Source organism: Streptomyces sp. NPDC031100, assembly GCF_055570785.1.
Window position 1 is genome coordinate 700,842 of record NZ_JBVIGN010000003.1, and the last position, 113,452, is coordinate 814,293.

The following is a 113,452-nucleotide window of genomic DNA, read 5'->3' on the forward strand; positions in this document are numbered from 1 at the left end:
GGGCCCGGAATCGGGGCACGCGTCGTGACACGGAGACCTCCACACTGAGGCAACGCGGACACCGGTCGGTAAGTAGCGGCCGGTAGCCATGCTGTGACACGTGTCAGATCATGGTCAATCGCTCAGTCGGTGGTTTCTTGACGGAGATTCAGTAGTGAAGCTCAGCGCAGGGCGGGCTCGTCCAGCGTCAACGTGCCCGCGTCCGCGTCGAGTTCGGCAGCGACTCCGAAGGGGATGGTCAGTGCACCCGCGCAGTGTCCGAACCCGAAATCCTCGACGACGGGCACCCCGAGCGGGCCGAGCCGGTCGGCGAGCATCGGCCGCAACCGGTCGTAGGGGCCGCAGTCCTCCCAGGAGCCGAGCAGCACCCCGCGCACCCCCTCGAACCAGCCCGAGCGCAGGAGTTGGGTGAGGTAACGATCCAGCCGGTACGTCGTCTCGCCCACGTCCTCCAGGCACAGCAGTCCGCCGTGCGCCGAGGGGCGGGCGTGCGGGGTGCCCCGTTCGGCCGCGAGCAGGTACAGGCAGCCGCCCAGGGTGACCCCGCGGGCCCGCCCGGGGACGAGGGCCGCGCCGCCGCCGGAGGCGATGGTGCGCACGGTCTCCGGGGCGAAGAGGGTGGCCCGCAGATGTTCCTGGGCCCGCTCGTTCTTGATGAAGTCGATGCCGGCCGCCATCGGCCCGTACAGGGTGGAAAGGCCCAGGCGGGTGGCGAAGGCCTCGTGCAGGACGGTGAGGTCGCTGAAGCCGACGAACACCTTCGGCCCGGCCGCCCGCATCGCCTCCCAGTCGAGCAGGTCGATCATCCGCTGCACGCCGTATCCGCCGCGGGCGCACAGCACCGCGTCCACCGCCGGGTCGCACCAGGCGCGCTGGAAATCGGCGGCCCGGTCGGCATCGGTGCCCGCCAGGTAGTCGAACTCCCCGTGCCGGTCCAGCACATGGGGTGCGGCCACCGGGTCGAGGTCCCAGCCGCGCAGCACGTCCAGTCCCGCCTGGAGCCGTTCCTCCGGCACCGGCCCGCTGGTGGCCACGACGGCCACGCGCGCGCCGGGGGCCAGCCGGGTGGGTCGTACCAGTTCTCTCATGTGCGCAACTCCAACTCCGGGACATCGGGCGCGTCCAGCGCGAACACCTGGGCGTACAGGGACAGCTCGGCCTCCAGGGCGCGGACCATGGTGTCGGCGCGCCGGAACCCGTGACCCTCCCCCTCGAAGGTCAGGTAGGCGTGCGGCACGCCGCGGCCCGCGATCCGGGCGAGGAAGCGTTCGCACTGGGCGGGCGGGCAGATCACGTCGTCCAGGCCTTGGAGCAGCAGGAAGGGCACGGTGAGCCGGTCGGCGTGCGCGGTGGGCGAGCGCTCGGCGTACCGGGCGGGTACCTCGGCGCGCGGGCCGATCAGCGACTCCAGGTACCGCGACTCGAAGTCGTGGGTCTCCCCAGGGCCCCAGGTGGCGAGGTCGAGGACGGGGTAGACGATCGTGCCGCAGGCGTAGACGTCGGTCGTGGTCAGGGAGGCGGCGGCGGTCCAGCCGCCCGCGCTGCCGCCCCGGATGGCGAGCCGTCCGGGGTCGGCGGTGCCCTCCTCGGCGAGGGTGCGGGCGACGGCCGCGCAGTCCTCGACGTCCACCACGCCCCACTGCCCGCGCAGCCGCTCGCGGTAGGCGCGGCCGTATCCGGTGGAGCCGCCGTAGTTGACCTCGGCGACCCCGATGCCGCGCGAGGTGAAGTAGGCGATCTCCAGGTCCAGCACGAGCGGCACCCGGCTGGTGGGGCCGCCGTGCGCCCGGATGACGTACGGCGGCAGCTCGCCGTCGAGGGCGGTGCGGCCGGGATGGCGGGGCGGGTGGACGTGGGCGTGCACCTCGCGGCCGTCGGGGCCGGTGAAGGTGCGGACCTGCGGCTCGGGGTAGTACGCCGGGTCGACCGGATCCCGGTGCCGGGCGCCGATCGCGCGGGTGCGTCCGCTCCGGGTGTCCAGCTCGACCACTTCGGGTGCGGTGCGCGGGCCGGCGCCGACGGCGACCACCCGGGTGCCGTGGGCGGCGAGGCCGGGCGCCACCTCGGTCCACGGTCCGGCGGTGTCGGCGATCTCACCGGATTCCGGATCCAGTATCCCGAGTGTGGTCGGCCCGCGACCGTGGACGACCGCGATCAGCCCGTTGTCCAGCGGCGCGAACCAGTGCAGGCCGAGCTTCCACAGCGGCCCGGCGAACTCCTCCTCGCGCGGGCACAGCGGGGTGCCGTCCCGATAGAGGTTCCACCAGCCGCTGCGGTCGCTGGCATACAGAAGACGGCCGTCCGTTGACCATTCCGCCTGAGCGACGGCCTCCTCGGGACCGCCGGCGACCGTCTCGACCGCGTGCAGGGTGCAGTCGTCACGCACCTCGCCGACCAGCAGCTCCGTGCCGTCCCACGGCATCCGCGGATGGTCCCAGGCGAGCCAGGCGGCCCGGCGTCCGTCGGGCGAGAGCCGGGCGCCGGTGACGAACCGGTGCCGGCCGTCGGTGAGCTCGCGCACCGCCGCCCGGTCGTCTGCGGCGGAGCCGTCCAGCGGTACGGCGGCCAGGACGCGCCGCACGTCGTCCGGACCGTCCCCGGTGAACTCCTCCAGCACGCACCACACTTCACCGCGGGCGAGGTCCACCTGGGGTTCCGCCCAGCGCAGCCCGCCGGCCACAGGCCCCACGGGGGTGAGCGGGCGCGGCTCGCCGCCGGGCTCGTACCGGTAGAGCCGCTGGTCGGCGAAGTGCGTGAACACCACGAGGGGTCCGTCGTCCCGCAGCACGCCGGTCCAGGGCCGGCCGCCGTACTCGATGACCCGGCTGCGCACGTTCCACGGCGCGGGCAGCACCGATTCCTCCGTGCCCTCGGCAGAGCGCCGTACCAGTGCCCGGCGGCCGCCCTCGGCGGGCCGGGGCTCGGTCCACCAGACCTCGTCCCCGACGAACCCCACCCACTCCGGCTGCCCGTCGTGCGCGGCGGCCAGCTTCGCGTCGATGGGCGAGGGCCAGGAGCCGTACGCCTGCTTGAGCACCTCGTCCCCCATGCGCCTAGGCCGTCCGCAGGAAGCGGTCGAGGACCCGGACGCCGAAGTGCAGGGCCTCGACGGGGACGCGCTCGTCGACGCCGTGGAACAGCGCCTGGTAGTCGAGGTCCTCGGGCAGTTTCAGCGGGGCGAAGCCGTAGCCGGTGATGCCGAGCCGCGAGAACTGCTTGGCGTCGGTGCCGCCGGACATGCAGTACGGCACCACATGGCCCTCCGGGGCGAACTCCTCGACGGCCGCCTGCATCCTCGCGTACGTCGGTGCGTCCACGGGCGCCTGCAGGGCGACCTCCCGGTGGACGAACTCCCAGTCCACGTCCGGCCCGGTGAGCCGGTCGAGGGTGGAGCGGAACTCCTCCTCGCAGCCGTACAGATACCGCCCGTCGACGAACGCGACCGCCTCCCCGGGGATCACGTTCAGCTTGTATCCGGCCTCCAGCATGGTCGGGTTGGCGCTGTTGCGTACGGTCGCCTCGACCAGCTTGGCGGCCGGGCCGAGCTTCTCCAGCAGCCCGTCCACGTTCCTGAAGTCCGCTTCGAAGCCGTACAGGGCGGCGAGTTGGGTGAGCGCGGCCCGGACGGTCGGGGTGAGCCTCAGCGGCCACTCGTGCTCGCCGATGCGGGTGACGGCGGCGGCGAGCCGGGTCACCGCGTTCTCCTTGTTCACCTTGGAGCCGTGCCCGGCCCGGCCGCGCGCGGTGAGCTTCAGCCAGCCGGTGCCGCGCTCCCCCGCCGCGATCGGGTAGATGTGCCGCCCGGTGCCGTCGTGGAAGGTGAAGGCGCCGGACTCGCCGATGCCTTCCCTGCAGCCCTCGAACAGCTCCGGATGCCGGTCGGCGAGGAACCCCGAGCCGTCCTCGGCGCTGGCCTCCTCGTCGGCGGTGAACGCGATGACGAGATCGCGGCGGGGCCGGATGCCCTGCCGGGCCCAGGAGCGGACGACCGCGAGGATCATCGCGTCCATGTTCTTCATGTCGACGGCACCGCGCCCCCAGACGACGCCGTCGCGGATCTCGCCGGAGAAGGGGTGCACGCTCCAGTCGGCGGCCTCGGCCGGCACCACGTCCAGGTGGCCGTGGACGAGCAGGGCGTCGGCGGACGGGTCGGTGCCTTCGAGCCGTGCGACGACGTTGGTGCGCCCCGGTGTCCGCTCCAGCAGCAGCGGCTCCAGGCCCGCGGCGGCCAGCCGCTCGGCCGCGTACTCGGCGGCGGGCCGTTCCCGGCAGTCGCCGCCGCCCCGGTTGGTGGTGTCGATCCGGATCAGACCGGAGGTGAACTCGACCACCTCGTCCAATGCCTGCTGGTCAGCCATACTGCTCCTCCACCGCGGCCGAGACGATCGTGGTGACCGCCTTGAAGGTCCGGATTCCCTCGTACATGGTGTCGCTGGTGTACGCCACCTTCCGCTCGCCGATGCGGGCGACACCCGGGACGACGGTCGCCGCCATCGCCAGGTGCTCGGCGTCGAACTCGACGGCGACGGTGAACGGCCCGCCCTGGACGGGCTCGTGGCGGGTCGCCAGCTGTGCGGCCTCCTTGGCCGCGGCCCGGATGTCGGCCGCGGTCCGGGCCGGGGTACGGCAGACCGCCGCATACCGGGACACATGATCCTTGACCGCGACCTTCAACGCCTCGGGCGCGTAGCCCAGTGCGTCCTCGCAGGCCAGGTCGTCGCCGGTGACGAGGACGACGGGGACGCCGTACTCGGCGACGACATGCGTGTTCAGCAGACCCTCGCTCGCGCGGATGTCGTTCAGCCACACCCCGGTGATCTGGTTCGCCAGGTAGGTGTGGGCGAGGACGCCCTCCATGCCGGCGCCCGTGTGGTAGCCGATGAAGGCGATGCCGTCGACATCGCCGTGCTGCACGCCCTCCACCATGGACAGCGTCTTGTGCCGCCCGGTGAGCATCTCGACCCGGTCGTCGAGCTGTTCCAGGAGCAGGTTACGCATGCTCCAGTGGGCCTCGTTGACGAGCACCTGGTCGGCGCCGCCGTCGAGGAAGCCGAGGGCGGCGGCGTTCACGTCGGAGGTGAACATCGACCGGCACCGCTCCCACTGCGGTGTTCCGGGCAGAACGTCGGCCGGCCAGGTGACGCCGGTGGCACCCTCCATGTCCGCGCTGATGAGGATCTTCATGCTGGGCACGTTACGCGCCCGGGCAGGGTGAGGCCACGACGGAGCGGTGCCGCGTCGTCAGGACCGGGCGCCGGTCAGCACGAACCAGCGCGCCGGCAGGTCGATGCGGGTTCCGTCGGCGAGGTACTCGGTCTGCGGCAGGGTCGTCTCACCGCCGGCGAGGACCTCCAGGCCGGCCTCGCCGAGCAGGCGCGGGATCTCCTCGTCGTCGGCGTGGGCGGGCTTGAGGCCGTGATGGAAGACGCGGCGCAGCTTGGGCGGCGGGCCGTCGGGGTCGGCGGCTGCGCGCTGGAGGACGTCCCGCGAGCCGGAGGTGAGTTCGACGACGAAGGCGCGCCCCTCGGTGCCGATGATCTCGGCGACGGCGGCGGCGACCGCGGCGCGTGCGTCCGGTTCGCTCTGGTGGATGACGGCCCGCATGTAGACGTGGCTGTCGCCGAGCCGGTCGTGCAGGGCCCGTACGGCGTCGGTGTCGGTCAGGTCGAGCTGCTGGAACTCGACGTCGCCGCCGCTGCCGGCGCGGCGGGCGTGCTCGATGGCGGCCTGCGAGAGGTCGACGCCGACGGCGCGGGCGAACCGGGTGGCGAGGTAGCGGGTCTGGGTGCCGTTGCCGCAGCCGAGGTCGACGATGGTGCGTGCGGTGTCCGCGTGCGGCAGGAACAGTTCGCTGTGCGGTTCGGCGGTGAGGGAGGGATCGGAGTCCCAGATCGCCTCGCCCGTCGCGTCGGAGGTTTCGCTCCAGTAACTCTCCCACGCATGACGGTAGTTGTCCGAGACGTTCATTGTGTTCTCCCCACGGTCGGTTCCGTGATCGGGATATCGCGACGGCCGTCGGTCGGGCAAGGGGCGGGGGGTCACCTTCACCGGAAGTACGGACCCCGGCAACCCCGACGGACGCACACGCCCCCGGTTCAGTGCCGTCCGCTGACGGTCTGTTCGAACCAGACGGTCTTGCGGTGCCCGGTCGCGGTGGCGCCCCACTCGCGGGCCAGCCGGCTGACGACACGCAGGCCCCGGCCGGACTCCTCGTAGGGTCCGGTGCCGAGCATGGCGGGCAGGCCCGGTTCGTCGTCCGTGACTTCGAACAGCAGGGCGTCGGTGCGGACCACCCGCAGTCCCACCCGGCCGCCTCCGCCGTACTGGACGGCGTTGGTGACGACCTCGCTGACCAGCAGCTGCGCGGTCTCCACCGCCTGCGGCAGACCCCACTCGGCCAGCCGGTCACGGACCAGGCGCCGGGCCCGGGCCACCTCACGCGGGTCGGCGTCCAGGTGCCACTCGGCGACGTGGTCGTCGGGGATGCCGTTGAGCCGGGCCATGAGCAGGGCGACGTCGTCCTTGCGGCCGCCGCGGGTGTTGAGGGCACGGATGATCGTGTCGCAGGCGACGTCCATCGAGGCCGCGGGGTGGGCGGCGGACTCGCAGAGCGCGGCGAGGCCCTCGCCGATGTCGGAGCCGCGCACCTCGACCAGTCCGTCGGTGCACAGCACCAGCCGGTCGCCGGGTGAGACGCGGACGACGACGGACTCGAACGCGACACCGCCGACCCCTATGGGGGCGCCGGTGGGCAGGTCGAGCAGTTCGCTGCGGCCGTCCTCGGCGCGCACCAGGACGGGCGGGATGTGTCCGGCGTTGGCGAGGTGGAGTTCGCCGCGGATCGGGTCGTAGACCGTGTACAGACAGGTGGCGAGGTAGTTCTCGCCGAGCCGCCGGGCCAGGTCGTCGAGGTTGCGCAGGAGCCTGGCCGGCGGGGTCTCCAGGGTGGCCATGGTCTGCACGGCCGTGCGCAACTGGCCCATCATCGCGGCCGAGTTGAGGCCGTGGCCCATGACGTCGCCGACCACGAGGGCGGTGCGCGAGCCGGGCAGCTTGATGGTGTCGAACCAGTCGCCGCCGATCCGGCCGAGCCGGGTGCCGGGCAGATAGCGGGTCGCCACGTCACAGCCGGCCATCCGCGGGGTCACCTGCGGCAGCATGCTGTCCTGGAGGGTGTCGGCGACGTTCTCCTGGTAGGTGTACATGCGGGCGTTGTCGAGCACGAGGCCTGCGCGGGCGGCCAGTTCGGCACCGGTGGTGCGGTCCATGTCGTCGAAGGCCGGGCGGTCGGGGCGGCGCATCAGCACCATGAAGCCGAGGACGACGTTGCGCGCCTTGAGCGGGACGATGAGCAGGGAGCGGCCGCCGATCAGCGGCCTGAGGTCGCGCTTCTCGAACTCCCCCGAGATGCGGTCGGACAGCTCCTCGGTGACCCTCGGGATGAGGACCGGTTCGCCGGTGACCATGCACTTGTAGAACGGGGTGTGTTCGGGGAAGGCGAAGGTCTCGCCGACCGGCACGGTGTCGTCCCAGCGGCCGGGTTCGTCGTTGTGCTCGACCCAGACGCGGTGCATCACGGTGGTCGCGTCGGGCGGGCCGTCCGGGAAGCCCTCGCCCGCCAGGACCGCGGAGCGCAGATGGGTGCCGGCGAAGTCCGCGAAACGGGGCACGGCGGCGCTGGTGACCTCGCGGATGGTCTCGCCGAGGTCGAGGGAGGTGCCGATGGCGGAGCTGACCTCGTTGAGGAACTCCAGCCGCTCGCGGACGGCGGCGTACTCCAGGTCCTGCTCGGCGCCGACGGGGATCACCGGCCACGTGCGCTGCTGGGGTACGACGGCTTCGGTGCGGCCGGGGCGGCGCGGCACGCCCCAGTAGGGGGTGACGGGCACCCGGTCGTACTGGCTGAACTCCAGGACGGGGTAGCCGAGTTCGAGGACCTGGGAGATGATGCGGCTGCTGAGTCCGGGGCCCATGTTGGGCAGGATCTCGGGGAGCCGGCGCTCCAGCTCCGCGGAGGCGGGCAGTTCGGTGTGGCGGGCGAAGCCGGGCGCGATGCGTTCGGCGGTCTCGTCGTCGTAGCCGCGCTCCTCGCGCAGCCGGGTGGCGTCGGCGGCGAGCACCAGCAGCCGGGCGGGTCCGGGGCCGACCAGCGGGTAGGCCCACCACAGCACGTCGATCCGCGTGTCGTCGGCCGCCGGGGTGCCGGACGGCTCGTCCGGGGGCGGGAAGAGCCGGGCGCGCCCCGCGGTCGGGTAGTCGGTGCGGCCGCCGAGCGAGGCCTCCAGGTCGGGGCCGAGCCCGTCGTACGTCGTGAAGGAGCCGTAGGCGTCGGCCAGCGCCTCGCCGTGCCCGTCCTCGGAGAGTGCGCCGGAGACCGGCAGGAGGTCCGCGGCGGGGCGCCCGACCGCCTCCTGCCTGGACACGCCGAACAGACGGCCCGCGCCGCTGCTCCAGTGGGACACCAGACCCCCGCGGTCGACGACCACCACGGCCAGTGGAATCCGGCCCGCCGCGGTGTCGCCGGCGGCGCGGCCGGGAGGTGTGTCCCGCTCGCTGCCACGGTCCATGGCCCAGGCCCTCTCTCCCCCACGGCTGTTCGCAAACGATCTGTGAAGCCTGCCACTACCGTACGGCGGCGGCCGGTCGCGATGTGTGGCAATCCTGGAATTGGTTTCACTTGATCACACCGGCGTGCAGCTCAGCGCCCCGCGGGCGCCCCGTGTCGGTCCTCGGGTCAGTCCTCGTGGCTCAGTTGCAGGTCGCGCTCGGTGCGGCCGCCGCCCGCGACCTGCAGCACGGTGGCGACCGGCGGGTAACCTGCGGCGATCACGGTGTACTCGCCGGAGGAGAGGTCCACGAACCGGAACGTTCCGTCGGCTCCGGTGGTGAGCGTGTCGACGACGTTGCCGGCGGCGTCGAGGAGGGTGACGCGCGCGTCCTCGACGGGGCGGCCGCCGCCCGCGCGGACGGTGCCCTTCAGGACGGCGCCGCCCGCGAGTTCGATGTCCTGCCGGGTCTCCCGGGCTGCCTGGACGGTGACCGGGAGCGCGGCGGGGCGGAAGGCGGGGGCGCTGGCGGCGAGGGTGTACTCGCCGGCGACCAGTTCGGTGATGACGTAACCGCCCTCGCGGCCGCTGCGGGTGGCGGCGACGACCTCGCCATGGACATTGGTGAGGGTGACGGTGGCGTCCCGGACGGGGCTGCCGTCGGCGGTGAGGACGCTGCCGGCGAGGCGCCCGGCGCCGCCGAGGACGACGTCGAGTTCGACGGGCCGCTCTCCGACGGTGACGGAGACGGCCTGCGGCTGGTGGCCGCCCGCGGCTGCGATCAGCACGTACGAGCCGGAACCGGGGGTGGCGAGCGCGTACCGGCCGTCCTCGCCACTCGCGCCCCGTCCGATCTGCTGTCCGGTCGCGTCGATGAGGGTGAGCGCCGCGCGGGGCACCACGGTCCCGTCGGGGTGCTGGACCGTGCCGCACACCGGGATTCCGGCGGTGTGGGGCGAACGAGCCCGCGGGATGGGGGCGTTCACGGTGGCGGGCTCCGTCTCGGTGGCGTTGTGGGACACCAGCGGTTTCTCCTTGAGGAAGAAGGCGATGAGCAGGCCGGCGACGAGCACCGGGACGAGGTAGAGGAAGATCCGGGGCATCGCGTCGGCGTAGGCGCGGATGTAGGCGTCGCGCAGGGCCGGCGGCAGCGCGTGGACGAGCTGCGGGGTGAGGGATTCCGGGTCGGGCAGCCGGGCGCCCGTGCGCGCGGGGAGCTGCGTGCGCAGGGCGTCGGTGAGCCGGTCGGCGAAGAGCGTGCCGAAGACGGCGGCGCCGACGCTGCCGCCGATCTGCCGGAAGTAGTTGTTGGCGCTGGTGGCGGTGCCGAGGTCGGCGGGGCGCACCGAGTTCTGCACGGCGAGGACCAGGACGGGCATCACCAGGCCGATACCGGCGCCGAGGACCGCCATCCAGATGCTGTAGTGCAGCCGGGGTGTGTCGGTCTCGAGGCGGGACAGCAGCCACATGCCGACGGCGGAGAGGGCACCGCCGAGGAGGGGGAAGATCTTGTAGCGGCCGGTGTGCGTGATGAGCTGTCCGCCGATGATCGAGGCACCGACGATGCCGGCCATCATGGGCAGCATCAGCAGCCCGGACTCGGTGGCGCTGGCCCCGTCGACCATCTGCAGGAAGGTCGGCAGATAGCTGGCCGCGCCGAACAGGGCGACGCCGATCACGAGGCCGACCAGGCCGCTGACGTTGAAGACGGAGTCCCGGAACAGCCGCAGGGGGATGAGGGGTTCGGCCGCGACGCGCTCGGCGACGAGGAAGAGGGCGGTGGCGACGAGGGCGCCCGCGCCGAGGCCGAGGATCTCCCGGGATTCCCAGGCGTACTCGGTGCCGCCCCAGCTGGTCAGCAGCACCAGGCAGGTGGAGGCCGCGGCGAGCAGGAGCGCGCCGAGCACGTCGAAACGGGCTCGCGCCTGCGGCTTGGGCAGTTTGAGGACGACGGCGACGACGGCGAGGGTGAGCAGGCCGAAGGGGACGTTGACGTAGAAGCACCAGCGCCAGGAGAGGTGGTCGGTGAAGTAGCCGCCGAGCAGGGGGCCCGCGACGGAGGCGAGGCCGAACGCGGCGCCGATCAGGCCCATGTAGCGGCCGCGCCGCCGGGGCGGCACGATGTCGGCGATGATCGCCTGCACGCCGATCATGAGCCCGCCCGCGCCGGCTCCCTGGACGGCGCGGAAGGCGATCAGCTGGTCCATGCTCTGGGCCCGCCCGGCGAGTGCGGAGCCGACGACGAAGGCCAGGATCGCGAACTGGAAGACGCCCTTGCGGCCGAAGAGGTCGCCGAGCTTGCCGTACAGGGGCAGGCCGATGGTGGAGGTGAGCAGATAGGCGGTGATCGCCCAGGACATCCTGTCCAGGCCGTGCAGTTCGCCGACGATCTTCGGCAGCGCGGTGGCGACGATCATCTGGTCGAGCGCGGCGAGCAGCAGCGCCAGCATGAGGCCGAAGAAGACCAACCGCACGCGGCGCGCGCCGAGTTCGGGGGCCGGGGCGGGTGGCGGCGGTTCGGCGGCGGTCTCCTGCGGAGCCGGCGCCACGGCCGTCTCGTGCTGCACCAGAGTCGTCCCGCCCACGGACCGCTCCCCTCGTCGCGCCTGTCACACATTTCCCGCGTAAGGCGACAACTGCGAACAAGTACGGCGAGTTACGGCATCATTCCGGACAGGACGGAGTTCCACTCGAACCGGTGAGAGGGTGCAACACCCCCTCACCGGCCGGGGATTGGGGTTACTTCTCCACCTGGGCGGCGAGGTTGGCGAGGATCGCGTCGTAGATCCGGCCGAGGCCCTTGGGGGCGAACGTCCTCTCGAAGAAGCCGCCGATGCCGCCGGCGCCCGTCCAGGTGGTGGTGACGACGACCCGGGAGTTCCCCTCGCCGGCCGGGGTGACCCGCCAGGTGGTGACCATGGAGGAGTTGCGGTCCTTCTCGACCAGCTCGCCGTCGGTGGGCTCGCTGACCTCCAGGAGGCAGTCGCGCACGCGCTTGCTGGTGGCCTGGAGCCTCCAGTGGACGAGGGTGCCCTCGCCGTCGCCGCCCTCGCGCACCTCGTACTCGCTGAACTGTTCCGGCAGCAGCTGCTGTCGCGTGCCGCTGTAGTCGGCGAGGGCGTCGAACACCGTCTCCGCGTCCGCCGCGACGACCCGCTCAGTAGTGGCCTCGACCTGCGCCATTGCATTCCTCCAGGACCTGGTTTCTCGGGGCTGGGGCAAGCCAACCACCCCGGGACCCGGCCGCCCAAATCGGGGTCGCACGATCATGGGAACGTATGTTCTATTCTGTGGCGAGCGCTACCGAGGAGGCGTCATGCGCTGGGAGAACCTCACCGTGGAATCCAGGGAGCCCGAGGAGTCCGGCGGCCACGGCCGGGCCGCCGATGCCGCGCTGTTCGGCGCGGACGCCGTCACCACCCGCACCTTCGACACGCCCGAGTTCCGCGGGATCACGTTCCACGAGGTGCGGGCCCGCTCGATCCTGAACCGGGTGCCGGGAGCCTCGCGCATGCCGTTCGAATGGACGGTGAACCCCTACCGCGGCTGCACGCACGCGTGCGTGTACTGCTTCGCCCGCAAGACGCACAGCTATCTGGACCTCGACACGGGGATCGACTTCGACACCCAGATCGTGGTGAAGGTGAACGCGCCCGAGCTGCTGCGCCGCCAGCTGGCCTCGCGCCGCTGGCAGGGCGACCACGTGGCGATGGGCACCAACGTCGACTGCTACCAGCGCGCCGAGGGCCGCTACCGGCTGATGCCGGGCATCATCTCGGCCCTGACCGAGTACGCGAACCCGTTCTCGATCCTGACCAAGGGCACCCTGATCCTGCGCGACCTGGACCTGCCGACCCGGGCCGCCCGGGTGACGGACGTCGGCATCTCGGTCTCCGTGGGCTTCACCGACGGCGAGCTGTGGCGCACGGTGGAGCCGGGCACACCGGCGCCCGAGCGCCGTCTGGACGTCGTCCGCACGCTCGGTGAGCACGGGATCGGCTGTGGGGTGCTGATGGCGCCGGTCATCCCGTTCCTGAGCGACCATCCGGCCCAATTGCGGGACACCGTACGGGCGATCGCGGCCGCCGGGGCCACGTCGGTCACGCCCCTGGTGCTGCATCTGCGCCCGGGCGCCCGGGAGTGGTTCATGGCCTGGCTGGGCCGGCACCACCCGTACCTGGTGCGCCGTTACGAGCGGCTGTACGCGGAGGGCGCCTACGCGCCGAAGTGGTACCAGCGCCGGATCACCCGTCAGGTGCACGAGCTGGCCCAGGAGTACGGCATCGGGCCCACGCGCGCGGGGCTGGCCCGGCGGAGCCGGCCGGCGGAGCCCGCGGAGGCCGCCGACCTCCCGGCGATGTCCGAACCGACCCAACTCACTCTCATTTGAGAGCGTTAGAGGGCATCCCTCGACCCAATTGGGTTAATTACTGACATAATACGTTCTTCGGGGCTCTCCTCCCGGGACGATGCGGCGAGAACCGTGGCCCTCGCGGTTCGCATCGCCCTCCGTCCCGGGAGGACCCATGAGGACACGCGCAGCGGTGCTGTGCGCAGCCGCCGCCGTGGTGGCGAGCTCGGTCACGGCCGTGCCCGCGCCCGCGGCCACCACCGCCGAGGCGGCGCAGCCCGCCTGGAAGAAGTGCGGTACCGCCGACTATCCGACCCTCGAGTGCGCAACCCTGAACGTGCCGCTGGACTACACGCACCCCTCCGGCAAGCAGATCACGCTGGCCCTGACCCGCGTCCCGCACACCGCGGCGACCTCCCAGGGTCCGCTGCTGGTCAACCCCGGCGGCCCCGGCGGCAGCGGCCTGCTGCTCGCCGGGTACGTCGCCTCCGTGCTGCCGAAGAGCGTGGCGGCGCAGTACGACGTCATCGGCTTCGATCCGCGCGGGGTGGGCCGGAGCACCCCCGCCCTCGACTGCTCGCCGAGCCACTTCAAGGCGGTGCGCCCCGACACGGTGCCCGCCACGAGCGCGCTGGAGCAGCAGAACATGCAGCGCGCCCAGTCCTTCGCCACCGAGTGCGGCCGCAAGTACGCGAGCCTGCTGCCGTACATCAACACCGTCGCCGCGGCCCGGGACATGGACTCCGTCCGGCAGGCCCTGGGCGCGAAGTCGATCAGCTACTTCGGCTATTCGTACGGCACCTATCTCGGCGCGGTCTACGCGAAGCTCTTCCCCGACCGCGTCCGCCGCCTGGTGCTGGACTCGATCGTGGATCCGACGGGCGTCTGGTACGAGGACAACTTCGGCCAGGACTACGCCTTCGACGACCGCCACCGCGCACTGATGGCGTGGATCGCCAAGTACGACGCGACGTACCGGCTCGGCAAGGACCCCGCGAAGGTCGAGGCCCAGTGGTACGCGATGCGGGCGGCGCTGGCGAAGAAGCCGGCGGACGGCAGGGTCGGCGCCGCCGAGCTGGAGGACACCTTCGTCCGCGGCGCCTACTACAACGGCTACTGGCCCTCCCTCGCCGAGGCGTTCGCGGCCTACGTCCACGACAAGAACACCGATCCGCTGGTGGAGGCGTACCAGGACGCCGCCGCCTCGGACACGGAGGGCGACAACGGCTACAGCGTCTACACGGCGGTGCAGTGCCGTGACGCCACCTGGCCGCGCACCTGGGACCAGTGGCGGACGGACACCTGGGCGGTGTACGAGAAGGCGCCCTTCATGGCCTGGAACAACACCTGGTACAACGCACCGTGCGCGTTCTGGCCGGGCGGCCCCGACAAGCCGGTGGACGTCGCCAACGGCAAGCTGCCGCCGACGCTGCTGTTCCAGGCGACCGACGACGCGGCGACCCCGTATCCCGGCGGGGTGACGGCCCACCGTCTGCTGTCCGGCTCGAGCCTGGTGGTCGAGCAGGGCGGCGGAAACCACGGCATCACCCTGACCGGCAACTCCTGCCTGGACGCGTACCTGGCGGCCTATCTGGCGAACGGCACGGTGCCGCGCGGCACCGGCACGGCCGACGCGGTGTGCCAGAAGTCCCCAGACCCGAAGCCCCGCACGGCGAAGGGGGCCTCGATCTCGTCCCGCGGCTCGACCCTGCACAGCCTGCTGGGCTTCCGTCGCTGACCGGCCCTGACGGCCCGTCGGGGGCGTTGTCGGACCCGTGGTCCACCATGGAGCCCATGAGTGAACCGACCCGGATCCCCGCCCCCGACGGGGTCGCCCCCGCGGCCCAGTACAGCCACGTGGTCACCGCGACAGGCCGTTTCGTCGCCGTCTCCGGCCAGCTCGCCCTGGACGAGGACGGCAAGCTCGTCGGCGAGGGCGATCCGGCCGCGCAGGCCCGGCAGGTGTTCGAGAACCTGAGCCGCTGCCTGGCCGCCGCCGGGGCCGGCTTCCAGGACGTCGTCAAGCTGACCTACTTCGTCACGGACGTGGCGTACCTGCCGGCGATCCGCGCGGCCCGCGCCGCGTACATACCCGACGACCGGCTTCCGGCGGCCTCGGCCGTCCAGGTGGCCGCCCTGGTCGCTCCGGAGTTCCTGATGGAGGTCGAGGCGATCGCGGTGGTGGGCGAATAATCACGGGCGCTCGTGGAAGCGGCTCCCTAGGGTGCGGCCATGGACGACCGGCTCATACACATCCGCCCGATGACCCTCGCCGACTGCGACCGCGTCTCGGAGATCCGCATCCGGGGCTGGCAGCACGCCTACCGCGGGCTCATGCCGCAGCCGTATCTCGACGCGCTCAGCGTGGCGCAGGACGCCGAGAAGCGGCGGGCCTGGTTCGTCCAGGGGAACGGCTCGGTGGTGAACCTGGTCGCCGAACGGGACGGCGCCATCGTCGGCTGGGCGGCGCACGGGCCGTACCGCGACGGTGAAGTACGCACCGGGGACGCCGAGTTGTACGCCCTCTACCTCGATCCCGCGCACATCGGCAGCGGGGTCGGGCGGGCGCTGCTGACCGAGTCCCTCGAGCAGTGCGCCCGGCACCCGCGCATGTTCCTGTGGGTCCTGAAGGAGAACGCACGCGCCCGCCGCTTCTACGAGCGGGCCGGCTTCCGTGCGGACGGCGCCGAGGAGCCCTTCGACGTGGACGGCGTGGCCGTGCCCGAGGTGCGGTACGCCAGGGGTCGCTGAGCGGGCGTCACGTCTGCTTCTGCTGCGGGATGCGGGCCAGGGCGTGCACGGCGGCCTCGGCGAGCGCCGGATGGGCGAGGGCCTCGTTCAGGACGCGGCGGGCGCGGCCGTCGCCGAGGGTGCCGAGGCCCTCCACGCAGGCGAGGGCCACCCGCCGGTACGGGTCGTGCGGGCGCAGCCGCCGCTCCAGGGTGGTGATCAGCGCGGGCACCGACTCGGGGGCGCGCAGCTCGGCCAGGAGCCGTACCGGGTGCAGGGCGTAGGCGACGCGCAGTTCGTTGGTGGCGAGGGCGGCGGCCGCGCGGGCCGTGCGCGGGTCGCCGAGCCGGGCGAGGGCGTGGGCGGCGGAGGCGCAGCGCGGCGGGTCGCGGTGGTTGAGCAGCAGGACCAGGGACTCGAAGGCGCGCCGGTCGCCGGCGACACCCAGCCGGAACGCGGCCAGCTCCCTGGCCCACAGCGGCTGTCCGGGCGCGGTGAGCACCTCCGCCAGTTCGTCGTGGTCCTCGGTCGCCAGCAGCCGGTCGTACGCCGCCGAGCCGCGCGACTCCTGCCGTACGCGTTCCGTGAGCGATCGCAACTCTTCGTCCACGACGACCAGCGTAGGCGGGTCACACCCGTGGAGGGAGCTACATCACAAACTCGGACCGGCACAGGTATGGCGCGCTCGTTACCCGCCGGTTAAGCTCATACGAGCGAGTTACCCACTCGCGGATCCGCTGACGACGGTTTGGTGACGCAGCCGTCGTGAGCGCTGGTCGGTTCGGTACATCGGTACCGCAGTACGACCCGGCTCCGGGACAGGGCCGGTCGGATTCAGCCGCTCCCGGGCGTGTGCACGCCCGCGGCGACAGCACCGGGCGTGTGCGCTTGCAGCCCGGCAACACCCGCACTCCTTTCCGCCCCGGCGTGCGCCCCTGGCGCACCCGGCGCGTTCCCAGTCGTCACCCTCATTCCTGGAGTCCCGCGATGGCCACTCCCCTGTCCGACACCCCTCTGTCCCCGTTCAAGACGATCGCCGTCGTCGGCCTCGGCACCATGGGCACCGGCATCACCGAAGTCCTCGCGAAGGCCGGCCGCGAGGTGATCGGCATCGACATCAGCGAGGCCCAGGCCGCGCGGTCGCTCGCCGCCCTGGAGGCCGCCACCGCCCGTGCCGTCGAGCGCGGCCGGCTGACCGAGCAGGAGCGCGCCGGCGCCCTCGCCCGGGTCCGCACCTCCACCGACCTCGCCGCGGCGGCCGACGCCGACCTGGTCATCGAGGTGGCCCCGGAGTCGTACGAGATCAAGCACCAGATCTTCCGCGCACTGGACGACATCGTCCGCCCGGAGACGATCCTCGCGACCGGCACCAACGCCCTGTCCGTCACCCGGCTCGCCGCGGACTCGGCCCGCCCGGAGCGCGTGCTCGGCCTGCACTTCTTCAACCCGGCCCCGGCGATGAAGCTGGTCGAGGTCGTCTCCTCGGTGCTGACCGCGCCGCAGGCCGTCGCCTCCGTCACGGATCTGGCGATCGAACTGGGCAAGGAGCCGGTCGCGGTCGGCGACCGCCCCGGGTTCGTCGCGGACGGACTGCTGTTCGGCTACCTCAACCAGGCCGCCGCGATGTACGAGGCCCGGTACGCCTCCCGTGAGGACATCGACGCGGCGATGCGGCTCGGCTGCGGTCTGCCCATGGGCCCCCTCGCCCTGCTGGACCTCATCGGCATCGACACCGCGCGCACGGTCCTGGAGGCCATGTACGCCGAGTCCCGCGACCGGCTGCACGCCCCCGCCCCGATCCTGAAGCAGCTCAGCGAGGCGGGCCTGACCGGCCGCAAGTCGGGGCGCGGCTTCTACACGTACGAGGCTCCCGGCAGCGCCACGGTCGTGCCGGACGCCCTGACGCCCGCTTCCGGCGGCCAGGAGTCCACCGGCCGGCCGGTCCGCTCCGTCGGTGTCGCGGGCTCCGGCACGATGGCCTCGGGCATCGCCGAGGTGTTCGCCAAGGCGGGCTACGACGTCGTGCTCGCCGCCCGCAGCGAGGAGAAGGCCCAGGCCGCCAAGGCGCGTATCGGCAAGTCGCTTTCGCGCTCTGTCGACAAGGGCCGGATGACCGCCGAGGCCGCCGCCGAGACCCTGGACCGGATCATCCCGGCGGGCTCCTACGACGCCTTCGCCGAGGTCGACCTGGCGGTCGAGGCGGTCGCCGAGGACCTGGAGGTCAAGCGGCAGCTGTTCGCGACGCTGGACAAGGTCTGCAAGCCGGGCGCGGTGCTCGCCACCACCACCTCCTCGCTGCCCGTGGTCGCCTGCGCCCGCGCCACCTCGCGCCCGCAGGACGTGATCGGCATGCACTTCTTCAACCCGGCCCCGGCGATGAAGCTGGTCGAGGTCGTCCGCACCGTCCTGACGGCCGACGACGTCCACGCCACCGTCCGCGAGGTCTGCGCGAAGATCCGCAAGCACGCCGTGGACTGCGGCGACCGGGCCGGGTTCATCGTGAACGCGCTGCTGTTCCCGTACCTCAACAACGCGATCAAGATGGTCCAGGAGCACTACGCGTCCCTGGACGACATCGACGCCGCGATGAAGCTCGGCGGCGGCTACCCGATGGGCCCCTTCGAGCTGCTGGACGTCGTCGGCCTGGACGTCTCGCTCGCGATCGAGAAGGTGCTGCACCGCGAGTTCCGCGACCCCGGGCTGGCCCCGGCCCCGCTGCTGGAGCACCTGGTGGCCGCGGGCTGCCTCGGCCGCAAGACCGGCCGCGGCTTCCGCGAGTATGCCCGCCGCTGACGGCGTCGGCGACTGGTTCGACGGTGCCCCCGAGGGCGCGGACTGGGGCGGACTGCTCGACCGGGCCTTGGGACCCCCGCCCTTTGTGGGCGGGGGAAACCCCGGACCTGCGCATCGAGCTGCGGACATGCAGTACGTTCAGGTCATGTCCCAGCCCGCCAAGTCCTCACGTACACCAGCCACGCCGGACGCACCGGAAAGTGCCGCAGGCAGTCGCGCCGCCGCCCAGCGGCTGAAAATGCGCCGAGAACTGGCGGCCGCAGCGATGGAACTGTTCGCGACCAAGGGGTACGAGGCGACCACCGTCGACGAGATCGCGGCCGCGGCCGGGGTCGCGCGCCGCACCTTCTTCCGCCATTTCCGCTCCAAGGAAGAGGCGATCTTCCCGGACCACGACGACACGCTGATCCGTGCCGAGGCGGTCCTCAACGCCGCCCCGGCGCACGAGCACCCGCTCGACACCGTGTGCCGCGGCATCAAGGAAGTCATGAAGATGTACGCGGCCCGGCCGGAGATCTCGGTCGCCCGCTACAAGCTGACGCGCGAGGTGCCCACCCTGCGCGAGGCCGAGATCGCCTCGGTGGCCCGCTACGAGCGCCTGTTCACCCGCTATCTGCTCGGCCACTTCGACGAGCACGCGCACGCCGACGACGCCAACGACGACCCGCTGCTCGCCGAGGTCGCCGCCTCCGCCGTCGTCACCGCCCACAACCACGTCCTCAGGCGCTGGCTGCGGGCCGGCGGCCAGGGCGACGTGGAGGCCCAGCTCGACCACGCCTTCGCCATCGTCCGCAAGACCTTCGGCACCGGCATCGGCGCCGGACGCGGCTCGGCGCCCAAGCCGGCCGCCGCCACGGCCCCGGCGACGGTCTCCGCGCACGGCGAGGTGCTCGTGACGGTCGCCCGCACGGACGCTCCGCTGGACGAGGTCATGCGCACCATCGAGGAGGCGCTCAAGGAGCGCTGAGCGGGCCCTGAGCGACGTTCCCGCCTGTGACAACGGCCACCCCACCGGGTGGCCGTTTTGGCATGTCAGGGGCCCTTTTCCGGCAGATTTCAGAAGCCGTTCGATCGATCATCGCTCATTTGTTACGTAAAGATTTCATCTGAGGCCAGCTTCTGGCACTCAGTGCCTTGCGGCCTGACACGCGGTGTCATACGTTGAAGGAGTCCGGGCGGCCGGCGCGCAGAGACCATTCGCGCGTCGGCTGTCCCAGCAAGCCGATGGCCTGCACGCCCGGACGCCTGCGTCACAGGCAACCTCCCGCGCCACAAAGCGCTGCCGAAGCACCACCCGCCGAACCGACGGCACCACCCAAAACCCTCAGCAGCACCGACGACCCCTCAGCGCCCCTCCCTCAGGGCGCGAACCGCCGGAGGCAACACCGTGACCGTGAAGGACATCCTGGACGCGATCCAGTCGACGGACGCCACGTCCGCCGACTTCGCCGCCCTGCAGCTTCCCGAGTCGTACCGCGCGATCACCGTGCACAAGGACGAGACGGAGATGTTCGCGGGCCTGCAGACCCGTGACAAGGACCCGCGCAAGTCGATCCACCTGGACGACGTGCCGGTGCCCGAACTGGGCCCCGGCGAGGCCCTGGTGGCCGTCATGGCCTCCTCGGTCAACTACAACTCGGTGTGGACCTCGATCTTCGAGCCGCTGCCGACGTTCGGTTTCCTGGAGCGCTATGGCAAGCTCAGCGAGCTCACCAAGCGCCACGACCTGCCGTACCACATCATCGGCTCCGACCTCGCGGGCGTCGTCCTGCGCACCGGCCCGGGCGTGAACGCCTGGAAGCCCGGTGACGAGGTCGTCGCGCACTGTCTGTCCGTCGAGCTGGAGTCCAGCGACGGCCACAACGACACGATGCTCGACCCCGAGCAGCGCATCTGGGGCTTCGAGACCAACTTCGGCGGCCTCGCCGAGATCGCACTCGTCAAGTCCAACCAGCTGATGCCGAAGCCCCAGCACCTCAGCTGGGAGGAGGCCGCGGCCCCGGGCCTGGTCAACTCCACCGCCTACCGCCAGCTGGTGTCCCGCAACGGCGCCGGCATGAAGCAGGGCGACAACGTCCTGATCTGGGGCGCGAGCGGTGGACTCGGCTCGTACGCCACCCAGTTCGCGCTCGCGGGCGGCGCCAACCCGATCTGTGTCGTCTCCAGCGACCAGAAGGCGGACATCTGCCGGTCCATGGGCGCCGAGGCGATCATCGACCGCAACGCCGAGGGCTACAAGTTCTGGAAGGACGAGCACACCCAGGACCCCAAGGAATGGAAGCGCTTCGGCAAGCGCATCCGTGAACTCACCGGCGGCGAGGACGTCGACATCGTCTTCGAGCACCCCGGCCGCGAGACCTTCGGCGCCTCGGTGTACGTCACGCGCAAGGGCGGCACCATCGTCACCTGCGCCTCCACCTCGGGCTACAACCACGAGTACGACAACCGCTACCTGTGGATGTCCCTGAAGCGGATCATCGGCTCGCACTTCGCCAACTACCGCGAGGCCTGGGAGGCCAACCGGCTCGTCGCGAAGGGCAAGATCCACCCGACCCTGTCCAAGGTCTACTCCCTGGAGGAGACCGGCCAGGCCGCCTACGACGTGCACCGCAACCTCCACCAGGGCAAGGTCGGCGTGCTGTGCCTCGCCCCCGAGGAGGGCCTGGGCGTGCGCGACGAGGAGCTGCGCGCCAAGCACATCGACGCCATCAACCGCTTCCGGAACGTCTGAGAGCCCTAGATGACAGAGCGTCAGAAGGACCGTCCGTGGCTCATGCGGACGTATGCCGGCCACTCGACGGCCGAGGCGTCCAACGAGCTGTACCGGCGCAACCTCGCCAAGGGCCAGACCGGTCTGTCGGTGGCGTTCGACCTGCCGACGCAGACCGGCTACGACCCCGACCACATCCTCGCCCGCGGCGAGGTCGGCCGGGTGGGCGTGCCCGTATCGCATCTTGGTGACATGCGCCGCCTTTTCCAGGACATCCCCCTGGAGCAGATGAACACCTCGATGACGATCAACGCCACCGCCATGTGGCTGCTGGCGCTCTACCAGGTCGTCGCCGAGGAGCAGGGCGCGGACATCACCAAGCTCCAGGGCACGACCCAGAACGACATCGTCAAGGAGTACCTGTCCCGGGGCACCCATGTGTTCCCGCCGGGGCCGTCGCTCCGCCTGACGACGGACATGATCGCGTACACGGTCTCCCACATCCCGAAGTGGAACCCGATCAACATCTGCAGCTACCACCTGCAGGAGGCCGGGGCCACGCCGGTGCAGGAGATCGCGTACGCGATGTCCACCGCGATCGCCGTCCTCGACGCCGTGCGCGACTCCGGCCAGGTGCCGCAGGAGCGCATGGGCGACGTGGTGGCCCGCATCTCCTTCTTCGTGAACGCGGGCGTCCGCTTCATCGAGGAGATGTGCAAGATGCGGGCGTTCGGCCGCATCTGGGACAAGGTGACGCGCGAGCGGTACGGCATCGAGAACCCCAAGCAGCGCCGGTTCCGTTACGGCGTCCAGGTCAACTCCCTCGGGCTGACCGAGGCGCAGCCGGAGAACAACGTCCAGCGCATCGTGCTGGAGATGCTGGCCGTGACGCTGTCGAAGGACGCACGCGCGCGTGCGGTGCAGCTGCCCGCCTGGAACGAGGCCCTGGGCCTGCCCAGGCCCTGGGACCAGCAGTGGTCGCTGCGCATCCAGCAGGTCCTCGCGCACGAGAGCGATCTGCTGGAGTACGAGGACATCTTCGCGGGCTCGCACGTCATCGAGGCCAAGGTGGACGCCCTGGTCCAGGAGTCTCTCGCCGAGATCGACCGGATCCAGGAGATGGGCGGCGCGATGGCGGCCGTCGAGTCCGGCTATCTCAAGTCGCAGCTGGTCGCCTCGCACGCCGAGCGCCGGGGCCGGATCGAGTCCGGGCAGGAGAAGATCGTCGGCGTCAACATCTTCGAGACGACCGAGCCGAACCCGCTCACGGCCGACCTGGACACCGCGATCCAGACGGTCGACCCGGCGGTCGAGGCCCAGGTCGTCGAGGCGATCGGACGCTGGCGCGACACGCGCTACCAGCCGCCCTTCAACCACCCGCGCCCGTGCAAGGCGCTGGAGCGGCTGAAGGAGGCCGCCAAGGGCACCGGCAACCTCATGGAGGCCACCCTGGAGTGTGCCCGCGCCGGGGTCACGACCGGCGAGTGGGCGGGGGCGCTGCGCGAGGTGTTCGGCGAGTACCGGGCGCCGACCGGGGTCTCCTCGGCTCCGGTGGCCGTCCCCGTCGAGGCGGGCTCGGCACTCGCCGAGGTGCGCGCCAAGGTGGACGCCACCGCCCGCGACCTGGGCGCCGGCAAGCTGCGCTTCCTGGTCGGCAAGCCGGGCCTGGACGGGCACTCCAACGGCGCCGAGCAGATCGCCGTGCGCGCCCGTGACGCCGGTTTCGAGGTCGTCTACCAGGGCATCCGGCTCACGCCGGAGCAGATCGTGGACGCGGCCCTCGCCGAGGACGTGCACGCGGTCGGCCTGTCCATCCTCTCCGGCTCGCACGCCCAGCTGGTCCCGGACGTGCTGGAGCGGCTGCGTGTGGCCGGTGCCACAGATATACCGGTGATCGCCGGTGGCATCATCCCGAATGGTGACGCCGAGGACCTCCGGGCCGCCGGAGTGGCCGCGGTCTTCACCCCTAAGGACTTCGACATAACCGGAATCATCGGCCGCATCGTCGACGAGATCCGGAAAGCGAACAAGCTCGACCCCCTGGAGGTCCCCGCATGACCGTCAACCGTCTGCGTCCCCGCCGCTCGTGTCTCGCGGTTCCGGGAAGCAACCCGCGCTTCCTGGAGAAGGCGCAGGGCCTCCCGGCGGACCAGGTCTTCCTCGACCTGGAGGACGCGTGCGCCCCGCTCGCCAAGCCCGAGGCGCGCCACACCATCGTCAAGTTCCTCAACGAGGGCGACTGGACCGGCAAGACGCGGGTCGTGCGCGTCAACGACTGGACGACCGAGTGGACGTACCGCGATGTCGTCACGGTCGTCGAGGGCGCGGGCCAGAACCTCGACTGCATCATGCTGCCGAAGGTGCAGACGGCCGAGCAGGTCGTCGCCCTCGACCTCCTGCTGACCCAGATCGAGAAGACGATGGGCTTCGAGGTCGGCAAGATCGGCATCGAGGCGCAGATCGAGAACGCGCAGGGCCTGAACAACGTCAACGCGATCGCGCAGGCCTCCCCGCGCGTCGAGACGATCATCTTCGGCCCGGCCGACTTCATGGCCTCCATCAACATGAAGTCGCTGGTCGTGGGCGAGCAGCCGCCCGGCTACCCGGCGGACGCCTACCACTACATCCTGATGAAGATCCTGATGGCCGCCCGCGCCAACAACCTCCAGGCGATCGACGGCCCCTACCTGCAGATCCGCAACGTCGAGGGCTACCGCGAGGTCGCCCAGCGCGCCGCCGCCCTCGGCTTCGACGGCAAGTGGGTGCTGCACCCGGGCCAGGTCGAGGCGGCCAACGAGATCTTCTCGCCCTCGCAGGAGGACTTCGACCACGCCGAGCTGATCCTGGACGCGTACGACTACTACACGTCCGAGGCGGGTGGCAAGAAGGGCTCCGCGATGCTCGGCGACGAGATGATCGACGAGGCCAGCCGCAAGATGGCCCTGGTCATCTCCGGCAAGGGCCGCGCCGCCGGCATGCAGCGCACCAGCAAGTTCGAGATTCCCGCCAGCTAAGGAGCCCTGAGCGCGATGCAGTTCGGACGCACCTACGAGGAGTTCGAGGTCGGGGCGACGTACAAGCACTGGCCGGGCAAGACGGTCACGGAGTACGACGACCACCTGTTCTGTCTCCTCACCATGAACCACCACCCGCTCCACATGGACACGAACTATGCGGAGAAGACGACGGACTTCGGCAAGAACGTCGTCGTCGGGAACTACATCTACTCCCTGCTGCTCGGCATGTCCGTCCCGGACATCTCCGGCAAGGCGATCGCCAACCTGGAGATCGAGTCGCTCAAGCACGTGGCGCCGACCTTCCACGGCGACACGATCTACGGCGAGACGACCGTGCTCGACAAGTGGCCGTCCAAGTCGAAGAACGACCGCGGCATCGTCTACGTCGAGACCAAGGGCTACAAGCAGGACGGCACCCTGGTGTGCGTCTTCCGCCGCAAGGTGATGGTGCCCACCGAGACGTACATCAAGGAGCGCGGCGGCGAGCAGCCGGGCCGTCCCGAACTGAAGCAGCAGGAGAAGTAAGCCATGGCCCGTCTCGCCCAGACCGCCGGTCTGACCGACGTCCAGCAGGAGATCCTCTCCACGGTTCGGGACTTTGTCGACAAGGAGATCATTCCTGTCGCGACCGAGCTGGAGCACCGCGACGAGTACCCGCAGCAGATCGTGGACGGCCTGAAGGAACTCGGCCTCTTCGGTCTGATGATCCCCGAGGAGTACGGGGGCCTGGGCGAGTCGCTCCTCACCTACGCGCTGTGCGTGGAGGAGATCGCCCGTGGCTGGATGTCGGTGTCCGGCATCATCAACACGCACTTCATCGTGGCGTACATGCTCAAGCAGCACGGCACGCAGGAGCAGAAGGACCACTTCCTGCCGCGCATGGCGGCCGGCGACATCCGGGGCGCGTTCTCGATGTCGGAGCCGGGCCTCGGCTCGGATGTGTCGGCGATCACGTCGAAGGCGGTCAAGGACGGCGACGAGTACGTCCTGAACGGCCAGAAGATGTGGCTGACGAACGGCGGCACCTCCTCGCTGGTGGCCGTCCTGGTCCGAAGTGACGAAGGACACCCCGAGGGCACCGCGCCCCACAAGTCGATGACGACCTTCCTGATCGAGAAGGAGCCCGGCTTCGGTGAGGTCCGCCCCGGCCTGACCATCCCGGGCAAGATCGAGAAGATGGGCTACAAGGGCGTCGACACCACCGAGCTGATCATGGATGGCCTGCGGCTACCGGCCGATCGGGTGCTCGGCGGCGTCACCGGCCGAGGTTTTTACCAAATGATGGACGGCGTGGAGGTCGGCCGCGTCAACGTGGCGGCGCGCGGCTGCGGCGTCGCCCAGCGCGCCTTCGAGCTCGGCGTCCAGTACGCCCAGCAGCGGCACACCTTCGGCAAGCCGATCGCCCAGCACCAGGCCATCCAGTTCAAGCTGGCCGAGATGGCTACCAAGGTCGAGGCCGCGCATGCCATGATGGTCAACGCGGCACGCAAAAAGGACTCCGGGGAACGAAACGACCTCGAAGCTGGGATGGCGAAGTACCTCGCCTCCGAGTACTGCAAGGAGGTCGTGGAGGATGCCTTCCGGATCCACGGCGGCTACGGCTTCTCCAAGGAGTACGAGATCGAGCGCCTCTACCGGGAGGCTCCGATGCTGCTGATCGGTGAAGGTACCGCCGAGATCCAGAAAATGATCATCGGGCGCAGGCTGCTCGAAGAGTATCGATTCCAGGGCTGATTGTCCGAGTACGGGGTGTTTTCTTCGAGAAGAAGATCACACCCCGTAGGCGGCCTTCGGCCGCCGACTCGGCTTCCTGGCTTGCCCAGTTGCAGCCCGCGACCGGTACGATCCCCGGAAAGCCGCCGTCCCCCTGTTAGAGCGCGGCATCATCCGCTACGAAGGTCATCCATGCCCCACAGCCAAACCTCTGCACATCGAGACAGCCTGGCCGGCGTACGCCTCGCGCGCGGAGCATCGCCGTGGCTTCTCCCGACCGTCGCCACCGCAGCCGTCAGCCTCCTGCGCGCGCGCCGCTCCGGCGCCGCCAAGGCCGTCGCCGTACCCGCCACCGCGCTCGCGGCGGGCATGCTGTGGTTCTTCCGCGACCCGGAGCGCGAGATCGCCCAGGGCCGGGTCATCTCCCCCGCCGACGGTGTGGTGCAGAGCATCATGCCCTGGAAGGACGGGCGCACCCGCGTCGCGATCTTCATGAGCCCGCTCAACGTCCACGTCAACCGCGCGCCCCTCGCGGGCACGGTGACGTCCGTCGAACACATCCCCGGTGGCTTTGTTCCCGCTTTCAACAAGGAGAGCGAGAACAACGAGCGCGTAGTCTGGCATTTCGACACCGAACTCGGCGACATCGAGATGATCCAGATCGCCGGCGCGGTGGCCCGCCGCATCGTGCCCTACATCCCGGAGGGCACGAAGGTCGAGCAGGGTGACCGTATCGGTCTGATCCGCTTCGGCTCGCGTGTCGACCTCTACCTGCCCGAGGGCGTGGAGGTCGCGGTCGAGGTCGGCCAGAAGACCGTGGCTGGGGTGACTCGCATTGACCGTGATTGATCCGGAGACCCAGGCGGGCTGGGTGCCCGAGGCCGACGAGGTGGACGAAGAAGAGGAGATGCCCCTCTCTCTGCGCCTGTCGATAGCGGACACCCTCACGCTGGGCAACGCCACGTGCGGCTTCATGGCGGTGTACTTCACCACCACCGGCATCCTGATCCCGCACCTCACCGACAGCCAGGAGTCCGGTATGGCGCGCAACAGCGCGGCCACGGCGGTCATCCTGATGCTGTGTGCTGCGGTGTTCGACCTGTTCGACGGCCTCGTGGCGCGCAAGCTGCGCTCCTCCCCCATGGGCGCCGAGCTGGACAACCTCTCGGACCTGATCAGCTTCGGTCTGGCGCCGGCGTACTTCGTGCTGGTCTACGGCATGGTCGCGGACGACGCGTACCAGAAGGTGGCGGCGGTCGGGGCAATCGTGGTGCTCCTGGCCGTGGTGCTGCGTCTGGCGCGCTTCTCGTGCGTGACGCCGACGAACGGCATGTTCCAGGGCATGCCCTCGCCGTTCGGCGCGCTGACGGTCGTCTCGATCGTGCTCCTGGAGCTGCCCTTCTTCGCGACGCTCCTGGCGATCCTCGGCACGGCCTGGCTGATGGTGAGCCGGGTCGAGTACCCGAAGCCGCGCGGCCGTCTCGCCGTGGCCATGCTGTCCTGGATCGTCCTGTCCATGGGCCTCCTGACCGCCTGGGCCTTCGACGCCCCGAGCGGTCAGCTGCTGCTCCAGACGGGCTGCGCCCTGCAGCTGGTCATGGGCGCGGTGATCCCGCTGTTCGCCACGGCCCGCCGGGTGAACAACTTCCGCGACAACCGCCGTGAGGCGAGGACGGCGCAGCTGCCGTAACGCTCACGCGTGAGGGCCCCGGACCTGGTTGGTCCGGGGCCCTTTTCGCTGTCTGACCGCCCGGAGCAGGGGCGGCCGTACTGGGGGGCTCCGCCCCCAGGGACCTCAGCTCAAGTAGTCCTCAGCGATCCGGACGGCGACCCGCTCCAGGATCGGCCCGGCGTCCGCGATGCACTTGGCGACGTCGGGCTCGACCGAGGTGAGAGGGTAGGCCCGCCCGATACCGGCCCGCAGCAACGCCTCCTCCGGCAGAGCAAGCCGCCCGCACACCGCGACGACATCCTTGCCCGCGGCCCGCGCGGCGGCAGCGACCCCCGCCGGCGCCTTCCCATGCAATGTCTGCTCGTCCAGCGACCCCTCACCGGTGATCACCAGCGAGGCCCGCTCCAGCGCCGGAGCGAAGCCGAGCACGTCCAGCATGACCTCGATGCCCGGCCGGAACCGGGCACCCAGCAGCAGGGCGCCGTAGCCGATGCCGCCGGCCGCGCCCGCACCCGGCGCCGCCGCGTACTCGGCGGCACGCGACCCCACGGCCGGCTCCAGGGCCTCGGCGAAGTGGGCGAGGGCCGCGTCCAGCGTCTGCACGTCCTCCGGCGAAGCCCCCTTCTGCGGGCCGTACACCGCGGGCGCGCCCTTCGGCCCGGTCAGCGGATTGTCGACGTCACTGGCGAGCACCAGCTCCACCGAGGACAGGCGCGGGTCCAGACCGGACAGGTCCGCGCGCACCAGCTCGGCGAGACCGCCGCCACCCGGCGGCACCGGCTCCCCGTCGGCGTCCAGGAACCGCGCGCCCAGCGCCGACAGCATCCCGGCACCGCCGTCCGTCGTGGCGCTGCCACCGACGCCGAACACGATCGTCCGCGCGCCCGCGTCCAACGCGGCCCGCAGCAGCTCACCGGAGCCGTACGTGGACGCGGTCAGCGGCGCGAAGACACCGGCCGGCAGCCGCTGCAGCCCGCTCGCCTCGGCCATCTCCACGACCGCGGTGTCGCCGCGCAGCGCGAACGCGGCCGTGACCTCCTGGCCGAGCGGCCCGGCGACCCGGATCTCCCGGCGCTCGAAGCCGGCCGCGACCGCCGCGTCCACGGTCCCGTCACCGCCGTCCGCCACGGGCAGCGCCTCGACCTCGACGCCGGGCACGACCCGGCGCAGCCCGGCCGTGACCCGCTCGGCGACCTGCACGGCCGTCAGCGAGCCCTTGAACTTGTCCGCGGCGATGAGCACCCTGCGGGTCTCGTTCACTGCAGCGTCCGCCACCTTGCTTTCCCCTTGCTCTCCGGGCCCCGCGCACGTCAGGGCCAGTCGCGCCGCTGCGACCTTAACCGGAGGACACCCCCGCCGTCATGCTCCGACCGAACCCTGAGCAGCCGCTGAGGGGAGCCTGAGGAAAACGGGTAGACCCCAGCCATGGGCAACCAGGGCACCGGGCCGGACCTCGCCGACCGTATCCACGGGGGCTGGCTCGGCCGGATCGCGGGCAACATGCTCGGCAAACCGGTCGAGCAGGGCGAGGTGTGGACGCGCGAGCGCATCGACCGCTATCTGCGGCAGGCGGCCGCCCTGCCGCTCACCGACTACCTGCCCGAGCCGGCCGACGCGGCCGACGGCGCCGTGCTGCGCCCGGAGTGGCGACAGTGCGTGCGCGGCAGGATCCACGGCAGCTGCCGCGACGACGACGTCGACTACGCCATCCTCGGCCTGCACCTGCTCGAGACCCACGGTTTCGGTTTCAGCACCGAGCAGGTCGGCGATCTGTGGCTGCTCAGGCTGCCGTATCTGCAGACCTTCACGGCGGAACGGGCGGCGTACCGCAACCTGGCGAACGGTCTGAAGCCGCCGCTGACGGCGACGTACGACAACCCGTACCAGGAGTGGATCGGCGCGCTGATCCGCGCCGACGTCTACGGCTGGACCTGCCCCGGCGACCCGGGCCGCGCCGCCTCGCTGGCCCGTCGGGACGCGGTGCTCTCCCACACCGGCAACGGCGTCTACGGCGCGATGTTCGCGGCCGCGCTGATCTCGGCGGCCTTCACCGCGCCGGGCGTGCGGGAGGCGCTGGAGACCGCGCTCGCCGTGATCCCGGCGAGCAGCCGCCTCGCCCGGACCGTGCGCCGGGTGGTGTCCCTGCACGAGTCCCGGCTGCCCTGGGAGGAGACGCTGGCCACGCTGTCCGCGGAGACCGCCGGTCTCGGCTGGATCCACACGGTCCCGAACGCGGCCGTCCTCACGGCCGGGCTGCTGTACGGCGACGGCGACTTCACCCGGACCATCGCCCTCACCGTCCGCGGCGGCCTGGACACCGACTCCAACGGCGCCACCGCCGGCTCGGTGGCCGGGGTGCTCGCCGGTGCGGCGGCCGTCCCCGCCCAGTGGACGGACCCGCTGGAGGACACGGTCCGGAGCGCGGTGTTCGGCTTCGACGGCGTACGGATCAGTGCGCTGGCCGAGCGCACCCTGCGCCTGGCGACGACCGCGCCGTAGCCGTCCCGGAGTTGGCTACCCTTCCTCAGTGACCACGACTGAGGACTTCGCCGCGTACATCGCCAGCCTGCCCCGTGTCCTCGCCGGTGCCGGCGCGCTCTTCCGGGACACCGAGGGACGCGTGCTGCTCGTCGAGCCCAACTACCGCGAGGGCTGGGCCCTTCCGGGCGGCACGATCGAGTCGGACGACGGCGAGACGCCGCGCCAGGGGGCCCGCCGGGAGACCCTGGAGGAGATCGGCCTCGACCGCGAGCTGGGCCGGCTGCTGGCGGTGGACTGGGTGCACGGCGCGGGACGGCCGCCGCTGGTGGCGTACCTGTACGACGGCGGTGTCCTCACCGAGGCCGAGCTCAAGGCGATCCGCCTCCAGGAGGAGGAGCTGCTGTCCTGGCGGCTGGTCACCCGCGCGGACATCCCCGACCATCTCCCCGGCGCCCTCGGCCGTCGCGTCCTGGCCGCGCTGGACGTGCTGGCGGAGAACGGGGGCACGGCAGAGCTGGAGAACGGACACCGGGTGGCCTGACGCCACCGGCTGCCTCCGCCTGGTCCTCGCAGTGCCCCTGACCCTCCTCACCCTGGCAGCCGGCCGGGTCTCAGTCCGGATGCTGCGTCATTACGCCGCCAGTTCTAAACGGGTTCCGCGAAGAAGCGGTTGCGGACCTCGTCGGGCGGGTGTGACTCGATCACGTAGTCGTCGCCCTCTGTGTCGTTGGACAAGAACAGGAACCCTTGGGCATCGGCGCTCCAGAATGTCCAGCTTCCGTCTTCCTGCACGTTGGGATAGAGACTGTTCCGGGGCTCATGCTCGTATGGGTGAGCTTCCACCACCCGGTCGCCGGCCTCCACGTCATTGGAGACGAACAGGTAGCAGTCCGTTGCGGGGTTGAAGAGACGGACGCCGCCATTGCCGTCAGGCTTGGCCTCGAACTCATTGCGGAACTCGTCCGCATAGGGATGCGCCTCAACGACTCGGTCAGGTCCTCTCGTGTCGTTGGAGACGAAGAGCCACTGACCGTTGTGCTGGTAACTGTGAAGCCTGAACCTTCCGTCCGGAAGAGGCATAACCTGCTTCCCTTCTTCCCGTATTCCCCCATATGGACCACTTTCCCACAGTCCAGTTCCAACAGCGACATGAGCACAGGGCGAAGGCCAACAAGGAGGCGCCACTAGTAGTGCTTGGTCAGGTTCGGTGTGATGGCTGAGGAGCTGGCAGTGGTCCGGCGTGGTCTGAAGGGAAGTCGGTCATGCCGAGGAGTGGCAGCCGGCCCTGGACATGCCGATATCAACCTGACCAGGCCCTACTAGGTGGTCACACAGGGTGGGTCGTACGGCAGCGGGCGAACGTATCGGCTCCATTGCTGTCGGCTCAGGGCGCCGGAGCTCCCGTCGCAGATACGGCTGATGGCGGACTCGACGTTCAGGTCCCAGAGCGTGGCCACGCCGTCGTCGGTGGTGGCGGCCAGGGTGTGACCGTCCGGGCTGAACGCCAGAACGGCGACGAATCCGGTCTCCACGGTCAGCGGCCGGCCGATGGGGGTGGGGTGGTCGGGATCGGTGACGTTCCACAGGTTGATGGTGCCGTTGTCGGTGTGGCCGGCCGCTGCGAGGGTGTGCCCGTCCGGGCTGAACGCCACCGACCACAGGCTGCCGCCGGGGACGGTCAGGGGACTGCCCCTGCGCGTGAGGTGGTTGGGGTCGGTGGCATTCCACAGGGTGACGGTGCCGCGGCTGTTCCCGGTGGCGAGGGTGCGGCCGTCCGGGCTGAACGCGACCCAGGTGGCGGTGGCGGTCGGCTGGCGGATCGGCTGCCCGATGCGGACCCCGGGGTCCGTCGTACTCCACAGGCCGACCTCACGGTTGCTGCCGTCGCCGCCGGCCGCCAGCATCGTGCCGTCGCGGCTGAACGCCAAGGACAGGACGGACCTCGTGCGGTCATTGGAGATGCCGGGCTGGGCGTCGGGGTGTGCGGGGTCGCTGACGTCCCACAGGGCGATGCTGCCACGATAGGGAGCGTCGCCGGCCGCGGCCAGGGTGTGGCCGTCGGGGCTGAACGCCAGGGCGAAGACGGGCCCGTCCGCCCCGGTGAGGGTCTCCCGGAGGCGAACGGGACGGCTGGGGTCGGAGGTGTTCCACAACGTGACGGTGCCGCCGTGGTCGCCGGCGGCCAGGGTGCGCCCGTCCGGGCTGAACGCCACGACGTCGACCGGGTCCTTGGGGCCGGTGAGCGGATCACCGCGGGGAACGGGGTGGTTGGGGTCGGCGGTGTTCCACAGCGAGACGGTGTTGTTCTGGTTTCCGGCGGCCAGGGTGCGCCCGTTGGGGCTGAACGCCACGGATGCCACATTGCCGCCGGCGCCGATGATCCGGGTCGGCGGCAGATTCCACAGATCGACGTTGCCGTCGGTGTTCCCGGCGGCGAGGGTGCGGCTGTCGGGGCTGAACACCACGTCGGTCACCGCGTCGCCGGGACCGGTCAGCGGCCGGCCCAGAGGGCCGATGGCCCCGGGGTGGGTGACGTTCCACAGGTGGATGGTGTGGTCGGCGCTGCCGGCCGCCAGGGTGTGACCGTCCGGGCTGAACGCCACCGACATGACGGGCTGTGCGGGACCCGTCAGCGGCTTGCCCAGGGGTGCGGGGCGGCCGGGGTCCGCGACCTTCCACAGGTGGACCGTGCTGTCGCTGGATCCGGCCGCCAGGGTACGGCTGTCGGGGCTGAACGCCAGGCAGTTGACGGGATGCCCGGCCTTCAGGGAACGGCCGCGGCCGGGGTGGGCCGGGTCGGTGGTGTTCCACAGGCGGATGGTGCCGGCGTCGTCGTCGCATGCGGCGGCCAGGGTGTGCCCGGTGGGGCTGAACGCGATGCGATGGGAGAAGACGTCGGGGCAGTCGAGGTTCAGGGGCGCTCCCGCGGGGTGGACGTCGTCGGGGCGGGTGACGTTCCACAGGCTGACGAGTCCGGCGCGCCATCCGGCGGCCAGGGTACGGCCGTCGGGACTGAACGCCAGCGATTCGATGGCGGTCAGGGCGTCCATGCCCTGAATGGCGGGACTCTTCGGCCGGCCGAGCAGGACTGGGTGGCTGGGGCTGGTCAGGCTCCACAGGTCGACGAATCCGCCGGAGCCGGCGTCGCCGTTGTGGCTGGTGCGGCCGCCGACGGCCAGCACCCGGCCGTCCGGGCTGAACGCGAGCGACAGGACCGAGTTGACGGAATGGTCCACGGGCACGGGTCGGCCCAGCGCCACCGGACGGCTGGGATCGGAGACGTCCCACAGCCGGACGAGGTTCTGGTAGACGTTCCCGGCTGCCAGCATGTGCCCGTCGGGGCTGTAGGCCACGGTGTACACCGCGCCGTGCGGGCCGGGAAGCCGGGTGTCCAGCGGTGTGTTCTCGGTCGTGATGAGCCGGGACGCCGCCTCCGGGGTCGGGTCCATGCGGTAGGCGGTCAGTGCGAGTTGAGCGGACAGCGAGGGATCGGTCGGCGCCAGTTGTACGGACGCGGAGGTGACGGCGGCGTTGATGGCCTGGTCGCGGGCTCGCAGGGCCCGGGTGGCGGCGGCCCGGGCGTGGGACTCCTGCCGGAAGGCGAACACCGCGGCCAGCGAGGCGACCACCGCCAGGGCGGTGATGACGGCGACCGCGGCGCGCCGGAGCCGTTGCCCGCGCCGCTGGTGGTGGCGGGCGGCTGCCAGGAATGCCCGGGCGGCGCCGCTGAGTTCCGGCCCGTGCGTTTCGGCCCAGGCGAGGGCGGCCTCCAGGCGGTTGCCGCGGTACAGCGCGGCTGCCTCCCGGCCGGCCTGTTCCCAGAGCGCGGCCGCCTCTTCCAGATCCTGTCGTACGAGGTTCCCGTTGCGGTCGTGCTCGATCCAGTCCCGCAGCCGGGGCCAGGCGCGGATGAGCACCTCATGTGTCATCACCACCGTGTCCTGGTCCCGGGTCAGCAGCCGGCCACGGGTGAAGTCGTCCAGGACTCTGACAGCCGCTTCCCGGTCCGGCGCGTGACGCAGCAGCTCGTCGTACCGGACGCGCCGGCGGCTGTCGTCGGCGTCGCGTCCCACGATGACGAGCCGCAGGAACACCCACCGTGCGGCCTCGTGGCAGGGCGGCGGCAGGGTGTCGTAGAGCCTGTTCGCCGTGGTGGCGATGGCGCCCTGGATGCCGCCGGTGACGCGGTATCCGTCCACGGTGAGCGTGTGGCCGTGACGCTGCTGCCAGGTGGCCCGCAGCGCGTGTGCGAGCAGCGGCAGCCGGCCCGTGGTGCTCGTACCGGCCGGTCCCCCGACCGCGCCCAGGTCCGCCAGCAGCACCTCGACCAGGCCGTCTTCGACGTCGAGTCCCACGTTGCCGGCCGGGCGGCGGATCGCGTCCTTGAGTTCGTCCTCCGTCATCGGCTCCAGCAGGACCGGTCCGGCCTGGAGCGCCGCCCGGAGCTGCGGATGGGCCGTGCACGCGGCATAGAAGTCCGCGCGCACTCCCAGCACCACGACCGCGCCGCCCGTGGGCCGGGCCAGACGGTCGAGCACCTCGATGAGCCACTGCCGTTCGGTCTCGTCGCCGCAGGCCGTGAAGATCTCCTCGAACTGGTCGACCACGACGACCAGGCCCGCGGAGGGGGACTCCCCGGTGGGCGCCGGATCGCCGGCTCCGGTGATCTCGCGCAGCTCGGCAATGCACTGTGCGGGATCGGCCCGCCACGCCGGTGCCGTGCGCCGGGCGGTCTCGGCGTCGAGCCCGGCGGCGGCCGCCAGTGCCAGGGCCGGGGATGCCGTCGGGGTCAGCAGCAGCCGCGGCCAGGTGCTCGAGCCCGCCACCGGAAGCCGGCCGTCGTCCAGGGCCGGCAGTACCCCGGCCGCGAGCAGGGACGACTTCCCGGCCCCCGAGGGGCCGATCAGCACCAGCGGGCCGCCCTCACGCATCCGGGCGTCCATCCGCTCGCACACGAGGTGAACCATGCGCTCACGGCCGTAGAACCACTGCTTGTGCCGCGCGCCGAACGGGGCCAAGCCCGGGTACGGGCACGGCACTTGGTCGGCGCCGGGGCCGGGCACGGTCCTGCGCCCCTCGTCGCCGAGGCGAATGTGCATGTCGCGGCCGGCTTGGAAGGAGCTGCCCCCTCCCGTCACGGTCGCCTCCAGCCGTTTCGGCTGCCAGGGGGGCGGCCCGTCGGGGGGCGAGGCACCGGTGCTGCGTTCCGTCACGCCTGTCCGCCTCTGGTGACGGTCATGTCCCGGCCGGCCAGGAACGCGTCGCCGCCGGAGACGTGTGCCTCCAGCGTCATCGAGCCCGTGATCTGCTGTTCCGGGCTTCCGGCAGCGCGCAGTTCCTCGCCGAACAGCGCGCGCAGCTCGTCGACGGCGTCCGGCCGCGTGGCCATCAGCCGGATGATGCGGGCCTGCCACTCGGCCACCAGCAGCCCCTGGAGTTCCTGGCCGTCGCCCGTCTGCCGTGCCTGAAGCAACTCGCCGCGCGCATCGGCGAGTTCCTCCTCGACGCGCTCCGGGTGCGCGGACCGCCACAGCGACAGGACCGAGGACTTGACCGCGGCCCAGCCGTCCGTCGCCAGCAGGTCGATCAGGCGCGCCGCGGCCGCCGATGCCAGGCCGGCGAGTTCCACACTCGTCTCCATGTCTTCTCCTTGTCCCTTACCGCCCGTGGGCCGCGATCGCGGTCACTGTCAGGTGGGAGGCGATGAACACGTGATCGCCGCCCACTGTCCACAGGAACCCCACGTCCGGCTGCCCGGGGTCGCTGTATTTCCACCGGGCCCTGCCGGTGGCCGCGTCGATGGCCCACAGCGTCTTGGCGCTGTCGGTGGCGAAGACGGTGTCGGCCGAACACTGCGCGCTCTTGCCGGAAATCCTGAGGGCGGCGTTGAACATGTTGGAACCGCCCGTGTCGTCGGCCCCGTCGAGCGTCGCGACCCACTGGAGCGTGCCGTCGGCCGCGGTCAGGGCGGCCAGGTCGCTGCCGACCGGTACGTAGACGGTCGCGCCGTCCAGGCTGGAGAACAGGGCGCCGATCTGGACCTGGTCCCCGTTCTTCGCATCGAAGCGCTGATGCCACTTCTCGCTGCCCGTGGCCGCGTCGACGGCGAACAGCGTGTCGCCGTTGCCGCCGGCGAACAGGAACAGCCCGGCGGCGTAGCACGTCAGCGGCCAGCCGGTGGTGAAGTAGTACGCGGCGTGCGGGACGGATACGTTCCAGCCGCGGGCGCCTCTCCTGCCGGCGTCGATCATCTGGACGCGGCCGGGCTTCTTGCCCGGAACGGCCGAGGTGGCCAGCAGGTGGGAACCGGAGGGCGGCACGAGCACGTTGTTGATGTCCGTGCCCTTGACCCGCCACAGTGCCTTGCCGGTCGCGGCGTTGAACGCACGGATGTAGCCGGTGCTCGGAGACTTGGCCGAGAACGACCCGGATGTCTGAAGCAACTGCCCGCATACGTACACCGTGTTCCCCGCGACTGCCACATAGTGGCTCAGGTACATCGCCGCATGCGTGCCGCCGCCGGGATCGACGTCGGCCATCTTGGTCGCCCACTTCACCTTCCCGCTGGCGGCGTCGAACGCCGCCAGCAGGCCTGACTGACTCGGTGTGTCGCAGAGCAGGTAGAACATTCCGTCCGCGTACGCCGTCGGGTACTTGTCGCTGGTCGTGCCGAAGTCGTTGGTCGTGTTCAGCTGGGGGAACACGGATTTTCCGGTCGCGGCGTCCAGGAAGGACGTGCCAGTGTCCGTGACCACCATGACCACCTTGTCGGACGCTTCCAGGCAGGTGGGGGCGTGCTTTGCGGCGCCTGACCATGCCTTGGCGGCGTCGGGTCCGGCCAGGACGATCGATTCCGGTCTGTCCGTCGAGGACGGCGACGCAGAGGAGGCCGACGTGGATCGCACGCCTGACGGAGAGGCCGGCCGCGCAGTGGATCCGGGCCCGCCGGCCCGGCCGTCGGATGCCGGCGACGAGTCGCCGGAAAAGGCGAGTGCCGCCGCGGCTCCGCCGAGTACGGCCGCGCCCCCGGCCAGACCGATGATCAGCTTCCGGCGGCTGACACCCGTGCCGGCAGCGATCACCGGCGCCGGAGGAAACGGGCCCCGGCCGGCCCCGGCGGACACCGATCCCACCGCCGCGGCCGCGGCGGCCATGTCGGCGGTCACTGCCGGCGGCAGCCAACTGCCCTCTGGAGCCGGCAGGTCCTGACGCCTCAGGTAGTCGACGAGTTGCTCCGCGGTGGGACGGTCCGGCGGTTCCGGGTACAGGCAGCCGTCGATCACCTCGCGCAGCGACACGGGGAGGGCGCCCGTGTCCGGCTCGCCTCCGGAAGCTGCGAACAGCACGGTCGACCCGAGGTCGAACATGTCGTCCGTCGGTGAGGGTGCCGGACTGCCGGTGGCTCCCACGATCCCCAGGGCGGTGATGCGGGGCCCGTCCATGGTCAGCAGCACCGAGTCCGGGCTCACCTCGCCGTGGACCGTCCCGGCCGCGTGGAGTGCGGCCAGCGCCCGGGCGAGGCCGTCGGCGAGCACCCGCAGAGCCGGCTCGGACAGCGGGCCGTGCCGGTCCACCACCTGCCGGAGCGGCAGTCCGGCGGTGAACTCGGTCGCCAGCCAAGGAACCGGCGCGTCGGCGTCGGCGTCCACCACCGGTACGAGGAAGGCACCGGACAGCGTCCGTGCCGCCTCGACGGCGGCCCGGAACCGGTTCCGGAACCCCGGGTTCGCGGCGAGTTCGGGCCCCACGACCGTGACCGTGACGAGTCGCCCCTCGTCCGTGCGGGCCGCGAAGACTTCGCCCCCGCCGACCGTGCTCTGCCTTCCGAGCAGCGCATACGGCCCGATCCGATGAGCACCGTCTGCTCCGGGATGATCCATCGTCCGCCCCTCACGCCAGCCTGATCGTCTGATCACGGGCTGCCTGGTAGGCGCTGCCACCGCCGGACACATGGGCCGTCATGGTCACTGACGGCTCCGGATCGACGGCCGGCGCCGTGCCGTGCCCGGGTTCGACAGCGGGGTCGGTATCGGTATCGGACAGGAGAGCGGTCACCGCGTCGCCCAAGTGCTCCAGCCCGTCCGGCAGATGGGTCTCCGGAACGCGGAGGAACTGCAGGCGCGCCAGCTCCGCGATCTCGGCCGGCAGCGCCGACGCGTCGGGCAGCATCGTCGCGTCGCCCAGAAGGACCGGGACGACGCGGTTTCCCGCCCGCAGAGCCGTCGCGATCTCCAGGCGGACCCAGTCGTGAGCCCGGTCCAGGAGCCGCACACCGTCCTCGTCCCGCGCGTCGAGCCACCCTGGCCCGATCAGTACGCACATGAGCTCGCACTCGGCGGCCTGCCGCCGCAGGATCTCGGCGAAATCGGCCCCGGGCGGTATCGACTGGCCCGACTTGAAGATCTCGTCGGCACCTAAGCGGTCGGACAGCGCGCGGTAGACGCGGTCTCGCATCCACCGGGAGTCCGGTTTGCGAAAGCTGAGGAAGATGCGCGGCACAATTGCCCCCTCTCTGGCAAGCCTTGACGTCAGGGATCATGCTCACCCTAGGGGTGGAAGTACACGCTCGGTGGCTATTCGCCGGGGATTGAATAGCGGCCGCAAGGCTCCGTACGCTGGCCGGTATGGACCCGGCGGACAGCACGGCAGGGACGGTCTCGGCAGGGAGATCGACCAGCACGCGTCTGCCGCCGGGCGACTTCGGCGTCGTCCTGGCCACACTCCGGGCACGTCGGGGGTGGAGCGTGCGCGAGTTCGCCCGGCGTGCGCACGTGTCCGAAGGGCAGATCTGCAATCTGGAGAGCGGGTTGCGCAACCCGACGCCCGCTGTGGCGGCCGCATGCGACGCGGCCTTCGGCACCGGCGGGGAACTCGTCGAGCTGGCCGGGGCCGGCCGCCGCGGCGCCCGGGCCGAGGGCGTCGTCGAGGCCGGCCCCGTGGTCGCCGGATACGAGCGGGTCCTGTGGGAGCTGAAGGACATCGGCAGATCCACCGGACCGAGGTTCGTCACCGCTTCGATGAAGTCGATCACGCGGATCCTGACGGACGCCGGTCCGCACGCCGTTGGCGAGCAGCGTGCCGAGATCTGGCTGCTGGCATCGAGGTTCGCCGAATACACGGGGTGGATGGCACAAGAGGCGGGAAATCCCGCGGAGGCGTTGCGCTGGACGAATCTCGCGGTCCGCTGGGGCGCACACGGCGGGGACGAAACGGTGGCCGCGTATGCCCTGGTCCGCAAGGCGTTCATCGCCCAGCACCGCGGTGACACCGATGCGGCGATCGGATTCGCCGACCAGGCGGCCGGGCACCCGGCGGCCAACCCGGTGATCCGCGCGCACGCCGCGCGGCGGGCGGCCCAGGGGCATGCGCGCCGTGGCGATGCGGGGGCCTGCCGGGAGGCACTGGAGCGGTTCAGAAGCCACGCCGCCGAGGTCATCGGCGACCGGACCCCTCACTGGGGCCCGCGCATCGAGAACGGCAACCCTCGGCTCATCGAGGCGTCCTGCATGCTCAGCCTCCGTCGCTTCGGGCTGGCCGCCGACCTTTTCGCCGCCGAGCGCCGGCGCCGGCCGGCCGTCCCGGCGGACAGCAACTCCCAGGCCCGCTTCGCGGTTCGGCAGGCGACAGCCCTGGCCGGTGTCGGCCGCCTCGACGACGCCTGTCAGATCGTCGAGGCCACGCTGCCCGTGATCAAGCGCATCGATTCGGCCACCGTCCGCGCGGAGCTGGGCCGTTTCGTGGAAGAGGCCCGGACCCGGAGAGCCGGCCCGGGCCAACTCGCCCTCATCGACGCATCGGCCGCCCTCGCGATCGGCTGACAGCCGCGAACAGGCGAGAGGCACGCCCCGATATCCGCTCGCCCCGAGCAGGCAAGCGTCCTACTCTCGGCTCATGAACAGGCCACTCGTCGCCATCCTTAGTGGCGCAGGGATCTCCACCGATTCCGGCATCCCTGATTATCGCGGTCCGAACGGGCTGTGGCGGCGTGATCCGGAGGCCGAGAAGCTCGTGACGTACGACTACTACATGGGCGACCCCGAGATCCGGCGCAGGTCCTGGCAGATGCGGCGCAGGAACCGCACGTTGAAGGCCGAACCCAACGCCGCACACCTGGCCGTCGCCGAGCTCGAAAAGTCCGGGATCCCGGTGCGGGTGATCACCCAGAACGTGGACGGCCTCCACCAGCTCGCCGGCATGCCCGCCCGCAAGGTGCTCGAACTGCACGGCACCGCACGCCATGTCGTGTGCACGAAGTGCAACGCCCGGGGACCCATGGACGACGCGCTGGCGCGCGTCGAGGCCGGAGAAGAGGACCCGCCCTGCCTGGAGTGCGGCGGGATCCTGAAGTCGGCGACCGTGATGTTCGGCCAGAAGCTGGACCCGGTGGTCCTCGGCGAAGCCCTCGCCATCACCAAGGCGTGCACAGTGTTCATCGCCGTCGGCTCCAGCCTCCAGGTCCAGCCCGCCGCCGGACTCGCCGGCGTCGCCGCCGACAACGGCGCACAGCTGATCATCGTCAACGCCGAGCCGACACCGTACGACGACCGCGCCGACGAGGTGATCCGCGAACCCATCGGCACCGCGCTGCCCGAGCTACTGCATCGACTTACGTTGACTTAAGTGGGCGTAACGAATCAAGGGCCTACCCCGGCATGGGGTGGGCCCTTGGCAGTGTGGTGTGCACCGGATGCGGGGCGCACGGGCCGATGGAGGACGCCCTCGCCCAGGAGGTCGCCTGGCACGCGGCAAGGCTCCTGGCAGGCACGGCGATCCCGGTCGGGTGTCCGTGCCTGGCAGGAGCCTGGTGCAGGCCGTGGGTCAGATGGAGAAGGTGACGCCGGCGCCGTTGTACTGGCCGACGGTGCCCAGGACCTGGTCCTGGAGTGCGCCGGCCTGGGCCAGCAGGGACGCGTCGCTGACCGCCGTGGGGCCGGCGACGACACTGACGTGCGGGCTCAGGCCGCCGGAGACGTTGTCGAGGTCGGCCTCGGAGATCTCGAGGGTCTCGATCTGGGGAGCGGAGTTCATGAGGACATTTCCCTTCGTACCGAAGTTCCACGGCGAGCGCGGTTCCGGTGGGGACAGAGGGTGGACCGCGGCCGTGCGAGGGATCCAAGCACGCGGTGGGCTCGCGGTCCAAGGAACGTCTGGTCGGCCGAGGGCTTCGTCGGGGTCGCTGTGTGCGGGCTGTATCTCAACTGTGCGCGTGCAACCACATCTTGGAGGAGACCTTTCCACATGCCGCACGCCGGCGGAGGTGAACTCCGTTGCCATCACCAGAGCGAACGGGACACTTGGCGAAAACGGCGCACCGTGGGGCGGTGTCCCGGGCGGCCCCGCCGCGCGTCCCGCCGTGGTTGCGCGCCGAGTGTACTGAGTGTGCAGATTCGACGGAGCCTCCGCAGAGAAGCGCCTAGACCAGCGCGGTCCCCCGCTCGAAGTCCAGCAGCCGCTGCTTGCGGTCCAGGCCGCCGCCGTAACCCGTGAGGTCGCCGCCCGCGCCGATGACGCGGTGGCAGGGCACGATGATGCCGATCGGGTTCTTGCCGTTGGCGAGGCCGACCGCGCGGGACGCCTTGGGGTTGCCGAGGGCCTCGGCGAGTTCGCCGTAGGCGCGGGTCTCGCCGTACGGGATGCGGGTCAGCTGGTCCCAGACGCTGCGCTGGAACGGGGTTCCGTGCAGGCGGAGTTCGAGGGTGAACTCGGTCAGCTCGCCCGCGAAGTAGGCGGACAGCTGTTCCTCGGCCGCGGCGAAGGGGGTGTCGTCGAGGCTGCCGAAGGTCTCCTCCGGCGGGCGGTGGCGCTGGTCGGTCATGTAGAGGCCGCACAGGACGCCGTCGTCGGCGACGAGGGTGAGGGGGCCGTAGGGGCTGTCGATGACGGTGTGCTGCTTCATCGAGACGATCCTTACACGGGAAGGAAGTTGATCGGGTGGCCGTCGGTCGCCCACAGGTACTGCACCGCGTAGGCCCGCCAGGGGCGCCAGGCCTCGGCCCGGGCGGTGAGCGCGGCCGGGGTGCCGGGCAGGCCCAGCTCCTGGGCGGCGCGCCGGATGCCGAGGTCCGTGGGGAGGAAGGCATCGGGGTCGCCGAGGGCCCGCATGGCGATGACGTCGACCGTCCAGGGCCCGAAGCCGGGCAGGTCGAGCAGCCGCGCACGAGCCTCGGCCCAGTCGGATTCCACCCCCAAGTGGAGTGTGCCATCGGCCAGTTGACGGACGAGGGTGGAGAAGGTGGTACGCCGGGTGCGGGGCATGGCCAGGGTCTCGGGGTCCACGGCGGCCAGCGCGTCGGGCGACGGGAAGAGGTGGGTGAGTCCGCCCTCGGGGTCGTCCAGGGGCTTGCCGTGGGCGGTGACCAGGCGGGCCGCATGGGTGCGGGCGGCGGCCGTGGAGACCTGCTGCCCGAGCACGGCCCGCACCGCGAACTCGGCCTCGTCCACCGTGCGCGGCACCCGGCGGCCCGGCGCCCGGTCCACCAGCGGCGCGAGTACCGGGTCCGTGCGCAGCCGGTCGTCCACGGCGACCGGGTCGGCGTCCAGGTCGAGCATGCGCCGGCAGCGGCTGATGGCCACGGTCAGATCGCGGAGGTCGCTGAGGGTGAGCCGGCAGGCGATGTGGTCGGGTTTCGGGGTGAGCGCGACGATTCCGTGCCCGTACGGCAGTCGTAGCGTGCGCCGGTAGGCGCCGTCCCGCCACTCCTCCACGCCCGGTACGGCCGTGGCGGCCAGGTGGCCGAAGAGGTTGTCGGGGTTGAGCGGGGCGCGGAACGGCAGCCGCAGCGCGAGGGTTCCCGGGGTGCTCGCGGCACTGTCCTTCGGCACCCTGGCGCGCAGTTCGCTCGGGGAGAGGGCGAAGACCTCGCGGACGGTGTCGTTGAAGGTGCGGATCGAGGAGAAGCCGGCCGCGAAGGCGATCTCCGCCATCGGCAGCGGGGTCGTCTCGATCAGGAGCCGCGCGGTCTGGGCGCGCTGGGCACGGGCCAGCGCGAGGGGGCCCGCGCCCAGCTCGGCGAGCAGCTGCCGCTCCACCTGCCGGGCGCTGTAGCCGAGCCGGGCGGCGAGCCCGGGCACACCCTCGCGGTCGACGACACCGTCGGCGATCAGCCGCATGGCCCGCGCCACCAGGTCGGCGCGCAGGTTCCACTCCGGCGAGCCGGGGCTGGTGTCGGGGCGGCAGCGCTTACAGGCCCGGAACCCGGCCTGCTGGCAGGCGGCCGCGCTCGGGTAGAAGGTCATGTTCTCCGGCTTGGGCGGGACCACCGGGCAGCTGGGCCGGCAGTAGATGCGGGTGGTCAGAACGACCGTGTAGAACCAGCCGTCGAACCGCGCGTCCTTGGACTGCACCGCGCGCACGCAGTGCTCCCGGTCGAAGTGCATCCCTGTCTGCATGCGTCCAGGATCGACCATCGCGGGAGCCGTCCGCTGGCGAGAATCCGACACCTACCTGCCCGTGGCCAGGGATCCGTGGCGTTCAGGGCAGGCGTAGGTGAAGCTCGCCGTCGCCTCCATCGGAGCCCGCTGGTGCGCGATCCGCAGCCGGGCGGTCCCCCGGAAGCGGCCGGGACCACGGACCGTCCAGCGCAGATGCACCCTGAGTCGGCGCTCACCGCTGCGCGCGGTGCGGACCAGCTCGCCCGACTCCTGGCCGTCCCCGCGCAGCCACCGGTACGTGACGGGGCCGCCGTGGCCGTCGGTGGTGACGACACCGACCAGGTCGGCCGTCTGACCGCAGTGCAACGGCCCTGCGGGGGCCTGGACCTGGACGGCTACGACCGCCGGGGCGGGGGTCGGCCGCAGCAGCAGCCAGAGCAGGACGGCGGCGATCGCCAGGACGGCGGTGGTGATGATCCAGCCCCGGCGCCTTCGGCGCGTGCGCTGCCGCGCGGGTACGGCGGCTTCGGTACGCCACCGGGCGCGCAGCACATCCTGCTCGTCGGCGGGGATCCCGGGTCCGAACCGGAGCAGGACCTCGCCGGAGTCCTCCCCGGCGGGTGCGGGGGGCGCGGTGAGGCGGTTGCGCTTGCCGAGGACGGTGGCCTGGATGTCCGGGGCGGCGGAGGCGCGGGCACGACCGAGCGCGGTGGGCTGGTCGGCGGCTGCTGGGGGGTGTGCCGTGGTTCGCCGGTCCGGGGGTGCCGAGTCGGCTGCAGGGGCGCCGGTGTCGGTGGCGGCTGGGTGTGGCGTGGGGACCGATGCGGTTGGCGACGGGGGCCGGTCCTCCGGTGAGGCCGGGAACTCGGGGACCGCGGAAACCGGGTGTGGCGTGGGGACCGCTGGGGTCGGCGACGGGTGCCGGTCCTCCGGTGAGGCCGGGAACTCGGGAGCCGCCGGAGACGGGTGTGGCGGGGTCGTGCTCGGCGGGGCGAGGCGCGGAGCCGATGCTGCTGCCGCGGCGCGCAGTGCCGTACGGCGCAGGAAGTCCGCCGGGAGGGCCGCGCGCCCGGCCACCAGTGCGGCCCGGGCCGCCGCGAGCCCCTCGGACTCGGCGGTGGCGGAACAGTGGGCGAAGAGGTCAGCCGCGGGGGTTCCGGCCCGGGTCCAGGCGGTGCCGAGGGTGCGGGCCAGGTCGGCCCAGGCGGCGGTGTCGGCTGCCTGGAGGCCGGCGTGCGGCACCTCACCCGACGGCGGGACCGGCGCAGCGTCCGTGTCCGTCGCCCGACGTGCGTCGCCCAGCACCGTGGCCAGGCCCGCCTCGGCCAGCAGGGCGACGCCGTCCGGCGCGAGGACCACGGTGTCCGGGCCGAGCGAGCCGTGGGCCAGGCCGGCTGCGTGCAGGGCGAGCAGGGTCTGTGCGGTCTCGTTGAGGATGCTCGCCGCGCTGCCCGCGTCCGGGCGGGGGCCGTCGGCGGACAGGACGTCGGCGAGCACGGGGGCCGGCGGCCGGGCCGTGAGCAGCCACACCTCGTCGGCCTCGGCCACGAGGTCGACCGTGCCCAGCAGTCCGGGAAGCCGGAGCTTCGCCGTGGCGAGCACCGCCGCGGCCAGGCGCTCACGCGTGCCCGAAGGCCCGAGCAGGGCCGGGTCGATGCGCAACGCCCCGAGCACCGTCGACTCGCCGGAGCGGGCCGGGAGCAGGGCGTGCCAGGTGCCGAAGCGGGTGTCCCGTGACCAGCCGGACAGGGGCCGGCCGGCCACTGCGGTGGCTGTCGTCATGTCGATCCGTTCTCGTCGGACGGGGTTCAGCACGGCGGTGCGTCCAGGGAGGCCGTCTGGGGGCCGTTCGCGGCCGCCGGATCGCTGCTGAGCGTGACATCCCAGGTCCCCTTGCACGGGTGGTTGGAGAAGTCGGCCTCGAAGGTCAGGTCGTACCGCGTGCTCCCGGACAGGGGCTGGGTCTGGGAGCCGTACGGGTCGGCCGGTGTGTCGACGTAGTAGTTCGCGGTGACGGTCAGCGGACCGGTGCCCGTGGTCACGACGGTCACCGCCGCGACGAGCGTGCCCGGTCTCTGCCCGCGCTGCCAGGAGCCGATGGTGATCGTGACCGTGCCCGGGGTGGCCGGGTCGGGGGACACGGTGGCGGTCGGCGTCCCGGCCGGTGCGGTCGGTGCGGTCGTCTCCGTGGACGGCGTGGGCGAGGACGAGGGGCTGTCCGAGGGGGTCGTGGAGGGGGAGGCGCCGGTCGTGGGCGGGGCGGTGCCCGGCCCAGCTGACGGTGAGAGTGAAGTCGTGGGCGCCAAGGACGAGTCGACCGGTGACGGGGTCGAACTCGCTACCGTGGTGGACGTCTCGTGCGGTCGGTTCGTCGCGTACGTCGCTCCGCCCGTGACGACCACCAGCGCGGCCACCCCGCCGGTCGCCACCCGCCATCCTCCGCGCTTCAGCCGGCCCAGCAGGGTGAGCGCACTGGCCGAGCCGTCGAGCGTCGCCGTCGCGGTGAAGGGGAACAGCAGGGCGAGCGCCGCGGCGAGTTCGGCGAGCCGGCTGCGGCCGCGCTCCTCCCAGCCGGCGCCGTAGCCCTCGGTGGCCGACCGTTCCAGGTCGGCGAGGAACGCCTCCACGCCGGGCCGGGCCGCCGGATCCTTCGCCAGGCCTGCGCGCAGCAGCCCGCGCACCGGTCCGGGTACGTCCTCGACCGGGGCCGGTGCGCGCAGGTGCTGGAGGCGCAGCGCGGTCACGTCGTCGCCGGGGAAGGGCCGCCGTCCGGTCAGGCACTCGAAGAACACCACGGATGCCGCGTAGACGTCGGCGGCCGGGCCTGCGGGCTCGCCGTTCCACTGCTCGGGCGCCATGTAGGCGGGTGTGCCCGCGGCCTCGGTCTCCCGGCCGCTGCGCACCGCGATGCCGAAGTCGGCCAGGGCGCTGGTGCCGTCGGCGCGGACCAGCACGTTCTCCGGCTTGTAGTCGCGGTGCACCACCCCGGCCGTGTGGGCCGCGCCCAGCCCGAGGAGGGAACCCTTGAGCAGGACGAGCGCGGCCTCGGGGCCGGTCACCGCGTGCCGGCGCAGCAGGTGGCGCAGGCTGACGCCGTCCACCGCCTCCATCACGATCGCGGCGCCGGCGCGTGCTTCGACGTACTCGTAGAGGCGCACCACGCAGGGGTGCTGCAGCTCGCCGAGCAGCCGGGCCTCGGCCCGGAAGCGGGCCAGGAACTCCCGGTCCGCGCGCAGGTGTTCGCTCAGGTACTTGATCGCGACGGGCACGCCGGTCGCGGTGTGCCGGGCAAGGACGACCCGGCCGCCGGCTCCTTCGCCGAGCGTGCGGACGGTCTCGTAGCCGGGTACGGCCCAGTCGGCGTCGTCGGTCATGCCGTCCCCTCCACGGGCGCGGCGATCCCGGCGCCCGGCGCTCCGTCCTTCACGTCCCGTCGGCGCCGTATCCGGCGCGTCAGCCAGCGCACGGGCGCGGCCCACACCGGGAACGCGACCAGGGCGACGACGGCCGCCTCGATCACCGTGGTCCACGGCTCGGCCAGCCGGTCCGCGAGCAGGTCGCCGATCCGGGAGCGCCAGGCCAGCAGGGCGAGGGCGAGGAAGCCGTAGGTGCCCAGGACGACCGCGAGGCCGTAGGCGGCCATGCCCGCCTGGCGCGGCCCCGGCCGGTTGCCCGCGCGCAGGTCGCGCCACAGACCCGTGCGGAAGTAGGCGCTCGCCTCCTCGCGCAGCCGGGGGACGCGCAGTGCGTCGGTCAGCGCCTGGTAACCGTCCAGCGGCATCAGCGGATTGAAGTTGTACAAGGTGTTCAGGTAGAGGCCGAAGGCCAGGTGGTAGAGGACGGCCGCCGCGGGTCCAGCGGGCAGCAGGGCCGCGCCCGTGGCGCACCAGCCGGCCAGCGCCGCCGTGGACAGCGGGCCGGACAGGGCCACCACGACCCGGGACCAGCGGGAGCCGAACCACATGTCGCTGGTGTCCACGAACGCGAACGGCATGCCCATCATCAGCAGGAACCCGCCGCGCCGGACCGTGCGGCCGTACGACTTCACGGCCAGCGCGTGGGTCAGCTCGTGGACGAGGAGCGCGGTCACGTATCCGGCGGCCAGCAGAACCGGGCCCCACGCGCCCGCACCGCCGAAGTCGAGCAGGTGGTGGCTGCCCTGGGCGGCGAAGAACGCGACGAGGCCGCCGACCACCGACAGCCAGGCCAGGGCCACCCCGGTCCGGGTGAACAGCCGCCAGCCGAACGCCTGGTAGAGCCGCGTCACCAGCCCGTCGAGGCCGGGGACGGACACCTCCAGTTTCAGCAGCGCCCGGTACAGCGCACGCGCCGCCCGGCGCCAGCCCCGTGGCTCCTCCTGCCCGGACCGGCCGGGCAGGCCGCGCAGCAGCCCCGCGTCCGCGAACGCGGCCAGCGCGGACTCGATGCGGGGCAGGGCGAGTTCGCCGTAGCGGTCGGCGTAGGCGAAGAGCAGGTCCCGTACGGTGTTCTCGCCGTCGACGGCGTGCCAGAGGAAGACCTGGCGCTCGTCCAGTTCCAGGTAGCGGCCGGTGCGGGTGCTGCTGAGCACCCAGCGGGGTGCGCCGCGTTCGGTGGGGACCTGCTTGAGGGCCCAGCCGGAACGGCGGCGGGGGCGCGCGGTGAGCGGGCCGTTCGCCTCCGGCGCCTCCTCTTCCTGTCCGGCGGCGGGCAGGTGGGTCAGCTGGGTGCCGACCACCATCGTGCGGGAGCCGATCCGGGCGTCGCGGGGCTGCTCGAACACCAGGCGTACGTCGCCCACGGACAGCTCGGTGCCGTCGGCGAGCCCGGCCGCGCCGCCGTGCAGGTCGACGCCGCCGACCGCGGTGCCGTTGAAGGAGTCCAGGTCCTCGATCCGGAAGCCCTCACCGGTGCGGACGATGCGGGCGTGGCGGCGCGAGACGCTGCCGTCGGAGAGGACTACGTCGTTGTCCTCGCCCCGGCCCAGCGTGGTGACCGGGGCGGTCAGCGCGACGAGCAGTGTCGGGTCGTCGAGGCCGCGCAGCTGGGGCGCGGCGTACGACGTCGGTGCGGCACCCCGGCGCGGGGTGCCGCAGTGCAGGCAGTACGGGAAGTCGCGTCGCAGGTGGACGCGGCAGACATGGCAGAGCATGCGGTGGCTCAGCCTCCGCCGGAACCGCTGAGGAACGTACCGCCGTTGAAGCCGCCGTCCGTCTCGGGCGCGGAGGGCGACAGGTGGGTGGCCATGTCGCCGGAGCCGGGCAGGTCGATGCCGCCGCGTACGGTCGTCCCGGCACGGCCGAGGGTGCCTTCGCGGCCACCGCCGCCACTGGGGCGATTACCGTTCTCCGGGTCGCCGCCACCGTCACCGCCGCCGCCCTCGCCACCACCGTGGCCGCCGCCACCACTGGGACGGTTGGTGTTCTCCGGGTCGCCGCCGCCCTCACCACCGCCGCCACCACCCTCACCACCACCATGGCCACCGCCACCACTGGGACGATTGGTGTTCTCCGGGTCGCCGCCACCGTCACCACCGCCGCCACCACCCTCACCACCACCATGGCCACCGCCACCACTGGGACGATTGGTGTTCTCCGGGTCGCCGCCACCGTCACCACCGCCGCCACCACCATGGCCACCACCGCCACTGGGACGATTGGTGTTCTCCGGGTCGCCGCCGCCCTCACCACCGCCGCCACCGCTGTCACCGCCGCCGTCGCCGCCGTCGCGGTCGTAGATGCCTCCGTGGCCGAAGTGACCGGCGTCCCCGCCGCCTTCCCCGCCTTCCCCGCCTACGCCGCCGAAGCCGCCGTGCCCGCCGAGGTCGCCGAACCCACCACCGGAACCCGCACCGCCGTCACCGAACCCGCCGTCGCCGAAGCCGCCAGTGCCCAGGCCACCATCGCCGAACCCACCGGCACCCAGACCGCCGTCACCGAAACCACCGCTGCCCAGACCGCCGTCACCGAACCCACCGGCACCCAGCCCACCGTCACCGAAGCCGCCACCGGCACCACCGAACCCGCCCTCGGCACCACCGCCGAAGCCGCCCTCGGCTCCGCCGAACCCGCCGGGACCGACACCGCCGTCACCGAAACCGCCGGCGCCCAGCCCACCGTCACCGAAGCCACCGCCGGCACCACCGAACCCGCCGTCGCCCCCGGCGCCGAAGTCGCCGAAGCCTCCGTCGGCGCCTCCGCCGACATGCCCACCGAGACCGCCGAGGTCCGCAGCCGTGCCCTCGTTGCCGTACTCGCCGAAGTCGCCGAACTCGCCCGGTTCCCCGCCGACTTCCGCCGGGGACTGGTCCAGCAGGGGGCCACCGAGCAGGCTGAGGGACCCGGTCGAGGCCCCGTCGAGACCGCCGACGCCCTCCTGGGCCGCGGCGGGATCCGACAGGTCGGACATGTGGTCGGCGGAGGCAGGGGCACCGGCGTCGTGGGCGCCGGAGACGTCGTCCGCCGGGGCGGTGTGGCTCGTGGAGACGTCGTGCGTCGCCGCGGAGATGTGGTCCGCGGGAGCGGCGTGGTCGGCCGTGATGTCGTGGTGCGCCAGCGCATGCGCCGCGCTGCCGAAGAACAGGGACGACTTGGACAGGCGCGGGTCGAGTGCGGCCGATCCCCCGTCGGTGCCGGACTCGACGCGGAGGGAGCGGAGTTCGGCGACCTGCGCGGGGGTCAGGCCGAGTCTTCGTGCCACCTCGGCGGCGTCGCCGTCGAGTTCGGCGCGGAAGTCCGGGTCGACGGCCAGCCGGGTCAGGGCAGCGCGATAGGCGTTGTCGGTCATGGTTCGGTCTCCGTCGGTCTGCGGGCACTTGATGCCGATCGCGGCGGAGCCGAGGATCCCCCCTGGTCGGCGGCACCTGCCATTTCCGGCCATCCCCGCCGATACCTGCTGGAGACGTTATAGAGCCCCGGGATGAGCAGCGCAAGAGCGGCGAGCAGGGCGCTTGCGCGTCCGGGGCGGGCAGACGCGCCGCCGGCCACCGATCGGATACGGCCACCGGCCGGCCGATGGGTGACCGAAATACCGAACGGCGACAGCGGGGTCAGTCCTCCCGGTCTCCCCGGCGGAAGCGGGCGATCCACTCCGACGTGGCCCGCAGACCTCCGAAGGTGTAGAAGTGCACCTTCAGCTCGCCGTGCCGCGCGGGGTCGTACCCCTGGGCGAGCGCGTGCAGGAAGCGGTCGGGGCCGGCCGTACCCATGAGGTTGGTGAGCGAGAAGCCGTACTTGCGGGCTATGGAGGCGCTGGTGCCGACGCCGAAGCGGGCGGCGTAGGTCATCAGGCGGCGCACACCGGCCGGGCCGGGGACGCCGATGCGGATCGGCAGGCCGACGCCCTTGGCGCGGACTGCCTCCACCCAGCGGAGCACGGCGTCGACGTCGAAGCCGAACTGCGTGATGACGTCGCCTGCGATCCGCTGCGCCCCGAGCACCGCGCTCTTGTCGCTGAGCGCCGACCACAGGGAGTGCTCGGCGATCGCGGGGTGGCCCTCCGGATAGCCGCTGATGCCGACGTGCGTCACGCCGTGGCGCTGGAGCAGTCCGCTGCGGATGACGGCGAGGGCGTCCTCGTACGGGCCCTCGGGGCGGGCGGGGTCGCCGCCCACGACGAAGACGTTGTCCGCGGTGCCGTCGGCCGCGAGGCCGGTCAGGAACTCCTCCAGGTCGCGCTGGGAGGGCAGCCGGCGGGCGGAGATGTGCGGGACGGGCACGAAGCCGAGCCGTTTGACGGCGCGGGCGGCGGCCAGCCGCATGCCGAGGTCCTCGTTGCCGAGGAACGTGACGTTGATCCGGGTGCCCCGGGGGATGGCGGCGTGGGCCTCCTCCAGCTTCGGCACGTCCTTGCCGGTCATCTCCAGGGAGAAGTCGTCCAGCAGCGAGACGCCGACCGCGGGCGGGGCGGTGACGGCGGTGTTCATCGTGCTGCTCCTCACGGCTTCGGTCTGACCTCGGCCGATGATGTCACGGGGGCCGTGGGGGGTGTGGAGGAGGGTGGAACCGGCCGCTGGGTGGGGCCCGGCACGGTGGCCGGTGTGTCGCGGTTTCCGGTACGGCCGGTTTTCCCGGGCAGGCGCGCCGCCGCGGCGAGGCCGCCCAGCCCGCTCGCCGCCGGCGTGAACCGCGTCAGCGGCGCGCGCCTTGCTGATGTCGTTGATCATCACGTTCATGCGGGAGCTGTCGCTGTTCCCGCGGCGCGTGCGTCCGGCCCTGCCCGGTCAGCCACGTCCGGTGCCCCCGCCCGTCGTGTCCGGGGGTGCCGCGTGGACGGCGGGGTGCAGGGCTCCGCGGGGCTGTGGCCCCTGGTTGGCCCGGCCCAGCTCCTCGTCGAGTGCCATGGCCGCGGTGACCAGGGAGAGATGGGTGAACGCCTGCGGGAAGTTGCCGAGTTGCTCTCCCGAGGGGCCGATCTCCTCGGCGAAGAGGCCGACGTGGTTGGCGTAGGTGAGCATCTTGTCGAAGGCGTGCCGGGCCTGATGGAGCCGGCCGGTGCGGGCGAGCGCCTCGACGTAGAGGAAGCTGCACAGGTTGAAGGTGCCCTCGGAGCCGCGCAGTCCGTCGGGCGAGGCCGCGGGGTCGTACCGGTAGACCAGGCTGTCGCTGACCAGTTCCGCCTCGATGGCGTCGAGGGTGCTGATCCAGTCCGGGTCGTGCGGGGATAGGAACCCGGCCCGCGGCATGAGCAGCAGCGAGGCGTCCAGGACGTCGGTGTCGAAGTGCTGCACGAAGGCCTGTCGCTTCTCGTGCCAGCCCCGCTCGATGAGCTGCTGGAAGACCGCGTCCCGGGCCCGGGTCCAGCGCCCGATGTCGGCCGGGCGGGCGAACCGGGTGGCCGCGCGGATGCCCCGGTCGAAGGCGACCCAGGTCATCAGCCGGCTGTAGGTGAAGTCCTGCCGGCCTCCGCGGGTCTCCCAGATGCCCTCGTCGGGCCGGTCCCAGTGGTCGGCCAGCCAGTCCAGCACCTCGCGCAGCGCCTTCCAGCCGCGGACCGCACCGATGTCCCCGCCGACCGCCAGCGCGTCCGAGGCCTCGCCGTAGATGTCGAGCTGGAGCTGGTCGGCGGCCGCGTTGCCCGCGCGCACCGGCCGTGATCCCCGGTAGCCCTCCAGGTGGCCCAGGATCTCCTCGGTCAGGCGGGGGTCGCCGTCCACCCGGTACATGATCTGCAGCGGGTCGCCCGAGGCGGTGCCGCCGGCCTCGACCCGGTCGCGCAGCCAGCGCCGGAAGGCGTACGCCTCCGTCTCGAATCCCAGGTCGATCAGGGCGCGCACGGACAGCGAGGCGTCCCGGATCCAGGTGTAGCGGTAGTCCCAGTTGCGCTCGCCGCCGATCTGCTCGGGCAGTCCCATGGTGGCCGCGGCTACGGGTGCCCCTGTCGGCGCGTAGGTGAGCAGCTTGAGGGTGATCGCCGAGCGGTTGACCATGTCCTGCCAGCGTCCGTGGTAGGTGCAGGAGCGCAGCCAGGACAGCCAGAACAGGTGGCACTCCTCCACTTCCTCGGCGATGCCGTGCAGGGACGGCGGGGGCGGCGCCGCGGCGCCCGCGGCCGTGCTGGTCAGGACGACGGCGGCGGCCTGTCCGGCGGAGAGGGTGAAGCGGGCGGTGACGTCGTGGCCGTCGGCGCGCAGGGGGATTCCGGTGGTGGTCTGCACGTGCAGGTCCGTGCCCGGGCCGTGCTGGACGGCCGCGTGGCCGTCGGTGAGGGCGAGGGTGTGCGGGGCGCGCCCGTAGTCGAAGCGCGGCCGGCAGGCGAAGGTGAAGGGCAGGGTCCCTCGCACGACCCGGGCGACCCGGATCAGGCGGTGCCGGTCGGTGGGGACCGGGGAGTCGACGGGGGGCATGAAGTCGGCGACCTCGCCGACGCCGCCGGGTCCCATGAACCGGGTGATCAGGATGGCCGTGTCGGACAGGTACAGCTGCCGGACCGACTTTCCGTTCCCGTCCGGGACGTCCTCCGCGAGGCGGCAGTGGCCGCCGCCCTCGTGGTCCAGGAGCGAGGCGAAGACGCTGGGCGAGTCGAAGCGGGGAGTGCACCACCAGTCGACGGTTCCGCCGGACGACACGAGGGCCGCGGTCTGGAGATCGCCCACCATGCCGTGCTCGGCGATGGGCGGGTACCGGTCCATGTGCTCTCCTACGGCTGCGCCGGTCCGGGTTCTGCCCTGGCGGCCGGGCCCGTCCGCGTGTTCCGCTGCGGCCGGGCCCGTCCGGGTGTTCTGCCGGGGCCGGGTGCGCCGGGTGCTACGAGCCCGCGGCTGACTTCTCCCCCGGGACCACGCACAGGGCCCAGATGACGAAGCCGGACACCGCGATCATGACGACCGACCAGACCGGGTAGTACGGCAGCGAGAGGAAGTTGGCGATGATGACCACCCCGGCGATGGCCACGCCGCCGACGCGTCCCCACGTCGACGGCCCGAACAGGCCGAAGCTGACGACCACGGCGATCGCGCCCAGGAACAGATGGATCCAGCCCCAGCTGGTGAGGTCGAACTTGAAGACGTAGTTCGGGGTCGTGACGAAGACGTCGTCCTGGGCGATCGCCATGATGCCCCGGAACACACTGAGCAGCCCGGTGATCAGGAGCATGACGCCTGCGAAGGCCGTCAGGCCGTAGGCCCACTGCTGTTTGGCGGTGGTCGTGTGCGCGCGTGGGGGGGTTGCGGACATGCGACTGCCTCGATTCGTACTCGTCGGTCGTGCTCAGTGCCCGGGCGTGGTGGGTGGGGTGGGCGTCTCACCGGAGCGCCGCGCGGCTCCGGCGTCGCTCAGGACCAGTTCCTTCGCCCGGCGGAACTCGTCTTCGGTGATGTCGCCGCGGGCCCGGATCTCGGAGAGCCTGGCCAGTTCGTCGACGCTGCTGGTCGGGGCGGCGCCCTTCGCGGCCTCCCGGACGTAGGAGTCGAAGGCCTGCTGCTGCGCGCGTGCCTGCTGTATCTCCCGCTTGCCCATGCCCTTGCCGCGGGCGATCACGTAGACGAGGACGCCCAGGAAGGGCAGCACGATCACGAAGAGCGTCCAGCCGGCCTTGGCCCAGCCGTTCAGGTCGTCGTCACGGAAGATGTCGACGATGATCCGGAACAGCAGGACGAACCAGAGGATCCACAGGAAGAGCCACAGCATCGTCCAGAAGGCGCTCAGCAGCGGATAGTCGTACGCCAGGTAGGTCTGCGCGGTCATGTGTCTCCTCCGTTCCGGGGCACCGGCCCGTCGGGCCCGGCCGTCCGGCCTCTAGGCCGTCCCGGCAAGCCGGTCTCTGCCGTACTCAGCGTGCACACGGCCAGGCGGGGACGTCCTCACCCGAGGCGGGTGATCGTGGCGGGGCTCCATGACGGAGGGCGATGACAGCGGGGCTACGGCGGCCGGGCTACGGCGGCGGGCGGCAGTGCGGCCCGCGGGTCACTCCGCCGGTCCGGATGCGCCCGACGCCGTCACACCGCTTCTGCGCAGCGCGGACCGCCAGGCGAAGGCGACCATCAGCTCGGCCAGGCCCAGCAGCACGAGCCACAAGCCGAGCAGCCGGGTCAGCGCCCGCGCCGACTCGGTCGGCAGCGCCAGCACCACGATCCCGGCGACGACGCCGAGCACGCCGACGCACAGGACGACGGCGCGGTGCGGGAGGTCCTCGGCGGCGATCGCCGTGTAGAGGGTGAGGATGCCGGACGCCAGCCAGGCCAGCCCGACGATCAGCGACAGCGCGGTGACGGTCTGCAGCGGGTGGCGCAGGCAGAGCACGCCGGCCAGGACGTACAGCACCGCGATCAGCAGTCCGGCGAGCCGTTCGCCGGCTCCCTCCCGGGCGAAGGCCGTGACGAACCTCAGCGCGCCGGCGAGGAGCAGGTAGAGGCCGATGAGAACCGCCAGGACGTGCAGCGTCTCGTCCGGCCAGACGAGGATCAGCACACCCGGTACGAGAGTGACGACGGCCGACCCGAGGATCCAGGTCCACGACCGGGCGAGCACCCTCATGGCGTCCGCCGGGCCGCCTACGGCACCTCCGGTCAGGTGCGGCGGTCCGGTACGCGGTGCCGGACCACGCGACTCGGTCATGGCTCCTCCTCGCGCGGTCGAACGGGTCGCCTCCGGACCGCCGACGGGGCGGTGTGCGCACCCCTCACCGGCACAGCGTCCCGCGCGCGGCCGGCGAGCGGATCACCCACCACGGGTGATCCTTCCGCCGGATCCGCAAGCGGACAGCAGGCCACCGGACCAGGAGGGTGAACTACGACCGCACCGAGCTCCTTCACCGTCGCTTCGTCACCGGCCGGACGTGATCGATGTGCCGGAGCGTCAGTCGGCCACGCGACTGCCCGAGGGCCGCCAGGTGGTGGCCGGGCAGCGGCTGATCCTGACGACCAGCGACAGTCACTCCGGCAGTTGGCGCAGCTCCACGACCCTGAGCCCCAGTGACTGGCAGCGGACCAGCAGGCCGTACAGGTGCGCCTCGTCGATGACGCGGCCGAACAGGACCGTCTGACCGGACATCATCACGTGGTCCAGCTCCGGGAAGGCCTTGGTCAGCGTCTCCGACATGAGTCCATCGACACGGATCTCGTAACGCATGTGCGGTTCTCCCGCCGCGTGCCTGCTGCCGTCGTCTTCCTGCGATCCTGCTCCGCACGGCGCCACCGGGCCTCACCCGGCGCAGGTGATAGGGGCCCCGGGGTCAGTGCGTCAGCGCCAGCTTGAAGGAGATGATCACGAGGCCCAGCAGCAGATTGACCGCGGCCGTGAACGCAACCAGCCGCCAGGAGGCTCCCGCCTGCCGGGCGCCCGCCGCCGACCAGCCCACCTGCCCGGCCACGGCCACCGCGACCGCCAGCCAGACCGTTCCCTCCAGCTCCAGGCCCAGCAGCGGGCTCACCGCGACGGCGAGGGCCGGCGGGACGGCCGCCTCGACGATCGGCCACTCCTCACGGCACACCCGCAGCACGGTCGGACGGTTCAGGGACCGCCTGGCGAGGTGCGCTCCGAACAGCTGGGCGTGCACATGCCCGATCCAGAAGACGAGGCCGGTGAGCAGCAGCAGGACCATCAACTGCACGCGGGGGAACTCCCCCAGGGCGCCGGCGCCGATCACCACCGACGCGGCGAGCATCGAGCCGTACACGGCGCCCGTGTAGTCGGCGTGGGCGCGGCGCTCGGTACGGCGTTGCCGCGCCGTACCGGGTTCGGTCGAGGACATCGTCGTCACCTTTCGCGCTCACAGCAGCCCGCGATGCCGGGCCTGCCGCACCGCATCGCCGCGCCGGTTCACCCCGAGCTTGCGGTAGACGCTCTTGAGATGGGTCTTCACCGTGTTCACGGAGACGTACAGGTCGGCGGCGATCTCCTCGGTGGACATCATCTGGCCGAGCCGCAGCAGCACTTCGCGCTCGCGTCCGCTGAGCTCCTCGACGACCAGCGGTGCGCGCTCCTCGGGCGCGCGCGGACCGTGCTGCGGTGCGGGGCCGCCAGGGATGAGCCAGCCCGCGGCCAGGCTCTGCAGCGGCGGGGTGTCCAGCAGGCGCCGGACGGGTGGTCCGGCCTCGAGGAACGGGCGCCGAAGCCGCTCCCGCCGGGCCTCCAGCAGGGCCCGGGCGAGCAGCTTGCGGGCGGTGGCGACGTCCCCGGTCTCCTGGGCGGCGCGGGCCCGCACCAGCGCGGCGCAGACGTTCACTCCGGGGCCGGTACGGCCGCGCGTGCGCACCTGGTCGACCAGGTGGATCGCGGTGTCGCGGTGGCCCGCGGCGAGCTGGGCCCACGCGATCTGTGCCGCGTACGGCGGCTCGGCGCTGTGGGGCACGTCGTCGAGCACCTTCGCGGCGGTGTCCGCACGGCCTTCGGCGAGATGGGCGGCGGAGGTGACGAGCGCCGTGTGGACCTCGGCCCACGGGGAGGTCACGTCGGTACGGACGGCGGGGTCGGCGGCCGCCGCGGCGGCCCGGGGGTCGCCGCGCGCCAGCAGCAGCCGCGCCGTCACGAGGGACCGGCCCGCCGCCGTCACCGGGTCCAGCCCGTCGGGCCCGGTGTCGGCCGCCTCGTCCAGGAGCGCCTGGGCCTGTGCGAGGTCGTCCCGGTCGACGGCCACGGCGGCCAGCACCAGCCGTCCGAGATCCGCGCCGGAGGGCCGATGCAGACCGAACTGTTCCGTTTCGGCCACGGCCGCCAGCGCCTTGCGTTCGGCCCGGTCGAGCCAGCCGTCGAGGTAGTCGATGAGCGCAAGGTGTCCGAGGGAGTCCTGGCGGGGCAGCGCGGTCGCGACGCCGTCGGGGCAGCCGACCACCTCGGACAGGGCGGCCCGCGCGTCCTCGAAGCTGCCGGCCCACACCCGGGTCGAACCCAGATGGGTGAGCAGGAGGGCGGTGAGTTCGGGGTGCTTCGCCAGGAGGTGGGCCGGGACCTCGTGGCGCAGTTCCTCGGCCGTGGCCACGGCCTGCTCGGCCCGGGAGGGCGAACCGGTCAGCCGTGCCGCCAGGGCTTCCAGCAGGACGCAGCTCAGCCGGGCCGCGGGATCCGGCTCCCGGTCCGCCAGGTGCTCCTCGGCGCGGCGCAGGTGGCTCAGGCCGCGGTCGAGATCGTGCTCGGCCAGGTCGCGGGCGGCCCGCACCAGGTCGGCCGCCGCGCCCGCGACCTCGGGCCCCATCCGTGCGAACAGGTCGGCGAGGTCGTCCGCGCGCAGGCCGGTGAAGAGCTGCCCGATGGCCAGGTCGTCGACGAGGGCACGGGCGGTGAACTCCCAGTCGCCCGCGGCGGCGCCGTGTGCCAGCGCCTCTGGCAGGGCACCGGAGGCGCGCAGCCACTGCCCGGCGCGCCGGTGCAGCTCCGGCTCCAGCTCCGGACGGCGCGCCCGCAGATGGGCGCGGAGGATCTCGCCGAACAGCGGGTGCAGCCGGTACCAGGAGTGTCCGAGGTCCTCGATGAACGCGTTCTGCCGGTGCAGCCCGGCCAGGACCGGTTCGAGACCTCCGCAGCCGGTGAGCGCCTGCACCAGCTCGGGACAGAAACGGTCCACGATGCTGACGCGCAGCAGCAGGTCCTGTGTGCGGGCGGTCTGCTGTCTCAGCACCTCGGCGAGCAGGAAGTCGGCGATCGTGCTCCGGCCGGCCTCGAACTCCCTCAGGTACGCCTCGGGGTCCGCGCTCTCCTGGGCGGCCATGGCGCACAGGCGCAGTCCGGCGGCCCAGCCCCGGGTGCGCTCCACCAGGGCGCGCGTGGCCTCGGCCGTGAGCCGCAGGCCGTGCAGCTCCAGGAGGTCGGCCGCCTCGTCGTGGGTGAAGGCCAGTTCGGCGTCCCGGATCTCGGTCATGGCCGCGGCCGCCCGGTAGCGGTGCAGCGGCAGCAGCGGTTCGGTCCGGGTGACGAGGATCAGCCGCAGTCCCGGCCCGGAGTGGTGCAGGACGAATTCCAGCTGCTCCGCTGTCCGGGGGGCGTTCTGGCGGTCGAACTCGTCCAGCACGAGGAGCGCGGGCCGGTCACGGCCGCTCAGTTCGTCGGCGAGGCGCGCCAGCAGCTTGTGGTCCACCCGGCTCGCGTCGGCGGGACAGCCGATGTCGTCGGGGAGCGGTACGCCGGCGGCGCGCAGGGCGTGCAGCACGTACGCCCAGAACATGCCCGCGCCCTGGTCTCCCGCCTCGTTGGTGAGCCAGGCGACCGGCTGTCCCAGTCCGGCGGCCCACTCCGCGACCAGCAGCGTCTTGCCCGCTCCGGCCGAGCCGTTGACCATCGTCAGCGGGGTGTCCAGGGCCTGATCGAGGTGCTTGACCAGCCGTGGGCGGCTCAGGAACGTGGCCGGCCTGCCCGGCGGGGCGAACCGGGTCTGCAGAAACGGCTCCCCGAGCGGATCGGCGTACACGGCGGCCGGTCCGCCTGCGTTCTCGTTCCTCGTGGCCACTGGGTCACCACCACGGTCCATGCGGCTGGGGGTCACCGCCACGGTCCATGCGGCTGGGGGCGGCGCTCCACCCGATCGGACGATCTACCCGATCAGAATCTCAGCCTTCGCGCCCCGGCGCAGTTCGCACCGGTCCGACGGCCTCAGGGCACGTCGGCGGGCGGCTCGGGCGCCGGCCGCGCCGCCTCCTGCTCGGTGCGGCCGGTGGCCGCCAGCAGCGCGAGGACGGCCAGGACGGCGAGCAGGACGACGACCAGCAGCAGGATGGTGAGCGCGGTCGGGTGGTTCCACAGCGCGAAGACGACCGCGACGACCAGCAGGGCGACGAGGGTGAGTCCCCGGCGGTGGGCCAGCGCCCAGGTGCCGGCGCGCCCGGTGCGGAGGTGGTGGGCGGCCGCCCACCGGGCGGCGGAGTCCGCGGTGCTCTCGGAGGCGCCTCGGACGGCCACGGGCAGCCGCCCCGGCCCGACGAGGTAGGCGCCCAGGGCGATGACGACGCCCAGGACGACGGCCGTACGCAGGCTGACCCGCAGGAAGCGGAGCAGGGTGTCGAAGACGGCGGCCGCAGCCGCCCTGGACTGCACCTGGGGGGGCAGATGGTCCAGGTAGTAGCGGCGCGCCACGACCAGGCCGACGGCCACGACCAGGCAGGCGAAGGCGGCGCCCAGGGCGGTACGTGCCAGGGCCCGGCGCCGCCGTCGGGCGAGGAACACGCCCAGGGCGCCGAGGAGCACGACGAGGACGGGGAACCAGTTCCCGACGATGTCGAGCAGGCGGGCGCCCTTGCGGACCTTGGCGAGCTGGTCGGAGTGGAAGAGCACCATCTGCTTGTCCACGGCCGGGATCTTGTCGGCGGGTTTCAGGCCCGCGTCGACCAGCTCCTTCTTCACCCGGTCGACGACCGTACCGACGTCCAGGGTGACCGTGCCGTCGCTGACCCCGAAGGCTCCGCGGCCCTTGCCGGTCAGGGCGTGTACGACGGCCTGGTGGGCAACGCGGTTGGCGGTGCGCCAGGTCGCGGCGAAGGCGTCGCTGTCGACCACGCGGGTGGCGGCCTTGGTCACCGCCTGGTTCACGGCGGAGTCGATCTGCGGCCCCAGTCCCCTGAGCGCGTCGGCCGCGCGTGGCGGCAGGCCCTGGGACTGGAGCCAGCCGGCGATGTCGGCGGCGACCTGCGGGCCGTCCACCCGGGCGCCCACGGCGTCGCTGATCCGGTGGACCGCCGCGTCCTGCACGGCGGGGTCCGTGGCCAGCGGCGACACGGTGGAGACGTACCGGTCGGTGTCGAGTGCGATGTCGTGCACCCAGACCGCGAGCAGCGCGACGGGGACGAGGATGCAGGTCAGCACGAGGAGCACGGCCGAGGCGGTGCTGCGGGCGACCCGGCCGACGGCTCCGCCCGCGCCGCCGCGCGCCCCCGCCCCGCCGTGGGCCGCGCCCTCCTGGTCCGGTCCCGGGGGCTGCTGGGCGGGCGGCTCGGTCACGGGGCCTCCGGCGCGGTGGGATGCCTGAACATCCCCATTGCGTCAGCCCGGCGGACCCTGCGCGCGCCGGGCAGGTCCGAATGGACGAGAGCCTGTCCGGCGCATCAGGCCGGCTCCGGACACCGGGGCCTCATCAGCACGGGTGAGCGCGGCCATGGGGGGGGAGCGTCCGGCTACAGGGCGTAGGAGAGCGCGTGCCAGGCCCCGCGTCACCAGCCTGTCCGGACAGCACATCTAGGGCGCGGCGGCCCACGTCTCCCGGCTCCGCCGGGGTGGCGGGCTGCCCAGGCGGCCGGCCAACAGCGGTTCCTGTGCGACGACGGCGCCCGCGCTGATGCTGACCGCGACCGCGACGCAGACCACGATCAGCCAGGACAGCAGCAGGAACACGGACCCGAGGGAGCCGTAGTCGGCCATGGCCCGGTTGAGGGCCCGGGGCATGTACAGCGGCGCGGTGCTGGTCAGGACGGTGACGGCGACCGCCGTGACGACGGCGCCCGGCAGCAGGGGTTTCCAGCGGATCCGGCCGCCGAGCAGCAGATGCTGGGTCCACCACCACAGAGCCACCTGACACATCAGGGTGACGGGGACGCCCAGCCAGGCGCCCAGGCCCAGCCCGTCGCGCATCGGGCCCTGCAGGAGCATCGCCCCGAGCCACAGCAGAAGCCAGGCCACCCAGCGCCAGGGGGCGACGCGGGTGCCCGCCCGGGGGATCTCCCAGGCGCGTTTGCACAGCCGTTGCAGGGCTCGGCTGACGGCGGTGGCCGACAGCAGCACCATCAGTCCGCCGATGATGCCGGTGGCCTGCCGCAGATCCTCGGTGGTCGGCTGGAGCACCTGTTCCAGCTGGGCCTGGGCGGGTCCGGTGAGGCCCAGCAGCGCGTGCACCGACCTGACCAGCTGGCGCCTGAGCGCCGGCGGAGCGTAGGCCGCGACCACGAACAGCAGCGGGACGGCGGTCAGGAAGCACTGCGCGGCCAGCCGGGTGGCGGAGTCGAAGATGTTCACGGCCACCATGCGGTCCGCGAGATGGATGACGACCGGAAACCGTTGTTCCGCCTGTCGGTGCAGCGCATGCGCCCGGGCCACGAGCGCGGCGGTCCGCCGCTGCCACCACCCCCGCTCCGGACGCCGCTTCCCGCGCCCGCCCCGCGCCATCAGGGTCCCGCGAGCGCACTGCGACGGTACGGCCGGCGCCCGGCCGCGGACGGCGCGCACCCGGTGGTCGGCATGGCGCTGCTCCTTTCCCTGCGACCAGGTGGGGGCTTTCCTGCGACCAGGGTGGGGGCCGGGGCACCCGGCGGCACCCCGGAAGCGGGGCCGGAGCGGCTGCCGTACGCGGAACATGCGAGGCCCCGCGCCGCATGCTGCAATGTCCGGGAGGGCTGCTGACGACCGCCGGCGCGGGGGCGCTGCCATGACGACGGGCGGACGGGCGGACGGTCCCGCCCCCGGTTCCCGAGGAGTGGTCATGAACGGCATCGAGGACATGGGCCCGGTCGACTACCTGGTCATCGAGTTCCCCGGCAACCGCATGACGGGCGAGGCGTTCCCCCTGCTGGTCGATCTCGCCGACCGCGGCATCGTCCGCATCATCGACCTCGCCTTCGTCCGGAAGGAGCCCGACGGCTCGGTCGTCGCGCTGGACCTGCGGGACCTCGGCGACGAGGTCGATCTGACCGTCTTCGAGGGAGCCTCGTCCGGTGTGCTGGACCAGAGTGACCTGGACGAGGCCGGCAACGCGCTGGAGCCGGGCAGCTCGGCCGCGGTGCTGGTGTACGAGAACCTGTGGGCCGCTCCCCTGGCCCGCGCGCTCAGGCGCAGCGGAGCACAGCTCGTCGCGAGCGGCCGTATCCCCGTGCAGGCCCTGCTCGCGGCGCTGGACGCCACGGAGGAGACGGTGGCCTGACCGGCCGGCCCGACGCGGACCCTGCCCGAATCGACGCCCGAATCGACGCCCGACTCGACGCCCGAATCGACGCCCGACTCGACGCCCGAATCGACGCCCGAATCGACGCCCGACTCGACGCCCGAATCGACCCTCGACCCATGGGAGATGAGTGACCATGCCCGGACTGCTTCAGGGCATCGCACGGACGGCGGTCGTCGCCGGTACCGCCACCGCCGTGTCCAACCGTGTCTCACGGCGGCAGGCGGGGCGTTGGGCGCGGCAGGACTACGCACTGCGGCAGGAGCAGGAACCGCCCGCTCCCACCGCGCCGCAGCCCGCCGCGCCGGACGACGAGATCGAGGCCATGACCCACAAGATCGACCAGCTCAAACGGCTCGCCGACCTGAAGGCCCAAGGGGTCCTGTCGGACGCGGAGTTCGAGAACCAGAAGCGCCTGGTCCTCCGTTGACGTCGAGCGGGTCAGCGCACCGCGTAGACCTTCTCCACGAACTCGTGCATCTGCTGGTCCGTCAGGTGGCGGGCCAGATCGGCCTCGCTGATCATGCCGACGAGCCGCTTGTTCTGGATCACCGGCAGCCTGCGGATCTGGTGGCTCTCCATCTCGTCCAGCACCGCGTCCACGCTCGCGTCCGCGTCGATCCAGCGCGGTGTGCCCTGCGCCAGATCGCCGCAGGTCACCTTCGCCGGGTCGTGGCCCTTGGCCACGCACTTCACGACGATGTCGCGGTCCGTGATGATGCCGCACAGTCGTTCGTTGGCGTCGCTGACGGGCAGCGCACCCACGTTCAGGCGCGCCATCAGCTGCGCGGCCCGGTCGAGGGTCTCGGTCGCCGGGATCCACTGGGCCCCGGAGTGCATGATTTCGCCGGCGGTTGTCATCGGTTCAACCTCCTGGAGCACACGCCCGAACGGATGAAAAGGGCGTCCTTCCTTCACCGTACGAGCAGCTCGGCGACCCCGCGCGGCGTCCGGAAGGCAACCGGCGCGGCAGCAGGTCAGCCCCGCAACGGCATGATGCTGACGAAGCCGGCGCGCATCGCGCTGCGCGAGCACGTTGAGGGCGTCGGCGTGGACGCCGGGGCCATCGCGCTTCACACAGCGGCGGCAGCCATGCCACCGTCCGCTGATTGGCCCTCGCACCGGATCGGCGCACCGGGGAGACTGCAGATCCGATGCCGTGCTTGAAGGAGTTGTGTTGCAGGTAGCCGTGGTCACCTTCGACGGGTTCAACGAGCTCGACAGCTTCATCGCTTCCGCGCTGGTCAACCGATGCCGTAAGGACGGCTTGGAAGCCTTCATCACGACGCCGACGCCCGTGGTCACATCAATGAACGGCCTTGAGGTGACCGGACAGCGCCCGATGGAGTTCGTGACCGAAGCCGAAGCCGTGCTGATCGGCAGTGGCGTGAAGACGCGAGACGTGGTCGCCGACGACCGCCTGATCTCCCGACTGCGGCTCGACCCTTCGCGACAGCTGATCGGCGCCCAGTGCTCCGGCGCACTGGTGCTCGCCCGGCTGGGCTTGCTGAAGGACATGCCGGCGTGCACGGACAGGAAGAGCCGACCCTATGTCGAAGCCTGCGACGTCACCGTCCTGGACGCGCCGTTCCACGCCGAGGGGAACATCGCCACGGCGGGCGGCTGCCTGGCGTCCCAGTATCTCGCCGCATGGGTGATCACCCGAATGCTCGGAGCGGACGCCGCGCGCGACGTCGTCGACTACGTGGCTCCCGTCGGCGAAAACCAGGAGACTGTCGAGCGCGTCATGCGTGCCGTCCACACGGGCGAACTTGCACGCCGCTGACGCGCCGTCATCAGCCTTTCGGTACCGGGACGGAACCTCAGGCGCCGGCCAACTCGGCGTTCGCCCGCTCCGTGACCAGTGCCAGCACTCGGCCCGCGATCGCCAGTTCCTCGGCCGGGATTCCGGCGTACAGCCGGGCGGAGATCTCGGCGGTCTCGGCGGAGGTGCTCTCGTAAAGCTCCCGTCCGGCGTCCGTGAGCCGCATCCGGGACGCGTCCGCCGGGTCCTCTTCCAGCAGCGTCGCGGCCGTCAGCTCCTCTATGACGCCGCGCACGACCGACGCGTCGGTCTTCAGTGAGCCGGTGACGTCGGCGACGAGCTCGTCGCGGCCGATGGACTCGCCCGCGACCACGACGGCCCGGAGCGTCACATTCTGGTGGAACGTGGCGCCGTGGCGGGCCGCCACGCCCTCCGCGAGGGCACGACCGGCATAGTGCGCCAAGGCGATGACCCGGCCATTGACCAGGGGTGCGGTGGTGGTCATGACTGCTCCTTCTCGTTCTCGGTGGGTGGATCAAGAGGCGCGTCGAGCAGGGTCGCCAGCTCGCGGGTGAACTGCCGTGTACGCGGGCTGTCCTGTCCCCCGAGCGGCTCCAGCAACTGGTCCAGCAGCCCCTGGACCACCTCGATCGCGCGGCCTGCGACGTCGTGCCCCTGCTCGGTGAGCGACAGCTGCATGGCACGCGGGTCGTTCGGGTCCCGGGTGCGGGCGACGAGTCCGGCGGCCTCCAGGGCGCGGGCGAGCTTGGAAACGTACAGCGGTTCGAGTCCTGTGTGGTCGGCGAGGCGACGCTGGCTGGGCCGCAGCCCGGAGCGCCGCATGCCGTACAGCGACGCCATCAACGCGTACTGGGCATGCGTCAGACCCAGCGGCGCGACCGCCCGGTCGACAGCTACCCGCCACTTCATCGACAAACGCCAGACCAGGAACCCCGCCGTGGCGCTCTCATCTGCTGAACTCACGCTGAATACAGTACATGACTACTATGTACATGGCTACTATCGCGCCGGCCACCGGGACATGGGGGTCGGGCACGACACATGGCAGGCCACCAACCGGCTCGCCAAGGAGGCGCGGATCACCGCCAGGGCGCGAAGAGCCCCCCGGACCGGGTCGCGTCGCATGCGGCGGCGTGCTCCCCTGGAGTTATCCGCAGGAGAGCACGCCGATGCGTCACAGCCGGACTTCCGCCTTCGTATCCGCCCGGTCGCCCGCGCCGACCGCAGCGGGCGGAGGGCTGCTGCCGGCACGGGATCTCGCGGCCGCCTGGATCCTGGTCGTCCTGATCGCCGTGCCCGCCTGGGTGCTGGCGATCGGGCAGGCCCGGGACATGGGGGTCGGGCCCGGCACCATGGGGATGGCGCTACCGCTGTTCCTGCTGCTCTGGGTGACGATGACGGCAGCCATGATGCTGCCCTCCATGGCGCCGGTGGCCATCACATGGGTGCGCGGGATCGGCCGACAGTCCTCCGGCTGGACACGGGCCGCCCGCACCGCCGAGTTCATGGGCGGATACCTGCTGGTGTGGACCGGCTTCGGACTGCTCGCCTACGCGGCTCTGGCTCTCACCGGTGACCTGGTGCACGACCAACCCACCGCCGGACGCTGGATCGGCTCGGTGGCCTTCCTGCTCGCCGGCCTGTACCAGCTCGGCCCTCTCAAATACGTCTGCCTGCGGAACTGCCGCAACCCCATGAGCCATCTGATGCAGTACGCGACCTTCCGGCAGCCGGCCCGCGACCTGCGGGTGGGCGTCCACCACGGCGCCTACTGCGTCGGCTGCTGCGCGGGGCTGATGGTCGTCCTCGTTCCGCTCGGCGTGATGAACGTGGCGGCGATGGCCGGACTGGCCGTGACGATCTTCGTGGAGAAGCTGTGGTCGCGGGGCCCGCTGCTGGCCCGGGTCGTGGGCGTCACCTTCCTTGTCCTGGCCGTGCTCGCACCGTTCCAGGACTGGCTGCTGCCGGGGCTGCGGGGCTCGATGCCGTCGATGGACGGCATGTGACTCACCTGGTCCGCGCTCTTCCTGTGGACCGGGCTGTGCGCCAGGCGGCCCGTCGGCAGCTGAAGAATCCCGCGCTGGACACGCAGAACGGCACCAGGTAGTTGAACAGCACCCGCAACCAGGTCGCGGCCGTGGCGTCCCCGGAAGCGATCACCGCGCCTTGGTTGACGAGCGAGAGCAGGGTGCCCACCAGGAGAGCGATCGGCACGCACCTCGACAAGGAGGGCGCGGAGAACACCGTCGCCATCAGCCGCGGTGCCTCACCCGTGCTCATGCATGGCCTCTCAGGCACGTCCCTGGGCGGCTCCTTCGGCCTCCTCGCTGCTGAAGACGTAGTCGGCCGTCTCACCGTACGACGCCTGGTAACTCAGCCCGAAGGCGTCGGAACGCCCGGTGGTCCTGCCGACCTCGAATTCGGGCGCGAATCCGAACATGGCGTTCTTGATCTTCGTCGGGCTGCCGTCGGGGCCGGTCAGCGGCTGGTACGAGAGTTCCGTCCTGCCCTCGACCCTGAAGCCGGGCCGGTCCCCGTCCGTGAGGGAGACGCCCGCCCGCTCCATACCCAGGTATTCACCGTAGAACTGCGAGAGCTGACCGAACGGCCCGCCTTCCCGGCCGGACAGGATGCGCTCCAGGGCGTCGGCCTGTTCGTCGCTGGCCGCACTGTCCACGACCAACCCGACCTTCCAGTTGCCGGAGGACAGGTTGGACGGGAAGTGGTTGTAGAACGCGAAGTCCACACCGGACAGGTCCAGGCCGTCCAGATTCCCCTCCGCCACATGGAACACGGCGGTGCCCAGGCACTCGGTACCCCCCTGGGCGTCGCGGGGCTGGCCGTCGTACGGGCAGCTGCACAGCACCGCGCAGGAGCAACCGGCCACGTAGGTGCCGGATATCGTCCATGACATGACAGATCCCCCTTTCCGATGGTGACGGCGGCGAGCGTCGTCCTGTGTTTTTACGCTAGACCGGCCCAATGGGCATGTAAAACGACACTCCATGGCATACCACCCGCACGCCACAAGCCCGCCTGGGTCGACTGTCCGGCAGCAGCGCCCCCCAGCGCGTGCGATCACTTGACGGGAACTGGCGCCAGGGCCGAGCGATCCTTGAATCAGCAGGGGACCCGAAGGCGAGATGATCGACCATGGACCCACCGGAGCGCTTTCCTGGTGACTCCCTTCCCGCCGCTGACGCAGTGGCAGTGGCAGTGGCAGTGGCAGCTCCGGACGGTTTTCTGACCTGCTGGAGCGCCGGTGCGGAGCACCTGCTTGGGCACTCCGCCGCCGAGGCCGTCGGCCGGCCCGCGGCAGAGCTGCTCGCCTCAGTCCTCCCCGCCGCAGCTCGTGAGCGGTTCGATCGGCAGGAGGACTGGACCGGGCAGGTGGCGCTCCGTCACCGGGACGGCAGCGCGGTGGAGTGCCGGTTGCGTGCGCGTCCGCTGCCCACGGGTGACGGGCGGGCCGGTTGGCTACTGGAGGGCGTTCCGGTGCGGGCGGAGGCGGAGCGCGATACGGACCCACTGATCCGTTGGTCGTTCGACCAGTCCCCGTTCTCCCTGGCGATCTACGACACCGAGGGCCGGTTCCTGCGCGTCAACGAGCCCATGACCCAGCAGCTCGCCGCCTCGGAGCGGGAGCTTCGGGGCCTCCGGATCACCGAACACATGCCCGATCCAGGCTTCCAGGCTCCAGAACGATCCGTCGATCGCGTGCTGAAGACCGGTGAACCCGAGCACATCGAGAACTACGTCAAGGTCCCCGGAGAGGCCGAAGCGCACGCCTGGATCGTCCACTTCACCCCGCTCAAGGACTCCCACGGACTCGTGCACGGGGTGCAGCTGGCGGCCCTGGACTTCTCCGAGCAGTATGCGGCCCGCGAGCGCCTGGCACTGCTCAATGAGGCCAGCAGGAGTATCGGCAGCAGCCTGGACGTGGCCCGTACCGCCCAGGAGCTGGCCGACACAGCCGTGCCCGCCCTGGCGGACTTCGTCTCCGTCGATCTCCTTGACGCCGTGCTGCGCGGCGACGAGCCCCCGCCCATCCCCGCCGACGGGCCCCTGCTGCTGCGGCGCGCAGCCGTCCGCTCCGGGGTGAAGCCTGCCGTCGCAGTCGGCGACCAAGCCCGCTACCCGGAGTTCTCGCCGGTGGCCCGCTGCCTGGCCACCGGTCACGGCAGCGTGCACCAGATCGGGGAGCCCGAAATCGCCCGCTGGCTGGCCCACGACCCCGACCGGGCCGCCTGGGTGAGCCGGCATCGCGCGCACTCGCTCATCGCGGTGCCGCTCCGCGCCCGCGGCACGAACCTCGGCGTCGCCCTCTTCACCCGTCTGTCCCCCTCCGCCGCACCGTACGGACACGACGACCTGCGGATCGCCGAGGAACTGGGGGCACGTGCCGCGGTCTGCATCGACAACGCCCGCCGCTACACGCGCGAGCACTCGACGGCACTGGCTCTCCAGCACAGCCTTCTGCCGCGGGGGATTCTCGAGCAAGCGGCCGTCGACGTCGCCGGCCGCTACCTTCCCGCGGAGTCGAAGATCGGCGTCGGCGGTGACTGGTTCGACGTGATCCCGCTGTCCGGCGCCCGCGTCGCCCTCGTCGTCGGCGATGTGGTCGGCCACGGCATCGCCGCCTCGGCCGCCATGGGGCGCCTTCGCATGGCCGTACGTACCCTCGCCGACGTCGATCTGACCCCGGACGAGCTCCTCGCCCACCTGGACGACCTCGTCGTCCGGCTCAGCGAGGGTCCCGACTCCGCGACGGAGGCGCCCTTCGGAGAACTCGGAGCCACCTGCCTGTACGCGGTCTACGACCCCATCTCCCGCACGTGCACGCTCGCCAGTGCGGGCCACCTCTGGCCCGCACTGGTAGGCCCTGACGGCCGAGTGGACTTCCTCGAACTCCCTACCGGACCGCCGCTCGGCGTGGGAGGAATGCCGTTCGAGTGCGTTCACCACGAACTTCCCGAAGGCAGTCTCCTCGTGCTCTACACCGACGGCCTGATCGAGGCACGCCATCGTGATGTCGACGCCGGCCTGCATGCCCTGCGCGGCGCCCTGGTCGGCGCCACTGCCTCGTCGTTGGAGACCACCTGCGACAAGGTGTTCGAGGCGCTGCTCGACGAGCGGCCCTCCGACGACGCCGCGTTGCTCATCGCCCGTACCCGTGCTCTGGACAGCGGGCACGTCGCCGTCTGGGACCTCCCCGGCGATCCGGCCGTCGTCGCAGGCGCCCGTTCCCGGGCGACCGCCCAACTCCACGCCTGGGAGCTGGACGAGCTGGCCTGCGTCACCGAACTCGTGGTCAGCGAGCTGGTGACCAACGCCATCCGTTACGGCGGCGCGCCCATTCAGCTGCGGCTGATCAAGGAAAGGACGCTGATCTGTGAGGTCTCCGACGCCGGCAGCACCTCACCGCATCTGCGTCGCGCCCGCATCTTCGACGAGGGCGGACGCGGCCTCATGCTGGTCGCCCAGCTCACCGAGCGCTGGGGGACGCGGTACACCGGCAGCGGCAAGACCATCTGGGCCGAGCAGCCCCTTCCCTCGTAGGTGGCCACCCCTGAGCGCAACCGGGTTCAACGGCCGGGCCGGTCGGTGGAACGTGGTGCTCGGAAGGGCTCCCGGCTGGTTCGGTGCCCACACCGGCTGAAAGGCACACGGCGCGGCACCGGCGGTCAGCTGCCGCCGACCCCGAGCGCGGCCAACAGAACCAGGACCAGGGTCGCGGCGCCGAGGATGCCGTGCGCGGCGACGACGGGGACGGGAAGGTGCCGTTCGGCAGGAACTCCTTCGTCCGCCGCGGCACCGGGGGTGGCGGTGCGGTACACGGGGATCCAGCGGGCCGGCATCGTGAAGCCGAGCAGGGCGACGGCGACGAGGATGCCGAAGGACGTCCGCGCCAGGGCACCCCGGTCGGCGGCGAGGTAGACGATCCAGACCACGAGTCCGGCGGCTGCGAGCAGGAAGTGGCCGAAGACGAGCGGCGCCGGGAAGCGGGTCGTCTTCGTCTGTTGCCGGCGCAGGCCGCCGCGGGAGATCCAGCGGGCCAGGAGGACGAATCCACCGAGGGCGGTGACCACCCAGGCGACGAGGGCGGCGATGTCCATGACGGGGCTCCAGAGAGGGTCGGAAGGGTCAGGGGGACGCGGCGCGGAATCCCTCGGCCTGTACCTCTTCGTCGGCGACGCGGACGCCGTAGCGGTAGGCGAGCTTGCCGCCGAGGTAGCCGGACAGGCCGAGGACGGCGAGCGAGACGGCGGAGAGTGCCAGCTGCCCGTATCCGACGCTCTGCCCTTCTGGGTGTCCGCCGCCCTGCCGCCTGGCGAAACCGGCCGCGTACGCGGCGGTGACGGCGAGGTTCAGGGACATGTGCACCAGGCCGGTACCGAAGGCCGGCGTGCCGGTGCGGATGGCGAACAGGTCGAGGAAGCCGACGCAGGCCGCCGCCAGCGCGCCCAGCACGCCAATCGCGATCAGCCAGGCCCAGCCATGGGTCAGGAAGCCGGGCCGGGCCACGATCCGCGAGGCGATATCGAAGACCAGGCTGGATACCCAGGCCCCGATCGGCACGGTTCGCTCGCGCTGATGATCGCCACCGGTATCGGCCTGCACAACTTCGCCGAGGGCCTCGCCATCGGCAACTCCGCCGCCCAGGGCGAGCTCTCCCTCGCCGTGCTGCTGATCATCGGCTTCGGCCTGCACAACGCCACCGAGGGCTTCGGCATCGTCGCTCCCCTGGCCGCAGAAGGGGAACGCCCCTCCTGGCCCACCCTGCTGTGGCTCGGCCTGATCGGCGGCGGCCCCACCTTCCTCGGCACCCTCGTCGGCCGGCACCTGGTCAACGACACCCTGTCCATCGCCTTCCTCGGCCTCGCCGCCGGCTCGATCCTCTACGTCGTCATCGAGCTGCTGGCCGTCGCCCGCAAGACGGGCCTGAAGACGCTCACCACCTGGTGCATTCTCCTCGGCCTCCTGCTCGGCTTCGCCACGGACGCCGTCGTGACGGCCGCCGGAGCCTGAGCCGACGGCACCCGTGCCGACAGGTCCGACCATCCGAAGTGAACAACCTGTCAGCGAAGCTGCGCGGCGAACGCCTCGTACGCCCGCTCGTCGAAGAGCACGAACCGGACCTCCCCGACCGCCGTCTCCGCCACCCGCACCGTCTCCACCGCGATCCGTGCCGCGTCCTCCATCGGCCACCGGTACACCCCGGTGGAGATCGCCGGGAACGCGACCGTCCGCGCACCCAGCTCATCGGCCACCCGGAGTGACTCGCGGTAGCAGGAGGCGAGCAGCTCGGAGCGGTCCTCGCTCTGGCTGTACACCGGGCCCACGGTGTGGATGACCCAGCGGGCGTCCAGGTTGCCCGCCGTGGTGGCGACCGCCTGGCCCGTGGGCAGGCCCTTGCCGTACCGGGACGCGCGCAGCTTGCGGCACTCCTCCAGGATCGCGGGGCCGCCGCGCCGGTGGATCGCGCCGTCGACGCCTCCGCCGCCCAGCAGCGAGGAGTTGGCGGCGTTGACGATCGCGTCGGCGCTCTGCTGGGTGATGTCGCCCTGGACGAGGGTGATGGTGGTCATGTCTGCCTCAGTCTTCGCCACACGGCCTTGGCCGCGTTGTGCCCCGACATGCCGTGCACGCCGGGTCCGGGCGGGGTCGCCGAGGAGCAGATGAAGACGGCCGGATGCGGGGTCTGGTACGGGAACAGGGACAGTCTGGGGCGCAGCAGGAGCTGGAGCCCGGAGGCCGCGCCGCAGGCGATGTCCCCTCCGATGTAGTTGGCGTTGCGGACGGCCAGCTCGGCCGGGCCCGCGGTGGCGCGGGCGAGGATCCGGTCGCGGAAGCCGGGCGCGAAGCGCTCCAGCTGCCGTTCTATGGCGTCCGTGAGGTCGCCGGTCCAGCCGTTCGGGACATGGCCGTACGCCCAGAAGACGTGCTTGCCCTCCGGGGCGCGGGTGGGGTCGGCCACGCTGGGCTGCACGGTGATCAGGAACGGCGGGTCGGGCGCGCGGCCCTCGCGGGAGGCGGCGCGCAGGGCGGCACCGATCTCGGCCCGGCTCGCGCCGATCTGCACGGTGCCGGCGTCCCGGGCCTCGGGAGCGGTCCAGGGGACCGGGCCGTCCAGCGCGTAGTCGATCTTGAAGACGCCGGGGCCGTAGCGGTAGCGGTCGTAGTAGCCGCCGAAGCCGGCGATGCGGGCGAGCGCGGCGGGCGAGGTGTCGAAGACGTACGCGCGCGCGGGCGGCAGGTCGTCCAGGCGCTTGACCTCGTAGTCGGTGTGCAGGGCGCCGCCGAGGTCCGCGAAGTAGGCGGCCAGGGCGTCGGAGATCGCCTGGGAGCCGCCGCGGGCCACGGGCCAGCCGCGGGCATGCGCGGCCAGGGCGAAGACCAGGCCGACGGCGCCGGTGGCCAGGCCGCTCAGCGGGGCCATGACGTGGGCGACGAGGCCGGAGAAGAGCGCCTTGAACCGCTCGTCGTGGAAGCGGCGCATCAGCCAGGTGGAGGGCGGCAGCCCGGCCAGGCCGAAGCGGGCGAGGGTGACCGGGTCGCGCGGCAGCGCGGTCAGCGGCAGGGACATGAAGTCCCGGGCGAGCGTGTCCCACCTGGACAGGAACGGTCCGACCAGCCTGCGGTATGCGCCCGCGTCACGCGGGCCGAAGGAGGCGGCCGTCCGGGCGACGGAACGGGCGAGGACGGCCGCGGTGCCGTCCGGGAACGGGTGCGCCATGGGCAGGTCGGCGTGCAGCCACTCGAGGCCGTAGCGGTCCAGGGGCAGCGCGCGGAACGCGGGCGAGTTGATGCCGAGGGGGTGGGCGGCCGAGCACGGGTCGTGCCGGAAGCCGGGCAGGGTCAGCTCCTCGGTGCGCGCACCGCCGCCGACGCTGGACTGTGCCTCGAACAGGGCGACGGAGAAACCCCGGCGGGCCAGCTCCACGGCTGCGGTCAGACCGTTCGGCCCCGCACCCACCACGACCGCATCGAGCATCGACGGCACCTTCGGACCCCTTCGTCAGCCTCGTCAGCCGATGGCCACTCAGGTTCAGGATATGCCGGAGGGCTGACACTCCCCCGGCCCGGGTGTCTCAGCGGGCCGTGCGCAGCAGTTCCGCGATCCGGTGTGCCGTGGCGGCGTCCCTCGCGGCGGTGAACGGCAGTGCGTTGCCGCCGGTCACGCGGAACGGTTCGCCGGTCAGGGTGAGGTGGGCGCCGCCCGCCTCCTCGACCAGGAGCAGGCCCGCCGCATGGTCCCAGGCGGCCTCCCAGGAGAACGCCACGGCGTCCAACTCGCCCCGCGCCATGGCGAGATACTCCAGGCCCGCCGAGCCGCAGGGGCGCGGGGCGAGGCCGTCGGTCCACAGGGCGCGCAGCGCGCGCTTCTGCTCGTCGGTGGTGAAGTCGGGGTGGGAGGTGGCGACGACGAGGTCGCGGCCGGGTGCGGGCGGGCCCGCGAACAGCCGCTCGCCGTCGAGGAAGGCGCCCTGTCCGCGGACGGCGGTGGCGAACTGGTCGCGCACGGGCGCGTACGTCCAGGAGGCCAGGACGGTGCCCCGGTGGGCGAGCGCGACCAGGGTGCAGAAGCCGTCGTCGCCGTGCACGAACTGGCGGGTGCCGTCGACCGGGTCGATGATCCAGACGGGCGCGTCGCCCTGGATCGCCTCGTACGTCGCCGGGTTGGCGTGGACCGCCTCCTCGCCGACCACCACCGAGCCGGGCAGCAGCGCCCCGAGGGCCTCGGTGAGCCGGCGCTCGGCGAGGCGGTCGGCGTCGGTCACCAGGTCGTGGGGTCCGCTCTTCTGGTCCACCTCGTGGTCGGCGAGGCTGCGGAAGCGGGGCAGGATCTCGGCGGCGGCGGCCTTGCGGACCGCTTCCTCGACGTCGGCCGAGCAGCGGGTGAGAAACTCGTCGATGGTTTCCGTGTCTTGGATCATGCCCCCCATGAGAACACGCGCCACTGACAATCCACGCTCGTCCGGTGGATGCCAGGTGGAATCGGGATGAACAGCGGGTGCCGCACCGGCCGTCAGCGGCCTACCGCGTACCCCTGCATCCCGCGTGGGTTCGCCGCGGCCGACAGGACGCCGGTCCGGGGGTCCCGGGCCACCGCGCACAGGCGGCCCTCCGACCAGCCGGGGCCGACGGTGACGTCGTGGCCGCGCTGCCGCAGCTCCTCGATCACGTCCGCGTGCATGCGGGACTCCACGGTCACGCTGCCGGGGCGGCGGCCGCGCGGGTGGAAGGAGCTGGGGAAGCTGTCGTTGTGCCAGTTCGGGGCGTCGACGGCGCCCTGCAGGTCGAGGCCGCCGCGGACTGGGGCGCGCAGGACGGCGGCGAGGAAGAAGTGCAGCTGCCACTGGTCCTGCTGGTCGCCGCCGGGCGTGCCGAACGCCAGCACCGGGACGCCGTCGCGCAGTGCAAGGGACGGGGTCAGGGTGGTGCGGGGGCGGCGGCCGGGGGTGAGGGAGTTAGGCAGCCCCTCCTCCAGCCAGGTCATCTGCAGCCGGGTGCCGAGCGGGAAGCCAAGCTCGGGCACGACCGGGTTGGACTGGAGCCAGCCGCCGCTGGGCGTGGCCGCGATCATGTTGCCCCAGCGGTCGACCACGTCCAGGTGGCAGGTGTCGCCGCGGGTGTCGCCGTCGGCGCCGACACGGGGCTCGGCGACGGTCGGCTCGCCCGCGCCCATCGGATGGAAGCCGAGGTCGGCGCCGGGCTCCACGCGCGCGTGCGCCTGTGCGGGAAGGTGCGGGGTACGGCCTCCGGGGCTGCCCGGGCGCAGCTCGTACGACGCCTTGGGGCCGACGAGCGCCCGCCGCCCGGCGTTGTAGCCGTCCGACAGCAGCTCGGCGAGCGGCACCTCGGCCGCGTCCCCGTACCAGGCCTCGCGGTCGGCCATGGCCAGCTTGCAGCCCTCGATGAGGAGGTGGACGTAGTCGGCCGAGGCGTAGGCGGGCAGCTCGGCCGGGAGCAGGGCCAGCTGCTGGAGGAGGGCGGGGCCCTGGCTCCAGGGGCCGGCCTTGCACACGGTCCAGCCGTTCCAGTCGTACGTCACCGGTGTCTCGTAGCTCGCCGACCAGCCGGCGAGGTCGGCCTCGGTGAGCGTGCCGGTGTGCCGTGCGCCGCTGGTGTCCAGGGTGGGCCGCCGGGACTGCCGTACCAGGGCCTCGGCGATGAAGCCGGTGCGCCACACCGCGCGCGCGGCGTCGATGCGCGCCTCCCGGTCGCCGGCCCGGGCGGTCTCGGCGAGGAGCCGCTTCCAGGTGGCGGCGAGGGCTGGGTTGCGCAGCAGTTCGCCGGGCCGGGGCGCCCGGCCGCCCGGCAGGTACACCTCCGCCGAGGAGGTCCACTCGCTCTCGAACAGCTCCCGGACGCTCTCCACGGTGGCGCCGACGTTCTCCACGGGCGCGTGCCCGTGCTCGGCGTACCCGATGGCGTACTTCAGCACGTCCTCCAGGGGCTTGGTCCCGTGGTCGCGCAGGAGCAGCAGCCAGGCGTCGAAGGCGCCGGGCACGGCGGCCGCGAGCGGTCCGGTGCCGGGGACGAGGTCCAGGCCGAGCCCCTTGTAGTGCGCGATCGTCGCGCCCTGCGGCGCCACGCCCTGCCCGCACAGCACGCGCACCTCGCCGCCGGCCGGGGCGAGCAGGATCGGCACTTCTCCTGCGGGCCCGTTCAGGTGCGGCTCCACCACGTGCAGCACGAAGGCACCGGCCACGGCCGCGTCGAAGGCGTTGCCGCCGTCCTCCAGGACCGCCATCGCCGACTGGGAGGCCAGCCAGTGGGTGGAGGACACCATGCCGAAGGTGCCCTGAAGGGTGGGCCGGGTGGTGAACACGGGCGCGCTCCTCGGCTCGGAAACGTCTCCCGGGTGATCGTACGGACATGATCGCCGCCCGGGAACACCGCGATCATCTGCGACATCGACGCTGGAGCCCTGCCGTAGCCACCCCGTCGTCCGGTTCGGCACATGGACGAGAGCTGATGCCCATAACAGGGCATAGAGGGCGCCGACTTCGGTGCTGCGTCACCGAGCGGGCACGCTGCGAGTTTTCTCTTCCGCCTCACAGACAGTCATGTGACACTGGCGTCCCCGTCCACCATGCGGACCCCCTTCCGCGCCCCCTCCCCCACGAGAAGTGCGCTGTGCGTTCTCTTCCTCTGCCGCTCGCCCTCACCGCGCGTCTGACGCCGGTCGCCGTGCTGGCCTGCGCCGGCTGGGCGCTGTCGTCGGGTCCGGCCACGCCGTCCGCCGCCGGCCACCGGCCGGACCAGGAGACGCCCACCCATGCGGCCTCCGCCCCGTCCTCCACCGCGGTGTCGAAGACGTACACCACCGCGCCCTCCCCCTGCACCGGCGTGCCGACGGCGACCGTCAAGTCCCTGGTGCCCGGGGCCAAGACGGCGGGCAAGGAGATCCCTTCGACGGACACGAAGCTCCGCCGCACCTGCTCCTGGAACGCCCTCAAGGGCTACGACTACCGCTGGCTCGACGTCTCCTTCGAGGTGGCCGAATCGGACCAGGAGGCGAAGAAGGAGTACGAGCAGCGCTCTACCGAGAAGAGCGGCGGCGGGGCCGTTCCGGGGCTCGGGGACGCCGCCTACTCCGTCGTGAACCTCACCACGGAGGACAAGCAGCAGACCCGCGAGGGCGTGGTGATAGCCCGCGTCTCCAACGCCCTGGTGATCGTCACGTACAACGGCAGTGACTTCGAGACGAAGAAGGCCCCGAGCTCGGACGAGATCAACAAGGGGGCCATCAAGGCAGCGAAGAGCGCCGTCGCAGCGCTGCGGGGCGGCACGTCCGGCTGACACTCCGTCAGGTACGGACTGCGTGCGGCACCCCGGCGGCACGCCGGCCGCCGGGGAACCGTACCCCTCCCTCAAGCCGCCGCCATCTCCTCCTTCCGGCCGGTCAGCAGCGTCAGCACCAGGTACAGCACCAGCGACGTGCCGAGGCCCACCGCCCAGCCGTAGTCGGCGAGGGACTTCAGAGCAGGGACGGGACGGCCGTCGATCAGCGGATGGAAGTCGGCGCCGCCGATCGCGAGGGCGCCGCCGGCCGCGAAGGCGACGACCGCCCGCCAGTTCCAGCCGCCCGCGTACCAGTAGCGCCCGCCCGCGCGGTACAGGTCGGCGAGGGCGAGGCGGGTGCGGCGCAGGATCCAGTAGTCGGCGACGAGGATGCCCGCGACCGTGCCGAGCAGGCCGCCGACCAGGCCGAGCCAGGTGAAGATGTAGCCCTGCGGGTCGGAGTACAGCTTCCACGGGAAGATCAGCACGGCGAGCACCGAGGTGATCAGGGCGCCGGTGCGGAAACTGATTCTGCGGGGCGCGACGTTGGAGAAGTCGAAGGCCGGGGAGACCAGGTTGGCGGCGATGTTCACGGAGAGGGTCGCCACCAGGACGGTGACCAGGGCGTAGAGCAGGCCGACCACGTTGTCCGTCTTGGCGGCGAGCTGGACCGGGTCCCAGACCGGCTTGCCGTAGACCGCCTGCGAGCCGGAGGTCACCAGCACGGAGAGGAAGGCGAAGAGGGTCATCGTGGTCGGCAAGCCCAGAGCCTGGCCCCAGGTCTGGGCCTTCTGGCTCTTGCCGTAGCGGGTGAAGTCAGGGATGTTCAGCGACAGCGTGGACCAGAAGCCGATCATGCCCATCAGCGAGGGCCAGAACAGCTTCCAGAAGTCGCCGCCCCAGCCCAGCTCGGAGGGCTGGTCGAACAGCGGTCCGACGCCCCCGGCCTTGCTGCTCATCCACCACAGCATCACGAAGGCGCCGACGAGTACGAAGGGCGCGGCCCAGTTCTCGAAGCGCCGGATGGTCTCCATGCCCCGGTAGATGATGGCGACCTGGATCACCCAGAAGATCGCGAACGACAGCCACATGGTCCAGGCGTAGCCACCGACGTGCGAGGCGTTCGCCCAGCTGTCGCCGATCAGCTTGCCGGCCAGGAAGTAGATGGCCTCGCCGCCGATCCAGGTCTGGATGCCGAACCAGCCGCAGGCCACCAACGCCCGCACGACGGCGGGCAGGTTGGCGCCGCGCACCCCGAAGGAGGCGCGGGCGAAGACCGGGAAGGGAATGCCGTACTTGGGTCCCGCGTGCCCGGTGAGCAGCATCGGCACCAACACGATCAGATTGGCGAGCGCGATGGTGAACACGGCCTGCTTCCAGTCCATGCCGACCGCGATCAGCCCGGACGCGAGCGTCCAGGAGGCCGTGTTGTGGGCCATGCCGACCCACAGCGCGGAGAAGTTGTACGTCGTCCAGGTGCGCTTCGCCACGGGGACCGGGAGCAGGTCCGCGTTGGCGTAGGGGCCGCTGGGCTGCGGCGAACCAGGGGCGATCTCCACCCGGCCGTCGGGCAGGGTGACTTGAGCGGTCGACGGTATGGCCGTGGGAGCGGTGTCGGTCATGGGCAGGCCAATCGAGGAGGGGTGGGACGGGGAGAGGCCGTGCGGGTGGCTCCGAGGGGGGTGCGCCCCGACCTCAGGTGAGGGGAAAGCGCCCTGGACCCCCTTCCCGGGAGAGCGGGAAGGGGGAGATCAACTGGATGGGTACGGTCAGGCGTTGACCGCCGGGATCACCGTCGTGCCGTAGGCGTCGATGGTGGCTTCCTGGGCGTCGTGCATGTCGTACACGGCGAACTGGTCGACGCCCAGCTCGCGCAGCGCGTTGAGTTTCTCGATGTGCTTCTCGGCCGGCCCGATGATGCAGAACCGGTCGACGATCTCGTCGGGCACGAACTCGGTGTCCGGGTTGTCGGCACGGCCGTGGTGGGAGTAGTCGTACCCCTCGCGGGCCTTGATGTAGTCGGTGAGGTCGTCGGGGACCTGGCCGGAGTGCTCGCCGTACTTGGCGACCAGGTCGGCCACGTGGTTGCCGACCATGCCGCCGAACCACCGGCACTGGTCGCGCGCGTGGGCCAGCGCCTCGGGCGAGTCGTCCGCGGTGACGTACGCCGGGGCGGCGACGCAGATCGTCACCTCGGACGGGTCTCGGCCGGCGGCGACGGCCGCGTCCTTCACGGCCTTCACCATGTACTCGGTGAGGTACAGGTCGGACAGCTGGAGGATGAACCCGTCGGCCTCCTCGCCGGTCATCTTCAGCGCCTTGGGTCCGTACGCGGCCATCCACACGGGGAGTTCGGCGCCCGGCTTGATCCACGGGAACCTGACGACCGTGCCGCCGAGGTCGGCCTCCCTGCCGCTGCCGAGGGCCCGGATGACCTTCATGGCCTCGCTGATGCGGGCCAGGGTGTTCGGTTTGCGGCCGGCGACGCGCATGGCGGAGTCGCCGCGGCCGATGCCGCAGACCGTGCGGTTGCCGAACATGTCGTTGAGGGTGGCGAAGGTGGAGGCGGTGACCTCCCAGGTGCGGGTGCCCGGGTTGGTGACCATCGGGCCGATCGTCAACTTCTCGGTGTTCGCCAGGATCTGACTGTAGATCACGAACGGCTCCTGCCACAGCACGGCGGAGTCGAAGGTCCAGCCGTACGTGAAGCCGTTGCGCTCGGCCCGCTGCATCAGGCTGATGACGCGGGAGGCCGGCGGGTCGGTCTGCAGGACGAGTCCGAAGTCCATGGGCGCCACTCCTAGGTGAGGTACTGACAGGTGGAGCGCGGGGTGTAGACGCCGTGACCGGCGCGTCCGGTGTACTCCCGCTCGGTGATGACGGGTTCGCCGCGCGAGAGCACGGTCTCGACCCGGCCGGTCGTCCGCCTGCCTTCGTACGCCGAGTAGTCGACGTTCATGTGGTGCGTCTCGGCGGACATGACCTGCTCGGCGTGCGGGTCGTAGATGACGACGTCGGCGTCGGCGCCCGGTGTGATGGTGCCCTTCTGCGGATACAGGCCGAACATGCGGGCCGGGGTGGCGCAGGCGATCTCGATCCAGCGGCGGCGGGAGATGTGCCCGTCGAGGACGGCCTGGTGGAGCAGGTCCATGCGGTTCTCGACGCCGGGCAGCCCGTTGGGGATCTTGGAGAAGTCGCCGCGGCCCAGCTCCTTCTGGCCGACGAAGCAGAAGGGGCAGTGGTCGGTGGAGACCACCTGGAGGTCGTTGGTGCGCAGGCCCTGCCAGAGTCTTGCCTGGTGCTCCTTGGGCCGCAGCGGAGTACTGCACACGTACTTCGCGCCCTCGAAGTCGGGCTCGGCGAGGTTGTCGGTGGACAGGAACAGGTACTGCGGGCACGTCTCGCCGAAGACGTTCAGCCCCTCGTCACGCGCCCGCGCCAGCTCGGCGACCGCCTCCATCGCCGAGACGTGCACGACGTACAGCGGAGCGCCGGCGACCTGCGCTAGGCGGATGGCGCGGTGGGTGGCCTCGGCCTCCAGCAGTGCCTTGCGCACCTCTCCGTGGTAGCGGGGGTCGGTCTCGCCCCGGGCCAGCGCCTGCTCGACCAGCACGTCGATCGCGATGCCGTTCTCGGCGTGCATCATGATCAGGCTGCCGTTCTCGGCGGAGCGCTGCATGGCGCGCAGGATCTGGCCGTCGTCGGAGTAGAAGACGCCCGGGTAGGCCATGAACTGCTTGAAGCTGGTCACTCCTTCCTCGACCAGCAGGTCCATCTCCTTGAGCGTCTCCTCGTTGACGTCGGAGACGATCATGTGGAAGCCGTAGTCGATGGCGCAGTTGCCCTCGGCCTTGGCGTGCCAGGTGTCCAGGCCCTCGCGCAGGGTGTGCCCGACGCTCTGCACCGCGAAGTCGACGATCGTGGTCGTGCCGCCCCAGGCGGCGGCCCGGGTGCCGGTCTCGAAGGTGTCGGAGGCGAAGGTGCCGCCGAACGGCAGCTCCATGTGGGTGTGGGCGTCGACACCGCCCGGGATGACGTACTTCCCGGCGGCGTCGATGACGTGCTCGGCGCTGAACGCCTCTGCGGCGGGGGTGCCGGAGGCGGCGAGGGCAGCGATGCGGCCGTCCTCGATCAGCACGTCGGCGTGGATCTCGTCGGACGCGGTGATGACGAGACCACCGCGGATGACGGTACGGCTGCTCATGGTCCCTCTCCAACCAGTGGGAACGGTGCGGTCAGGGTGCGGTCAGCGGCGTGTACGCCCCCGGAGCCCGGTCGCGGTAGAACTGCCAGCGGTCGCGGACCTCGCGGAGTTTGGCCAGGTCCAGGTCGCGTACGACGAGTTCGGTCTCCTTGTCGCCGGCCACCTCGCCGACGAACTGGGCCTCCGGGTCCACGAAGTACGTGGTGCCGTAGAAGTCGTTGTCGCCCAGGTCCTCCACGCCGACCCGGTTGATCGCGCCCACGAAGTACTCGTTGGCGACGGCCGCCGCCGGCTGCTCCAGCTGCCACAGGTAGCGGGACAGGCCGCGCGAGGTGGCGGAGGGGTTGAAGACGATCTCGGCACCGGCGAGACCCAGCGCCCGCCAGCCTTCCGGGAAGTGGCGGTCGTAGCAGATGTAGACGCCGATCTTCCCGACGGCCGTCTCGAAGACCGGCCAGCCGCTGTTGCCGGGGCGGAAGTAGAACTTCTCCCAGAATCCCTGGACTTGGGGGATGTGGGTCTTGCGGTACTTGCCCAGGTAGGAGCCGTCGGCGTCGATCACGGCGGCGGTGTTGTACAGGACGCCCGGCTGTTCCTCCTCGTACATCGGCAGGACGAGGACGAGGCCCAGCTCCTTCGCGAGTGCCTGGAAGCGCCTGACGGTCGGGCCGTTCGGGATCTGCTCGGCGTACTCGTAGAAGGCCTTGTCCTGGACCTGACAGAAGTAGGGGCCGTAGAACAGCTCCTGGAAGCACAGGACCTGGGCGCCCTGCGCGGCCGCGTCGCGGGCCGCCTGCTCGTGGACCTGGATCATGGATTCCTTGTCGCCGGTCCAGGCGGTCTGGAAGAGGGCGGCACGGATCACTCGGCTCATCGGGACCTCCGGTAGCTCGGTGTCCGGTGAGCCTAGAAAGTCGCGCGGGACCGTTTGAGTGGCAGCGTGTCACGTCTGCGGGCGGTCGGCGTGCCACCGTGTCACGCGTCTGCGAGCCCATGTTTCACCGCCGTTTTCCCAGGTCGTGGCATGTTTCACCCCTGTTGCGCGTCGTGCGCGAGGAGCGCGATGTGCACGGAGGCCGCCTGCTCGAAGTCGTCGAGGTCGACGCCCAGCCGGGTCTGTATCGCCTCCAGACGGCGGTAGAGGGCCGGCCGGGAGACGTGGTGGAGCTGGGCGGTACGGGACTTGTTGCGCCCGGTCGCCAGGTACGTGCGCAGCACGTTCAGCAGCTCCTGATCGGCCCCGCACAGCAGCCCGTCCAGCTCGCGCTCGGCGAAGGACTGCACGTGGGGGTCGTCCCTCAGCAGCCGGATCAGGCCGCGCAGATGGACGTCCCGCAGGCGTACGACGGCCGGCAGGTCGAGGGCGGCCGAGGAGTCGGCCACCGCGTCGGCGACGTGCCGGGCCTCGCGCAGCCCGGCCGGCACCTCGTCCCAGTCGGTGCGCGGACCGGCCGCGGCGACCACGGCGTGCGGCGCCCCGGTCCCGGTCCGCAGCCGGGCCGCGAAGTGGGCGGTCAGTGCCTCGGCCTGCTGGTCGCGGGCGAGGCTGAGCAGGACGGCGGTGGCCCCGTCGACCGGCTCGGCGACGAGCCCGGACAGCCCCAGCACCCGCAGCACCCGGTCGATGTGGCCCGGCTCCCCGCCCAGCACGACGAGGGGCACGAAGGTCCGCCGGTTCACCGGCAGCCCGGCCGCCCGCGCCCGGGGCAGCAGATGGCGGGCCGGTACGACACCGGAGACGAGGTCGGTCAGCAGGCCCTGCGCGGACTGCTCCTCCCAGGTGTGCGCGGAGCCGCCGCCGAGCATGCGGTGCAGGACCAGGGCCTCGGCGGCCCGGTCGGCCAGCAGCCGCCCGGTGGCCGTGTCGCCCCGGTACCCGCACAGCAGCAGCCCGCCCCACCGCTCCCCGCGTCCGCCCAGCTCGGCGCGGACCCAGCCGTCGCCCTCGCTGCCGCCCGCCTGCCGGGCGATCCGCTCCCAGTCGCGCAGCACGTCGTCCACCGCGGGCCGCTCCCCCGCCGTGGCGAGGACGCGGTGGGCGAGGTTGGTGACGACGACCGGGCAGCCGCTGTGCTGGGCCACCTCGTCGAGCAGCCGCTGGAGCGGGGCGCCCGCGGTGATGAGCCCGGTGAGCGCAGTCCGCACCGACTCCGACAGGCTCACGGCGGCGAACTTCCGCCGTACCAGCCGGCACTGGACCTCCTCCGTCAGCTCCGCGAAGGGGAACGGTCGGTGCAGGACGACCATGGGCAGCCCGCACCGCTCAGCGGCCCGGCGCATCACCTCGGGCGGCGCGGGGAAGGCCCGGCCGAGCCCGAGCACGACGGCCGCGGCCTCCGCCCGGTGCAGGGACTGGATGTACTCGGCCTGCTTGGCCTCGTCGCCGGCGAGGAGCACGCCGGTGGTGAGGACCATCTCGCCGCCGGTGAGCATCACACCGACGTCGGCGGCCTCGGCGACGTGCACCCAGCGCACGGCCCGGTCGAGCTGCCCGGCCCCGGCCACCACTTCGGGCTCCCCTGCCTGGACCCGCTCCAGGGTGAGCACCTGGCGGACCGAGAGGGCTGGTTCGAAGCCGGTGTGCGAGGTCACCGAGGTGGTGGTCATGGCGGTACACCCGTTCTCTAGTACGTGCTTCTCAGCGCGCGTTCGAGGATCGCCGCGCCCTCCTCCGCCTCCGCCACGGTCAGCGACAGGGGCGGTGCGATGCGCAGGGCGCTGGTGTTGTGGCCGCCGCCCTTGCCGATCAGCAGTCCGCCCTCGCGGGCCGCCTCCAGGACGGCGGAGGCCGCCTGCGGATCGGCCTCGTCGGTCTCCGGTTTGACCAGTTCGACGCCGATCATCAGCCCGCGCCCGCGCACCTCCCGCACGCCGGGCAGCTGGGCGGCGACGGCCCGCAGCCGCTCGATGAGCAGTCCGCCGACGCGCCGGGCGTTGCCCTGCAGGTCGTGCTCGACGAGGTAGGTGAGGTTGGCGAGGCCGGCGGCCATGGTGATCTGGGTGCCGCCGAACGTCGAGATGCTGTTGGCGTCCAGACAGTTCATGATCTCGGCGCGGGCGACCACCCCGCCGATGGACATGCCGTTTCCGATGCCCTTGGCGAAGGTGACGAGGTCCGGCGGCCCGCTGCGGGCGTGCGCCTGCCAGCCCCAGAAGTGCTCGCCGGTGCGGCCCCAGCCGGTCTGCACCTCGTCGGCGATCCAGAGGATGCCCTGCTCCTGGAGGACCTCACGGAAGGCCGCGTAGAGCCCGTCGGGAGGCGAGGTGAAGCCGCCGACGCCCTGGATGGGTTCGGCGATGAGGGCGGCCGGCGGGCGGGTGTGCCCGAGGATGTCCTTCAGGTCCTCCACACACGCGTCGATGAACGCGCGGTCGTCCAGCCCGGCGAACGGGCCCCTGGTGCGGACGCCTCCGTGGACGTACAGGGTCTGCAACGGGGACAGGGAGGTCGGGGACCAGCTGCGGTTGCCGGTGATGCCGACCGCGCTGAAGGAGCGGCCGTGGTAGCTGTTGCGCATGGCCAGGACGGTGTTGCTGCGCCGGTAGGTGGTGGCGAGCAGCAGGGCGGTGTCGTTGGCCTCCGTGCCGGAGGTGGTGAAGAACACCCGGGCGTCCGGGATGCCGCTCAACTGGGCGATGCGCTCGGCCAGTTCGACCATCGGCCGGTTGAGGTAGAGGGTCGAGGAGTGGATGATCCGGCCGGCCTGCTCGCTGACCGCCTTGGTCACCTCGGGCAGGGCGTGCGCGGTCATGGTGGTGAGGATGCCGCCGAAGAAGTCCAGATACTTGTTGCCGGCGGAGTCCCAGACGTGGCGGCCCTCGCCGTGCGTGATCTCCAGCGGCTCGTCGTAGTAGAGGGCGAGCCAGTCGGGCAGGACCTGACGGTGGCGGAAGTAGAGGTCGTTCACGGCTGCACCAGTCCTTCGTAGGCGTCGGGGCGGCGGTCGCGGTAGAAGGCCCACTGCTGCCGGACTTCGTCGATGAGATCGAAGTCCAGGTCGCGGACCACGAGTTCCTCGTCCTTGTCACTGGCGACGTCACCGACGAACTGCCCGCGCGGATCGACGAAGTACGACGTCCCGTAGAAGTCGTTGTCCCCGTACTCCTCCTGGCCCACGCGATTGATGGCGGCGACGAAGTACTCGTTGGCGACGGCCGCGGCGGGCTGCTCCAGCTGCCACAGGTAGGAGGACAGACCGCGATGCGTGGCGGACGGGTTGTAGACCAACTGCGCGCCGTTCAGACCGAGTTGCCGCCAGCCCTCCGGGAAGTGCCGGTCGTAGCAGATATAGACACCCACCTTGCCGACCGCCGTGTCGAAGACGGGCCATCCCAGGTTGCCGGGTTTGAAGTAGTACTTCTCCCAGAAGCCCTTGACCTGCGGGATGTGATACTTGCGGTACTTGCCGAGGTAGCTGCCGTCGCTGTCGATGACGGCGGCGGTGTTGTAGTAGAAGCCGGACTGCTCGATCTCGAAGACCGGTACGACGATCACCATGCCGGTCTCGTGGGCGAGGTTCTGCATCCGGCGCACGGTCGGCCCGTCGGGCACCGGCTCGGCCCAGCGGTAGTGCTCCGGCTCCTGGACCTGGCAGAAGTAGGGGGAGTTGAAGACTTCCTGGAACCCGATGACCTGTGCGCCCTGCCGGGCCGCCTCGCGGGCGTGCTCCTCGTGTTTCGCCACCATGGACTCGGTGTCGCCGGTCCAGGTGGCCTGGACCAGTGCGGCACGTACGACGTTGGCCATGAGCTGCTCCTTCGACGCGACGTCCGAGCCTCTACGCCCGTAGAAACGGCCCGTAGAGGGTCGAAAGTAAGCCTCGTGAAGGCCCTTGCCAAGACCATCGCCGTTAACCCGCTGAGTCGATCACGTTTCGCACTCCTTAGAGTGATCGCAGGGTGCTTCAGGGGGTGAATCCGGCGACGCGGAGGGCGTGCACCAGGTCCCAGTGGCGCTCCTGGGAGACACCCTGGGCGGCCTGGAGCAGAAGCGGGACGAGGCGGCGCGGATCCGCGGCGGCACTCCGGGCGGCCTCCTCCGGCGTCCGGACGCGGACGTAGGCGTCCAGCAGGGCCCGCACCTCACGCCCCCGCCCCGCCGTGTCCAGTCCCAGCACGGCGGCGCCGATCTCCTCGGCCGGCCGGGCCACCCCCTGCCGCAGCATCTGCTGCCCGTCCGCGGCTCTCCCGGCCGCCTCCAGCGCGTCGGCGGCGGCGACCAGCCGCTCGGCGGGCAGCGCGGCGGCCTCCCAGAGCAGCGTGGCCCAGTCGGCGCCGAGCCCGGCGCGCTGCAGCCGGTCCGCGAGCAGCGGGAAGCGGACGGCGGGCCAGTGCGTGATCTCGACCAGCAGCACATGAGCCTCACCGGTGCGTCCCTCCGCCCGCAGCCGCACCAGCCTCTCCACGGCCCCCGCGACGGCCGCCCCCGTCTCGGCGTCCACCGTCTCGACGGGCACCTCGACCGGCGCGACGGTCTCCGCGGCCCCGGCGAACCGCGCCCCACGCGGCGTACGCCGCCCGCTGTCGGCGTCGGGCGCGGCGACGGCAGGCGCCTGCGGCACGACGACCGCCGCAGCCTCGTCCTCGACCATCCCGGCGAACCGAGCACTGCCACGGCGACGCTTGCGGGCCTTGGCGGGGGCCGGGGAGGGGGCGGTGGCCGCGCTGGGCACGCTGTCGACGCCGGGGGCGGTGCCGGAGGTCGGGGGCGGGCTCTCGGGGCTCGGGGCAGCACCGGCCGTCGGCGCCGTGCTCTGAAGGCTCGGGGCAGCACTGAAGGCCGGAGACGCGCTCTCAGGACTCGGCGCGGCGCTGGAGGGCGCGGCGGCCCGAGGGACCTGCCCGCCGAACCAGGCGTCACCCCCGCTGCTTCCGTCACTCCCACCACGGGCGCCCGGCCCGTCCGGGATCGGCACCCCCATCGCCCGCCGATCCAACTCCGCCATCCGGTCCTGGAGTTCGGTGCAGCGGGCGGTGGCCCGTTCGAAGTCGTCGTGGGCCCAGGCGAGGTCCACGCGGAGGGCCTCGGCGTCCTCGCGGGAGGCCGCCGCGGCGAACAGGCGGCTCAGTTCGGCCTGGCGCTCCGCAGCGTACCGCTGTTCGCGGAGCATGACGTCGAGGCGGTCGCCGAGGGCGTCCCGGGCGCCGGGCCGGGTGTCGTACGCGGTGACGGCGGCCGCGTGCAGCGTACGGACCCGCTCCCGCTCGGCGGTGGCCGCACCGGGGCCGTACACCGCAGCGAGGTCCTGGAGCAGCGCCTCCATCACGTCCCACGGCGGCACCTCACGCCCGTCGAGGCAGGCCTGCATGCCGTCCGGGTCGCGTTGCCAGAAGACCCCGCACCAGCCTCCGCCCTGATCCAGGCGCCCCAGGAGGCCGTCCAGGTAGTTCGCGAACTCCCTTATCCGACCAGGGAGTTGATCCACAGCCATGCCCGACTCCCGCCCGACTGCCAGCACTCCGGTCGGTAGGCAACACCAGCCGTGTTACGGGACTGCTACGCAGAGTTTTCCGGGAGTGTGCGGGCGGCTCATTGCGCGATCTTGACCCGTGGGCGTTCCGAGCCGCAGCAGGCGGATCTCAGACACCCGCCGGCGCGCATCGCGCGACCAGCTCGTCCATGGACAGCCCCAGGACTCCGGCCAGCGCGGCCACCGTGAAGAAGGCCGGGGTCGGCGCGCGCCCGGTCTCGATCTTGCGGAGGGTCTCGGCCGAGAGGCCCGCCGCGGCCGCGACCTCGGCCATGCTCCGCCCGCCGCGCGCCTCGCGCAGCAACCGCCCGAGCCGTTCACCGCGTTCGCGCTCTTCGGGGGTGAGAGGGGTGCGCACCATGAGCCCATTCTAATACCGCCCCGCCCTGGCGCCCCCAATTCAAATACCGGTATAGTAATTGGCATGATGGAGCTGAAGACGGACACGCACATCGAGGCGATGCACGCCGCGGGCCAGGTCGTCGGGCGGGCCCTGACGGCCGTACGGGAGGCCGCGGACGTCGGCGTCTCCCTGCTGGAGCTGGACGAGGTCGCCCGGGAGGTGCTGCGCGAGGCCGGGGCCTCCTCCCCCTTCCTCGGCTACCGCCCCTCCTTCGCCCCGACCCCCTTCCCGGCGGTCGTCTGCGCGTCGGTCAACGACGCGATCGTGCACGGCATCCCCACGGGCTACCGCCTCCGCGACGGCGACCTGGTCTCCATCGACTGCGGCGCCACCCTGGACGGCTGGGTCGGCGACTCGGCGATCAGCTTCCCGGTCGGCCGCCCGCGCCCGGCGGACCTGCGCCTGATCGACACGGCCGAGCGCGCCCTGGCGGCCGGCATCGAGGCGGCCGTCGTCGGCAACCGCATCGGCGACATCGCCCACGCCATCGGCCGCACCTGCCGCACGGCCGGCTACGGCATCCCGTCCGGCTTCGGCGGCCACGGCATCGGCCGCCGCATGCACGAGGACCCGGACGTCCCCAACGAGGGCCGCCCGGGCCGAGGCCTCCTCCTTCGCCACGGCATGGTCCTGGCGATCGAGCCCATGCTGATCGCCGGCGGCAAGGACGCCTACTACGAAGCCGACGACGGCTGGACCCTCCGCACGACCGACGGCTCCCGAGCAGCACACACCGAGCACACGGTGGCGATCACGGAAACGGGACCAAGGGTTCTTACCGAGAGGCAGTAGGGCAGCCACAGGGGCGCGGGACCGTGTCGATGTGCGGCTCCGCCGCGTGGGCGCGACCAGCCACGACGAAGCCCGCAGCCGCCCAACAACACGAAGCCACCCATTCGATAGGCGCCCCGCAGTGCCGTCGGAGACCATCCGTGCCAAGGTGAAATGAACGAGCACCAAAGGACGGAACGCCATGACCAACGGCTACCCTCCCGACCCCTTCGGTGATTTCCTGGGCCGCTTCCTCGGCGGCACCCCGGGCGGAGCTCCAGGTCCCCGCCACATCGACATCGGCCGCCTGCTCAGCCAGCCGGCCCGGGAGATGGTGCGCGGGGCGGCCCAGTACGCCGCCGAGCACGGCAGCCGGGACCTGGACACCCAGCACCTGCTGCGGGCCGCCCTGTCCGCCGAGCCCACCCGGAGCCTGCTGAGCCGGGCCGGCACGGACCCGGACTCGCTCGCGACGGAGATCGACGACCGCGCCGGCCCCGTGCAGCACCCGCCGGGCGAGGCGCCTCCGCCGACGTCGCTGTCGCTCACCCCGGCCGTCAAGCGGGCCCTGCTGGACGCGCACGACCTCGCGCGGGCGAGCGGGGCGGGGTACATCGGCCCGGAGCACGTGCTGAGCGCGCTGGCCGCGAACCCGGACTCGGCGGCCGGGCACATCCTGGGCGCGGCCCGTTTCTCGGCGGGTGGGCTGCCGCCGGAGGCCCCGGAGGCCGTCCCGGTGCGCGTCGTGGAGCGCCAGCGGGCCACCTCCACGCCGACGCTCGACAAGTACGGCCGCGATCTGACCGACCTGGCCCGCCAGGGCCGTGTCGACCCGGTCATCGGCCGTGACGAGGAGATCGAGCAGACCATCGAGGTGCTGTCCCGGCGCGGGAAGAACAACCCGGTGCTGATCGGCGACGCGGGTGTCGGCAAGACGGCCATCGTGGAGGGGCTCGCGGAGCGGATCGCGGACGGGGACGTGCCGGACGTGCTGGCCGGGCGGCGGGTGGTCGCCCTGGACCTGACCGGGGTCGTCGCGGGCACCCGATACCGGGGCGACTTCGAGGAGCGCCTCAACAACATCGTGGAGGAGATCCGCGCCAACTCGGACCGGCTGATCGTCTTCATCGACGAGCTGCACACGGTCGTAGGTGCCGGTGCGGGCGGCGAGGGCGGCGCGATGGACGCGGGCAACATCCTCAAGCCCGCGCTGGCCCGGGGCGAGCTGCACATCGTGGGCGCGACCACGCTGGAGGAGTTCCGCCGGATCGAGAAGGACGCGGCGCTGGCCCGCCGCTTCCAGCCGATCCTGGTGCCCGAGCCGACGGTCGAGGACACGATCGAGATCCTGCGCGGCCTGCGCGACCGGTACGAGGCCCACCACCAGGTCCGCTACACCGACGAGGCGCTGGTCGCCGCGGTCGAGCTGTCGGACCGCTATCTCACCGACCGGCGCCTGCCCGACAAGGCGATCGACCTGATCGACCAGGCCGGCGCCCGGGTGCGCCTCGGCGCCCGGACCAAGGGCACGGACGTGCGCGCGATGGAGCGCGAGGTCGAGCAGCTCGTCTGTGACAAGGACCAGGCGGTCGCCGACGAACAGTACGAGCGGGCCACCCAGCTGCGCGACCGGATCGGCGGGCTGAAGCAGCGCATCGCCGAGGCCAGCGGCGGCGACGAGGCCGACGAGGGCCAGCACCTGGAGGTGACGGCGGAGGCCATCGCCGAGGTGGTGTCCCGGCAGACCGGCATCCCGGTCAGCCGGCTGACCCAGGAGGAGAAGGAGCGGCTGCTCGGCCTGGAGCAGCATCTGCACCGGCGGGTGGTCGGCCAGGAAGAGGCGGTGAGCGTGGTGGCCGAGGCCGTGCTGCGCTCGCGCGCCGGGCTCGCGAGCCCGGACCGGCCGATCGGCAGCTTCCTCTTCCTCGGCCCGACCGGCGTCGGCAAGACCGAGCTGGCCCGGGCGCTCGCCGAGGTCCTGTTCGGCAGCGAGGACCGCATGGTCCGCCTCGACATGAGCGAGTACCAGGAGCGGCACACCGTCTCCCGGCTGGTCGGCGCCCCGCCCGGGTACGTCGGCCACGAGGAGGCCGGCCAGCTCACCGAGGTGGTGCGCAGGTACCCGTACTCGCTGCTCCTGCTGGACGAGGTGGAGAAGGCCCACCCGGACGTCTTCAACATCCTGCTGCAGGTCCTGGACGACGGCCGGCTCACCGACTCCCAGGGCCGCACGGTGGACTTCACCAACACGGTCATCGTGATGACCAGCAACCTCGGCTCCGACGTGATCACCCGGCGCGGTGCCGGGATCGGTTTCGGGCCGGGTGGCGCGGACGCCGACGAGGAGGCGCGGCGCGAGCAGATCCTGCGGCCGCTGCGCGAGCACTTCCGGCCGGAGTTCCTCAACCGGATCGACGAGATCGTCGTCTTCCGGCAGCTGACGGGCGAGCAGCTGCGGCAGATCACCGACCTGCTGCTGGAGCGCACCCGCCGGCTGGTCGACGGCCAGGGCGTCACGGTCGCGTTCACGGACGCGGCCGTCGACTGGCTCGCCGAGCGCGGCTACCAGCCCGAGTACGGCGCCCGTCCGCTGCGCCGCACCATCCAGCGGGAGGTCGACAACCAGCTGTCCCGGCTGCTGCTGGACGGGACCATCTCCGCGGGCAGCCGGGTGACCGTGGACGTCAGGGACGGACGGCTGGACTTCCGTGCCGAGCAGGCGCAGCCGTCCGCTCCCGAGGACGCTCCCGAGGTGTGACGGTCACGGCGCCGGATCCACCACCATCGCGGATCCGCCGCCGCGCCGTACCTTCTCCGCGGCGGCCAGCCACGTGCCGTCCGGCAGCCGCTGCACGCCGGTGGCCGCACCGATCTCGGGGTTCGGCTTGAAGCGGTGCCCGATGGCTTCCAGCTGTGTCCTCAAGTCACTGTTGTACAGGCCTGGTTCGAGTTCGGTCTGGGCCGCGTTGCGCTGGCTGGCGCGGGGTGCGGCGATCGCGTCGACCAGCGGGAGATGCCGGTCGAGGAACCCGGTCAGGGTCTGCAGCACGGTGGTGATGATGGTCGCGCCGCCGGGTGAACCGAGCGCCACCACGGGCCTGCCGTGCCGGTCGAGGACGATGGTCGGGGAGATGGACGAGCGCGGCCGCTTGCCCGGTCCCGGCAGGTTCGGGTCGTGCACGGCCGGGTTGGCCGGGGCGAAGGAGAAGTCGGTCAGCTCGTTGTTGAGCAGGAAGCCCCGGCCGGGGACGGTGATGCCGCTGCCGCCGGTCTGCTCGATGGTGAGGGTGTAGGCGACGACGTTGCCCCACTTGTCGGCCACCGTCAGATGGGTGGTGTTCTCGCCCTCGTACGTCGTCGGGGCCGCCGTGCCGCTGGTGGTGCAGGCGGCGGGACGGCGCGGGTCGCCGGGCGCGAGCGGACTCGTGAGCACCGCGTCGTCCTTGATCAGGCAGGCGCGCGAGTCGGCGTACCGCTGCGACAGCAGGTCCTTGGTCGGTACGTCCTCGAAGGCGGGGTCGCCGACCCAGCGGCCGCGGTCGGCGAACGCGATGCGGCCGGCCTCGATGTAGTGGTGGAGGTACTGCACCTCGCTCGCCTTGGAAAGGTCGGTCCTCTCGAGGATGTTGAGCGCCTCGCCGACCGTGGTGCCGCCCGAGGAGGAGGGCGCGATGGAGTACACGTTCAGACCGCGGTACGAGGTCTTCGTGGGCCGCTGGAACTTGGCGCTGTAGGCGGCCAGGTCCTTCTCGGTCAGCCTGCCCGGGCGCGCGTTCCAGCCCGAACCGGGGTCCACCGGCGGCTTGTTGACCGTGTCGACGATGTCGTCGCCGAGGTCGCCGTGGTAGATCGCGCCGACGCCCCTCTTCGCCAGCTCCTCGTAAGTCTGCGCCAGGTCCGGGTTCTTGAAGGTGGAGCCGACGACGGGGAGCTGTCCGCCCGGCAGGAACAGCTTGGTGGTGTCGGGGAAGTAGCGGAACCGGGTCTCGTTGGACGCGGTCTGCGCGCGGAAGGTGTCGTCCACGGTGAAGCCGTCGCGGGCGATCCGCTCGGCCGGTTTCAGGACCGTACCGAGACTTCTGCTGCCCCAGGCGTCCAGCGCCGTCTGCCAGGTGGCGGGGGTGCCCGGGGTGCCGACGCTCAGGCCGCTGCTGACGGCGTCGGCGAAGGCCAGCGGCTTGCCGTTCTCCTTGAACAGGTCGGAGTCGGCGGTCAGCGGCGCAGTCTCGCGGCCGTCGATGGTGTGCACCGTACGGGACCTGGCGTCGTAGTAGACGAAGTAGCCGCCTCCGCCGATGCCGGCCGAGTAGGGCTCGGTGACACCGAGCGCGGCTGCGGTGGCGACGGCCGCGTCGACCGCGTTGCCGCCCTTCCTGAGGACCTCGATGCCGGCAGCCGAGGCGTCCGCGTCGACGCTCGCCACGGCACCGCCGTAACCGACGGCCACCGGAACCTTCGTGGGCGTCTCGCTCGTCGGGGTGGGCGGGGCCGCCGCCCCTACCGACACCACGGCGGCCGATACCGCCAGAACCGCCAGTTTCCGCGCGCCAGGCCGACCCATCCGTACCTCCCGTCGGGACCGTCCGCGCAGCGTAGCCAGATTGCCGTCACGCCAACAGTACGCCTCGGCTCCCCGCCACACGAACGTCACAGATCGAACACCGGTACGTAGCCGCCACCTGGGCCCGCTAGCATGCGCGGCCATGAACGACGACGTGCGCAACATCGTCCTGGGCGTCATCGCGGCCGGCATCAGTGCAGCGCTGGGCTGGCTGGCCCGTACCTACCTGTGGCGGCGCAGGCTGCGGCGCAAACAGGAGTTCTTCGGGCTGCCGGAGAACTCCGAGTCCCTGCTCGTCGTCAACCGCGACCCGGCCACCTCGGAGCCGGCCGTGCACCGCTTCGACGTCTTCGCGCTGCTGGAGCTCTCCGCGCTCATCAAGGACTGCGGGGCGCATCTGCAGATGGTCACGCAGGACGCGGCACAGCAGGGGTTCGGTGAGCGCACCGAGTTCTGCGTGGGCGGCCCCGGATCGAACCGGCGGATGCTGGCGCACATGGCGGCGATGCTCCCGGGCACCCGCGTGAACATAGACCCCGAACCCGGCCCGGACCGGGGTGCGTTCCAGATCGGCGGCGAGCGGTACCGCATGGAGCCGGGCGTCACCGAGTACGTCCTGCTCGCCCGCCTCGCCGCGAACCCGCAGACCCGGCCGGTGTTCCTGTTCTGCGGGCAGCGGGCCATCACCAACCAGGCCGCCACCCGCTATCTCGCCCGCAACCACGAGCGGCTGCACCGCAAGTACGGCACCAACTCCTTCGTGCTGCTGCTCAAGGTGGTCAACTCCCAGGCGTACGGCCCCGATCTGGTCGAGCTGATCGCCGACGTGACGCGGGCTGCGCAGGCTCCGCTCCCGGCGACGGAGACGGCGCGTACCTCGCACCGGGCGTCTTAACGCTCAACAATCTTTACCGGCACGTAACTTACCGACGGGTTACTTACGGTAAGGTCCGGCGGTTACCGTCGAGTCACTTTGCACTGACACGAGTGAGGAGTGACCCATGGGACAAGGTCGCACCACCTTGCGCACCTCCGCCGTCGGAGTCGTTTCGGCGGCGTTGATCGCCGGTACCGTCGTCGGTCTGGCTCCGGCCGCCCAGGCCGCGTCGTCCGTCCGCTTCGTGGACATCAGCGGCGACGGCGGCACCGTATTGAAGGCCAACGTCGTCACGCCGGTCGGCGCCGACGGCTCGCACAGCTACCCGCTCATCGTGCTGCCCACGAGCTGGGGCCTGCCCCAGGCGGAGTATCTCGCCCAGGCGCAGAAGCTCGCCGACGCCGGCTATGTGGTGCTCACGTACAACGTGCGCGGGTTCTGGCAGTCCGGCGGCGAGATAGAAGTGGCGGGTCCGCCGGACATAGCGGACGCCTCCAAGGTGATCGACTGGGCGCTGGCGAACACCCCCGCGGACCCGGAGCACGTCGGCATGGCGGGCGTCTCCTACGGTGCCGGCATCAGCCTGCTCGCCGCCGCCCACGACAAGCGCATCAAGGCGGTCGCCGCGCTCAGCGGCTGGGCCGACCTGATCGACTCGATCTATTCCGGCCGTACCCAGCACATCCAGGCGGCGGCCGTGCTGGACGGCGCGGGCACGCTCACCGGCCGGGAGAGCCCGGAACTTCGCGAGATCTTCAACAACTTGTACTCCTCCAACCTGTCCAAGGAACAGGAGATGATCGACTGGGGGCGGAAACGTTCCGTCGCGACCTACGTCGATCAGCTGAACAAGAACGGCGCCGCCGTCATGCTCGCCAACGCCTGGGGCGACACGATCTTCCCGGTGAACCAGTACGCCGACTTCTACGAGAAACTGACGGTCCCGAAGCGGCTGGAGCTGCGACCGGGCGACCACGCGACCGCCGAGCTGACCGGCTTGTTCGGGCTGCCCAACGACGTGTGGACGGACACCGGGCGCTGGTTCGACCGCTACCTCAAGGGCGCCGACAACGGCATCGACCGCGAACAGCCCGTCCAGCTCAAGTCCCGTAGCGCGGGGGGATACGAGGGCTACCCGGACTGGAAGTCGGTCGGCGCGACCCGCCGGAAGATGGCGCTCGCGGGCTCCACCACCATCCACGCGAACATCGACTCGGGCGCGGACGGCGGGATCGTCTTCCTCTCCAGCATCCTGGACCAGGTCGCCCAACTGCCGCCCGTCGCCTCGATCCCGCTGCTGCCGCGCCGCTGGGCAGCTGTGTGGCAGTCGGAGCGGTACGGCACGGCCCAGCAGGTGCGCGGCACGGCCGCGCTGCACACCACGCTCACCCCGACCAAGGAGAGCGGCACCCTCGTCGCCTACCTGTACGACGTGGGGCCGCTCGGCTTCGGCAAGTTGGTCACCAACGCGCCCTACACGTGGCACGGACGGACGCCCGGCGAGCCATTCGGCGTGGACCTGGACCTGTTCTCCACGGCCTACGACGTGCCGGCCGGGCACCGCCTCGCACTGGTCGTCGACACGGTCGATCCGCTCTACATCGAGCACAACCCGTCCGGCGCGCAGCTGACCTTCTCCTCGCCGTCGGACGACCCGTCGTACGTGTCCGTCCCCCTGCGCGAGCAGTGATCTCCGGCTGCCGCCGGACGAGCCTGGCCCGTGTGAACTGCCGCCCCCTACGGTTTCAGGGCCGTGGGGGGCTCCCCACCTGGCAGCAGCACATCCCGATGCAGATCGGCGAGATCACCATCACCACAGGGATGAACCGCAAATCGTAGTCGAGGTTCGACGCGATGAGTTTCCCGGCATGGAGGAACTCCCGCTGAACGCGCCCGCGATCGCCGGGTTCCGCAACCCGGGGTGTCATGCCTCGGCGATCTCCGCGTACAGCTGCGACAACTCGGGGACACCGCTCGCGGCCCACTCCCGGCCGGAGGCCGCCACCTCTATCTCGCGGCCGGAGGCGAGCCGCACGACGGGCTCGCCGTCGGACCGGATCCGCCAGGCGGCACCGGGCACGGTGCGCACCACGACCGTGCCCAGGTACAGCCCGGCGTCGTTGCCCAGCCAGGGCAGGATCTCCGCGTCCTCGCGCCAGCGCGGGAGCAGCTGGTCCAGCGCCTCCAGGGAATCCGGGGTGTCGTCGAGGCGGACGCCCGCCTCCTCCGCCTGGGAGCGGAGCAGTTCACATTCGGACAGGAGCGCGGCGATGGCCTCGGGGTCGGCCGGGGGTGCCGCGTCACCGCTCTTGTGGTGCCGGTGGCCCAGGAACGGAAGATGCATGGACCCAGCGTGGCATCACACGTCCAGGTCGACCACCACCGGCGCATGGTCGGAGGCACCCTTGCCCTTGCGCTCCTCGCGGTCGACGTAGGAGTCCTTGACGGCCCCCGCGAACGGCGCGTTGCCGTACACCAGGTCGATACGCATGCCGCGGTTCTTGGGGAAGCAGAGCTGGCGGTAGTCCCAGTACGTGTACGGGTGGTCGTACTTCAGGGGGCGCGGGACGACGTCGGACAGGCCCGCCTCCTGGAGGGAGACCAGGGCGGCGCGCTCGGCGGGGGTCACATGGGTGGAACCCTCGAAGACGGCCACGTCGTAGACGTCGTCGTCGGTCGGCGCCACGTTGTAGTCGCCCATGACCGCGAACGGGCGGCTGCCGGCCGCGTCGCCCGCGACGGCGGCCTTCAGGGCCTCGAACCACTGGAGCTTGTAGGCGTAGTGCGGGTGGTCCACCTCGCGGCCGTTGGGCACGTACACCGACCAGACGCGGACCGGGCCGCAGGTGGCCGCGATGGCGCGGGGCTCGGTCTCGCCGTCGTAGCCGGGGTCGCCGGGCAGGCCCTTGACGACGTCCTCCAGGCCGACGCGGGAGAGCACCGCCACGCCGTTCCACCGGCCGGTGGCGTGGACCGCCGACTCGTAGCCCAGCTCGCGCAGCGCGTCGAACGGGAACTGCTCCTCGGCGATCTTGGCTTCCTGGAGGCAGAGCACGTCGGTGCCGCTGCTCTCCAGCCAGGCGAGCAGCCTCGGAAGGCGGGCGGTGATCGAGTTCACGTTCCAGGTAGCGATGCGCATGCCTCACAACCTACCCGGCGGGTGTGACAACCGGTCCCGGCTCACACCTCGGCGGAGGCTCCCGGGGCCAGCCGCAGGTGCTCCGCTCCGGCCAGGGCGCCGATCTGGCGGTCGTAGATCGGGCGGGCGAGGTCGGTGAGCAGGGCGTCGTGGACGTCGTAGGCCCGCTGCGGCTTCAGCTCACGGACGTAGTCGATGACCTCGGAGATCTTGCTCCAGGGGGCCATCACCGGGAGCATCAGCGTCTCCACCGGCCGGTCGGGGACGGTGAGGGCGTCGCCGGGGTGGAAGACCCTGCCGCCCTCGATCAGGTAGCCGACGTTGGTGATGCGCGGGATGTCCGGGTGGATCACCGCGTGCAGCTCGCCGTGGACCTGCACGTCGAAGCCCGCGGCGGTGAAGGTGTCGCCGTGGCCGACGGTGTGCACCCGGCCGGGGAAGGCCGCCGCGATCTGGTCCGCGACGGACTTCAGGGTCCAGATCTCGGCCGCTGGGTTCGCCTCCAGGGCGGCCCGCAGCCGGCCCTCGTCGAAGTGGTCCGGGTGCTCGTGCGTGACCAGGACGGCGTCCGCACCGACAGCCGCGTCCTCCTCGCTGAACCCTCCGGGGTCGATGACGAGCGTCCGCCCGTCCTTCTCGAGCCGGACACAGGCGTGGGACTTCTTGGTGAGCTTCATGTCTCCCCATCCTGCCGTCTGCGGCCGCCCGGGGCCTCACTCGGCGATGGTGGTCTCCTCGCGGATGACCTGCTGGGCCACCCGGAACGCGCTGTTCGCCGCCGGGACGCCGCAGTACACGGCCGCCTGCATCAGCACTTCCCTGATCTCGTCCGGGGTGAGGCCGTTGCGCAGGGCGGCGCGGGTGTGGAAGGCCAGCTCCTCCAGATGACCGCCGGCGACCAGCGCGGTGAGCGTGACGCAGCTGCGGGTACGGCGGTCCAGGCCGGGCCGGTCCCAGATCTCGCCCCAGGCGTAGCGGGTGATGAACGCCTGGAAGTCGCCGGAGAACTCGTCGGCCTGGGACAGCGCCCGGTCCACGTGCGCGTCGCCCAGCACCTCGCGGCGGATCTTCAGCCCGGTCTCGTACCGGTCGGGCGGCCCGAGCGGCTGCGGCGGTACGACGGCGGGGGCGATCTCGGCGACGGGCACGACCTGCGGCGCCGCCGTCAGGGCCGGGTTGACCGGGGCGGCCGGGAGGGCCGTCTGCCCGGTGTCGTAGGGCTGCTGCCAGGCCGTCGAGAAGTGCCGCACCAGCAGGTCCGTGACGGCGGCGGGCTGCTCGACCGGCACCAGATGGGAGGCGCCGGGGACGACCGCGAGCCGGGCGTCCGGTATCCCGGCGACCAGGGTGCGGGCCTCGGCCGGCCCGGTGACCTGGTCCTCGGAGCCGACCAGCACCAGGGTCGGCGCCCCGACCCGGCCCAGCTCGGGCCGGACGTCGAACCCGGCGAGGGCCTCGCAGGCCGCGATGTAGCAGCCCGGGTCGGTGGTGCGCACCATCTGGACGGCCCACTCGGTGATCGCGGGCTGCGCCGCGGCGAACCCGCCGGTGAACCAGCGGTCGGGCGCGGTCCGGGCGATCGGGTCGAGCCCGTTGGTACGGACGATCACTCCGCGCTGGCGGAACTCGTCGGCGGTGCCGAACCGGGGCGAGGTGGCGACCAGCGCGAGCGAGGCGAGCCGCTCGGGGTGGCGCAGGGCCAGCTCGATGCCGACCGCGCCGCCCAGCGCACAGCCGGCATAGCCGAAGCGCTGCACGCCGAGCGCGTCCAGCGTGGCCAGCAGGCGGGCCGCCAGCTCGCCGACGGAGCCGACCGGGTGGGCGGGGGCTCCGCCGTGGCCCGGCAGGTCGAACCGGAAGACCCGCCACTGACGGGTCAGCTCCGGCACCTGGCGGTCCCACATGTGCCATGTGGTACCCAGTGAGGGTCCCAGGATCAGGACGGGAGCCTCTTCTGGCCCGTCAAAGCGGTATTGCAGGGTGTTCGACGGTGTCTCACTCACGCGTCAGACCCTCTCATCTGTCACGACAGCCCCTATGAGCGGGGTCCTGGCTGTAGCTGTCTGACCAGGTGGAAGACCTCCCGGGCCGCGTAGCGTTTGAGGCATCGGACGATTTCGCGTCGGGTCTTGCCCTCCTTGATGCGGCGCTCGTAGTAGTCCTGGGTGCGCGGGTCGACCGCAGACGGGTGAACACGATGCGATGGAGCGCGGCATTTGCCTGACGGTCGGCACCCGGTTGAGGCGACGGAACTGCCGGCGTCCCGAGGAACGCTCGACAGGACTGACCCCGCACAGCGCAGCGAAGGACGCTTCACTGTCCAGGCGTTCCGGGTTGTCTCCGACCGTGATCAACAAGGCGACGGCCGTATCCGGACCGATGCCCACCACGTCGAGCAGCTGCGGGGCATGACTTTTCACGAGGCGGGTCAGACGAGCGTCCACATTGCGGATCTGCTCGGAGAGCTGGCCGATCCGGTGGGCCAGCAGGCTCAGCGTGATCCGAGTGGCCTGCAGCACCACCTCGTCACCGGCCTCCTCGTGACCGCTCACGTCGGCGAACAGCGCACAAGTCCGGAAGAGTTCGGCATTGCCCAGTCCGGCCAGTTCTTCCCGCAGGGAAGGGTCAGCAGTAATGAGGACGGACTTGAGCTGGTTGATGGCTTGGGTGCGGGCTTTGACAGCCGACGCCTTCACGAGTCTGTACATTCTCGCGATCTGCACCGGCCCGTCGCCCACTTTCGCCCGGGCGCGGGCCCGCCCGCTCAGCACGGCTCGCGCCGCGTTCTGGGCATCGAGCGGATCTGCTTTGCCGCGCCGACGACGGTCTGCCCGGTCCATCCAATTCACGTCGAACACGTCCAGGCCCTGGGCCAGCAGATTAGCGGGACAGGGACGCCCCGTAGGAACCGGTCCCTTCCACCCCGGCCCGCCTCACGGCTCCCCACTTCCTGGCCCACTTCAGCAGGTCGCGGTATCCCGCCGCGGTCGCTGGGAACTCGCCGGTGGCAAGCACCGCCCCCATCACCGAGAGCACCGCAGCCACATGGGCATCCCGGTGCGTGTCCACTCCCAGCACCACCTCCCCCGCAGGGCGACGACGACGGGTCTGCGAAGCAGGCGGCGAACCGGACATGGCCGATCTGGACATGCCCCTTCCTTCCGATCCGATGGCGCGTTGCGTTGCCGGCACCGGGCCGCGCCGGACGGTCAGAATCGTGAGGACGCAACAACGATCGGCAGGCCCCTGACTTGTTCAATCGAGCCCAGACGCACGGTCTGCAGCCGTAGCGTCCAGGGTGCCGGTCGGCACGGGCCCGTAGGCTCCTTGCCGCCCCTGGCGGGCTGGCTCACCGATAGCGTGCCGCCGCCGGCCGGCACCCACGCGGTGTGGCTCGACAGAGACATGAAGATGACACGTTGGCTTCAAGTCAGGATGCCCACCGCCTGCCCCCTTCCTCATCGAGTGCAAGGCGATCCTGTGATCCTGATCGGTGTCGATCCCAACAAGTCCTCCCACACCGCCGTCGCCGTGGACACCGCAGGCCATCAGGTCGCTCAGCGCCGGTTCACCGTCAACGCCGGCACATTCCGCCAGCTCATGCGCTGGTGCGCGCAGTGGCCAGACCGCCGCTTCGCCATCGAAGGCGCCCGCGGCCTGGGCCGCACGCTCGCCCAGCAGCTGGCTGCCGCAGGCGAGAACGTCGTCGACGTCCCCTCCACCCTGTCGGCCCGGGCCCGGCTGTTGGCCACCGGCGGTGACCGCAAGACCGACTCCAACGATGCCCGCCACGTCGCCCAAGTTGCTCTGTTCCGCCACGATCCGCGGCCCGTTGAGCCCGAGGACCAGACCACGATCCTGCGGCTGCTGACCGAACGGCACGACGACCTGGTCCACGAACACACCCGCGTGCTGAACCGGCTTCACGCCATCCTGCGCGACCTGCTGCCCGGTGGCGTCCCCACTGGCCTGTCCGCCGACAAGGCTGCCGCCGTCATAAAGGGCACCCGGCCCATGACCGCCACCGATGCCTGCCGCCGGGACATAGCCCGCGACCTGTTGGCCGACTTGCGTCGCCTGGACAGGCAGGTCAAGGACAACGAAGCCGAGATGCGTGACACTCTCACCGCGACCCGCACCATGCTGACCACCTTGCCGGGTCTGGGCACGGTACTGGCCGCCAAGGTCATTGGCCACGTCGGCGATGTCAGCCGCTTCCCCACCGAGCACCACTTCGCCAGCTACACCGGCAGCGCACCCCTGGACGCCTCCAGCGGCAACAACGTGCGCCACCGGCTCAACACCGGCGGCAACCGCGCGCTCAACTCGGTCCTGCACATCATCGCCATCTGCCAAATCCGCAACGGCGGCCGCGGACAGGACTACTACCTACGCAAAATCGCGGAAGGAAAGACACCCGCCGAAGCCCGCAGAGCCCTCAAACGCCGCCTGTCCAACGTGGTCTACCGGATCATGAAACGCGACCAACGAGACCAGCTCGATCAGGCCGCTTGACACACAGAGGTGCTATCGGGACACGCTCCGTCGGCCCGGTACCGACAACGCGCCATCCCCGGCCAACGGCCGACACTGTGACACCGGGACACTTTGGTCAGACAAGTCAGGAGTCAGACCCCGGACCCGGGATAGCACCCACCCATCCTCCCGCCAGTCACAGCACCCCCGCCCAGAAACACTGAGCATGCTCAGTCCCAGTCCTTGGCACATCCTGGATCTGACTACGGCCGATCGTTATACGGCACAGAAGCCGACATCTTTGTTCAGGTCGCGTCACGACCGGGGCGGCTTCTCCACGGCTGTCCGCACCACGGGGCCGCGCACAAACGTGCCGGCGATCGGGTCCGATCCGCAGTGGATGGCCGAGCAGCGACGCCGCCCGCCGTGGGCACTCGAAGCGTCCACAGACCCGGTAGCCCATCCCGATGGGGTGGCGACCGCGGTGCGGCCGAGGCCGAGGCCCTGCTTCTCATACATGGCCAGTTGATGCTTGCGCAGTGTCGTGTACTCGGGCGGCCTCCAACGCGCCGCATCGGCAACCGGGGCCACGGACGGGCCGGCACTCTGCGGCACGACCGTCTGTTCGCCGCTTCGTACGCTGGATTGATATTTCGGGCGATTGCAGGGCTTTCCCGCTGGGGAGGATGGCGCTGATGATTACGGATCTGGCGGCGGCGGGAATTCGCGGATTCGCGGCGCCTCTCGGCGTTCTGCTTGGTGATGGCTGAGTTGGCCGTCGGCGAATCGGACGGGACCGTCCTTCTGGGGCGGGCCGGGGGCGTGATGGTGCCGGTGTTGCGGCGTGTGTTGAGTCGATTGCATCCGGACCTGGCGGTGGTGGCCGGTTATCACTGCGGCCTGACCGACCGGTTCGGCCGTCCCGAGACAGCCGGGAACGGGAAGATGGTGCGGCCCACCATGGTGTTTCTGGCCGCCGACACCATCGGGCAAGCCTGCGGTGCTTCGTCAGACGGTGGTGGTGTCCGGGGCGGTGGCGGTGCAGTCGGTGCACGAGTTCTCCCTTTTGCACGACGACGTCATGGACCGTGACCGGACTCGTCGTGGTCGGCCTGCGGCGTGGACGGTATGGGGTGTCGAACGGGCGCTGCTGTGCGGGGGGGGGACGCGTTGCTGGCGCTGGCGATAACTCAGCTGACCAGCCAGCCCGATTGCGTCGAGGTGCTGGTGGAGGCGCTTCTGGGCCTGTGTTCCGGGCAGGCCGACGATCTGGCCTGCGCCGCGCGTCCGGGGGTGGGAGCGGCGGAGTGGGAGCGCATGGCTAGGGGCAAGACCGGAGCGTTGCTGGGGGCGGCATGTCAACTCGGCGCTCTGCTGGGCGGGGCCGACAGGGACACCTCCGTCGTGATGCGCGGTGCCGGTCTCGATCTGGGTCTGGCGTTCCAGGCCGTCGATGATTGGCTCGGCGTGTGGGGCGACCCAGCGCTCACCGGCAAGCCGGTCGGTGCCGATCTGGCCGCGGGCAAGCGGAGCCTGCCGGTCGCCCTGACCCTCGAAACACCCAAGACGGGCACCGAGTTGCAGACGCTGCTGGACGCCGGTCACGACCGCGATGTTGCCGGCATCACCACCGTACTCGAGCAGGCCGACGCCGGCACCCGTACCAGGCGCTACGCCCAGGAGCACCTCGCCCGAGCCGTCGATGCGGTGGGGGCCCTCGGTGTCAGCTCGCAGGCACGCGAGCAGTGGAGATCCCTGGCTGAATTCTTGGCCGAACGCACCGCTTGACCGTCCCACTCTGGCCCATCAGGTGAAGGAGGACACTTCGTGGTCACAACTCGGGTCGACGACGGGCAGCTGATCGGTGAGCTGGAACTGCGGCCGGTGGCATCGATGGCCTACGCCGCCGCCGTGGGGCTGTGACGAGAAAGGACCTCGCGCTCTCAGCTTGGGAAGCAAGGGCGCTTGCGCGGCCTCTACCGCCTTGACCTGCGTAGATGTCTTTCAAGTGCGGTGTCGCGAGGGTCGTCTCGCACCCCTGTTGACCGTGGCTGTCCGCCCTTACGGGCACGGATTGGGCACGGCTTCGGCTCAGGCGGTTCGGCAGCTCTGTCTCGTCCTTGGAAGAGGTGCACCAGGCGCAAGCCCGGCCAGGCGTGTGCGACCGCTGTTGCATGCGCAATCAGGCGGCGCAGTCTCCGGAAACCCCACGCCCGCTCACCGCCCCAGGGTGACAACGAGAAGGGTACGGGCGGGTGTCGTGCCGACCAGTCGGCAGCGATGGGGGATGTCGCCGCGGTGGTGGGCGCTCTGGCCGACCCGCAGCCGGATCGGCTCTTGGTCGCGCAGCTCCAGGTCGACCTCGCCTTCGAGGACGTAGATGAAGTCCTCCCCGGTGTGCTCGAACCAACCGCGCTCGCCCTGCCCGGGCGTGAAGTGCTGCTCGTACGCCTCCATGACGTCGCTCTGGCCGCCGGGGATGAGGACGCGCGCGAACTGTCCGGTGCCTTCGGTGACCCGGATGACCTGGGGGTCCTCCTCATGGGCCACGGTGTCGGAGGTGCTGGAGGGGCGCAGGAAGATGCCCGGCGGCAGACCGAGGGCTTCGGCGATCTTGTAGATGGAGGCGAGGCTCGGGGTGGTCAGGCCGCGCTCCAGCTGGCTGAGGAAGGGCTGGGACAGGCCCGAGCGGGCCGCGAGTTCGGCCATCGGGACACCGAGGCGCTTGCGGTGTCCTCGGATCACGGATCCGACGGCCAGGGCCTCGGGGGTCGGGTCGGGTCGGCGCACGGGACCGACGGTAGCGCAGGGGCGAGGTGAGCCGGAGGCGTGGGCCGAGGCGCCCGGATGAGGCTTCATGGTGCCGACACGCTGTGGCAATAAACCACGCGAATTATTGACGTCGTCAATATCGCTGTCTCGGGGAGACCCGGGAGACCCGTCCTGAGGAGCCGCGCCATGGCCCGCACAGCACCGTCGGCCCGTCCGGCGCGGCCCCCCGACACGGCCGCGCCACCCCGCTCGCCCGGCGGCGGGTTCGGAAAGCTTCTCCGCCCAGCCACGGCACCGCTCGCCTCGGCGGTCCTCGTGCTCGCCCTGTGGTGGGTGGCCGCACGGGCCGGCGTACTCGGCGAGGGGCTCCTCCCCACGCCCTGGCAGACCCTGCGCGCAGCGCACGCGATGTGGGCGGACGGCACGATGGCCGTCGATCTGCGGGCCAGCCTGGCGCGCGCCGGGCAGGGCTTCGCGGCCGGGGCGTCGGCCGGGGTCGCGCTCGGGTTCGTCACCGGCCACGGTCCTCGCGTCGCGGCGCTCGTCGGCCCCGTGATGTCGTTCCTGCGCCCGATCCCGGCCATCGCGCTCGTGCCGCTGGTCACTGCCTGGTTCGGGATCGGCGAGCGGGCCAAGCACCTGGTCATCGCCTACGCCGTGTTCCTGGCCGTATGGCTGTACGTCCACGACGGCGTCGCCCGCGTCCCCGCCGACTACCTCCGCGCGGCGCGCACCCTCGGCGTACCGGCCTGGCGGAGGCTGACCGAGGTCCTGCTGCCGGCGGCCGCCCCCTCGGTCGTGGCGGCGCTCCGCTACGGCGCCTCACTCGCCTTCCTCGCCCTGGTGGCCGCCGAGCTGGGCGGCGCGCAGAGCGGCATCGCCTACCGCCTGCAGGTCGACGGCCAGTTCCTGCGCACCGACCACATGTTCGTCGGCCTGATCGAACTCGGCCTGCTCGGCCTGCTCGCCGACGCGCTGATCAGCACGGCCGGCCGTCGTCTCGTCCACTGGAGCAGCGGTTCATGAGCGCCGTCGTCCGCCTCGAAAGCGTCGAAGTCCGCTACGAGGACTCCCTCGCCCTCTCCGCCACCGACCTGGAGTTCGCCCCCGGCTCCTTCACCTCCCTCCTCGGCCCGACCGGCTGTGGCAAGTCCACTCTGCTCAACACCATCGCCGGGTTCGTGACACCGACCTCCGGCCGGGTCCTGATGGACGGCGCCCCGGTCACCGGACCCGGCCCCGACCGGGGCATGGTCTTCCAGCACTACGCCCTGCTGCCCTGGTTCACCGCTCGCGGCAACGTCGAGTTCGCCCTGAAACGCTTCGGTCTGCCACGGGCCGAGCGCCGTGAGCGCGCCCTGGAGTCACTGCACTCGGTCGGACTCGCCGACGCCGCCGAGAAGTACCCGGCACAGTTGTCCGGCGGCATGCGGCAACGCGTCGCGTTGGCGAGGGCGTTGGCGGCCGAGCCCCAAGTCCTGCTGATGGACGAGCCGTTCGGGGCGCTCGACGCCATCACCCGGGCGCGGATGCAGCGACTGCTGGCCCGGCTGTGGCAACGCACCCGCACCACCGTCGTCTTCGTCACCCACGACGTCGACGAGGCCCTCGCCCTCTCCCAGCGGGTGGTCGTCATGGCCGCGGACCCCGGACGCGTGATCGCCGACCACCGGCCCGGCGACGACCCGGCGCCGGACCGGGCCGCCCCACACCCCCTTCACGCGCGCATCGTCGCCCAACTCGGCACCGACTCCTGAGGATCTCCATGCGCAGAACACCGCGCGGCCTGATGGCCGCCGTACTCGCCCTGACCGCCCTGCTGACCGCCTGCGGCACGCACACGAAGAGCACGACCACCCAGGTCACCATCGCCGGCAGCGACTACCTCGGCGGCGCCCCCGTCTACACCGCCACCGAGAACAAGGACTGGGCGGCGAACAAGCTCACCCCCAAGCTCCAGTCCTTCACCACCGGCCGCGACGCCCTCAACGCCGTTCTCGGCGGTCAAGCCCAGTACGCAGTCGTCGGCGACCTGCCCGCCGTGTCCGCGATCCTCGCCAACCGGAAGATCAACATCCTCGCCGCCCTCTCCGGCTTCACCGACTGGCGCCTGCTGACCACCACCTCCGCCCGCATCACGACGTTCGCCGACCTCAAGGGCAAGAAGATCGGCCTGCCGGAGGGCACCAACGTTCAGTACGCGCTCAGCGGCATGCTCACCGCGGCGGGCCTGAAGCCGGCCGACGTCACCCTGGTCAACCTCGCCCCGAACCAGGTCACCCCGTCCCTCGCCCGCGGAGACATCGACGCTGGCCTGACCTTCCCCAGCTTCTACGACGCCACCAGGACGACGCTCGGCACCAAGTACCGCGAACTCCGCTACGACGGCTACACCTACCGAACGCTGCTGATCACCGCCCGCGGCACCAGCACCGCCACCTCAACAGCCGTCCTGCGCACCCTGACCACCGCGACGAAGGCCATGGCCAAGGACCCGGCCGCCGCCCGCAAGGCGGTCGTCTCCCAGGCCGCGGGCGCCGTCCAACCGGCATTCGTCAACGGCCACTCCACCTCGTACGACTACAAAGTCACCCTCGACGAACCTCTGTTGAAGCTCCTCCTCGCCGAGGGCGCCTGGGCGAAGTCGACGCAGCAGCTGTCGGCAACACCCGACCGGGCCACCTTCCTCCAGCACATCGACCGCGCGCCGCTCACGGCCGCCGACTCCACCGCCGTAACTCTCCGCTGAAGGACATCATGACGACCGTTGACCAGAACACCCTGCGCCGCCGAGGCACCGGCCTGCGCGCGTACGACCCCGCCCGCAGCTACGGCGGCCACACCCTCTACACCCCCATCGCGGGCACGGGAGACGTGTACCTCGTGGACATCCACGGCGAGGTGGCCCACCAGTGGAGCCTGCCGCACCCACCCGGCCGCCACGCCCGGCTCCTCCCCGACGGCACCCTGTTCTACCAGGGCAAGCAGACCGGAACGGCCCCCCTCTTCCCCATCTGGGACGTCTACCACGGCGGCATCCTCCAACTGATCGCCCCTGACGGCTCGGTCCTCCGCGAGGCCCGCCACCCCTACCACCACCACGACGCGAGCCTGCTCGCCAACGGCAACCTGATCCTCCTCGCCGTCGAACCGGTCCCGCCCGCGCTCGCGGCCCGCATCCCTGGCGGCATCCCCGGCACGGAGGCGCCGGACGGCCGCATCTGGGGAGACGTCGTCTACGAGATGACCTGGGACGGCGAAATCCTCTGGCGCTGGGCGTCGTTCGAGCACCTGCCAATCGACGACACCCCCCTGAACCGCCACTTCGCCCGCGAACACTGGCCGATGGCCAACACGGTCAACGAGCTGCGCGACGGCAGCATCATGGTCGGCTTCCGCAGTGCCTCCACGGCCGTGATCATCGACCGCGCCACGTCACAGGTCACCTGGCGGCTGGGCCCGGACACGCTGGCCCAGCAGCACTACCCCCACGAACTGGACTCGGGCACGATCCTGATCTTCGACAACGGCTCCTACCGCGACGAGACCTCCGTCCCCTACTCCCGCGTGATCGAGGTCGACCGCTCGACCCGGAAGATCGTCTGGTCGTACGAGGACAACCCGCCCCAGAACTTCTACAGCCCCTACATGTCCAGCGCCCAGCGCCTCCCGAACGGCAACACCTTCATCGCCGAGGGCTCCTTCGGCCGCCTCTTCGAGGTCACCCCCGACGGCGACGTCGTCTGGGAATACGTCGTCCCGCACTTCGGCGCCTTCGGCACCGGCGTGGGTCTGGAATCCTCCCGAGGCGCCCAGAACGCGGTCTTCCGCGCCTATCGCTACGGACCGGACCACACCGCCTGGCTCCAGCCTCACCTCGGGCGATGACGCCACCCGGCCTACCTGGGAACGGCAGGCTGAGGGCTCGCTCGCCGGAAGGAATGTGGCGGGCACACAAAGTGGCAGGTCATCGCCGTGCACTCAGTCCCGGGGAAACGGTGGGCGCGTATGTGCGGAGCACTCGTGCCCTCCGCGTGCCCGATCTCGACACGTTCGCCGAGCCGGAAACAGAGGGAACGCCCTCGGCAACAAAGAACCCCCGGGTCTCTGACCTGGGGGTTTCGCGTGGAGCGGGTGACGAGAATCGAACTCGCGCTCTCAGCTTGGGAAGAGGCGGGGCCATGCCCTCACCGTACGCGGCTGCCGAGCTTGTGCGCTGGTCAGCAGGGCAGATCGAGGGTGACGGAGGCACCGCGCCCGGTGTTCTCGGCGTGTGCGGTGCCGCCGTGGGCGGTGGCCACCGCATGGACGAGGGCGAGCCCGAGGCCGGATCCCTCGCTGGTGCGGCTGGCCTCGGCGCGGGCGAAGCGGTCGAAGGCCCGGGGCAGGAACTCCGGCGGGAAGCCGGGCCCATCGTCGCTGACGCACAGCCGGAGCCTGTTGTAGTGGACGGTGGCCGTGAGGCGGACGGTCCCCTGGCCGTGGCGGAGGGCATTGTCGAGCAGGTTGCCGATCGCGGGCCGCAGCCACCGGGCGTCGACGTCGACGGTCGCGCGGGCGGCGTCGACGGTCACCGCACGCCCGGCCCGCTCGGCGGTGCGCAGATGCGGGCCGACCGCGGCGTCGACGAGGTCGGCGAGTTCCACGGGGGCACGGCTGATGTGCTGGGTGCTGCCGAGTTCCTCCAGGTCCAGCAGCGCGTTGGAGAGGTCGATCAGGCGCTGGACCTCGGCGTCCACGGAGCGCAGGGTCTCGGTGAGTTCCCCGGCCGAGCGGGGGCGGTGCAGGGCGACATCGACCTCCGCCCGCAGCAGCGACAGGGGGGTGCGCAGCTCGTGGCTGGCGTCCGCGACGAACCGGCGCTCGCGTTCGGCGGACTCCTCGAGGCGGTCGAGCATGTGGTTGAGGGTGTGGCCGAGGCGGGTGATCTCGTCGTCGTGGTCGGCCGGCACGTCCAGGCGCAGGTTCTGGGCGCCGTCGGCGAGGGTGGCGGCCCCGCTGCGGTAACGCTCGACGGGGCGCAGGGCGGCGCGTGCGGTGCGGTAGCCGACGTAGGAGGCGGCGATGAGGGTCAGGCCGGAGGCGATGGCCAGTTGGGCGAGGAGTTCGCGCAGCGCCTCGTCGCGGTGGCCGCGCCGGACGGCGGCGATCACGATCCGGGGCTGTCCGTCCGCCGTGATGCGTTTCGCCTGGAGGCGCAGGGTGTCGGGGGTGATCGAGAGGAGGGAACCGACGTCACGCCGGACCGTGGCGCCATGCGTGACGGCGCGGAGTTCGGCTGGGGTGAGCAGCGGCTGGTGACGGAGGGAGTCGCTGGAGGTGAGGACGCGGCCGTGTGCGTCGAGGACCTGCTGGAGGCTGCCGCTGGGGCCGGGAGGGAGCCGGGTTCCGGTGCGCACCGCCTGGTCGAGACTGTGCCGGTAGGTGGTCAGGTCGTCGTTCAGCTGCTGGTCGAGGGCGGTCCTGACCCGCCAGTAGACCAGTCCGGCCGCCCCGGTCAGCACCAGGGACATGGTGATGGCGACGGCCAGCACGAGGCGCGTGACGACGGGCAGCCGCCGGAACCACGACCGCAACCGGCCGCGCAGGGTCATGGGGTGGTCTCCAGGCGGTAGCCGCGTCCGCGCAGGGTCGTGATCGTCGTACGGCCGAAGGCCCGGTCGACCTTGGCGCGCACCTTGGAGACGTGCACGTCTATGGCGTTGCTGCGCAGGTCGGTCTCGCCGTCCCAGACCTCGTCGAGCAGCTGGAGACGGGTGACCACGCACCCGGCGTTCGCCATCAGCACCCTCAATACATCGAACTCGCGGCGGGAGAGGTCGAGTTCGGTCTCCCCCCGCCAGGCGCGCTGCTGCTCGGGGTCGAGGACGAGGTCGCCGACCTTCAGACGCCCGGAGTGCTGCTCGGGGCGGCGCCGGGACATCGCGCGCAGCCGGGCCAGCAGCTCCTCCATGGCGAACGGCTTGACCAGGTAGTCGTCGGCGCCAGCGTCAAGGCCGGCGACCCGCTCACTGATCGCGGCGCGCGCGGTGAGCAGGATGACGGGGGTGTCGATGCCTTCGTCGCGCAGTGTCCGGCACACCTCGACCCCGTCCATGCCCGGCAGCATGACGTCGAGGACCACGGCGTCCACACGCGGGTCACGGGCGGCGGCGAGCCCGGACGGTCCGTCGTAGTGGCCCTCGGCGGTGTGCCCGGATTCGCCGAGGTAGCGGACGACCAGGTCCGTGAGGCGGGTCTCGTCGTCGACGACCACGTAGTGCATGCCAGTCAGGCTAGCCCCCCGCGCAGGTGTCCGGATTCCAGGCGCCGGGGAGGCTTCATGGTCTGTTCATGTGACTTCCCTACCGTCATTCACGTCGCGGTGCTCCGCGGACCGCGACCGGTCCGCCGTTCCCACGCGCCGGGACGGAAGGGACAGACATGCACGCACTGGTGCTCGCCGCCAAGGGCATCGCCGGCCACATAGCGCCCATGGACCTGATGACCCGCGGCGGTCTCGACGTCATCGCGCTGCTGATCCTGGTCGGCTGGCTCTACCGGCGCCGCCCCAGCGCCCCGGCGATGCCGCTGGTGCTGGCCGCGCTGAACGTCGGACTGTTCGCCGCGATGAGCACGATCAGCGCCGGGAAGTTCCCGGCCGGGGTCGGCTTCGGCCTCTTCGGCATTCTCTCCCTGGTCCGGCTGCGCAGCGCGGCGTTCACTCTACGCGACGTCGCGTACACCTTCGTGACCCTGGTCATCGCCCTGTGCACGGGGCTGCCGCACCGGCAGATGTGGCTGGTCGTCGTACTGGACGCCGTGTTGCTGCTGGCGGTGCTGCTGGTGGACGACCCGAAGTCCTACGAGCCCCCGACCCGCACGGTCAAGCTCACCCTCGACCGGATCTACCCGGAGCCCGCACTCATCGCCCACGACGTGGCGCTCCGCTTCGGCCAGGCACCCCTGTCCGTGGTCGTCGACGAGGTCGACTACGTCCGCGAGACCACCCGGGTCTCCGCCCGCTACCCCGCCGTACCGGGGGAGCCCGCCACCGCCCAGGACGCCGAACCGCGCGAGCAGGTGACCGCCGCATGAGCCTCGCCTCCGACCTCGGCCTCGACGCCCTACGCGGCGCCACGCTCGCCGAGGTCGACGCGGCCGCAGCCCTCCAGCACCGCACCGACCGCAAGTACCTCCTCCCGCTCGACCGCGCCCGTGACCTCGTCGCCCGGCTCGCCGACAGCCACCACGTCCTCGACCTGGCCGGCCGCCGTACGACGAGCTACCTCAGCACCTACTTCGACACCGAGCAGCTCGGCGCCTGGCGGACCCACGTCCAGCGGCGCCGCCGCCGCTGGAAGGTCCGTACCCGCCTGTACGCGGAGGACGGGCTGTGCCGGGTGGAGGTGAAGACCAAGGACGGCCGCGGCGCCACGGTCAAGCACGCCCTCAAGGTCCCGGCCGCCGCGTACGGCGAACTCGGCGCGCAGGCAGCCGAGTTCGTGGACGAGGTACTGGCCGCCTCCGGCATCCCTGTCACGGCCGAGGAGCTGGCCCCCGCCGCAGAGGTCCGTTACGTCCGGGCGGCGCTCGCCGACCTGGACCACGGCACCCGCGTCACCCTCGACGGCGCACTCACCTGCCACCACGGCGACCGCACCGCCGCGCTCGACCCCGGCCACGTGCTCATCGAGACCAAGGGCGGGGTCCGGCCGGCCCCGGCCGACCGGCTGCTGCTGAACCTGGGCGGCAGGCCCGTCTCCCTCAGCAAGTACGTCGTCGGCCAGTCCCTGCTCACCCCCGGCCTCCCCGACAACGACGTACGCCGCCTCGCCCGCACCCACTTCACCACCGGGGCGAGCACGGTACCGCTCTACGAAAGGACCCCCGCCGCATGAACGTCCTGCGCGGCATCAAATGGCCGTACGCCCTGATCGCACTGCTCGCCGTCGCGGCCGTCGCCGTCGGCGTGATGCGACCGCAGCTGGTCGCGGCCGCCACCGGCGGCTCCGCGAAGAAGAAGCCCGGCGCGACGGCGCTGATCAAGCAGAACCCGCCGCCCACGCTCTTCACCGACGCCGAGATCGCCCCGATCGGCAAGCAGGCGGCGGCTCAGCGCACGAAGGCGGACGCCCTCTTCGCGCAGTGGAAGAAGGCGCACGGCACCACCCGCGACGACAAGGCGTTCGCCGCCTGGGCCGCGCAGCAGGTCCCGGCGGCGCCGTCGGCCGCGCAGCGCACCGCAGAACTCCGTGCGGACCAGCAGCTCGCGAAGACCCGCACGGCGGCCGGGAAGAAGGCCGCGACCTGGCTGGAGCTCTACGGCAAGAAGGACATCTGGAAGCTGTACCTGCACGACCAGCGTGAACTGATCCCCGCCGCCCAGGGCACGGCGGAGAAGGCCGAGCTCAAGGCGGCCCTGAAGCTGGCCAAGACGATCAGCGACCAGCTGGCCGCCAAGGACAAGCAGCCGGCCCCGTTCGTCCTGGACCCGTCCCTCCGCCCCGACAAGCACATCAAGCCCGGCGCCAAGGGCCCGTACTCCTACCCCTCCCGGCACGCGGCC

99 protein-coding genes and 2 pseudogenes (2 of these 101 only partly in view) are annotated in these 113,452 nt (G+C 71.6%); 38 read left to right on the plus strand and 63 right to left on the minus strand.

All coding sequences use genetic code 11. From position 1 onward, the window contains the following. From ACZ5DS_RS11080 to ACZ5DS_RS11120, 9 genes are all read right to left on the minus strand, one after another. Nucleotides 1-31 carry the start of a CocE/NonD family hydrolase gene (locus ACZ5DS_RS11080; protein WP_468236022.1) on the minus strand. It extends 1,751 nt beyond the left edge of the window, so the window shows 31 of its 1,782 coding nt (coding positions 1-31); its start codon is at nt 29-31; its stop codon lies off the left edge, out of view. Nucleotides 32-161: 130 nt separating this feature from the next. Beyond that, nucleotides 162-1,088 carry a S66 peptidase family protein gene (locus ACZ5DS_RS11085; protein WP_468236025.1) on the minus strand — a complete coding sequence of 309 codons (927 nt, stop codon included), beginning with the start codon at nt 1,086-1,088 and terminating at the stop codon, nt 162-164. Beyond that, nucleotides 1,085-3,049: a prolyl oligopeptidase family serine peptidase gene (locus ACZ5DS_RS11090; RefSeq protein WP_468236027.1), complete on the minus strand. Its 1,965-nt coding sequence runs from the start codon at nt 3,047-3,049 to the stop codon at nt 1,085-1,087. Before ACZ5DS_RS11090 ends, ACZ5DS_RS11085 begins: the two co-directional genes overlap by 4 nt. A gap of 4 nt (nt 3,050-3,053) precedes the next feature. Continuing rightward, complete coding sequence (locus ACZ5DS_RS11095) at nt 3,054-4,358, minus strand: M20/M25/M40 family metallo-hydrolase (protein WP_468236030.1); 1,305 nt, start codon at nt 4,356-4,358, stop codon at nt 3,054-3,056. Further along, complete coding sequence (locus ACZ5DS_RS11100) at nt 4,351-5,184, minus strand: M55 family metallopeptidase (protein WP_468236032.1); 834 nt, start codon at nt 5,182-5,184, stop codon at nt 4,351-4,353. The genes ACZ5DS_RS11095 and ACZ5DS_RS11100 overlap by 8 nt, the downstream gene beginning before the upstream one ends. A gap of 57 nt (nt 5,185-5,241) precedes the next feature. Continuing rightward, nucleotides 5,242-5,967 (minus strand): methyltransferase domain-containing protein, encoded by a 726-nt coding sequence (locus ACZ5DS_RS11105; protein WP_468236034.1) that lies wholly within the window; start codon nt 5,965-5,967, stop codon nt 5,242-5,244. A gap of 128 nt (nt 5,968-6,095) precedes the next feature. Then, the gene (locus ACZ5DS_RS11110) at nt 6,096-8,567 is read right to left on the minus strand and encodes an ATP-binding SpoIIE family protein phosphatase (RefSeq protein ID WP_468236037.1); all 2,472 of its coding nucleotides are present in this window, start codon (nt 8,565-8,567) and stop codon (nt 6,096-6,098) included. 167 nt (nt 8,568-8,734) lie between these two features. After that, a complete protein-coding gene (locus ACZ5DS_RS11115; RefSeq protein WP_468236039.1) occupies nt 8,735-11,131 on the minus strand; it encodes an MFS transporter in 2,397 nt (798 codons plus the stop codon). A gap of 154 nt (nt 11,132-11,285) precedes the next feature. Beyond that, nucleotides 11,286-11,729: an SRPBCC family protein gene (locus tag ACZ5DS_RS11120; RefSeq protein WP_468236041.1), complete on the minus strand. Its 444-nt coding sequence runs from the start codon at nt 11,727-11,729 to the stop codon at nt 11,286-11,288. Between the two features lie 133 nt (nt 11,730-11,862). Here ACZ5DS_RS11120 and ACZ5DS_RS11125 point away from each other — a divergent pair, with 133 nt between their 5' ends. The 4 genes from ACZ5DS_RS11125 (at nt 11,863) to ACZ5DS_RS11140 (ending at nt 15,648) form a co-directional block, all read left to right on the plus strand. Continuing rightward, on the plus strand, nt 11,863-12,936 hold the full coding sequence (locus tag ACZ5DS_RS11125) for an Rv2578c family radical SAM protein (protein ID WP_468236043.1): 1,074 nt from the start codon (nt 11,863-11,865) through the stop codon (nt 12,934-12,936). 136 nt (nt 12,937-13,072) lie between these two features. Then, on the plus strand, nt 13,073-14,635 hold the full coding sequence (locus ACZ5DS_RS11130; RefSeq protein ID WP_468236046.1) for an alpha/beta hydrolase: 1,563 nt from the start codon (nt 13,073-13,075) through the stop codon (nt 14,633-14,635). Between the two features lie 56 nt (nt 14,636-14,691). Beyond that, nucleotides 14,692-15,090: a RidA family protein gene (locus tag ACZ5DS_RS11135; protein ID WP_468236048.1), complete on the plus strand. Its 399-nt coding sequence runs from the start codon at nt 14,692-14,694 to the stop codon at nt 15,088-15,090. A gap of 39 nt (nt 15,091-15,129) precedes the next feature. Next, complete coding sequence (locus tag ACZ5DS_RS11140; protein WP_468236051.1) at nt 15,130-15,648, plus strand: GNAT family N-acetyltransferase; 519 nt, start codon at nt 15,130-15,132, stop codon at nt 15,646-15,648. Nucleotides 15,649-15,655: 7 nt separating this feature from the next. On the opposite strand, the gene ACZ5DS_RS11145 is transcribed toward ACZ5DS_RS11140, so the two are convergent. Next, nucleotides 15,656-16,237, minus strand: coding sequence for an adenylosuccinate lyase (locus tag ACZ5DS_RS11145; protein ID WP_468236053.1), 582 nt, complete (start codon nt 16,235-16,237; stop codon nt 15,656-15,658). Between the two features lie 377 nt (nt 16,238-16,614). Between ACZ5DS_RS11145 and ACZ5DS_RS11150 the strand changes: the two genes are divergently transcribed. The 9 genes from ACZ5DS_RS11150 to pssA all read left to right on the plus strand — a co-directional run bounded on the left by ACZ5DS_RS11150 (nt 16,615) and on the right by pssA (nt 27,550). Next, the gene (locus ACZ5DS_RS11150; protein ID WP_468236056.1) at nt 16,615-18,420 is read left to right on the plus strand and encodes a 3-hydroxyacyl-CoA dehydrogenase family protein; all 1,806 of its coding nucleotides are present in this window, start codon (nt 16,615-16,617) and stop codon (nt 18,418-18,420) included. 127 nt (nt 18,421-18,547) lie between these two features. Then, nucleotides 18,548-19,387, plus strand: a complete 840-nt coding sequence (locus tag ACZ5DS_RS11155) for a TetR family transcriptional regulator (protein WP_468236058.1) — start codon at nt 18,548-18,550, stop codon at nt 19,385-19,387. A 426-nt stretch (nt 19,388-19,813) separates the two neighbouring features. Next, nucleotides 19,814-21,151 (plus strand): crotonyl-CoA carboxylase/reductase, encoded by a 1,338-nt coding sequence (ccrA, locus tag ACZ5DS_RS11160; RefSeq protein WP_468236430.1) that lies wholly within the window; start codon nt 19,814-19,816, stop codon nt 21,149-21,151. Between the two features lie 9 nt (nt 21,152-21,160). After that, nucleotides 21,161-23,188 carry a protein meaA gene (locus ACZ5DS_RS11165; RefSeq protein WP_468236060.1) on the plus strand — a complete coding sequence of 676 codons (2,028 nt, stop codon included), beginning with the start codon at nt 21,161-21,163 and terminating at the stop codon, nt 23,186-23,188. After that, on the plus strand, nt 23,185-24,144 hold the full coding sequence (locus tag ACZ5DS_RS11170) for an HpcH/HpaI aldolase/citrate lyase family protein (RefSeq protein WP_468236063.1): 960 nt from the start codon (nt 23,185-23,187) through the stop codon (nt 24,142-24,144). The genes ACZ5DS_RS11165 and ACZ5DS_RS11170 overlap by 4 nt, the downstream gene beginning before the upstream one ends. A 15-nt stretch (nt 24,145-24,159) precedes the next feature. Further along, on the plus strand, nt 24,160-24,672 hold the full coding sequence (locus ACZ5DS_RS11175) for a MaoC family dehydratase (RefSeq protein ID WP_019757884.1): 513 nt from the start codon (nt 24,160-24,162) through the stop codon (nt 24,670-24,672). Nucleotides 24,673-24,675: 3 nt separating this feature from the next. Continuing rightward, entirely contained in the window at nt 24,676-25,881 is a 1,206-nt protein-coding gene (locus tag ACZ5DS_RS11180; RefSeq protein WP_031168227.1) for an acyl-CoA dehydrogenase family protein, read from the plus strand. A gap of 171 nt (nt 25,882-26,052) precedes the next feature. Next, a complete protein-coding gene (locus tag ACZ5DS_RS11185) occupies nt 26,053-26,709 on the plus strand; it encodes a phosphatidylserine decarboxylase (protein ID WP_116145093.1) in 657 nt (218 codons plus the stop codon). 22 nt (nt 26,710-26,731) lie between these two features. Beyond that, entirely contained in the window at nt 26,732-27,550 is an 819-nt protein-coding gene (gene pssA / locus ACZ5DS_RS11190) for a CDP-diacylglycerol--serine O-phosphatidyltransferase (protein ID WP_468236432.1), read from the plus strand. A gap of 105 nt (nt 27,551-27,655) precedes the next feature. Here pssA and ACZ5DS_RS11195 read toward each other — a convergent pair whose 3' ends face one another. Further along, on the minus strand, nt 27,656-28,807 hold the full coding sequence (locus ACZ5DS_RS11195) for a glycerate kinase (RefSeq protein WP_468236065.1): 1,152 nt from the start codon (nt 28,805-28,807) through the stop codon (nt 27,656-27,658). A 150-nt stretch (nt 28,808-28,957) separates the two neighbouring features. On the opposite strand from ACZ5DS_RS11195, the gene ACZ5DS_RS11200 reads away from it, so the two are divergent. Both ACZ5DS_RS11200 and ACZ5DS_RS11205 read left to right on the plus strand, forming a co-directional pair. Continuing rightward, entirely contained in the window at nt 28,958-30,031 is a 1,074-nt protein-coding gene (locus ACZ5DS_RS11200) for an ADP-ribosylglycohydrolase family protein (RefSeq protein ID WP_468236068.1), read from the plus strand. 28 nt (nt 30,032-30,059) lie between these two features. After that, nucleotides 30,060-30,554 (plus strand): NUDIX domain-containing protein, encoded by a 495-nt coding sequence (locus tag ACZ5DS_RS11205; RefSeq protein WP_468236070.1) that lies wholly within the window; start codon nt 30,060-30,062, stop codon nt 30,552-30,554. Nucleotides 30,555-30,658: 104 nt separating this feature from the next. Here ACZ5DS_RS11205 and ACZ5DS_RS11210 read toward each other — a convergent pair whose 3' ends face one another. The 5 genes from ACZ5DS_RS11210 to ACZ5DS_RS11230 all read right to left on the minus strand — a co-directional run bounded on the left by ACZ5DS_RS11210 (nt 30,659) and on the right by ACZ5DS_RS11230 (nt 38,512). Next, entirely contained in the window at nt 30,659-31,093 is a 435-nt protein-coding gene (locus ACZ5DS_RS11210; protein ID WP_468236072.1) for a hypothetical protein, read from the minus strand. A 239-nt stretch (nt 31,094-31,332) separates the two neighbouring features. Then, on the minus strand, nt 31,333-35,226 hold the full coding sequence (locus tag ACZ5DS_RS11215) for an nSTAND1 domain-containing NTPase (protein ID WP_468236074.1): 3,894 nt from the start codon (nt 35,224-35,226) through the stop codon (nt 31,333-31,335). Then, a complete protein-coding gene (locus ACZ5DS_RS11220) occupies nt 35,223-35,654 on the minus strand; it encodes a hypothetical protein (protein WP_468236077.1) in 432 nt (143 codons plus the stop codon). Before ACZ5DS_RS11220 ends, ACZ5DS_RS11215 begins: the two co-directional genes overlap by 4 nt. A 16-nt stretch (nt 35,655-35,670) precedes the next feature. After that, the gene (locus ACZ5DS_RS11225) at nt 35,671-37,893 is read right to left on the minus strand and encodes an outer membrane protein assembly factor BamB family protein (RefSeq protein WP_468236079.1); all 2,223 of its coding nucleotides are present in this window, start codon (nt 37,891-37,893) and stop codon (nt 35,671-35,673) included. A gap of 10 nt (nt 37,894-37,903) precedes the next feature. Further along, nucleotides 37,904-38,512: a toll/interleukin-1 receptor domain-containing protein gene (locus ACZ5DS_RS11230; RefSeq protein ID WP_468236082.1), complete on the minus strand. Its 609-nt coding sequence runs from the start codon at nt 38,510-38,512 to the stop codon at nt 37,904-37,906. Nucleotides 38,513-38,637: 125 nt separating this feature from the next. Here ACZ5DS_RS11230 and ACZ5DS_RS11235 point away from each other — a divergent pair, with 125 nt between their 5' ends. Together ACZ5DS_RS11235 and ACZ5DS_RS11240 are read left to right on the plus strand one after the other, a co-directional pair. Next, nucleotides 38,638-39,831, plus strand: coding sequence for a helix-turn-helix domain-containing protein (locus ACZ5DS_RS11235; protein ID WP_468236084.1), 1,194 nt, complete (start codon nt 38,638-38,640; stop codon nt 39,829-39,831). Between the two features lie 73 nt (nt 39,832-39,904). Beyond that, nucleotides 39,905-40,633 carry an SIR2 family NAD-dependent protein deacylase gene (locus tag ACZ5DS_RS11240; protein ID WP_468236087.1) on the plus strand — a complete coding sequence of 243 codons (729 nt, stop codon included), beginning with the start codon at nt 39,905-39,907 and terminating at the stop codon, nt 40,631-40,633. 198 nt (nt 40,634-40,831) lie between these two features. Here ACZ5DS_RS11240 and ACZ5DS_RS11245 read toward each other — a convergent pair whose 3' ends face one another. The 17 genes from ACZ5DS_RS11245 to ACZ5DS_RS11325 all read right to left on the minus strand — a co-directional run bounded on the left by ACZ5DS_RS11245 (nt 40,832) and on the right by ACZ5DS_RS11325 (nt 61,881). Next, nucleotides 40,832-41,041, minus strand: coding sequence for a hypothetical protein (locus ACZ5DS_RS11245; RefSeq protein ID WP_468236089.1), 210 nt, complete (start codon nt 41,039-41,041; stop codon nt 40,832-40,834). A gap of 385 nt (nt 41,042-41,426) precedes the next feature. Beyond that, a complete protein-coding gene (locus ACZ5DS_RS11250; protein WP_468236092.1) occupies nt 41,427-41,909 on the minus strand; it encodes a methylated-DNA--[protein]-cysteine S-methyltransferase in 483 nt (160 codons plus the stop codon). Between the two features lie 11 nt (nt 41,910-41,920). Continuing rightward, nucleotides 41,921-43,402, minus strand: a complete 1,482-nt coding sequence (locus tag ACZ5DS_RS11255; RefSeq protein WP_468236095.1) for a DNA-3-methyladenine glycosylase 2 family protein — start codon at nt 43,400-43,402, stop codon at nt 41,921-41,923. 51 nt (nt 43,403-43,453) lie between these two features. Then, the gene (locus ACZ5DS_RS11260; RefSeq protein WP_468236097.1) at nt 43,454-45,166 is read right to left on the minus strand and encodes a hypothetical protein; all 1,713 of its coding nucleotides are present in this window, start codon (nt 45,164-45,166) and stop codon (nt 43,454-43,456) included. Nucleotides 45,167-45,192: 26 nt separating this feature from the next. Further along, entirely contained in the window at nt 45,193-46,758 is a 1,566-nt protein-coding gene (locus ACZ5DS_RS11265) for a serine/threonine-protein kinase (protein WP_468236100.1), read from the minus strand. Further along, the gene (locus ACZ5DS_RS11270; protein WP_468236102.1) at nt 46,755-48,515 is read right to left on the minus strand and encodes an FHA domain-containing protein; all 1,761 of its coding nucleotides are present in this window, start codon (nt 48,513-48,515) and stop codon (nt 46,755-46,757) included. Before ACZ5DS_RS11270 ends, ACZ5DS_RS11265 begins: the two co-directional genes overlap by 4 nt. A gap of 8 nt (nt 48,516-48,523) precedes the next feature. Beyond that, entirely contained in the window at nt 48,524-50,149 is a 1,626-nt protein-coding gene (locus ACZ5DS_RS11275) for a hypothetical protein (RefSeq protein ID WP_468236105.1), read from the minus strand. 262 nt (nt 50,150-50,411) lie between these two features. Beyond that, a complete protein-coding gene (locus ACZ5DS_RS11280; protein WP_468236107.1) occupies nt 50,412-51,287 on the minus strand; it encodes a methylenetetrahydrofolate reductase in 876 nt (291 codons plus the stop codon). Between the two features lie 297 nt (nt 51,288-51,584). Further along, nucleotides 51,585-53,492 (minus strand): glycoside hydrolase family 15 protein, encoded by a 1,908-nt coding sequence (locus tag ACZ5DS_RS11285; protein ID WP_468236109.1) that lies wholly within the window; start codon nt 53,490-53,492, stop codon nt 51,585-51,587. A 115-nt stretch (nt 53,493-53,607) separates the two neighbouring features. Beyond that, nucleotides 53,608-54,036: a DUF7144 family membrane protein gene (locus ACZ5DS_RS11290; protein ID WP_468236111.1), complete on the minus strand. Its 429-nt coding sequence runs from the start codon at nt 54,034-54,036 to the stop codon at nt 53,608-53,610. Between the two features lie 33 nt (nt 54,037-54,069). Further along, nucleotides 54,070-54,546 (minus strand): SHOCT domain-containing protein, encoded by a 477-nt coding sequence (locus tag ACZ5DS_RS11295; RefSeq protein ID WP_468236114.1) that lies wholly within the window; start codon nt 54,544-54,546, stop codon nt 54,070-54,072. A 219-nt stretch (nt 54,547-54,765) separates the two neighbouring features. Then, entirely contained in the window at nt 54,766-55,416 is a 651-nt protein-coding gene (locus tag ACZ5DS_RS11300) for an HdeD family acid-resistance protein (protein WP_468236116.1), read from the minus strand. Nucleotides 55,417-55,731: 315 nt separating this feature from the next. Continuing rightward, nucleotides 55,732-55,929: a hypothetical protein gene (locus ACZ5DS_RS11305; RefSeq protein ID WP_468236118.1), complete on the minus strand. Its 198-nt coding sequence runs from the start codon at nt 55,927-55,929 to the stop codon at nt 55,732-55,734. A 103-nt stretch (nt 55,930-56,032) separates the two neighbouring features. After that, a complete protein-coding gene (locus ACZ5DS_RS11310) occupies nt 56,033-56,551 on the minus strand; it encodes a hypothetical protein (RefSeq protein ID WP_468236121.1) in 519 nt (172 codons plus the stop codon). Nucleotides 56,552-56,569: 18 nt separating this feature from the next. Further along, entirely contained in the window at nt 56,570-59,260 is a 2,691-nt protein-coding gene (locus tag ACZ5DS_RS11315) for a winged helix-turn-helix domain-containing protein (protein WP_468236434.1), read from the minus strand. 122 nt (nt 59,261-59,382) lie between these two features. Further along, nucleotides 59,383-60,723, minus strand: a complete 1,341-nt coding sequence (locus tag ACZ5DS_RS11320) for a hypothetical protein (protein ID WP_468236123.1) — start codon at nt 60,721-60,723, stop codon at nt 59,383-59,385. A 234-nt stretch (nt 60,724-60,957) separates the two neighbouring features. After that, nucleotides 60,958-61,881 (minus strand): YhjD/YihY/BrkB family envelope integrity protein, encoded by a 924-nt coding sequence (locus tag ACZ5DS_RS11325; RefSeq protein ID WP_468236125.1) that lies wholly within the window; start codon nt 61,879-61,881, stop codon nt 60,958-60,960. A 313-nt stretch (nt 61,882-62,194) separates the two neighbouring features. Between ACZ5DS_RS11325 and ACZ5DS_RS11330 the strand changes: the two genes are divergently transcribed. Both ACZ5DS_RS11330 and ACZ5DS_RS11335 read left to right on the plus strand, forming a co-directional pair. Beyond that, nucleotides 62,195-62,632 (plus strand): DUF6325 family protein, encoded by a 438-nt coding sequence (locus ACZ5DS_RS11330; protein WP_468236128.1) that lies wholly within the window; start codon nt 62,195-62,197, stop codon nt 62,630-62,632. Between the two features lie 157 nt (nt 62,633-62,789). Beyond that, on the plus strand, nt 62,790-63,083 hold the full coding sequence (locus tag ACZ5DS_RS11335; RefSeq protein WP_468236130.1) for an SHOCT domain-containing protein: 294 nt from the start codon (nt 62,790-62,792) through the stop codon (nt 63,081-63,083). Between the two features lie 11 nt (nt 63,084-63,094). Here the strand turns inward: ACZ5DS_RS11335 and ACZ5DS_RS11340 are convergent, their stop codons facing one another. Continuing rightward, entirely contained in the window at nt 63,095-63,514 is a 420-nt protein-coding gene (locus ACZ5DS_RS11340) for a CBS domain-containing protein (RefSeq protein WP_468236132.1), read from the minus strand. A 316-nt stretch (nt 63,515-63,830) separates the two neighbouring features. On the opposite strand from ACZ5DS_RS11340, the gene ACZ5DS_RS11345 reads away from it, so the two are divergent. Further along, complete coding sequence (locus ACZ5DS_RS11345; protein ID WP_468236134.1) at nt 63,831-64,439, plus strand: DJ-1/PfpI family protein; 609 nt, start codon at nt 63,831-63,833, stop codon at nt 64,437-64,439. Between the two features lie 37 nt (nt 64,440-64,476). On the opposite strand, the gene ACZ5DS_RS11350 is transcribed toward ACZ5DS_RS11345, so the two are convergent. Together ACZ5DS_RS11350 and ACZ5DS_RS11355 are read right to left on the minus strand one after the other, a co-directional pair. Next, the gene (locus ACZ5DS_RS11350) at nt 64,477-64,923 is read right to left on the minus strand and encodes a MarR family transcriptional regulator (RefSeq protein ID WP_468236137.1); all 447 of its coding nucleotides are present in this window, start codon (nt 64,921-64,923) and stop codon (nt 64,477-64,479) included. Then, nucleotides 64,920-65,402, minus strand: a complete 483-nt coding sequence (locus ACZ5DS_RS11355) for a MarR family winged helix-turn-helix transcriptional regulator (protein ID WP_468236139.1) — start codon at nt 65,400-65,402, stop codon at nt 64,920-64,922. The genes ACZ5DS_RS11350 and ACZ5DS_RS11355 overlap by 4 nt, the downstream gene beginning before the upstream one ends. Nucleotides 65,403-65,608: 206 nt before the next feature. On the opposite strand from ACZ5DS_RS11355, the gene ACZ5DS_RS11360 reads away from it, so the two are divergent. Next, a complete protein-coding gene (locus tag ACZ5DS_RS11360) occupies nt 65,609-66,445 on the plus strand; it encodes a DUF2182 domain-containing protein (protein WP_468236141.1) in 837 nt (278 codons plus the stop codon). 1 nt (nt 66,446) lies between these two features. On the opposite strand, the gene nrtS is transcribed toward ACZ5DS_RS11360, so the two are convergent. Both nrtS and ACZ5DS_RS11370 read right to left on the minus strand, forming a co-directional pair. Next, complete coding sequence (gene nrtS, locus ACZ5DS_RS11365) at nt 66,447-66,719, minus strand: nitrate/nitrite transporter NrtS (protein WP_468236144.1); 273 nt, start codon at nt 66,717-66,719, stop codon at nt 66,447-66,449. 10 nt (nt 66,720-66,729) lie between these two features. Continuing rightward, entirely contained in the window at nt 66,730-67,353 is a 624-nt protein-coding gene (locus ACZ5DS_RS11370) for a DUF1326 domain-containing protein (RefSeq protein WP_468236146.1), read from the minus strand. A gap of 296 nt (nt 67,354-67,649) precedes the next feature. Between ACZ5DS_RS11370 and ACZ5DS_RS11375 the strand changes: the two genes are divergently transcribed. Continuing rightward, nucleotides 67,650-69,998, plus strand: coding sequence for a SpoIIE family protein phosphatase (locus ACZ5DS_RS11375; protein WP_468236148.1), 2,349 nt, complete (start codon nt 67,650-67,652; stop codon nt 69,996-69,998). A 125-nt stretch (nt 69,999-70,123) separates the two neighbouring features. Here the strand turns inward: ACZ5DS_RS11375 and ACZ5DS_RS11380 are convergent, their stop codons facing one another. Together ACZ5DS_RS11380 and ACZ5DS_RS11385 are read right to left on the minus strand one after the other, a co-directional pair. Next, nucleotides 70,124-70,555 (minus strand): hypothetical protein, encoded by a 432-nt coding sequence (locus tag ACZ5DS_RS11380; protein ID WP_468236151.1) that lies wholly within the window; start codon nt 70,553-70,555, stop codon nt 70,124-70,126. Between the two features lie 28 nt (nt 70,556-70,583). Then, nucleotides 70,584-71,018, minus strand: coding sequence for a DUF2231 domain-containing protein (locus ACZ5DS_RS11385; RefSeq protein WP_468236153.1), 435 nt, complete (start codon nt 71,016-71,018; stop codon nt 70,584-70,586). Nucleotides 71,019-71,033: 15 nt separating this feature from the next. Between ACZ5DS_RS11385 and ACZ5DS_RS11390 the strand changes: the two genes are divergently transcribed. Continuing rightward, the gene (locus ACZ5DS_RS11390) at nt 71,034-71,468 is read left to right on the plus strand and encodes a ZIP family metal transporter (RefSeq protein ID WP_468236156.1); all 435 of its coding nucleotides are present in this window, start codon (nt 71,034-71,036) and stop codon (nt 71,466-71,468) included. A gap of 50 nt (nt 71,469-71,518) precedes the next feature. On the opposite strand, the gene ACZ5DS_RS11395 is transcribed toward ACZ5DS_RS11390, so the two are convergent. The 4 genes from ACZ5DS_RS11395 to ACZ5DS_RS11410 form a co-directional block, all read right to left on the minus strand. After that, entirely contained in the window at nt 71,519-72,028 is a 510-nt protein-coding gene (locus ACZ5DS_RS11395) for an O-acetyl-ADP-ribose deacetylase (protein WP_468236158.1), read from the minus strand. Further along, nucleotides 72,025-73,443 carry a phytoene desaturase family protein gene (locus ACZ5DS_RS11400; protein ID WP_468236161.1) on the minus strand — a complete coding sequence of 473 codons (1,419 nt, stop codon included), beginning with the start codon at nt 73,441-73,443 and terminating at the stop codon, nt 72,025-72,027. Before ACZ5DS_RS11400 ends, ACZ5DS_RS11395 begins: the two co-directional genes overlap by 4 nt. 88 nt (nt 73,444-73,531) lie before the next feature. Continuing rightward, complete coding sequence (locus ACZ5DS_RS11405; RefSeq protein ID WP_468236163.1) at nt 73,532-74,377, minus strand: inositol monophosphatase family protein; 846 nt, start codon at nt 74,375-74,377, stop codon at nt 73,532-73,534. A 92-nt stretch (nt 74,378-74,469) separates the two neighbouring features. Continuing rightward, on the minus strand, nt 74,470-76,275 hold the full coding sequence (locus ACZ5DS_RS11410) for a gamma-glutamyltransferase family protein (protein WP_468236166.1): 1,806 nt from the start codon (nt 76,273-76,275) through the stop codon (nt 74,470-74,472). Between the two features lie 308 nt (nt 76,276-76,583). Here ACZ5DS_RS11410 and ACZ5DS_RS11415 point away from each other — a divergent pair, with 308 nt between their 5' ends. After that, nucleotides 76,584-77,249, plus strand: a complete 666-nt coding sequence (locus ACZ5DS_RS11415; protein WP_468236169.1) for a hypothetical protein — start codon at nt 76,584-76,586, stop codon at nt 77,247-77,249. Nucleotides 77,250-77,320: 71 nt separating this feature from the next. Here the strand turns inward: ACZ5DS_RS11415 and ACZ5DS_RS11420 are convergent, their stop codons facing one another. The 9 genes from ACZ5DS_RS11420 to ACZ5DS_RS11460 all read right to left on the minus strand — a co-directional run bounded on the left by ACZ5DS_RS11420 (nt 77,321) and on the right by ACZ5DS_RS11460 (nt 88,266). Further along, nucleotides 77,321-78,853, minus strand: a complete 1,533-nt coding sequence (locus tag ACZ5DS_RS11420; protein ID WP_468236171.1) for an NCS1 family nucleobase:cation symporter-1 — start codon at nt 78,851-78,853, stop codon at nt 77,321-77,323. A 147-nt stretch (nt 78,854-79,000) separates the two neighbouring features. Then, on the minus strand, nt 79,001-80,020 hold the full coding sequence (locus tag ACZ5DS_RS11425; RefSeq protein WP_468236174.1) for a TIGR03842 family LLM class F420-dependent oxidoreductase: 1,020 nt from the start codon (nt 80,018-80,020) through the stop codon (nt 79,001-79,003). A gap of 11 nt (nt 80,021-80,031) precedes the next feature. Then, nucleotides 80,032-81,435, minus strand: coding sequence for a dihydropyrimidinase (gene hydA / locus ACZ5DS_RS11430; RefSeq protein ID WP_468236176.1), 1,404 nt, complete (start codon nt 81,433-81,435; stop codon nt 80,032-80,034). 31 nt (nt 81,436-81,466) lie between these two features. After that, complete coding sequence (locus ACZ5DS_RS11435) at nt 81,467-82,309, minus strand: nitrilase-related carbon-nitrogen hydrolase (protein ID WP_468236178.1); 843 nt, start codon at nt 82,307-82,309, stop codon at nt 81,467-81,469. Between the two features lie 155 nt (nt 82,310-82,464). Further along, the gene (locus tag ACZ5DS_RS11440) at nt 82,465-84,042 is read right to left on the minus strand and encodes a PucR family transcriptional regulator (protein WP_468236181.1); all 1,578 of its coding nucleotides are present in this window, start codon (nt 84,040-84,042) and stop codon (nt 82,465-82,467) included. A gap of 17 nt (nt 84,043-84,059) precedes the next feature. After that, nucleotides 84,060-85,343, minus strand: a complete 1,284-nt coding sequence (locus ACZ5DS_RS11445) for an aspartate aminotransferase family protein (protein ID WP_468236183.1) — start codon at nt 85,341-85,343, stop codon at nt 84,060-84,062. Then, nucleotides 85,340-86,182: a nitrilase-related carbon-nitrogen hydrolase gene (locus tag ACZ5DS_RS11450; RefSeq protein ID WP_468236186.1), complete on the minus strand. Its 843-nt coding sequence runs from the start codon at nt 86,180-86,182 to the stop codon at nt 85,340-85,342. Before ACZ5DS_RS11450 ends, ACZ5DS_RS11445 begins: the two co-directional genes overlap by 4 nt. A gap of 157 nt (nt 86,183-86,339) precedes the next feature. Further along, the gene (locus ACZ5DS_RS11455) at nt 86,340-87,866 is read right to left on the minus strand and encodes a hypothetical protein (RefSeq protein ID WP_468236189.1); all 1,527 of its coding nucleotides are present in this window, start codon (nt 87,864-87,866) and stop codon (nt 86,340-86,342) included. Nucleotides 87,867-88,014: 148 nt separating this feature from the next. Continuing rightward, entirely contained in the window at nt 88,015-88,266 is a 252-nt protein-coding gene (locus tag ACZ5DS_RS11460; protein WP_468236192.1) for a helix-turn-helix domain-containing protein, read from the minus strand. Nucleotides 88,267-88,329: 63 nt separating this feature from the next. Here ACZ5DS_RS11460 and map point away from each other — a divergent pair, with 63 nt between their 5' ends. Continuing rightward, nucleotides 88,330-89,100, plus strand: a complete 771-nt coding sequence (gene map, locus ACZ5DS_RS11465) for a type I methionyl aminopeptidase (RefSeq protein ID WP_468236194.1) — start codon at nt 88,330-88,332, stop codon at nt 89,098-89,100. 181 nt (nt 89,101-89,281) lie between these two features. Beyond that, nucleotides 89,282-91,837: an ATP-dependent Clp protease ATP-binding subunit gene (locus ACZ5DS_RS11470; protein ID WP_468236197.1), complete on the plus strand. Its 2,556-nt coding sequence runs from the start codon at nt 89,282-89,284 to the stop codon at nt 91,835-91,837. Nucleotides 91,838-91,840: 3 nt separating this feature from the next. Here ACZ5DS_RS11470 and ggt read toward each other — a convergent pair whose 3' ends face one another. After that, nucleotides 91,841-93,640 carry a gamma-glutamyltransferase gene (gene ggt, locus ACZ5DS_RS11475; RefSeq protein ID WP_468236200.1) on the minus strand — a complete coding sequence of 600 codons (1,800 nt, stop codon included), beginning with the start codon at nt 93,638-93,640 and terminating at the stop codon, nt 91,841-91,843. 142 nt (nt 93,641-93,782) lie between these two features. Here ggt and ACZ5DS_RS11480 point away from each other — a divergent pair, with 142 nt between their 5' ends. Then, nucleotides 93,783-94,535, plus strand: a complete 753-nt coding sequence (locus ACZ5DS_RS11480; protein WP_468236202.1) for a hypothetical protein — start codon at nt 93,783-93,785, stop codon at nt 94,533-94,535. A gap of 106 nt (nt 94,536-94,641) precedes the next feature. Further along, nucleotides 94,642-96,207, plus strand: coding sequence for an alpha/beta fold hydrolase (locus ACZ5DS_RS11485; RefSeq protein ID WP_468236205.1), 1,566 nt, complete (start codon nt 94,642-94,644; stop codon nt 96,205-96,207). Nucleotides 96,208-96,295: 88 nt separating this feature from the next. On the opposite strand, the pseudogene ACZ5DS_RS11490 reads toward ACZ5DS_RS11485, so the two are convergent. The 6 genes and pseudogenes from ACZ5DS_RS11490 to ACZ5DS_RS11515 all read right to left on the minus strand — a co-directional run. Further along, nucleotides 96,296-96,397 (minus strand): annotated as a pseudogene (locus ACZ5DS_RS11490) (amino acid ABC transporter permease); the annotation flags it as partial. 44 nt (nt 96,398-96,441) lie between these two features. Continuing rightward, nucleotides 96,442-96,861: a DUF6278 family protein gene (locus ACZ5DS_RS11495; RefSeq protein ID WP_468236208.1), complete on the minus strand. Its 420-nt coding sequence runs from the start codon at nt 96,859-96,861 to the stop codon at nt 96,442-96,444. Between the two features lie 15 nt (nt 96,862-96,876). Then, a complete protein-coding gene (locus ACZ5DS_RS11500; RefSeq protein ID WP_468236211.1) occupies nt 96,877-97,656 on the minus strand; it encodes an exodeoxyribonuclease III in 780 nt (259 codons plus the stop codon). Nucleotides 97,657-97,697: 41 nt separating this feature from the next. Next, on the minus strand, nt 97,698-98,333 hold the full coding sequence (locus ACZ5DS_RS11505; protein ID WP_468236214.1) for an MBL fold metallo-hydrolase: 636 nt from the start codon (nt 98,331-98,333) through the stop codon (nt 97,698-97,700). A gap of 36 nt (nt 98,334-98,369) precedes the next feature. Continuing rightward, nucleotides 98,370-99,659, minus strand: a complete 1,290-nt coding sequence (gene pcaDC, locus ACZ5DS_RS11510) for a bifunctional 3-oxoadipate enol-lactonase/4-carboxymuconolactone decarboxylase PcaDC (RefSeq protein ID WP_468236217.1) — start codon at nt 99,657-99,659, stop codon at nt 98,370-98,372. Between the two features lie 32 nt (nt 99,660-99,691). After that, a pseudogene (locus ACZ5DS_RS11515) lies at nt 99,692-100,791 on the minus strand (IS110 family RNA-guided transposase). Nucleotides 100,792-101,136: 345 nt separating this feature from the next. On the opposite strand from ACZ5DS_RS11515, the gene ACZ5DS_RS11520 reads away from it, so the two are divergent. From ACZ5DS_RS11520 to ACZ5DS_RS11530, 3 genes are all read left to right on the plus strand, one after another. After that, nucleotides 101,137-102,171, plus strand: a complete 1,035-nt coding sequence (locus tag ACZ5DS_RS11520; protein ID WP_468236220.1) for an IS110 family RNA-guided transposase — start codon at nt 101,137-101,139, stop codon at nt 102,169-102,171. Between the two features lie 1,000 nt (nt 102,172-103,171). Beyond that, a complete protein-coding gene (locus ACZ5DS_RS11525; protein ID WP_468236437.1) occupies nt 103,172-103,321 on the plus strand; it encodes a polyprenyl synthetase family protein in 150 nt (49 codons plus the stop codon). Then, complete coding sequence (locus ACZ5DS_RS11530; RefSeq protein ID WP_468236439.1) at nt 103,261-103,920, plus strand: polyprenyl synthetase family protein; 660 nt, start codon at nt 103,261-103,263, stop codon at nt 103,918-103,920. Before ACZ5DS_RS11525 ends, ACZ5DS_RS11530 begins: the two co-directional genes overlap by 61 nt. A gap of 429 nt (nt 103,921-104,349) precedes the next feature. On the opposite strand, the gene ACZ5DS_RS11535 is transcribed toward ACZ5DS_RS11530, so the two are convergent. After that, complete coding sequence (locus ACZ5DS_RS11535) at nt 104,350-104,922, minus strand: helix-turn-helix domain-containing protein (protein WP_468236223.1); 573 nt, start codon at nt 104,920-104,922, stop codon at nt 104,350-104,352. Between the two features lie 168 nt (nt 104,923-105,090). Between ACZ5DS_RS11535 and ACZ5DS_RS11540 the strand changes: the two genes are divergently transcribed. From ACZ5DS_RS11540 to ACZ5DS_RS11555, 4 genes are read left to right on the plus strand one after another with little or no spacing between them, the layout of a single operon-like run. Further along, nucleotides 105,091-105,930: an ABC transporter permease gene (locus ACZ5DS_RS11540; RefSeq protein ID WP_468236226.1), complete on the plus strand. Its 840-nt coding sequence runs from the start codon at nt 105,091-105,093 to the stop codon at nt 105,928-105,930. Beyond that, nucleotides 105,927-106,661 carry an ABC transporter ATP-binding protein gene (locus ACZ5DS_RS11545; RefSeq protein WP_468236228.1) on the plus strand — a complete coding sequence of 245 codons (735 nt, stop codon included), beginning with the start codon at nt 105,927-105,929 and terminating at the stop codon, nt 106,659-106,661. The genes ACZ5DS_RS11540 and ACZ5DS_RS11545 overlap by 4 nt, the downstream gene beginning before the upstream one ends. 8 nt (nt 106,662-106,669) lie before the next feature. Then, on the plus strand, nt 106,670-107,653 hold the full coding sequence (locus tag ACZ5DS_RS11550) for an ABC transporter substrate-binding protein (protein ID WP_468236231.1): 984 nt from the start codon (nt 106,670-106,672) through the stop codon (nt 107,651-107,653). An 8-nt stretch (nt 107,654-107,661) separates the two neighbouring features. Then, a complete protein-coding gene (locus ACZ5DS_RS11555; RefSeq protein WP_468236234.1) occupies nt 107,662-108,792 on the plus strand; it encodes an aryl-sulfate sulfotransferase in 1,131 nt (376 codons plus the stop codon). Nucleotides 108,793-109,124: 332 nt separating this feature from the next. Here the strand turns inward: ACZ5DS_RS11555 and ACZ5DS_RS11560 are convergent, their stop codons facing one another. Beyond that, nucleotides 109,125-110,498, minus strand: coding sequence for a sensor histidine kinase (locus tag ACZ5DS_RS11560; protein ID WP_468236237.1), 1,374 nt, complete (start codon nt 110,496-110,498; stop codon nt 109,125-109,127). Beyond that, entirely contained in the window at nt 110,495-111,169 is a 675-nt protein-coding gene (locus tag ACZ5DS_RS11565; protein WP_468236239.1) for a response regulator transcription factor, read from the minus strand. Before ACZ5DS_RS11565 ends, ACZ5DS_RS11560 begins: the two co-directional genes overlap by 4 nt. A gap of 158 nt (nt 111,170-111,327) precedes the next feature. On the opposite strand from ACZ5DS_RS11565, the gene ACZ5DS_RS11570 reads away from it, so the two are divergent. The 3 genes in view from ACZ5DS_RS11570 to ACZ5DS_RS11580 are tightly spaced (each overlapping or abutting the next) and all read left to right on the plus strand, a layout consistent with a single transcriptional unit that may run on beyond the window. Continuing rightward, nucleotides 111,328-111,981 carry a DUF4956 domain-containing protein gene (locus ACZ5DS_RS11570; RefSeq protein WP_468236242.1) on the plus strand — a complete coding sequence of 218 codons (654 nt, stop codon included), beginning with the start codon at nt 111,328-111,330 and terminating at the stop codon, nt 111,979-111,981. Further along, nucleotides 111,978-112,784, plus strand: coding sequence for a polyphosphate polymerase domain-containing protein (locus tag ACZ5DS_RS11575; RefSeq protein ID WP_468236244.1), 807 nt, complete (start codon nt 111,978-111,980; stop codon nt 112,782-112,784). The genes ACZ5DS_RS11570 and ACZ5DS_RS11575 overlap by 4 nt, the downstream gene beginning before the upstream one ends. Then, nucleotides 112,781-113,452 carry the 5' portion of a phosphatase PAP2 family protein gene (locus tag ACZ5DS_RS11580; RefSeq protein ID WP_468236247.1) on the plus strand. Its footprint extends 189 nt past the window's final position, so 672 of the gene's 861 nt are visible here — the first part of the coding sequence; its start codon is at nt 112,781-112,783; the stop codon falls past the right edge of the window. The genes ACZ5DS_RS11575 and ACZ5DS_RS11580 overlap by 4 nt, the downstream gene beginning before the upstream one ends.

Bases quoted from the DNA above. Each gene is read 5' to 3' on its own strand.
- ACZ5DS_RS11210 (WP_468236072.1), bottom strand. From the start codon at position 31,093: ATGCCTCTTCCGGACGGAAGGTTCAGGCTTCACAGTTACCAGCACAAC.
- ACZ5DS_RS11555 (WP_468236234.1), top strand. From the start codon at position 107,662: ATGACGACCGTTGACCAGAACACCCTGCGCCGCCGAGGCACCGGCCTG.
- ACZ5DS_RS11450 (WP_468236186.1), bottom strand. From the start codon at position 86,182: ATGGCCAACGTCGTACGTGCCGCACTGGTCCAGGCCACCTGGACCGGC.
- ACZ5DS_RS11105 (WP_468236034.1), bottom strand. From the start codon at position 5,967: ATGAACGTCTCGGACAACTACCGTCATGCGTGGGAGAGTTACTGGAGC.
- ACZ5DS_RS11485 (WP_468236205.1), top strand. From the start codon at position 94,642: ATGGGACAAGGTCGCACCACCTTGCGCACCTCCGCCGTCGGAGTCGTT.
- ACZ5DS_RS11435 (WP_468236178.1), bottom strand. From the start codon at position 82,309: ATGAGCCGAGTGATCCGTGCCGCCCTCTTCCAGACCGCCTGGACCGGC.
- ACZ5DS_RS11575 (WP_468236244.1), top strand. From the start codon at position 111,978: ATGAGCCTCGCCTCCGACCTCGGCCTCGACGCCCTACGCGGCGCCACG.
- ACZ5DS_RS11330 (WP_468236128.1), top strand. From the start codon at position 62,195: ATGAACGGCATCGAGGACATGGGCCCGGTCGACTACCTGGTCATCGAG.
- ACZ5DS_RS11405 (WP_468236163.1), bottom strand. From the start codon at position 74,377: ATGATCCAAGACACGGAAACCATCGACGAGTTTCTCACCCGCTGCTCG.
- ACZ5DS_RS11295 (WP_468236114.1), bottom strand. From the start codon at position 54,546: ATGACCGCGCAGACCTACCTGGCGTACGACTATCCGCTGCTGAGCGCC.
- ACZ5DS_RS11460 (WP_468236192.1), bottom strand. From the start codon at position 88,266: ATGGTGCGCACCCCTCTCACCCCCGAAGAGCGCGAACGCGGTGAACGG.
- ACZ5DS_RS11570 (WP_468236242.1), top strand. From the start codon at position 111,328: ATGCACGCACTGGTGCTCGCCGCCAAGGGCATCGCCGGCCACATAGCG.
- ACZ5DS_RS11085 (WP_468236025.1), bottom strand. From the start codon at position 1,088: ATGAGAGAACTGGTACGACCCACCCGGCTGGCCCCCGGCGCGCGCGTG.
- ACZ5DS_RS11395 (WP_468236158.1), bottom strand. From the start codon at position 72,028: ATGACCACCATCACCCTCGTCCAGGGCGACATCACCCAGCAGAGCGCC.
- hydA (WP_468236176.1), bottom strand. From the start codon at position 81,435: ATGAGCAGCCGTACCGTCATCCGCGGTGGTCTCGTCATCACCGCGTCC.
- ACZ5DS_RS11305 (WP_468236118.1), bottom strand. From the start codon at position 55,929: ATGCGTTACGAGATCCGTGTCGATGGACTCATGTCGGAGACGCTGACC.
- ACZ5DS_RS11545 (WP_468236228.1), top strand. From the start codon at position 105,927: ATGAGCGCCGTCGTCCGCCTCGAAAGCGTCGAAGTCCGCTACGAGGAC.
- ACZ5DS_RS11235 (WP_468236084.1), top strand. From the start codon at position 38,638: ATGGACCCGGCGGACAGCACGGCAGGGACGGTCTCGGCAGGGAGATCG.
- ACZ5DS_RS11200 (WP_468236068.1), top strand. From the start codon at position 28,958: ATGGGCAACCAGGGCACCGGGCCGGACCTCGCCGACCGTATCCACGGG.
- ACZ5DS_RS11125 (WP_468236043.1), top strand. From the start codon at position 11,863: ATGCGCTGGGAGAACCTCACCGTGGAATCCAGGGAGCCCGAGGAGTCC.
- ACZ5DS_RS11310 (WP_468236121.1), bottom strand. From the start codon at position 56,551: ATGTCCTCGACCGAACCCGGTACGGCGCGGCAACGCCGTACCGAGCGC.
- ACZ5DS_RS11425 (WP_468236174.1), bottom strand. From the start codon at position 80,020: ATGGACTTCGGACTCGTCCTGCAGACCGACCCGCCGGCCTCCCGCGTC.
- ACZ5DS_RS11420 (WP_468236171.1), bottom strand. From the start codon at position 78,853: ATGACCGACACCGCTCCCACGGCCATACCGTCGACCGCTCAAGTCACC.
- ACZ5DS_RS11130 (WP_468236046.1), top strand. From the start codon at position 13,073: ATGAGGACACGCGCAGCGGTGCTGTGCGCAGCCGCCGCCGTGGTGGCG.
- map (WP_468236194.1), top strand. From the start codon at position 88,330: ATGATGGAGCTGAAGACGGACACGCACATCGAGGCGATGCACGCCGCG.
- ACZ5DS_RS11540 (WP_468236226.1), top strand. From the start codon at position 105,091: ATGGCCCGCACAGCACCGTCGGCCCGTCCGGCGCGGCCCCCCGACACG.
- ACZ5DS_RS11560 (WP_468236237.1), bottom strand. From the start codon at position 110,498: ATGACCCTGCGCGGCCGGTTGCGGTCGTGGTTCCGGCGGCTGCCCGTC.
- ACZ5DS_RS11335 (WP_468236130.1), top strand. From the start codon at position 62,790: ATGCCCGGACTGCTTCAGGGCATCGCACGGACGGCGGTCGTCGCCGGT.
- ACZ5DS_RS11380 (WP_468236151.1), bottom strand. From the start codon at position 70,555: ATGGACATCGCCGCCCTCGTCGCCTGGGTGGTCACCGCCCTCGGTGGA.
- ACZ5DS_RS11260 (WP_468236097.1), bottom strand. From the start codon at position 45,166: ATGACGACAGCCACCGCAGTGGCCGGCCGGCCCCTGTCCGGCTGGTCA.
- ACZ5DS_RS11225 (WP_468236079.1), bottom strand. From the start codon at position 37,893: ATGGATCATCCCGGAGCAGACGGTGCTCATCGGATCGGGCCGTATGCG.
- ACZ5DS_RS11390 (WP_468236156.1), top strand. From the start codon at position 71,034: ATGATCGCCACCGGTATCGGCCTGCACAACTTCGCCGAGGGCCTCGCC.
- ACZ5DS_RS11550 (WP_468236231.1), top strand. From the start codon at position 106,670: ATGCGCAGAACACCGCGCGGCCTGATGGCCGCCGTACTCGCCCTGACC.
- ACZ5DS_RS11275 (WP_468236105.1), bottom strand. From the start codon at position 50,149: ATGACCGACAACGCCTATCGCGCTGCCCTGACCCGGCTGGCCGTCGAC.
- ACZ5DS_RS11270 (WP_468236102.1), bottom strand. From the start codon at position 48,515: ATGCTCTGCCATGTCTGCCGCGTCCACCTGCGACGCGACTTCCCGTAC.
- ACZ5DS_RS11500 (WP_468236211.1), bottom strand. From the start codon at position 97,656: ATGCGCATCGCTACCTGGAACGTGAACTCGATCACCGCCCGCCTTCCG.
- ACZ5DS_RS11290 (WP_468236111.1), bottom strand. From the start codon at position 54,036: ATGTCCGCAACCCCCCCACGCGCGCACACGACCACCGCCAAACAGCAG.
- ACZ5DS_RS11280 (WP_468236107.1), bottom strand. From the start codon at position 51,287: ATGAACACCGCCGTCACCGCCCCGCCCGCGGTCGGCGTCTCGCTGCTG.
- ACZ5DS_RS11155 (WP_468236058.1), top strand. From the start codon at position 18,548: ATGCAGTACGTTCAGGTCATGTCCCAGCCCGCCAAGTCCTCACGTACA.
- ACZ5DS_RS11100 (WP_468236032.1), bottom strand. From the start codon at position 5,184: ATGAAGATCCTCATCAGCGCGGACATGGAGGGTGCCACCGGCGTCACC.
- ACZ5DS_RS11565 (WP_468236239.1), bottom strand. From the start codon at position 111,169: ATGCACTACGTGGTCGTCGACGACGAGACCCGCCTCACGGACCTGGTC.
- ACZ5DS_RS11360 (WP_468236141.1), top strand. From the start codon at position 65,609: ATGCGTCACAGCCGGACTTCCGCCTTCGTATCCGCCCGGTCGCCCGCG.
- ACZ5DS_RS11350 (WP_468236137.1), bottom strand. From the start codon at position 64,923: ATGACCACCACCGCACCCCTGGTCAATGGCCGGGTCATCGCCTTGGCG.
- ACZ5DS_RS11265 (WP_468236100.1), bottom strand. From the start codon at position 46,758: ATGACCGACGACGCCGACTGGGCCGTACCCGGCTACGAGACCGTCCGC.
- ACZ5DS_RS11110 (WP_468236037.1), bottom strand. From the start codon at position 8,567: ATGGACCGTGGCAGCGAGCGGGACACACCTCCCGGCCGCGCCGCCGGC.
- ACZ5DS_RS11455 (WP_468236189.1), bottom strand. From the start codon at position 87,866: ATGGCTGTGGATCAACTCCCTGGTCGGATAAGGGAGTTCGCGAACTAC.
- ACZ5DS_RS11505 (WP_468236214.1), bottom strand. From the start codon at position 98,333: ATGAAGCTCACCAAGAAGTCCCACGCCTGTGTCCGGCTCGAGAAGGAC.
- ACZ5DS_RS11255 (WP_468236095.1), bottom strand. From the start codon at position 43,402: ATGCAGACAGGGATGCACTTCGACCGGGAGCACTGCGTGCGCGCGGTG.
- ACZ5DS_RS11180 (WP_031168227.1), top strand. From the start codon at position 24,676: ATGGCCCGTCTCGCCCAGACCGCCGGTCTGACCGACGTCCAGCAGGAG.
- ACZ5DS_RS11440 (WP_468236181.1), bottom strand. From the start codon at position 84,042: ATGACCACCACCTCGGTGACCTCGCACACCGGCTTCGAACCAGCCCTC.
- ACZ5DS_RS11250 (WP_468236092.1), bottom strand. From the start codon at position 41,909: ATGAAGCAGCACACCGTCATCGACAGCCCCTACGGCCCCCTCACCCTC.
- ACZ5DS_RS11495 (WP_468236208.1), bottom strand. From the start codon at position 96,861: ATGCATCTTCCGTTCCTGGGCCACCGGCACCACAAGAGCGGTGACGCG.
- nrtS (WP_468236144.1), bottom strand. From the start codon at position 66,719: ATGAGCACGGGTGAGGCACCGCGGCTGATGGCGACGGTGTTCTCCGCG.
- ACZ5DS_RS11090 (WP_468236027.1), bottom strand. From the start codon at position 3,049: ATGGGGGACGAGGTGCTCAAGCAGGCGTACGGCTCCTGGCCCTCGCCC.
- ACZ5DS_RS11165 (WP_468236060.1), top strand. From the start codon at position 21,161: ATGACAGAGCGTCAGAAGGACCGTCCGTGGCTCATGCGGACGTATGCC.
- ACZ5DS_RS11120 (WP_468236041.1), bottom strand. From the start codon at position 11,729: ATGGCGCAGGTCGAGGCCACTACTGAGCGGGTCGTCGCGGCGGACGCG.
- ACZ5DS_RS11140 (WP_468236051.1), top strand. From the start codon at position 15,130: ATGGACGACCGGCTCATACACATCCGCCCGATGACCCTCGCCGACTGC.
- ACZ5DS_RS11220 (WP_468236077.1), bottom strand. From the start codon at position 35,654: ATGGAGACGAGTGTGGAACTCGCCGGCCTGGCATCGGCGGCCGCGGCG.
- ACZ5DS_RS11135 (WP_468236048.1), top strand. From the start codon at position 14,692: ATGAGTGAACCGACCCGGATCCCCGCCCCCGACGGGGTCGCCCCCGCG.
- ACZ5DS_RS11175 (WP_019757884.1), top strand. From the start codon at position 24,160: ATGCAGTTCGGACGCACCTACGAGGAGTTCGAGGTCGGGGCGACGTAC.
- ACZ5DS_RS11285 (WP_468236109.1), bottom strand. From the start codon at position 53,492: ATGGACCGGTACCCGCCCATCGCCGAGCACGGCATGGTGGGCGATCTC.
- ACZ5DS_RS11340 (WP_468236132.1), bottom strand. From the start codon at position 63,514: ATGACAACCGCCGGCGAAATCATGCACTCCGGGGCCCAGTGGATCCCG.
- ACZ5DS_RS11240 (WP_468236087.1), top strand. From the start codon at position 39,905: ATGAACAGGCCACTCGTCGCCATCCTTAGTGGCGCAGGGATCTCCACC.
- ggt (WP_468236200.1), bottom strand. From the start codon at position 93,640: ATGGGTCGGCCTGGCGCGCGGAAACTGGCGGTTCTGGCGGTATCGGCC.
- ACZ5DS_RS11530 (WP_468236439.1), top strand. From the start codon at position 103,261: ATGGGGTGTCGAACGGGCGCTGCTGTGCGGGGGGGGGACGCGTTGCTG.
- ACZ5DS_RS11325 (WP_468236125.1), bottom strand. From the start codon at position 61,881: ATGGCGCGGGGCGGGCGCGGGAAGCGGCGTCCGGAGCGGGGGTGGTGG.
- ACZ5DS_RS11150 (WP_468236056.1), top strand. From the start codon at position 16,615: ATGGCCACTCCCCTGTCCGACACCCCTCTGTCCCCGTTCAAGACGATC.
- ACZ5DS_RS11170 (WP_468236063.1), top strand. From the start codon at position 23,185: ATGACCGTCAACCGTCTGCGTCCCCGCCGCTCGTGTCTCGCGGTTCCG.
- ACZ5DS_RS11315 (WP_468236434.1), bottom strand. From the start codon at position 59,260: ATGGACCGTGGTGGTGACCCAGTGGCCACGAGGAACGAGAACGCAGGC.
- ACZ5DS_RS11480 (WP_468236202.1), top strand. From the start codon at position 93,783: ATGAACGACGACGTGCGCAACATCGTCCTGGGCGTCATCGCGGCCGGC.
- ACZ5DS_RS11300 (WP_468236116.1), bottom strand. From the start codon at position 55,416: ATGACCGAGTCGCGTGGTCCGGCACCGCGTACCGGACCGCCGCACCTG.
- ACZ5DS_RS11185 (WP_116145093.1), top strand. From the start codon at position 26,053: ATGCCCCACAGCCAAACCTCTGCACATCGAGACAGCCTGGCCGGCGTA.
- ACZ5DS_RS11095 (WP_468236030.1), bottom strand. From the start codon at position 4,358: ATGGCTGACCAGCAGGCATTGGACGAGGTGGTCGAGTTCACCTCCGGT.
- ACZ5DS_RS11470 (WP_468236197.1), top strand. From the start codon at position 89,282: ATGACCAACGGCTACCCTCCCGACCCCTTCGGTGATTTCCTGGGCCGC.
- ACZ5DS_RS11370 (WP_468236146.1), bottom strand. From the start codon at position 67,353: ATGTCATGGACGATATCCGGCACCTACGTGGCCGGTTGCTCCTGCGCG.
- ACZ5DS_RS11245 (WP_468236089.1), bottom strand. From the start codon at position 41,041: ATGAACTCCGCTCCCCAGATCGAGACCCTCGAGATCTCCGAGGCCGAC.